The organism is Pseudomonas laurylsulfativorans, from assembly GCF_002906155.1.
In the GTDB taxonomy this organism is placed as follows: domain Bacteria; phylum Pseudomonadota; class Gammaproteobacteria; order Pseudomonadales; family Pseudomonadaceae; genus Aquipseudomonas; species Aquipseudomonas laurylsulfativorans.
In genome coordinates, this window is record NZ_MUJK01000002.1 from 740,232 (window position 1) to 831,903 (window position 91,672).

At 60.1% G+C, this 91,672-nt stretch carries 82 protein-coding genes (1 of these 82 running past the window's edge); 42 read left to right on the top strand and 40 right to left on the bottom strand.

Translation table 11 applies throughout. From position 1 onward, the window contains the following. Positions 1 to 1,137, bottom strand: partial view of a cyanate transporter gene (locus B0D71_RS09815; protein ID WP_103394585.1) — the 5' portion only. 48 nt of this gene lie to the left of the window's left edge; only the first 1,137 of its 1,185 coding nucleotides appear in the window; it begins with the start codon at positions 1,135 to 1,137; its stop codon lies beyond the left edge, outside the window. A gap of 494 nt (positions 1,138 to 1,631) precedes the next feature. On the opposite strand from B0D71_RS09815, the gene B0D71_RS09825 reads away from it, so the two are divergent. From B0D71_RS09825 to B0D71_RS09850, 6 genes are all read left to right on the top strand, one after another. After that, positions 1,632 to 3,014, top strand: coding sequence for a glutamine synthetase family protein (locus tag B0D71_RS09825; protein ID WP_103394587.1), 1,383 nt, complete (start codon positions 1,632 to 1,634; stop codon positions 3,012 to 3,014). A 190-nt stretch (positions 3,015 to 3,204) separates the two neighbouring features. Next, complete coding sequence (locus tag B0D71_RS09830) at positions 3,205 to 4,854, top strand: phosphoethanolamine transferase (protein WP_103394588.1); 1,650 nt, start codon at positions 3,205 to 3,207, stop codon at positions 4,852 to 4,854. A gap of 72 nt (positions 4,855 to 4,926) precedes the next feature. Beyond that, positions 4,927 to 5,577 carry a class I SAM-dependent methyltransferase gene (locus tag B0D71_RS09835; protein WP_103394589.1) on the top strand — a complete coding sequence of 217 codons (651 nt, stop codon included), beginning with the start codon at positions 4,927 to 4,929 and terminating at the stop codon, positions 5,575 to 5,577. A 123-nt stretch (positions 5,578 to 5,700) separates the two neighbouring features. Continuing rightward, entirely contained in the window at positions 5,701 to 6,834 is a 1,134-nt protein-coding gene (gene rnd / locus B0D71_RS09840) for a ribonuclease D (protein WP_103394590.1), read from the top strand. After that, entirely contained in the window at positions 6,831 to 7,124 is a 294-nt protein-coding gene (locus B0D71_RS09845) for a YcgL domain-containing protein (protein ID WP_103394591.1), read from the top strand. The genes rnd and B0D71_RS09845 overlap by 4 nt, the downstream gene beginning before the upstream one ends. Positions 7,125 to 7,243: 119 nt before the next feature. Continuing rightward, positions 7,244 to 8,176, top strand: coding sequence for a D-2-hydroxyacid dehydrogenase (locus B0D71_RS09850; protein WP_103394592.1), 933 nt, complete (start codon positions 7,244 to 7,246; stop codon positions 8,174 to 8,176). 77 nt (positions 8,177 to 8,253) lie between these two features. On the opposite strand, the gene B0D71_RS09855 is transcribed toward B0D71_RS09850, so the two are convergent. Further along, on the bottom strand, positions 8,254 to 8,847 hold the full coding sequence (locus B0D71_RS09855) for a nitroreductase family protein (RefSeq protein WP_103394593.1): 594 nt from the start codon (positions 8,845 to 8,847) through the stop codon (positions 8,254 to 8,256). 279 nt (positions 8,848 to 9,126) lie between these two features. On the opposite strand from B0D71_RS09855, the gene B0D71_RS09860 reads away from it, so the two are divergent. Both B0D71_RS09860 and B0D71_RS09865 read left to right on the top strand, forming a co-directional pair. Continuing rightward, entirely contained in the window at positions 9,127 to 9,576 is a 450-nt protein-coding gene (locus B0D71_RS09860) for a YcgN family cysteine cluster protein (protein ID WP_008015986.1), read from the top strand. Positions 9,577 to 9,611: 35 nt separating this feature from the next. After that, on the top strand, positions 9,612 to 10,841 hold the full coding sequence (locus B0D71_RS09865) for a hypothetical protein (protein ID WP_103394594.1): 1,230 nt from the start codon (positions 9,612 to 9,614) through the stop codon (positions 10,839 to 10,841). 112 nt (positions 10,842 to 10,953) lie between these two features. On the opposite strand, the gene B0D71_RS09870 is transcribed toward B0D71_RS09865, so the two are convergent. The 4 genes from B0D71_RS09870 to B0D71_RS09885 all read right to left on the bottom strand — a co-directional run bounded on the left by B0D71_RS09870 (position 10,954) and on the right by B0D71_RS09885 (position 13,186). Further along, positions 10,954 to 11,319, bottom strand: a complete 366-nt coding sequence (locus B0D71_RS09870) for a YgaP family membrane protein (protein ID WP_103394595.1) — start codon at positions 11,317 to 11,319, stop codon at positions 10,954 to 10,956. Positions 11,320 to 11,399: 80 nt separating this feature from the next. Next, positions 11,400 to 11,870, bottom strand: a complete 471-nt coding sequence (locus tag B0D71_RS09875; RefSeq protein ID WP_007911337.1) for an RNA methyltransferase — start codon at positions 11,868 to 11,870, stop codon at positions 11,400 to 11,402. 207 nt (positions 11,871 to 12,077) lie between these two features. After that, positions 12,078 to 12,449, bottom strand: a complete 372-nt coding sequence (locus B0D71_RS09880; RefSeq protein WP_007944009.1) for a YajD family HNH nuclease — start codon at positions 12,447 to 12,449, stop codon at positions 12,078 to 12,080. Positions 12,450 to 12,499: 50 nt separating this feature from the next. Then, positions 12,500 to 13,186: a spermidine synthase gene (locus B0D71_RS09885; RefSeq protein ID WP_007898703.1), complete on the bottom strand. Its 687-nt coding sequence runs from the start codon at positions 13,184 to 13,186 to the stop codon at positions 12,500 to 12,502. Positions 13,187 to 13,281: 95 nt separating this feature from the next. Between B0D71_RS09885 and B0D71_RS09890 the strand changes: the two genes are divergently transcribed. Further along, complete coding sequence (locus tag B0D71_RS09890) at positions 13,282 to 13,572, top strand: hypothetical protein (protein ID WP_103394596.1); 291 nt, start codon at positions 13,282 to 13,284, stop codon at positions 13,570 to 13,572. On the opposite strand, the gene B0D71_RS09895 is transcribed toward B0D71_RS09890, so the two are convergent. Next, positions 13,569 to 14,042: a cyclic nucleotide-binding domain-containing protein gene (locus B0D71_RS09895; RefSeq protein ID WP_103394597.1), complete on the bottom strand. Its 474-nt coding sequence runs from the start codon at positions 14,040 to 14,042 to the stop codon at positions 13,569 to 13,571. The two genes, B0D71_RS09890 and B0D71_RS09895, sit on opposite strands and share 4 nt — an antisense overlap. Positions 14,043 to 14,302: 260 nt before the next feature. Beyond that, positions 14,303 to 16,357: a S9 family peptidase gene (locus tag B0D71_RS09900; protein ID WP_103394598.1), complete on the bottom strand. Its 2,055-nt coding sequence runs from the start codon at positions 16,355 to 16,357 to the stop codon at positions 14,303 to 14,305. Positions 16,358 to 16,632: 275 nt separating this feature from the next. On the opposite strand from B0D71_RS09900, the gene B0D71_RS09905 reads away from it, so the two are divergent. From B0D71_RS09905 to B0D71_RS09915, 3 genes are read left to right on the top strand one after another with little or no spacing between them, the layout of a single operon-like run. Next, the gene (locus B0D71_RS09905) at positions 16,633 to 17,130 is read left to right on the top strand and encodes an MFS transporter (protein WP_103394599.1); all 498 of its coding nucleotides are present in this window, start codon (positions 16,633 to 16,635) and stop codon (positions 17,128 to 17,130) included. 32 nt (positions 17,131 to 17,162) lie between these two features. Next, positions 17,163 to 17,939, top strand: coding sequence for a class II glutamine amidotransferase (locus B0D71_RS09910; RefSeq protein ID WP_103394600.1), 777 nt, complete (start codon positions 17,163 to 17,165; stop codon positions 17,937 to 17,939). Between the two features lie 11 nt (positions 17,940 to 17,950). Beyond that, the gene (locus B0D71_RS09915; RefSeq protein ID WP_103394601.1) at positions 17,951 to 18,493 is read left to right on the top strand and encodes a DUF2937 family protein; all 543 of its coding nucleotides are present in this window, start codon (positions 17,951 to 17,953) and stop codon (positions 18,491 to 18,493) included. Between the two features lie 155 nt (positions 18,494 to 18,648). On the opposite strand, the gene B0D71_RS09925 is transcribed toward B0D71_RS09915, so the two are convergent. Beyond that, complete coding sequence (locus B0D71_RS09925; protein WP_103394602.1) at positions 18,649 to 19,563, bottom strand: LysR family transcriptional regulator; 915 nt, start codon at positions 19,561 to 19,563, stop codon at positions 18,649 to 18,651. A gap of 146 nt (positions 19,564 to 19,709) precedes the next feature. On the opposite strand from B0D71_RS09925, the gene B0D71_RS09930 reads away from it, so the two are divergent. The 4 genes from B0D71_RS09930 to B0D71_RS09945 all read left to right on the top strand — a co-directional run bounded on the left by B0D71_RS09930 (position 19,710) and on the right by B0D71_RS09945 (position 23,437). Further along, positions 19,710 to 20,996, top strand: a complete 1,287-nt coding sequence (locus B0D71_RS09930) for an MFS transporter (protein WP_103394603.1) — start codon at positions 19,710 to 19,712, stop codon at positions 20,994 to 20,996. 73 nt (positions 20,997 to 21,069) lie between these two features. Then, on the top strand, positions 21,070 to 21,822 hold the full coding sequence (locus B0D71_RS09935) for a 5-oxoprolinase subunit PxpA (RefSeq protein ID WP_103394604.1): 753 nt from the start codon (positions 21,070 to 21,072) through the stop codon (positions 21,820 to 21,822). Next, positions 21,819 to 22,523 (top strand): 5-oxoprolinase subunit B family protein, encoded by a 705-nt coding sequence (locus tag B0D71_RS09940; RefSeq protein WP_103394605.1) that lies wholly within the window; start codon positions 21,819 to 21,821, stop codon positions 22,521 to 22,523. The genes B0D71_RS09935 and B0D71_RS09940 overlap by 4 nt, the downstream gene beginning before the upstream one ends. Then, positions 22,520 to 23,437 (top strand): 5-oxoprolinase subunit C family protein, encoded by a 918-nt coding sequence (locus B0D71_RS09945; RefSeq protein ID WP_103394606.1) that lies wholly within the window; start codon positions 22,520 to 22,522, stop codon positions 23,435 to 23,437. The genes B0D71_RS09940 and B0D71_RS09945 overlap by 4 nt, the downstream gene beginning before the upstream one ends. A 145-nt stretch (positions 23,438 to 23,582) precedes the next feature. Here B0D71_RS09945 and B0D71_RS09955 read toward each other — a convergent pair whose 3' ends face one another. From B0D71_RS09955 to B0D71_RS09965, 3 genes are all read right to left on the bottom strand, one after another. Continuing rightward, on the bottom strand, positions 23,583 to 24,761 hold the full coding sequence (locus B0D71_RS09955) for a vWA domain-containing protein (protein ID WP_056721361.1): 1,179 nt from the start codon (positions 24,759 to 24,761) through the stop codon (positions 23,583 to 23,585). A gap of 12 nt (positions 24,762 to 24,773) precedes the next feature. Then, positions 24,774 to 25,619 carry an AAA family ATPase gene (locus B0D71_RS09960; RefSeq protein WP_007911294.1) on the bottom strand — a complete coding sequence of 282 codons (846 nt, stop codon included), beginning with the start codon at positions 25,617 to 25,619 and terminating at the stop codon, positions 24,774 to 24,776. Between the two features lie 147 nt (positions 25,620 to 25,766). Further along, positions 25,767 to 26,873: a DUF748 domain-containing protein gene (locus tag B0D71_RS09965; protein ID WP_476705381.1), complete on the bottom strand. Its 1,107-nt coding sequence runs from the start codon at positions 26,871 to 26,873 to the stop codon at positions 25,767 to 25,769. 99 nt (positions 26,874 to 26,972) lie between these two features. On the opposite strand from B0D71_RS09965, the gene cysK reads away from it, so the two are divergent. From cysK to B0D71_RS09980, 3 genes are all read left to right on the top strand, one after another. Next, the gene (gene cysK / locus B0D71_RS09970; protein ID WP_103394608.1) at positions 26,973 to 27,947 is read left to right on the top strand and encodes a cysteine synthase A; all 975 of its coding nucleotides are present in this window, start codon (positions 26,973 to 26,975) and stop codon (positions 27,945 to 27,947) included. Between the two features lie 265 nt (positions 27,948 to 28,212). Then, entirely contained in the window at positions 28,213 to 29,151 is a 939-nt protein-coding gene (locus B0D71_RS09975; RefSeq protein WP_103394609.1) for an aspartyl/asparaginyl beta-hydroxylase domain-containing protein, read from the top strand. Between the two features lie 475 nt (positions 29,152 to 29,626). After that, on the top strand, positions 29,627 to 30,490 hold the full coding sequence (locus B0D71_RS09980) for a DMT family transporter (RefSeq protein WP_103394610.1): 864 nt from the start codon (positions 29,627 to 29,629) through the stop codon (positions 30,488 to 30,490). Positions 30,491 to 30,526: 36 nt separating this feature from the next. Here B0D71_RS09980 and B0D71_RS09985 read toward each other — a convergent pair whose 3' ends face one another. From B0D71_RS09985 to B0D71_RS10000, 4 genes are all read right to left on the bottom strand, one after another. After that, on the bottom strand, positions 30,527 to 31,483 hold the full coding sequence (locus B0D71_RS09985; protein WP_103394611.1) for a LysR family transcriptional regulator: 957 nt from the start codon (positions 31,481 to 31,483) through the stop codon (positions 30,527 to 30,529). A 69-nt stretch (positions 31,484 to 31,552) separates the two neighbouring features. Then, positions 31,553 to 33,082 (bottom strand): tripartite tricarboxylate transporter permease, encoded by a 1,530-nt coding sequence (locus B0D71_RS09990; protein WP_103394612.1) that lies wholly within the window; start codon positions 33,080 to 33,082, stop codon positions 31,553 to 31,555. Next, complete coding sequence (locus B0D71_RS09995) at positions 33,079 to 33,612, bottom strand: tripartite tricarboxylate transporter TctB family protein (RefSeq protein ID WP_103394613.1); 534 nt, start codon at positions 33,610 to 33,612, stop codon at positions 33,079 to 33,081. Before B0D71_RS09995 ends, B0D71_RS09990 begins: the two co-directional genes overlap by 4 nt. 52 nt (positions 33,613 to 33,664) lie before the next feature. Then, positions 33,665 to 34,678, bottom strand: a complete 1,014-nt coding sequence (locus B0D71_RS10000) for a Bug family tripartite tricarboxylate transporter substrate binding protein (protein WP_103394614.1) — start codon at positions 34,676 to 34,678, stop codon at positions 33,665 to 33,667. A 541-nt stretch (positions 34,679 to 35,219) separates the two neighbouring features. Here B0D71_RS10000 and B0D71_RS10005 point away from each other — a divergent pair. The 7 genes from B0D71_RS10005 (at position 35,220) to B0D71_RS10035 (ending at position 44,073) form a co-directional block, all read left to right on the top strand. Continuing rightward, positions 35,220 to 36,560, top strand: a complete 1,341-nt coding sequence (locus B0D71_RS10005) for an MFS transporter (RefSeq protein ID WP_103394615.1) — start codon at positions 35,220 to 35,222, stop codon at positions 36,558 to 36,560. Then, positions 36,553 to 37,509 carry an amidohydrolase family protein gene (locus B0D71_RS10010; protein ID WP_103394616.1) on the top strand — a complete coding sequence of 319 codons (957 nt, stop codon included), beginning with the start codon at positions 36,553 to 36,555 and terminating at the stop codon, positions 37,507 to 37,509. Before B0D71_RS10005 ends, B0D71_RS10010 begins: the two co-directional genes overlap by 8 nt. Further along, entirely contained in the window at positions 37,506 to 38,510 is a 1,005-nt protein-coding gene (locus B0D71_RS10015; protein WP_103394617.1) for a 4-hydroxythreonine-4-phosphate dehydrogenase PdxA, read from the top strand. The genes B0D71_RS10010 and B0D71_RS10015 overlap by 4 nt, the downstream gene beginning before the upstream one ends. 340 nt (positions 38,511 to 38,850) lie before the next feature. Then, positions 38,851 to 40,176 carry an MFS transporter gene (locus B0D71_RS10020; RefSeq protein WP_103394618.1) on the top strand — a complete coding sequence of 442 codons (1,326 nt, stop codon included), beginning with the start codon at positions 38,851 to 38,853 and terminating at the stop codon, positions 40,174 to 40,176. Positions 40,177 to 40,209: 33 nt separating this feature from the next. Next, positions 40,210 to 41,385 (top strand): L-rhamnonate dehydratase, encoded by a 1,176-nt coding sequence (locus B0D71_RS10025; protein ID WP_007972458.1) that lies wholly within the window; start codon positions 40,210 to 40,212, stop codon positions 41,383 to 41,385. Between the two features lie 53 nt (positions 41,386 to 41,438). Beyond that, positions 41,439 to 42,434, top strand: coding sequence for an AraD1 family protein (gene araD1, locus B0D71_RS10030; RefSeq protein WP_103394619.1), 996 nt, complete (start codon positions 41,439 to 41,441; stop codon positions 42,432 to 42,434). A gap of 58 nt (positions 42,435 to 42,492) precedes the next feature. Continuing rightward, a complete protein-coding gene (locus tag B0D71_RS10035; protein WP_103394620.1) occupies positions 42,493 to 44,073 on the top strand; it encodes an aldehyde dehydrogenase (NADP(+)) in 1,581 nt (526 codons plus the stop codon). A 106-nt stretch (positions 44,074 to 44,179) separates the two neighbouring features. Here B0D71_RS10035 and B0D71_RS10040 read toward each other — a convergent pair whose 3' ends face one another. Further along, positions 44,180 to 45,088, bottom strand: coding sequence for a DMT family transporter (locus B0D71_RS10040; RefSeq protein ID WP_103394621.1), 909 nt, complete (start codon positions 45,086 to 45,088; stop codon positions 44,180 to 44,182). Between the two features lie 159 nt (positions 45,089 to 45,247). Between B0D71_RS10040 and aceK the strand changes: the two genes are divergently transcribed. The 3 genes from aceK (at position 45,248) to B0D71_RS10060 (ending at position 52,589) form a co-directional block, all read left to right on the top strand. Further along, positions 45,248 to 46,966: a bifunctional isocitrate dehydrogenase kinase/phosphatase gene (aceK, locus tag B0D71_RS10045; RefSeq protein ID WP_103394622.1), complete on the top strand. Its 1,719-nt coding sequence runs from the start codon at positions 45,248 to 45,250 to the stop codon at positions 46,964 to 46,966. Between the two features lie 190 nt (positions 46,967 to 47,156). After that, positions 47,157 to 51,068 (top strand): ATP-dependent RNA helicase HrpA, encoded by a 3,912-nt coding sequence (hrpA, locus tag B0D71_RS10055; RefSeq protein ID WP_103394624.1) that lies wholly within the window; start codon positions 47,157 to 47,159, stop codon positions 51,066 to 51,068. A 399-nt stretch (positions 51,069 to 51,467) separates the two neighbouring features. Continuing rightward, positions 51,468 to 52,589, top strand: a complete 1,122-nt coding sequence (locus B0D71_RS10060) for a beta-ketoacyl-ACP synthase III (protein ID WP_103394625.1) — start codon at positions 51,468 to 51,470, stop codon at positions 52,587 to 52,589. Positions 52,590 to 52,879: 290 nt separating this feature from the next. On the opposite strand, the gene B0D71_RS10065 is transcribed toward B0D71_RS10060, so the two are convergent. After that, a complete protein-coding gene (locus B0D71_RS10065) occupies positions 52,880 to 54,211 on the bottom strand; it encodes a putative porin (protein ID WP_103394626.1) in 1,332 nt (443 codons plus the stop codon). Between the two features lie 280 nt (positions 54,212 to 54,491). Between B0D71_RS10065 and B0D71_RS10070 the strand changes: the two genes are divergently transcribed. Further along, complete coding sequence (locus tag B0D71_RS10070; protein WP_103394674.1) at positions 54,492 to 55,616, top strand: GNAT family N-acetyltransferase; 1,125 nt, start codon at positions 54,492 to 54,494, stop codon at positions 55,614 to 55,616. 11 nt (positions 55,617 to 55,627) lie between these two features. On the opposite strand, the gene aqpZ is transcribed toward B0D71_RS10070, so the two are convergent. From aqpZ to B0D71_RS10095, 5 genes are all read right to left on the bottom strand, one after another. Beyond that, the gene (aqpZ, locus tag B0D71_RS10075) at positions 55,628 to 56,326 is read right to left on the bottom strand and encodes an aquaporin Z (RefSeq protein WP_103394627.1); all 699 of its coding nucleotides are present in this window, start codon (positions 56,324 to 56,326) and stop codon (positions 55,628 to 55,630) included. A 309-nt stretch (positions 56,327 to 56,635) separates the two neighbouring features. Next, positions 56,636 to 58,468: an ABC transporter ATP-binding protein gene (locus B0D71_RS10080; protein ID WP_103394628.1), complete on the bottom strand. Its 1,833-nt coding sequence runs from the start codon at positions 58,466 to 58,468 to the stop codon at positions 56,636 to 56,638. Positions 58,469 to 58,561: 93 nt separating this feature from the next. Beyond that, a complete protein-coding gene (locus tag B0D71_RS10085; protein WP_103394629.1) occupies positions 58,562 to 59,119 on the bottom strand; it encodes a peptidylprolyl isomerase in 558 nt (185 codons plus the stop codon). A 3-nt stretch (positions 59,120 to 59,122) separates the two neighbouring features. Continuing rightward, positions 59,123 to 59,926 carry an alpha/beta fold hydrolase gene (locus tag B0D71_RS10090; RefSeq protein ID WP_103394630.1) on the bottom strand — a complete coding sequence of 268 codons (804 nt, stop codon included), beginning with the start codon at positions 59,924 to 59,926 and terminating at the stop codon, positions 59,123 to 59,125. Positions 59,927 to 59,940: 14 nt separating this feature from the next. Further along, a complete protein-coding gene (locus B0D71_RS10095) occupies positions 59,941 to 60,864 on the bottom strand; it encodes a PA3225 family LysR-type transcriptional regulator (protein WP_103394631.1) in 924 nt (307 codons plus the stop codon). A 49-nt stretch (positions 60,865 to 60,913) separates the two neighbouring features. Between B0D71_RS10095 and B0D71_RS10100 the strand changes: the two genes are divergently transcribed. The 3 genes from B0D71_RS10100 (at position 60,914) to B0D71_RS10110 (ending at position 63,327) form a co-directional block, all read left to right on the top strand. Next, positions 60,914 to 61,228 (top strand): 3-phosphoglycerate kinase, encoded by a 315-nt coding sequence (locus B0D71_RS10100; RefSeq protein ID WP_103394632.1) that lies wholly within the window; start codon positions 60,914 to 60,916, stop codon positions 61,226 to 61,228. 280 nt (positions 61,229 to 61,508) lie between these two features. Continuing rightward, a complete protein-coding gene (locus B0D71_RS10105) occupies positions 61,509 to 62,108 on the top strand; it encodes an FMN-dependent NADH-azoreductase (protein WP_046043697.1) in 600 nt (199 codons plus the stop codon). Between the two features lie 352 nt (positions 62,109 to 62,460). After that, a complete protein-coding gene (locus B0D71_RS10110; RefSeq protein ID WP_103394633.1) occupies positions 62,461 to 63,327 on the top strand; it encodes a carboxylate/amino acid/amine transporter in 867 nt (288 codons plus the stop codon). A 43-nt stretch (positions 63,328 to 63,370) separates the two neighbouring features. Here B0D71_RS10110 and B0D71_RS10115 read toward each other — a convergent pair whose 3' ends face one another. Next, positions 63,371 to 64,669, bottom strand: a complete 1,299-nt coding sequence (locus B0D71_RS10115) for a mechanosensitive ion channel family protein (RefSeq protein WP_103394634.1) — start codon at positions 64,667 to 64,669, stop codon at positions 63,371 to 63,373. Between the two features lie 192 nt (positions 64,670 to 64,861). Here B0D71_RS10115 and B0D71_RS10120 point away from each other — a divergent pair, with 192 nt between their 5' ends. Continuing rightward, a complete protein-coding gene (locus B0D71_RS10120) occupies positions 64,862 to 66,202 on the top strand; it encodes a DEAD/DEAH box helicase (RefSeq protein WP_103394635.1) in 1,341 nt (446 codons plus the stop codon). A 63-nt stretch (positions 66,203 to 66,265) separates the two neighbouring features. Here the strand turns inward: B0D71_RS10120 and B0D71_RS10125 are convergent, their stop codons facing one another. The 3 genes from B0D71_RS10125 to B0D71_RS10135 all read right to left on the bottom strand — a co-directional run bounded on the left by B0D71_RS10125 (position 66,266) and on the right by B0D71_RS10135 (position 68,437). Next, positions 66,266 to 66,541 (bottom strand): hypothetical protein, encoded by a 276-nt coding sequence (locus B0D71_RS10125; RefSeq protein ID WP_103394636.1) that lies wholly within the window; start codon positions 66,539 to 66,541, stop codon positions 66,266 to 66,268. Positions 66,542 to 66,707: 166 nt separating this feature from the next. Beyond that, positions 66,708 to 67,490, bottom strand: a complete 783-nt coding sequence (locus B0D71_RS10130) for a class I SAM-dependent methyltransferase (protein ID WP_165798705.1) — start codon at positions 67,488 to 67,490, stop codon at positions 66,708 to 66,710. Between the two features lie 212 nt (positions 67,491 to 67,702). Beyond that, positions 67,703 to 68,437 carry a DUF899 domain-containing protein gene (locus tag B0D71_RS10135; RefSeq protein WP_103394638.1) on the bottom strand — a complete coding sequence of 245 codons (735 nt, stop codon included), beginning with the start codon at positions 68,435 to 68,437 and terminating at the stop codon, positions 67,703 to 67,705. Positions 68,438 to 68,630: 193 nt separating this feature from the next. Here B0D71_RS10135 and B0D71_RS10140 point away from each other — a divergent pair, with 193 nt between their 5' ends. Next, positions 68,631 to 69,023 carry a transcriptional regulator gene (locus tag B0D71_RS10140; protein WP_103394639.1) on the top strand — a complete coding sequence of 131 codons (393 nt, stop codon included), beginning with the start codon at positions 68,631 to 68,633 and terminating at the stop codon, positions 69,021 to 69,023. A 121-nt stretch (positions 69,024 to 69,144) separates the two neighbouring features. On the opposite strand, the gene B0D71_RS10145 is transcribed toward B0D71_RS10140, so the two are convergent. The 3 genes from B0D71_RS10145 to B0D71_RS10155 all read right to left on the bottom strand — a co-directional run bounded on the left by B0D71_RS10145 (position 69,145) and on the right by B0D71_RS10155 (position 71,211). Next, entirely contained in the window at positions 69,145 to 70,014 is an 870-nt protein-coding gene (locus tag B0D71_RS10145) for a DUF6279 family lipoprotein (RefSeq protein WP_103394640.1), read from the bottom strand. A gap of 77 nt (positions 70,015 to 70,091) precedes the next feature. Next, complete coding sequence (locus tag B0D71_RS10150; RefSeq protein WP_103394641.1) at positions 70,092 to 70,814, bottom strand: TorF family putative porin; 723 nt, start codon at positions 70,812 to 70,814, stop codon at positions 70,092 to 70,094. Between the two features lie 208 nt (positions 70,815 to 71,022). Further along, the gene (locus B0D71_RS10155) at positions 71,023 to 71,211 is read right to left on the bottom strand and encodes a hypothetical protein (protein ID WP_015096330.1); all 189 of its coding nucleotides are present in this window, start codon (positions 71,209 to 71,211) and stop codon (positions 71,023 to 71,025) included. Positions 71,212 to 71,562: 351 nt separating this feature from the next. Between B0D71_RS10155 and B0D71_RS10160 the strand changes: the two genes are divergently transcribed. Continuing rightward, entirely contained in the window at positions 71,563 to 72,399 is an 837-nt protein-coding gene (locus B0D71_RS10160) for a CvfB family protein (protein WP_103394642.1), read from the top strand. A 195-nt stretch (positions 72,400 to 72,594) separates the two neighbouring features. After that, positions 72,595 to 73,527: a DMT family transporter gene (locus B0D71_RS10165; RefSeq protein WP_103394643.1), complete on the top strand. Its 933-nt coding sequence runs from the start codon at positions 72,595 to 72,597 to the stop codon at positions 73,525 to 73,527. Here B0D71_RS10165 and B0D71_RS10170 read toward each other — a convergent pair. After that, on the bottom strand, positions 73,472 to 74,653 hold the full coding sequence (locus B0D71_RS10170) for an MFS transporter (RefSeq protein WP_103394644.1): 1,182 nt from the start codon (positions 74,651 to 74,653) through the stop codon (positions 73,472 to 73,474). The two genes, B0D71_RS10165 and B0D71_RS10170, sit on opposite strands and share 56 nt — an antisense overlap. A 104-nt stretch (positions 74,654 to 74,757) precedes the next feature. Between B0D71_RS10170 and ptrR the strand changes: the two genes are divergently transcribed. Together ptrR and B0D71_RS32075 are read left to right on the top strand one after the other, a co-directional pair. Continuing rightward, on the top strand, positions 74,758 to 75,651 hold the full coding sequence (gene ptrR, locus B0D71_RS10175) for a putrescine utilization regulator PtrR (RefSeq protein ID WP_103394645.1): 894 nt from the start codon (positions 74,758 to 74,760) through the stop codon (positions 75,649 to 75,651). Positions 75,652 to 75,786: 135 nt separating this feature from the next. Further along, positions 75,787 to 75,915 carry a PA1414 family protein gene (locus tag B0D71_RS32075; protein ID WP_276310344.1) on the top strand — a complete coding sequence of 43 codons (129 nt, stop codon included), beginning with the start codon at positions 75,787 to 75,789 and terminating at the stop codon, positions 75,913 to 75,915. A 196-nt stretch (positions 75,916 to 76,111) separates the two neighbouring features. On the opposite strand, the gene B0D71_RS10180 is transcribed toward B0D71_RS32075, so the two are convergent. From B0D71_RS10180 to speB, 6 genes are all read right to left on the bottom strand, one after another. Beyond that, a complete protein-coding gene (locus B0D71_RS10180) occupies positions 76,112 to 76,366 on the bottom strand; it encodes a phosphopantetheine-containing protein (protein WP_103394646.1) in 255 nt (84 codons plus the stop codon). 70 nt (positions 76,367 to 76,436) lie between these two features. Continuing rightward, a complete protein-coding gene (locus B0D71_RS10185; RefSeq protein WP_103394647.1) occupies positions 76,437 to 77,162 on the bottom strand; it encodes an MBL fold metallo-hydrolase in 726 nt (241 codons plus the stop codon). Positions 77,163 to 77,248: 86 nt separating this feature from the next. After that, positions 77,249 to 78,628: a sodium:solute symporter family protein gene (locus tag B0D71_RS10190; RefSeq protein ID WP_103394648.1), complete on the bottom strand. Its 1,380-nt coding sequence runs from the start codon at positions 78,626 to 78,628 to the stop codon at positions 77,249 to 77,251. Positions 78,629 to 78,858: 230 nt separating this feature from the next. Then, positions 78,859 to 80,370, bottom strand: a complete 1,512-nt coding sequence (locus B0D71_RS10195) for a purine-cytosine permease family protein (RefSeq protein WP_103394649.1) — start codon at positions 80,368 to 80,370, stop codon at positions 78,859 to 78,861. Positions 80,371 to 80,425: 55 nt separating this feature from the next. Further along, a complete protein-coding gene (locus B0D71_RS10200) occupies positions 80,426 to 80,848 on the bottom strand; it encodes a YybH family protein (protein ID WP_103394650.1) in 423 nt (140 codons plus the stop codon). A 9-nt stretch (positions 80,849 to 80,857) separates the two neighbouring features. Then, the gene (speB, locus tag B0D71_RS10205) at positions 80,858 to 81,808 is read right to left on the bottom strand and encodes an agmatinase (protein ID WP_007972517.1); all 951 of its coding nucleotides are present in this window, start codon (positions 81,806 to 81,808) and stop codon (positions 80,858 to 80,860) included. Positions 81,809 to 82,132: 324 nt separating this feature from the next. Here speB and B0D71_RS10210 point away from each other — a divergent pair, with 324 nt between their 5' ends. Together B0D71_RS10210 and B0D71_RS10215 are read left to right on the top strand one after the other, a co-directional pair. Beyond that, positions 82,133 to 83,026 (top strand): LysR family transcriptional regulator, encoded by an 894-nt coding sequence (locus B0D71_RS10210; RefSeq protein WP_007972518.1) that lies wholly within the window; start codon positions 82,133 to 82,135, stop codon positions 83,024 to 83,026. Between the two features lie 4 nt (positions 83,027 to 83,030). After that, on the top strand, positions 83,031 to 83,627 hold the full coding sequence (locus B0D71_RS10215) for a tRNA-uridine aminocarboxypropyltransferase (RefSeq protein WP_103394651.1): 597 nt from the start codon (positions 83,031 to 83,033) through the stop codon (positions 83,625 to 83,627). Positions 83,628 to 83,766: 139 nt separating this feature from the next. Here B0D71_RS10215 and B0D71_RS10220 read toward each other — a convergent pair whose 3' ends face one another. From B0D71_RS10220 to B0D71_RS10230, 3 genes are read right to left on the bottom strand one after another with little or no spacing between them, the layout of a single operon-like run. Continuing rightward, entirely contained in the window at positions 83,767 to 85,122 is a 1,356-nt protein-coding gene (locus tag B0D71_RS10220) for an HlyD family type I secretion periplasmic adaptor subunit (protein ID WP_103394652.1), read from the bottom strand. Between the two features lie 9 nt (positions 85,123 to 85,131). Beyond that, positions 85,132 to 87,291, bottom strand: coding sequence for a type I secretion system permease/ATPase (locus B0D71_RS10225; protein ID WP_103394653.1), 2,160 nt, complete (start codon positions 87,289 to 87,291; stop codon positions 85,132 to 85,134). A gap of 16 nt (positions 87,292 to 87,307) precedes the next feature. After that, a complete protein-coding gene (locus B0D71_RS10230) occupies positions 87,308 to 88,666 on the bottom strand; it encodes a TolC family outer membrane protein (RefSeq protein ID WP_103394675.1) in 1,359 nt (452 codons plus the stop codon). Positions 88,667 to 89,253: 587 nt separating this feature from the next. Between B0D71_RS10230 and B0D71_RS10235 the strand changes: the two genes are divergently transcribed. Further along, on the top strand, positions 89,254 to 91,672 hold a 2,419-nt coding region (locus B0D71_RS10235; RefSeq protein ID WP_133160922.1), incomplete at its 3' end, for a retention module-containing protein.

Here is a 91,672-nt window from a genome sequence, read left to right on the forward strand (position 1 = left end):
CAGCATCATCAGCGCCATGACTGCCGTCAGCGACCACCAGGCCCATTCAAAGCTGCCAAGCTGGTCGCGGATTATTCCCGCCAGCAGCGGCGACAGGCCGGCGATCAGGTAGCCGATGCCTTGCACGAACGCGGTCAGGCCACCGGCGCGCAAGGGGTTGTCCAGGTGATCCAGCGATACGATCAGACTCATCGGGAACAGGCCGCCAATGCCCAGGCCCAGCAGGCATGGCCACATCAGGCTCAGATGCTGCGGGCTCAGAATCAGTCCGCAGAAACCGGCGATGATCAGTGTCAGCAATACCATCAGTACGACGCGGCGGTCGCGGCTGCGATTGGCGATGACAGGGGTCAGCAGACCCGACAGCACTTCCATTGCGGTCAGAAATCCGAGCAGCAATCCGGCTTGCTGTTCGCTCCAGCCTTTTTCCACGTAGTACGGCGCCAGCCAGGCGAGGACACAGGTGTAGGACGCCGTGCCCAGGCCAAAGAAGATCGCGAGTAACCATGCGCGGGAATTGGCGAAGAACGAGCCATTACTGGAAGCCTTTGAATTCTGTGTCGGCATCTGCGCCCGTTGGGTACTCCAAAACAGCAATGCCAACACGGCGAGAACCGCCCAGATCGCCAGGCCCATACGCCAGTTGCCGGTATGCTCCATCACCAGTGGCGCAAAGGCAGCGCCAATGGCGGCACCGCCCATGATCGACGTGACGTAGAGCCCCATGCACAGGGCAACGTGGTCGCTGAAGCGGGATTTGATCAGCGCTGGCATCAGGGCCTGGATCAGGGCGATCCCGATACCTGCCAGCACCGCACTGAGGAGCAACTGCGTGGCTGAATCGAGGAACAACCGCGAGACCGTGGCCACGCCGATAATCAGCAAGGAGAACACCACTGTGCGTTGATCGCCGAATCGCTGGCTGACGCGCAGGCCGACAAACATCGCCAGTCCCATGGCCATCACCGGCAACATAGTCAGCAATGAGGCCAGGCTGAAGCTCAGCGGGATGTCGTCGCGAATCGCCGAGAGCAGCGGCCCGACAGCGGCCATTGAAGGGCGCAGGTTCAGGGCAACCAGGACAATGCTGAACAGAAACCAAAGGGCAGGGCGGGAAGTGACTCGGGTGTTTTCCATGATCGGACCTTGAACAATAGGGGGCCGATTAGGCGCGCGAGACCTGAAGGGCACAAATCAGAAAGTCTGGGGTGGTATTTAGAATTCAAATACAAATTGCTCCCACAGAGGCACCACCCAACAGCCAAATGTTTAGCCAGACCACATCCAAGGTTCTTCAAATCCTGATTTAACGACTCAACCCATCGTGTGACGCTGCGGGTCATCTGTTTTCTGCGGTTCTCTCTATGGACGGTTGGCCAGTCGTAATCCACCTCAAGGCATCCACCGACGCTCGAACGTCGAGCCTTGGTCGTCGGTTCACGCCCGCCACCGCGCCAAACCTCTCTGCACTTCCTTCTGAACTGGCCTTCTGGGCGCTTTGGCATTGCCGCCATGCGCGCCCGCCGGATTCCTGCTTTTTCTGCTGATTGTCCCTACATGTTCCGGTTGAGGCCGGGATTAAAGTGCGGGTGCTTTTGCGTACCCGTCTGACGCGGAAAAAGAGAATTCCCATGAGTAGTGCCCCGACCTCGTTTGCCACCCAGCAAGAAGCCCTGACCTTTCTGGAGCAGAACCCGGACATTGAAATGTTCGAGTTGTTCATCCTCGACAACAACGGAGTACCGCGGGGCAAGTTGCTGCATCGTGACGAGTTGCTGGCGGTGTATGAGAGCGGGCGGCCGTTGCCGAGCACCATCCTCGGCCTGACCATCAATGGCGATGACGTGGAAAACTCCGGGCTGGTCTGGGATGTCGGTGATATCGACTGCCGGGCCTACCCGATCAGCGGCAGCCTCACGCGTATGCCGTGGCGCCTGATTCCGACTGCGGCCGTGCAGGTCAGCATGCACCCGTCGGAGGGAATGCCCGCCACCATTGCCGACCCCCGTCATTTGCTGGCGAAAGTCATCGAAGGTTTGCAGGCTGACGGCTATTACCCGGTCATGGCAGCGGAATTGGAGTTCTATCTGCTGGATCAGCAACGCGACAGCAATGGCCGCCCTCAACCGGCACGGGATGTCGATGGCGGGCGTCCGCGCGGCACTCAGGTCTATGGTTTGCGTGAGCTTGAGCAGATCGAACCGTTCCTGGCCGATCTCTATACCGCCTGCAAGCTTCAGGGGATTCCGGCGCGCACGGCCATTTCCGAATACGCGCCGGGGCAGGTGGAAATTACCCTGGAACACCGCACCGACGCGCTGCAGGCGATGGACGAAGCGGTGCGCTACAAGCGCTTGGTCAAAGGTGTGGCGCACAAGCACGGCATGACAGCGTGCTTCATGGCCAAGCCTTTCGATGACCTGGCCGGCACCGGGATGCACATGCACGTGAGCCTGGCGGACAAGGACGGCAACAACCTCTTTGCCAGTGAAGCCCCGGATGGCACGCCGCTGCTCAAGCAGGCTGTCGCAGGCATGCTCAGTACCTTGCTCGATTCGCTGCTGCTGTTCTGCCCGAACGCCAACTCCTACCGTCGATTCCAGGCCAACAGTTATGCGCCTCTGGCGGCCACCTGGGGCGTGGACAATCGCACCGTGAGTTTGCGCGTACCCGGCGGGCCGGCGTATTCCCGGCATATCGAGCATCGAATTTGTGGCGCGGATGCCAACCCCTATCTGGCGGCCGCGGCGATTCTGGCCGGTATTCATCGCGGTATCCGCGAACAACTCGACCCTGGTGCGCCGGTGGAAGGCAATGGTTACGCCCAGGCTGCGAAACTGTTGCCGACAGACTGGCTGACCACATTGCGCTCGCTGGAGGGTTCCAGTTGGGCCAGGGAGGCCTTCGGCGGCGAATTCCTTGGTGTCTACCTGGCGGTGAAGCGCGCTGAGTATCGCCAATTCATGGGTGAGGTCGGAGAGCAGGACTGGCGCTGGTATTTGCACCAGGCTTGATTGAGAACTGAATCGAAGCTGAACTATTCTCAAATACTCTGAAAGTTTCAGGCTGGTCTTGTAAGCCAACTAATTGTTGGCTTCTTTTTCACAAAAAATTGATGGTTGGCTACCTAAAATTAGAACTGTCTCGGTAAATGAAATTTTCACATTTGCCGAAGACACTTCTTTTCAGGACCCGCCGAACCTCATGCTTAAGATTAAAGCCGTGCGCCCAGAATGGGTGACACTGATTGCCAGCGCATTTTTGTTAGTTGGCTTCAATTTTGTACTTTGGCAGCACCTGTTTGAAATCACCGCATCCGATGGTAAAGGCATCGTCATGCGCGTGGCTTTCGGGGTGATGATCTGCGCGGCCTTCAACATTGTACTGACGCTGCTGGCATTCCGGCCGGTGCTCAAACCGGTCCTGATCCTGCTGTTCATGATCAGCGCGGGCGTGGCGTATTTCATGAGTCAGTATGGTGTTCTGATCGACACCGGCATGTTGCGTAACTTCGCTGAAACCAATGCCACGGAAGTTCGCGACTTACTGTCGCTCAAGTTGTTTGTTTATATTGTGTTGCTTGGTGTTTTACCGTCTTGGCTGTTGTGGAAGACTCCGATTAGTTATCGGCGTTGGCACCGTGAACTGCTCAGTAAAGTTCTGGTGACTTTTGCTTCGGTGGCGGTGATCGGTGGTGTTGCATTGGTTAACTATCAAGGCCTGTCTTCACTGTTTCGCAATCATCACGAATTGCGCTTGATGGTGGTGCCAAGCAACTACATTGGTGCCTCGGCGGGTCTCTTGCGCGAGAAAGTAGCGACTGCACGGCAGCCCTTTGTCAAAATCGGTGAAGATGCCCAGCGCAATCCGGCCTGGCAAACTCACGGGCGCAAATCCCTGACTGTTCTTGTCGTGGGTGAAAGTGCCCGGGCGGAGAACTTCGGCATCCTTGGCTATAGCCGCGACACCACGCCGAAACTGAGTAAGGAAGACGGCCTGATCGCCTTCACCGATGTGCACTCATGCGGTACTGAAACTGCCGTCTCGGTGCCTTGCATGTTCTCCAATATGGGGCGCAAGGACTACAACGCCAGCAAGGCAAAGAACGAAGAAGGCCTGCTGGATGTGCTCAAGCGTGCAGGTATCGACGTGATCTGGCGCGACAACCAGTCAGGCTGCAAAGGTACGTGCGATCGCGTCACCGTTGACGATGTCAGCAATCTGAAAGATCCGGCGCTGTGCGCCAACAGTGAATGCCGCGACGAAATCCTCCTGCAAGGGCTGCAACATTTCATCGATACCCTGGACAAGGACACGGTATTGGTATTGCACCAGATGGGCAGCCACGGTCCGGAGTACTTCAAGCGTTATCCGAAAGAGTTCGAGCACTTCACCCCGGTTTGCGAAAGTAATGCCCTGAACAATTGCAGTCGCGAAAGTATCGTCAACGGCTACGACAACACCCTGGTGTATACCGATCATGTGCTGTCGACCTTGATCGATCTGTTGCGCAGCAATCAGGAAAAAGTGGATACCGCGATGCTGTACCTGTCGGACCACGGCGAATCCCTGGGTGAGTACAACTTGTTCCTCCACGGCACGCCTTACATGCTGGCACCGGAGCAGCAAAAGCATGTGGCGATGTTTGCCTGGTTCTCCGACAGCTATAAAAAGTCGTTTGCGGTAGATACCCACTGCCTGCAACAGAGTCGTGAAAAGCCCCTGAGCCAGGACAACCTGTTCCATTCGATGCTTGGGCTGCTGGAGGTCAACAGCAAGGTCTACAACCAGGATCTGGACATGTTTGCCGGATGTCGTGGTCCGCTGGTCGACGGTGTGTTGGCCAAAGATTGATTGCTCCGATTTTGTTTCACGCGGCGGCCGCCGATCCGCGGCCTGTAGAACCTTTATCAAGAGCCATTGCACATGTCCGCTCAGCCCCCATCCGCCATCGAGCTTGAGATTGCCCAGCGCTACGATCAGGAACACGCGCGCGCCTGCCTTCAGCCGCAAGCGCCTGGCCTGACCGGGCGTCTGGTGCTCTGGCGTGAGGAGCGCTTGGTGCGCAATGCACTCAAGGTCGCTGGCGAACCGGGGCTGATCCTCGATGTGGCTTGCGGTGTGGGGCGTTTTTGGCCAGTGCTGGCCGAACATGCCAATCGGGTGATCCTGGCGACGGATCCGTCCCAGGACATCCTCGATCATGCCCTCACACACCACCCGCAGAGTCTGTTGAAGCGGGTCAAGACCTTTCAAAGCTCCGCGTTCACGATTGGCTTGTCGGAGAACGCGGTTGACTGCATTTTTTGCATGCAACTGTTTCAGCACCTCACCAACCCGGAACATCGTCTGGCGATGCTGGGCGAGTTTTACCGGGTCAGTCGCGATACGGTGATGGTCGCGGTGCGCCTTGACGGTCGTTTCCAGAGCGCGGGTTCTGGGACGGAAGGGCCATTGCCGAGCAAGACCGAGGTGGAAAGCGAGTTCAGGCAGGCGGGTTTCCGTTTGCTCAGTCATCAGGACTTTTTCCCCGGTTGCGCGCGGATGCGGATCTACGTGCTGGGTAAGACCAGCTAGCGCGACGTTGTAGGACTATTCTTCATGTCACGCAGTAATTTTCGCTAACGCTCTTGTTCAGTGGATGCGCGGAAATCGCCGGGGGCGATATATACTGCGCGCCATTCTTCAAGGGAGAGCCGTGTGGCCATCGATATTCACTGGATTCGCGACAACGATAGCCTCGGACGGTTGTGTGCCGAGTGGCAGCAGCTGCCATTCGTTGCCCTCGACACCGAATTCATGCGGGTCGACACCTTCTACCCGATCGCTGGTCTGCTGCAGGTCGGCGATGGCGAACGCGCCTACCTGATTGACCCGCTGACCATCGACAACTGGCAACCATTGGCCGCATTGCTGGAAAACCCGGCCGTGGTCAAAGTTGTCCACGCTTGCAGCGAAGACCTCGAAGTCCTGCTACGCCTGACTGGCAGCCTGCCGGCGCCACTGTTCGATACCCAACTGGCCGCCGCTTACCTGAACCTCGGTTTTTCCATGGGCTATTCGCGGCTGGTGCAGGAAGTGCTTGGCATCGAACTGCCCAAGGGTGAAACCCGTTCCGACTGGCTGCAGCGCCCGCTTTCCGAAACGCAGATCAGCTATGCCGCCGAGGACGCTGTGCATTTGGCTGAAGTCTTTGTAAGGCTGCGTCCAAAGCTGTCTGACGACAAGTACGCCTGGGTCCTGGAAGATGGCGCCGAATTGGTGGCCAACCTGCGCCGCGAGATCGATCCGTACGAGGTCTATCGCGATGCCAAGCTGGCCTGGAAGCTGTCTCGCGCCCAACTCGCGGTTTTGCGTGAACTCTGCGCCTGGCGCGAAAAGGAAGCCCGGGCTCGTGACCTGCCGCGCAACCGGATTGTCCGCGAACATTCGTTGTGGCCGCTGGCGCGTACGCAACCGGATAACCTTGGTGCCCTGGCGAAAATCGAAGACATGCACCCGCGTACCGTGCGTCAGGACGGCGAGTTTCTGCTTGATCTGATCAAGCGCTCTGGCAGTGTGTCGCCTGATCAATGGCCACCAGCCGTGCCGGAGCCGCTGCCAGTGGATGCCGCCGCGTTGCTCAAGCAACTGAAGGCCATTGGCCAGGCCGAGGCCGAGCGCCTGAACATCGCGCCGGAACTGATGCTGCGCAAGAAAACCCTGGAAGCGCTGCTCAAGAGCGGCTTCCCCAATGGTCCCTACCAATTGCCTGATTCGCTGCGTGGCTGGCGCCGCGAATTGATGGGCCAGGCGCTGCTCGACAGCCTGGCCACCGCCGGAGAACAGCCTTGAAACGTATTTGTTCCATCTACCGCAGCTCGAAGAGAAACGAAATGTACCTGTACGTGCTCAAGAGCGATGCTCTGGAGCGCGTGCCGGATCCCCTGATGGCAGCCTTCGGCAAGGCCATCCACGCGTTCGACCTGGTGCTGACCCCCGAGCGCAAGCTGTCGCGCGAGGACATCGCGGTCGTACTGGAAAACCTCGACAAACAGGGTTATCACCTGCAAATGCCGCCTGCCGAAGACGAGTACATCGAGCACTTGCCGGAAGAATTGTTGCGTCGCAACGATCCGGTGTGAGCGGCAGACAGGTTCTGTTCAGAATGGTAATGAAACACTGATTGATTTTTGCGATGGCAGCATCGACGGAGCACCACTCTGTCGGCTGTCGTCTGCACCGTTTTTGAAAGGTTTGAAGCATGCGCGTCCTGATTGCTGAACACGACCACCCTGTGTACGCCCAACTGTTGCGCGAGGCGGCACCGGACCTGGAGGTGCTGACCAGCGGTGATTCCGCCGAGCTGGCCAGTCAGGCCGCCGACTGTCCGGTGTGGCTCGGCCAGCCTGATTTGCTGGCGACCCTGTTACGCCAGGGCCATCAACCGCAATGGCTGCAATCGACCTGGGCCGGCATTACGCCGCTGCTGGCCGACGGCTTGCCGCGGCACTATCGGCTGACGCGTGCCGTCGGCATCTTCGGCCAGGTCATGGCCGAGTACGTGCTCACCTATATGCTCGGTCACGAACGTGAAGTACTGGCGCGGCTGGTTAGCCAGGTCGAGCGCAAATGGGACAGTCGCCATGGCCAGAGCCTGGCGGGGCGCAAGGTGCTGATCGTCGGCACGGGCGATATCGGTCAAAGTGTCGCGCAGTTCCTCGTGCCGTTTGGCGTCGAGCTGTATGGCGTTGCCAGCAGCGCGCGGGAGCAGGCACCGTTTATCGAAGTCGGTTCACTGGCGGATCTGCCACGGCTGGTGGGTGAGGTCGATTACGTGGTCAATCTGTTGCCGAACACGCCGGACACCCACGATATCTACGACGCGGCGCTGTTCAAGCAATTCAAGCCGACCGGGTTGTTCATCAACGCCGGGCGCGGTGTGGCGGTGGTCGATGCTGATCTGGTGGAAGCCTTGAAGGAAGGGCATCTGGCGGGCGCGGTGATCGACGTGTGCCGTCAGGAGCCATTGCCGCAACGACATCCATTCTGGACCGCCTGGGGCCTGTTGCTGACCGGCCACAGCTCGGCACCGACCTCGCCGTCGCTGATGGTGAAGCTGTTTGTCGAAAACCTGCGGGCGTATCAGGCAGGAGAAGCGTTGCGCGGGGAAGTGGATTTCGATCGCGGGTATTGATTCACCACTGATTCTGCCTGGTGCACCAAACCTGTGGGAGCGAGCTTGCTCGCTCCCACAATGTTTTTTGCAGTGGCTTAGAGGGTGAAGTCACCTTCAGCCGCCAGCTCGCTCAACGGACGACGCGGGCTGGGTTCTTCACGGGCTTGCAGGTAATCCGCCAGACTCGCCTTGTCCCCCAGCTTGCCCACCGCGACGGCGGCGTGCAGGGCGTAGCCTTCCGGAATGTTCAGCTCCTTGCGGGTCAGTTCCTGGTCGAAACCGGCCATGCCGTGGGTGTGCCAGCCGCTCAGGCTTGCTTGCAAGGCCAGATGGCCCCAGGCCGAACCGGTGTCGAAGGTGTGCCACAGGGCCGGGGTTTCTTCGGTGGCGCCAGGCACGGCAAAGGTGGTTTTCGAAATCACGATCACCAGGGCCGAAGCATGTTGCGCCCAGCTGCGGTTGAATTCATTGAGCAGGCCCAGGTAACGCTCCCAGTTCGGCGTGTCGCGACGTGCGTAAAGAAAGCGCCAGGGTTGCGAGTTGTAGGCCGAGGGTGCCCAGCGCGCGGCTTCGAAGAAGCTCAGCAGGGTTTGCTCCGGGATCGTTTCGCCAGTGAAGGCGCGGGGCGACCAGCGATCGGTGAACTGTGGGTGAATGGCGTAATCGGCAACGCGTGGGTTGGCACTCATCAAGAGATTCCTTGCTACGTTTGAAAGTGAGGGTCGTCCGAAAACTGTGGGCACAGTTGGGCCGGGCCGTGAGGTTTTTCGAGAGCCGTGGCAGTTCACCGTAATGCAACGCGGTTGAGCGTTAATGGCACGCAGGTCTGGCTCCTTGCGATTGGCAAAGCTACTTGTCAGCGCAAAAACTGACAAGCCCGTTCTACCGACAGTCGCCAATGCTTGGCCCAAGGGGCTTCGGGCACTAAACTGGCGGCCTTTTCACCACCTGATGTCGATGCTCGAACCATGGCCGCCAAAGTAGAACCGTTCTGGATACGCAAAACCCTCGATCAACTCGATCAGGAGGAATGGGAGTCGCTGTGCGATGGCTGTGGATTGTGTTGCCTGCAAAAGCTTGAAGACGAAGACGACAACAGCGTTTATTACACGCGCATCGCCTGCAAGCTGCTGGACCTGAAAACCTGCCAGTGCACGGACTATCCTAACCGCCGTGACTCTGTGCCGGACTGTATCCAGCTCACGCCGGGCAAGGCCGACGAATTCAAATGGCTGCCGCCGACCTGTGGCTATCGCCTGGTCAGTGAAGGCAAGGACCTGCCGTTGTGGCATCACCTGGTGTGCGGTGATCGCGATGCCGTGCATCACGAGCGGATTTCCCAGTCCGGGCGCATGCTCGCCGAGGGCAGCGTGCCGGAAGATGATTGGGAAGATCACCTGATTTTCCGCGCGGGTTGACTGCCTGAGGATTAACCTTTCACGAAGGAGTGTGTATGGCTGTGGGATGGCGGCAGGCGTGGGTCGCTGGATTACTGGCGGTGAGTTCGCCCGTATGGGCAGCGAACAAGGTCAATCTGGATTATCACGTGCGCCTGTTGCCGCAGAGCGATCAGGCCGAAGTGCGCCTGACGCTCGCCCAGGGTTCGGCGGTACGCAGCCTGGACTTCAACCTCGGCGACGGCAGCCATTACAGCGATTTCAAGGCTGACGGCCAATGGCAACTGCCCCCCGGCAAAGCGGCGCGCGGTGTCTGGCGTCCGACTGCCGACAAGGCCAGCCTGACCTACCGCGTGAAAATCAGCCACGGGCGCAAGAACGGCAGCTTCGACACGCGCATGACGCCAAACTGGGCGTTGATGCGCGGCGACGATCTGGTGCCTGCGGCCAAACTCGATCAACAGGACGGCACTGAACTGGTTTCACGCCTTGAATTCGAGCTGCCCGGTGGCTGGAAAAGCGTTGAAACCGCCTGGCCACGAATCGCCAAGAACAAATTCCGTATCGATAACCCCTCCCGACTGTTCGACCGGCCCACGGGCTGGATGCTCGCCGGTCAGCTTGGCAGCCGCCGGACTCGTCTGGGCGAGACCGAAGTCACCGTCACCTCGCCGTTGGGGCAGGGGATGCGCCGTATGGATGCACTGACCCTGCTGACCTTCGTCTGGCCGCAACTGCAGGCGCTGTATCCGCGCCACCCCGGCAAGCTGTTGATCGTCGGGGCCAATGATCTAATGTGGCGCGGCAGCCAGTCGGCGCACGAGTCGATCTATCTCAACAGTCACCTGCCGCTGGTCAGCGAAAGCGGCACCAGTGCGTTGGTCCGTGAGTTGGCCCAGGTGTTCGGACGGATCAACGGCACCCAGCGCAGCGACTGGATCAGTGAAGGTTTTGCCGAGTATTACGCCATCGAACTGGTGCGCCGGGCCGGCGGCATGAGTGATGAGCGCTACGAGAGCCTGCACGGCAAGCTGGTCAGGGACAGCCAGAAAGTCACCACGCTGCGCGGCAAGCAGGTCAGCCCGGCGCAGGTGGCCAGGGCGGTGGTGTTGTTGCAGGAGCTGGACGGCGAGATTCGCCTGAAAACCCATAACAAGCGGTCACTGGACGACGTGTTGCAGGGGGCAATGCGGCTGGGGGATATCGATACCCAGGCGTTTGTTCAGCTCAGTGAGAGCGTGATCGGTGGTTCTTCAAAGGTACTCAGTACCGAGTTGATTCAATAAGTCCGCTATCGCTGGCAAGCCAGCTCCTACATTTGATCCGTGGCGTTCACAAAATCGATGTAGGAGCTGGCTTGCCAGCGATGAGGCCAGTGGCTTCAACGCAAATCCAGGATCAAACCCCGGCTTTCGGCGACTTCAAAGAATCATTGCCGGTCACGGTCGCCGCCTCGGCATTGGCCTTCAACTGGCTCAGTTCTTCACCCGCCCGCTGGATTTTCGCCCGCACGTTGTCCATGTCCTGACGGCCTTTCTCCAGCAGGCTTTTCGCCGAGCTGTGGCCGGTGATACCGCGCGCCAAGGCCACGCCGCCGATGGCCACCTGGATCAGGCCGAAGATCCCGCCACGCCGCAGGCCCTTGCCGACCATCACCACGCCGCCGGCCAGGGAACCGATGCGTTCCCAGCCTTGCACGTTCTGTTCGGAGGGGCTCTGGAACGGGGTGGATTCGATACGCTCGACGCGTTTGAGTTCGCTCATGGTCTGTCTCCAGGCTTCAGTGATCGATAGATAAGCTGACTGCCTGGGCAGGCTGCTTGTTCAATCGTATGTGCGGCGATTCAGCGGAATTTTGGCCCGGAGCGGGTATTGAGCCCCTTGGCCATGCGGTCGTAGAGCACGACGTTGACCGTGGCGGCCAGGTTCATGCAACCGGTGGTCGGAATGTAGACCACGTCTTCGCACCAGTCGCGAATCTCTTTATCCAGCGATCCGTCTTCCGGGCCGAAGATGTAGAGCGCACGATCCGGGTGGGTGTATTCGGGCAACGGGCGGGCACCTTCGACCAGTTCCACGGCGACGGGCACACAATTGAGCGGCAGGATTTTCTTCAGGTCGTCGATGCCGATCAGCGGGATGTCGTAGTGCACGCGCTTGGTATCGGTGACGAAGTCGGCGGCGCGCTCATAGCGCTTGCCGGTGTAGAACACCGACGCCACGCCATAACAGCCAGCGGCGCGCATCACCGAACCGACGTTCTCCGGTGATTTGGGGTTATACAAACCAATGCAGCTGTACCGTTTGTCTGCCACGAGCGGGGTGCCTTTCGGGAAAAAAGCGCGATTATACGGGGATTGGGGCGGGGGTGTTCGGTTTGAGATTGGCGGTGTCTGAGCGATTGCTATCGCGAGCAAGCTCGCTCCCACAGAGGTCTCCGTCGTTCACAAATTTTGTGTACACCAGAGAACCTGTGGGAGCGAGCTTGCTCGCGATGAGGCCAGTTCAGGCGCTGAAGATCTTCAGTCTTCTTTTTTCATGAGGCCCGCGAGCGCCGCAAACGGGTTATGCGTGGCCTTGGCAATTTTCGGCGTGCTCAACGAGCCTTCGCCGAAATACTGCTGGTCGGTATACCGCGAGTGTTCGTTATCGTGGCAGTACAGGCACAACAGCTCCCAGTTCGAGCCGTCCTGCGGGTTGTTGTCGTGGTTGTGGTCGCGGTGGTGCACGGTCAGTTCGCTCAGGCGCTTGCCGGAGAATTCACGGGCGCAGCGGCCACAGACGTGCGGGTACATCTTCAGGGCCTTGTCGCGGTAGCCCATTTCCTTGTCGCGCTGGTTGTCGGCGAGGATGCGATCCAGCTTCGAAGTGTTGGTCGGGGTGGACGAACTCATGGGTTCACCTTTGCAGAATGACTAATGACGGTTATAGGGTGAAGTTTAGCCTAGCCCTTGAGCTTCTCGGCAATCCAGATGGTGTGGCGGGTGCCCTTGTTGCCGTGGGCGAAGACCTGCACTTCCTCGGCCTTGAACCCGGCTTTCTTCAGTTTGTCGGAAAATTGCCGGTCAGCGCTGGCCGACCAGACGGCCAGCACGCCTTTTGGTCTCAGGGCCTTGGCGCAGGCGCTCAGGCCGCCAGCGGAATACAGCCAGCTGTTGGCTTTCTGGGTCAGGCCTTCGGGGCCGTTGTCGACGTCGAGCATGATGGCATCGAAGCCCTGGGGTTCGGCTTGCAGGACTTTGGCCACGTCCTCCATGCGAATCACCGTCCGCGGGTCGAGCAGCGGGTTGCCAGCCTTCTCGCCCAGCGGTCCACGGTTCCACTCAACGACACCGGGGACCAGTTCGGCGACCACCACTTCGGCGGTTTTGCCCAGGTGCTTGAGCGCCGAAGCGAGGGTGAAGCCCATGCCTAGGCCGCCGATCAGCACCCGTGAATTCGGTCGGCCGGCGACCTTGCGACACGGGATCTCGGCCAGGGCATCTTCGGAGCCGTGCATGCGCGTGTTCATCAATTGTCCGCCATCGCCACCCTGGATCTTGATGACGAAATCCTCGCCATATTCGAACAGGCACAGGGCACCGCCGTTTTCAGGAATGGGGGTGGTGTCCAGCAGAACGAAACGTTTCATGGGGCTCACTTGAAGAAAATTGGCAGAACTCGGGAGGGCAAACAGACGCAGTTGGGAGTAGCCTGTTTATGACGACAAGGCCAACGGAGCCATTGATGAAGCGCACCATTCTAACGGTCATTGCCCTGGCCGCGCTCTCGATAACTGCAGCGCAGGCCCAACAGTTACAATCGATTCCCGTCAGCCCCGCGCCGATGCCCGGATCACCCGGCACCGCGACGCCCACGCCGTACCCGCAGATCAGCCCGGCGCCGTTGCCTAAAGTCGGCCCTGGCAGTAGCGGTCCGCCGTTGGTGCCGATTGAAATGCCGAGCCCGCCGACCAAGGACCAGCCCGTGCCGGGGATTGAGCCGAACCCGCCCAAACCCAAGTCTCCGGGCGGCTAGACCTGCTGCGAAAGCAACTGACCGTCGGCCATGCGCAGGCGTTTGGACAGGGATACGGCGAGGGCGCGGATGATCTTGGCGGCGATTCTCGGTGCGTCATTGAGCATCTTTTCCAGCGAGTCCTTGCCCAGGTTGAGCAACTGGCAATTGCTCGCGGCCACGCAACTGGCCGAACGCCGCTCGCCATCGAGCACGGCCATCTCGCCGAACGAGCGGCCGCTGCGCAAGGTGGCGATGGTGACCCGTTGCCCGTCAGCGGTGGTTTTCTGCACCGCCACTTGACCGGTGTGGATGATGCACATGAAGCTGCCGGCATCACCCTCCTGGAAGATTTCCTCGCCCTGGGCAATGGTACTGATGCTGAAATAGCCCGACGCCGCCGCGAAGTCCGCCGGCAGCAATTGATTGAACAGGCCGCAATCCATCAGCCAGTCGCGAATTTCGTTGTTCAGAAAGGTTGATTCAGACATGTCGTCACGGTCTTTATTGTGATTGTTGCTGACTTGAATTCACCGCAAATCCCTTGTGGGAGCGGGCCTGTGGCGAGGGGGCTTGCCCCCGTTTGAGTGCGTAGCACTCACAAGATCTTTGGTGTATCAGAGATTTTGGGGCTGCTTCGCAACCCAACGGGGGCAAGCCCCCTCGCCACAAAAGCTTGCTCCTACAAGGGATACGGGTTGTATCGGCCAAGGGTGTGCGGAGTTCAGACCGGCACACCGTGCCAAGTTCCTCAGGCAATGGCCAAGACCTTGAACAAAAACGCATATTCGAGTGCTACGTCACGCAATCCCTGATATCGACCGCTCATCCCGCCATGCCCGGCACCCAGTTCAGTCTTGAGCAATAGTGGATTGCTGTCGGTCTTGGTCGCGCGCAACTTCGCCACCCACTTGGCGGCTTCCCAATACTGCACGCGGCTGTCGTTGTAGCCAGCGATCACCAGGGTCGCCGGATAAGCCTGCGCGCTGACGTTTTCGTACGGCGCGTAGGCCTTGATCCGATCATGGACCTCCGGTTCTTCAGGGTTGCCCCACTCGTCGTATTCCGTGACGGTCAATGGCAGGTCAGGGTCGAGCATGGTGTTGAGTACGTCGACGAACGGCACTTCGGCGATGGCGGCGCCAAACAGCTCTGGCCGTTGATTGAGCACCGCGCCGATCAGCAAGCCACCGGCGCTGCCGCCGCTGATCGCCAGCTGCGGGGCAGAGGTGAAGCCTTGGGCGATCAGGTGTTCGGCGCAGGCGATGAAGTCGCTGAAGGTGTTGTGCTTGTGTTCCTGCTTGCCGGCGCGATACCAGGCTTCCCCCAGTTCGCCACCGCCGCGCACGTGGGCAATGGCAAACGCCATGCCGCGATCCAGCAGGCTCAGACGCGCATGGGAAAACCATGGGTCGAGGCTTTCGCCATAGGCGCCATAGCCGTAGAGGTACAGCGGCACGGGCTTGCCGAGGTCTGCGCGCTTGATCACCAGGCTGATCGGTACTTGCGTGCCATCCGGCGCAGTGGCCCACAGGCGCTGGCTGACATAGGCGTCGGCATCGAACGGGCCGAGTACCGGGGTTTGCTTGAGGACTTTCTGCTCGCCGGTCGCCAGTTCAAGCTGACGGATTTGCGCGGGGCGGTTCAGCGCTTCGTATCGCAGGCGAATCCGCTCGCTTTCGAACTCCAGGCTGTTTTGCACGTGCAGGCTGTAGGCCGCATCCGGCAGTTGCACGCGATAAGGCGCCAGGCCTTGCGGGTGAACCTCAATGATTGGCAAACCGCCAACCCGTAGGCTGAGGGTCATGGCCCCGGTGTTCAGGCTGATGCCGTCGATCATCACCGTGTCGCTGTGGGGGATCAGGTTCTGCCAATCGTCTTCGGTGGGCGCCACGCCGGTATCGATGGCCGTGTACAAGGCGAAATTGATGCCGTCACGGTTGCTGCGAATGAACCAGGTCCATTGACCGTCGAGTACGCCGTGGTCCACGTCGTACTCATGATCGTCAACCCGTGGCGCCAGGCAGGTAAACGCCTGCTGGGGCCGGGAGGCATCGAGGACCCAGACTTCGCTGGTGGTCTTGCTGCCCACGGACAGCAGCAATTGCTGCTCGGAGCTTGAACGGTAGCAATGCATGAAGAAGCGACCGTCCGGCTCATGGAACACTTCTTCGGCCGCGGTGCCATCCAGGCGATAGCGATACAGCTTGTGTGGGCGATGGGTGTCGTCCAGTTCGCCAAAGAACAGCGTCAGGCTGTCGTTGGCCCAGGTCATGCTGCCGTCACAGTCCTGGAATTCCAGCTCGCTGACGCGACCGTCGGACAATTCCTTCACGAACAGCGTGTAAATCTCATCGCCACTGGAGTCGACGCTGTAGGCCAGGCGTTGATGATCCGGGCTGATGCTGAACGCCCCGAGCGAAAAGAAACCGCCGTTGGCCAATTCGTTGGGGTCCAGCAGCAGTTGTTCGCGGCTTTCGTCGAGGGTCAGGCTGTCATCGGCCGGACGCGGGCAGCGGTAGTGCCGGGCGTACTCATCGCCCGCCGTGGTGCGGGTGTAGTACAGGTACGGTCCCCACGGCGAGGGCAGGGACAAATCGGTTTCGAGAATCCGCCCCTTGATCTCTTCGAACAGGGTTTCGCGCAGCCCGGCCTGGTCGGCGGTTTGTGTTTCCTGATAGCTGTTTTCGGCTTTCAGGTAGTCGAGCACTGCATCGGTATCGCGCTCTTGCAGCCAGGCATACGGGTCAGAGCCTTCAGCCTTGTGGGCAATCGGAGCGTCGTGAATGTTGGCGGATAGGGGCATGAAGGACTCTCGAACAGTGTACGGAATAGGTTTGGCGAGCTTGTGTGGTGAGGGGGCTTGCCCCCGTTGGGTCGCAAAGCGGCCTTAAAAACAGTCACAGCGGTATTTAATCAAACACGCGGAGTCTGTATTGCGCCTGCTTCGCAGCCGAACGGGGGCAAGCCCCTTCACCACACAAGCTCACTCCCACAGGGTTATGTGTCTTGACCGAAGGCATTGATGCAGCCTGATGGGCGAAAAGCCGTTATCATAAGCGCCTCTTTGCCTGCCTTGCCATGGACACCATGACCGAGAACGACTATCTGATCGCTTGGGGCCTTTACGCCTTTGCTGCTTTGGGCTGCCTGTTGGTGTGGATGCGCTTGACCCGCTGGATGTGGCGTTGGCTGCGTGAGCCGCTGCGGCTGGTGATGGCCGTGCTGCTGTTCAGCCCGACCATCATTGACCCGGTCAAGGATAAGGTCGCACCGGCCATCGCCATTACCGCGCTCGACCTGCTGTTCAAGGTCGGCAACAACGCCTGGCGGGCGATTTCCGATCTGTTCATGTACGGCATGATCGCGTTCGGCTTCTATCTGGTGCTGGTGGCGATCCGTTTCCCCATCGAACGCGCTTCCAACGCCCGCAAGGAGCGTGAGGCTGCCACCAAGGCCGCCGTCCGCGCCGACGAGCGTGAGGATGATCAACCATTCGGCGGTGCCGGCGATGATCGTTACGGTCGTCCACCCGTGCCAAGCAACCCTCAGCGGATGCGAGTCGAACCCCGTCTGTAACCTTGCCCCTGCGATAGAGCGAGAGTCCGAGCATGTGTGAGCTATTGGGCATGAGCGCCAATGTCCCGACCGATATCGTGTTCAGCTTCACCGGGCTGATGCAGCGCGGCGGACGCACCGGCCCGCACCGCGATGGTTGGGGCATTGCCTTCTATGAAGGCCGTGGGCTGCGGTTGTTCCAGGACCCGGCGGCGAGCTGCGAGTCGGAAGTCGCGAACCTGGTGCAGCGCTATCCGATCAAGAGCGAAGTGGTGATCGGGCACATCCGCCAGGCCAACGTCGGCAAGGTCTGCTTGTCCAACACCCACCCGTTCGTCCGTGAGTTGTGGGGACGCAACTGGTGTTTTGCCCATAACGGCCAGTTGGCTGACTTTCAGCCAACGGCCAGTTTCTACCGCCCCGTGGGTGATACCGACAGCGAAGCGGCGTTCTGCGATTTGCTCAACCGTGTACGTGCTGCGTTCCCCGAACCAGTCGAGGTCGAAGAACTGCTGCCGGACCTGGTGGCTGCTTGCGCCGAATACCGCAGCAAGGGCGTGTTCAATTGCCTGCTCAGCGACGGCGACTGGCTGTTCTGCTATTGCTCGACCAAGCTGGCGCAAATCACCCGTCGCGCCCCGTTTGGCCCGGCGCGCTTGAAAGATGTCGACGTGATCGTCGATTTTCAGGCCGAAACCACGCCTAACGATGTGGTCACCGTCATCGCCACCGAACCCCTGACCGAAAACGAAACCTGGACCCGCTACGAACCGGGTCAATGGAGCCTGTGGCGACGCGGCGAATGCGTCAGTCAGGGCATGACCGAATAAGGACTCCTTGCATGTTGCTCAGTTATCTTCGGCTGGTGTTGTTTGCGGCGGGCCTGTTGATCGGTGTCCAGGTGCCGGGGTTCATCAACGATTACGCCAAGCGAGTCGAAGCACATCTGATCGAGGCACAGGCCAGCCTGAGCGGCTTCCAGAACACTGCCAATCAGTTCTTCAAGGGTGACATGCAGGCGCTGGTCGCGCATTACCGCGCCAGCGAAGACCCGATTTTTCGCAGCGACGCCGACAGCCTGGGCAACCTGCTGACGCGCCAGCTGGCTTTGGACAAGCAGTTCCAGGCGATGCAGGGCCCGTGGTACATCCGCTTCCTGCAAGTGGTGCTCGCCGCCGATCCGGATATCCGCAAGGAAACCTGGAATGGCTACAGCTACCAGATCCTGCTGACGCCCGAAGCGATGACCTGGGGTATGAGCGGGGCGTTGCTGCTGTCGTTCGGGGTCGAATGCCTGTTCCGTCTGATTGACTGGGTGGTGTTGGGCGGCAGGCGTCTGCGCCAGAGCCGGCCGATCGAAGAGCGGGATCTGCGCGGGTTGTAACAGCGTGCGGTTCCTGTGGCGAGGGGGCTTGCCCCCGCTCGGCTGCGCAGCAGTCGTAGAATTGGTAGCCGCGGTTTACCTGAATGATTTGGTTGATGGGTATTGGGGCTGCTTCGCAACCCAACGGGGGCAAGCCCCCTCGCCACAGGATGCTATCAACTGGAGAGGACGATGTAGCGCTCTCCCACCTTCTGCGCATACCCCTCCAGCACCTGCTGACACAACGCCACAATCTCCTCGACCCACTCCACACCTACTCGCCACGACACCACCACCTGCAAGTCGGGTGGTCGCTGATCGATTTCCAGCAAGGTCAATTCGCCGCGCGCCAGTTCCTCGGCCACCAGCACCGGCGGCAACGCGCCAATGCCAAATCCGTCGCGCAGCAGCCGGGTAATCGCCGACACCGAGTTCACGCAGTTCAACCGTGGTGTCAGCACGCCATTGGCCTGCATCAGGGCGAGTACTTCCTGATGCGGATGGGAGTTTTTCGAATAGGTGATGATCCGCTCGCCAGCCAGATCAGCGATGCCTGAATACTCGCGGTTGTAAATGGAGTTGCTGGCGACAATCCAGCCCATGGGGTGGCTGGCCAGTTCCAGGCTGCGCACGCTTTCCTGGCGCAGCAGGTCGGTTTGCAGGATCACATCGAGAAAGCCTTTTTGCAGCTGATCGCAGAGGTTGAGCGAGGTATCGGCGACCAGCTCGATTTCCACCAGCGGGTAGTGATCGGTCATCTGCGCCACCAATGGGCTGAGCCAGGTATGGATCACCGTGTCCATCACACCGATACGCACCCGTCCGGCCTTGCTAGAGCGGGTCTCGATCGACTGCTTGAGTGCCTGCATGGTGTCCAGCATCTGCTCGGCGTAATCGAGCACTTTCAGGCCTTCGGGTGTCAGGCTCACGCCGCGCGAATCCCGCAGAAACAGCTTTACCCCAAGCTCGCCTTCAAGCACCGCAATTCGGCTGGAAATCGAGGCCTGAGTGGTGAAGAGCTTGTCGGCGGTCAGGCGGAAACTCTTGAGTCGGGCGACCCAGACAAAGGTCTCGAGAAACTTCAGGTTCATGGGATAAAGATTTCTTATGGCTAAGGCGGGTTTTTATTAGTTGGACGCAGCAGGCGCGCGCGTCCAAGAATCGACGCATCCGGTTCCCACGATAGGCGTCGTCGGGGCTCAGAACAATACCAATAAAATCAGCGCGGAGATTTGCCATGAGTGCGCCCGACACCACCGCCATTCCGAAAGCCTCGGCCCGCCCGGGACCTTTCGACTGGTATCGCAACATCAATCAGCAGGAACGCCGCACCTTCTGGAGCTGCAAGATCGGCTATGGCCTGGATGGCATGGACACCCAGATGCTCAGCTTCGTGGTGCCGACCCTGATTGCCATGTGGGGCATCACCACCGGCCAGGCCGGGCTTATTCATACCAGCACGTTGATCGCTTCGGCCATCGGTGGCTGGGTGGCGGGGATTCTCTCCGATCGCATCGGTCGCGTGCGCACCTTGCAACTGACCGTGTTGTGGTTTGCTTTCTTCACCTTCCTCTGCGGCTTTGCCCAGAGCTACGAGCAACTGCTGATTGCACGGACCCTGATGGGCTTCGGTTTCGGCGGCGAGTGGACGGCCGGCGCGGTGCTGATCGGTGAGGTCATTCGCGCCCAGGATCGCGGCAAAGCCGTGGGCATGGTGCAATCCGGCTGGGCGCTGGGATGGGGGCTGACGGCGATTCTGTATGCGCTGCTGTTCTCGGTATTGCCACCGGAAGATGCCTGGCGCGCGCTGTTCATCCTCGGCATCGTGCCGGCGATTTTCGTGATTTTTGTCCGTCGCCTGGTCAAGGACCCGGAAATCTATCGTCAAGCCAAAGCGAAACAGGAGCCGAGCAACCCGTCGAAGTTCTACGAGATCTTCGCCCCCGGCATGCTCTTCACCACGATTCGCGCTTCGTTGCTGACCACCGGCGCGCTGGGCGGTTACTACGCGATCACGTCCTGGCTACCGACTTTTCTGAAAAATGAACGCGGCTTGAGCGTACTCAATACCAGCGGTTATCTGGCGATGGTGATCGTCGGTTCCTACGTGGGTTATGTCATCAGCGCCTACTTGACCGACATTCTCGGACGTAAAAAGAACTTCATCCTGTTCGCCGTCGGCTCCTTCACCATCGTGTTGCTGTACACGCAATTGCCAGTCAGTAACGGCGTGATGCTGTGGCTGGGCTTTCCGCTGGGGTTCTTTGCTTCTGGGATTTTCAGTGGCATGGGCGCGTTCCTGACCGAGCTGTTTCCTACGCGCATTCGCGGTTCGGGCCAGGGTTTTTGCTACAACATCGGCCGGGCGCTGGCGGCATTGTTCCCGCTGTTGATCGGCCTGCTCAGCCAGACCGTGCCGCTGAGTGTGGGCATTGGTGCCTTTGCGGCGGTGTCCTACGGTGTGGTGATCCTCGCGGCCCTGAGCCTGCCGGAAACCCGTGGCAAGCAACTCGACGCCCAGTAACTGATAACCTGCGGGCCTGTCTTATAGATATGCCTCGCAGCTAAAAAGAATAAAGCCTACAGGAGTGTTCAGCGTGAGCCGCCTGCTATTGAACTGCGACATCGGCGAGAGTTTCGGCAGCTGGACCATGGGTCTGGACGCAGAAATCATGCCCTTCATCGATTGCGCCAACATCGCCTGCGGTTTTCACGCCGGCGACCCGAGCATCATGCGCAAGACCGTCAGCCTGGCCCTCAGCCACGGTGTGCAAGTTGGCGCGCACCCGGCCTATCAGGATCTGGTGGGGTTCGGCCGGCGTTCCATGGCCTATGCCACCCAGGAGCTTCAAGACATCCTGCATTACCAGATCGGCGCCCTCGACGGCATCTGCCGGGCCCAGGGTGGCCGGGTCAGTTACGTCAAACCCCATGGCGCGATGTACAACGACATGATGGCCAATCCGGTCCAGCTGCGGGCCGTGCTGCAGGCGGTGGCGTCCTATGACCGCAACCTGCCGTTGATGTTGATGGCAACCCGCGACAACAGCGCCGCCCAACAAATGGGCGATGAATACGGCGTGACCCTGTGGTTCGAGGCCTTCGCCGATCGGGCTTACGACAGTGCCGGCAGACTGCTCTCGCGACAACTGCCGGGAGCGGTGCATCACGATCCGGAAAAAATCATCGAACAGGCGCTGACGATTGCCCGTGGCGATCCGCTCACCGCCAGCGACGGCAGCGCCTTGCATTTGCAGGCCAACACCCTTTGCGTGCATGGCGACAACGCCAGTTCGGTCGCAGCCGTACAACGTATCCGTGAAGCCTTGAACCGGCAGATCGCGTCATGAAGCTGCGGGTGGAAGTGGTGGCGCTGGATTGCCTGATGGTGCGCCTGTTCGATGACATTGCCGAAACCAACATGCCATGGATGCTGGCGGCCAGTGAAAGTCTGCACACGGCATTCGCCGGGCATCTGATCGATCTGGTGCCGTCTTACACCACCTTGATGGTGCATTACGACCTGACCGCGCTGAGTCCTGCCCAGGCCCGGGAATTGATTGCCGAAGCCTTGATCGACCTGTCGCCCAACGCGCATGCCCGCGGCCAATGTCATGTGTTGCCGGTGTGGTACGACTTGAGTGTCGGACCGGAATTGAGCCTGTTGTCGCAGCGCAGCGGATTGGCGGTGGAGGAGGTGATCCGTCGGCACAGCGAGCGTGAATATCAGGTGTTCGCCCTGGGCTTTGCGCCGGGCTTCGCCTTCATGGGGCTGGTGGAAGAGGTGCTCGCCGCGCCGCGTCTGAGCACGCCACGCAAGAAAGTCGCCGCCGGCAGTGTCGGCATCGCGGAACGACAGACGGCGGCTTACCCGGTGGTGTCGCCCGGCGGCTGGAACCTGATCGGCCGCACGCCGGCCAGATTGTTCGATCGCCACCGTGACGGCTACAGCCTGATGCAGCCGGGCGATACGGTGCGCTTCGAAGCCGTCGGCCATGCCGAGTTCATTAATCTGGGCGGTGACGATACGCCTCTGGAGGCGCAGGCATGAGCCGTCTGATGATTGAAGCGAGCACGGCGTTGTGCCTGCTGCAGGATGCTGGTCGGTTCGGCGTGCGGCATCTGGGCGTGACCCAGGGCGGCGCGGCCGATTGGCGTTCGATGTCCTGGGCCAACTGGCTGTTGGGCAACGGACTGGATGCGCCGGTAATCGAAATCACCCTTGGTGGGTTCACCGTCGTGGCCGAAGAGGAATGCGTGCTGGCCTTGGCCGGAGCGGATCTCGGCGCGCAGATAGACGGCGAGGCGCTGGCACCGTGGCGCAGTTTTCGGCTGCACAAAGGCCAGCGATTGCGTTTCACCCAGCCGTTGCTCGGCGCCAGGGCCTATCTGGCGGCGCCGGGTGGTTTCGATGCGCCGAAGGTGTTGGGCAGCAGTGCGACGGTGGTCCGTGAGGAGCTTGGTGGCCTGGATGGCATGGGCCGTGCGCTGGGTAAAGGCGCGAGCTTGAGCTATTCGGGCAACTCGGTGATGTTGCTGCGCGAATTGACCGCAGACCAGCGGCCTGACCTGAACCTTGATACTCCGTTGGATCTGGTCCTCGGTGCACAGATCGGTGAGTTCAGCGGGCAGAGCCTGTTCGATGCGTTCAACAGCGTGTGGAACCTCGACAGCCGTGCCGACCGGATGGGCATTCGCCTGCTGGGCACCGCGTTGCAGTACCAGGGCAAACCGATGATTTCCGAGGGGATACCGCTGGGGGCGGTGCAGGTGCCGCCCGACGGGCAGCCGATAGTGTTGCTCAATGATCGGCAGACCATTGGCGGTTATCCGCGCCTGGGGGCGTTGACGCCGTTGGCGCTGGCGCGATTGGCGCAGTGCTTGCCGGGGGCGCCGGTGCGGTTACGGCCGGTGGTGCAGGATGTGGCACATCGTGAACATGTCGAGTATTTGCAGCGCTTTTAACTGTGGCGAGGGGGCTTGCCCCCGTTGGGTTGCGAAGCGACCCCAAAACCTGCAACCGCGGTGTGTCAGAAACTCCGCATGCTTTGGTTTTACGACTGCTGCGCAGCCGGACGGGGGCAAGCCCCCTCGCCACAGGGACCATGCGTTACTTGGACAAAAACCGCATCCCTTCCTCCAACCCCCGCAAGGTCAGCGGATACATCTGGTCTTCAATCAAATCGCGCACGATGTTGGTCGAAGAGGTGTAGCCCCAGGTGTCCTTCGGATAGGGGTTGATCCAGATAAGCTTCTTGTACTTCTCCTTGAACCGCTGCATCCACACGTAACCGGCTTCTTCGTTCCAGTGCTCGACGCTGCCGCCCGCCTGGGTGATTTCGTAGGGCGCCATGGCCGCGTCACCGATGAAGATCACTTTGTAGTCGGCGCCGTACTTGTGCAGCAGGTCCATGGTCGAGGTGCGCTCGGAGGTGCGGCGCATGTTGTTCTTCCACACCGATTCATAAATGAAGTTGTGGAAGTAGAAGTACTCCAGATGCTTGAACTCGGTCTTGCAGGCCGAGAACAATTCTTCGCAAATCTTCACGTGGGCGTCCATCGAGCCGCCGATGTCGAACAGCAGCAAGAGCTTGACGGTGTTGCGCCGTTCCGGGCGCATCTGGATGTTCAGCAGCCCGGCGTCCTTGGCGGTGTGGTCGATGGTGCCATCGATGTCCAGCTCTTCCGCCGCGCCCTGACGGGCGAACTTGCGCAGGCGGCGCAGGGCGACCTTGATGTTGCGGGTGCCCAGCTCGACCGAATCGTCGAGGTTCTTGTATTCGCGCTGGTCCCAGACCTTGGCCGCCTTGCCCTGGCGCTTGCCAGCGTCGCCGACCCGAATGCCTTCCGGGTTGAAACCACCGGAACCGAACGGGCTGGTGCCGCCGGTGCCGATCCACTTGTTACCACCGGCGTGGCGTTCCTTCTGCTCTTCGAGGCGTTTCTTGAACTCTTCGATCAGCTTGTCCAGGCCGCCGAGGGACTGGATCGCCGCGCGCTCTTCATCGGTCAGCGAGCGTTCGAACTCCTTGCGCAGCCAGTCTTCGGGAATCAGCGCCTGCAGGTGATCGTCGAGCTTTTCCAGACCGTTGAAGTAGGCACCGAACGCCCGGTCGAACTTGTCGAAATGCCGTTCGTCCTTCACCAGGATCGCCCGCGACAGGTAATAGAACTCGTCCATGTCGGCGAACGTCACGCGCTGTTTCAGCGCGTTGATCAGGTCCAGCAGTTCACGTACCGAGACCGGCACCTTGGCTGCGCGCATTTCATTGAACAGGTTGAGCAGCATGGCATCAGCCTCTTAGCGGGTGCCGCGACGGCTCATGAACGCCAGACGCTCCAGCAGTTGCACGTCCTGTTCGTTTTTCACCAGCGCACCGGCCAGCGGCGGGATGGCCTTGGTCGGATCGCGCTCGCGCAGCACCGCTTCGCCGATGTTGTCGGCCATCAGTAACTTCAGCCAGTCCACCAGTTCGGAGGTCGAAGGCTTCTTCTTCAGGCCCGGCACCTTGCGCACGTCGAAGAACACGTCCAGCGCTTCGCTGACCAGGTCCTTCTTGATGTCTGGGTAGTGCACATCGACGATCTTTTGCAGCGTGGTACGGTCAGGGAAGGCGATGTAGTGGAAGAAGCAGCGCCGCAGGAAGGCGTCCGGCAGCTCTTTCTCGTTGTTGGAGGTAATGATGATGATCGGACGCTTCTTGGCCTTGATGGTCTCGTCGATCTCGTAGACATAGAACTCCATCTTGTCGAGTTCTTGCAGCAGGTCGTTGGGGAATTCGATGTCGGCCTTGTCGATTTCGTCGATCAGCAGGATGACCCGCTCTTCGGATTCGAAGGCTTCCCAGAGCTTGCCCTTTTTCAGGTAATTGCGAACGTCATGGACTTTTTCGTTGCCCAGTTGCGAGTCGCGCAGGCGGCTGACCGCGTCGTACTCGTACAGGCCTTGATGGGCCTTGGTGGTGGACTTGATGTGCCAGGTGATCAGCTTGGCGCCAAAGGATTCGGCCAGTTGCTCGGCGAGCATGGTCTTGCCGGTGCCCGGTTCGCCCTTGACCAGCAACGGCCGCTCCAGGGTGATGGCGGCGTTGACCGCCAGCTTCAGGTCATCGGTGGCGACGTAGGCCTGGGTGCCTTCGAACTTCATCTGCTAATCCTCGAACGGTAACGCCGACCTGAACGAGGCAGGGCGGGGGGCGCAATAAAATGGTCAGCCCCGACTATAACGCGGTGCCCGGTCGACTGTGAACGCAGACGGCTTATTCAGTCTCTGAATGGGGCGTCACTCGGTGACTCAGCCGGCATCCGGCTTGGGTCGTTCATACCGCGCATTGAACGCCTGGATGAAACCGTTGCGTAAAATCTGCAAAAAAGCCTGGAACGCGCTGACATCTTGCTGATGTACGTTGCCTTTGAGTTCGACCCGGGTCGCAAACTGGTTCTTGCCCTGGTTTTTCAACACGGTCTCGGTACCGCCGACAAGGGCTTCCCAAATCGAACGGAACAGCCCTTTGTCCTTGTTTTCCACATCCTGCTGCCAGTTGAATACGTCGACATCGCGCAGCAACGGCTTGATATAGCCAGTCAGTCGCGCCTTGTCGGCTTTGGCTTCGATCACCACGTCGCCATGTCCGGCATTGAAGTCGAACTTACCGTAGGCCGCGGCGAAGTCGTTCATGCGCTTGAGCTCGATATCCCTGGCGCGCAAGCGAAACTCGAAGTCCTCGAAGTTGCTCAAGGGGTCGAACGTGGCCGTGGTTTCCAGTGGAGCGTGCCCCAGCAGCAGGGCTTTGCCTTCAAAGCGTGCGTCGCGCTTGCCCTTGGTGTCGACCACGTTGGTCAGGTTGAAAATGCTGGCGTCCACCTTCGTGGCGTTCATGTTCACCGGCGGTTTGGAGTTGAAGTTGCGAAAGCTGATCTTGCCATCGCTGATCCGTACTTCGTTCAGGGTAATGGGCAGCAGCTTGCCCAATTGTGCACGCCAGTCGGTGCCCTGGCCGGTCTGAGAGTGTTGCTTGTTGGCGCCGCCGTCGACGAAGTTGACCTCGGGATGGATGAACTGCACCTGGGCCACCACCGCGTGGTCGTACCACAGTGAATGCCAACTGACCGAGAGGTCGATCAACGGCGCGTTGACGAAAGGTACCGGAACCTTGCCATCGACCTTGACGATTTTCAGTCCGTTGATTTTGTAGGCGCCGCGCCACAGTGCCAGGTCCACGTCGGCGATTTGGCCCCGGTAGTCCCCCATGTCCGCCAGCCTCTCATTAAGGTAGTTGCGCACCAGATAGGGCAAAGCGATGTGTAGCGTAATCAGCAGCACAACGAGGCCGATGAGGGTCCACAGGGGCCAGCTGTATCGACGTTTCATGGTGGCAAATCTCTGGCGATCTAAAGCCATTGACTGCACTGATCAGCGGACGTTCGACCTGACTGGACGCCTGCGGGCAAGAGGCTTACCTTGATGCCCTATTTCAATGCTGTCGTTAAGGACCCAGCCATGAGCCGTATTTTCGCTGACAACGCCCACTCCATCGGCAATACGCCGCTGGTGCAGATCAATCGCATTGCGCCGCGTGGTGTGACCATCCTGGCCAAGATCGAAGGGCGCAACCCCGGTTACTCGGTCAAGTGCCGGATCGGCGCGAACATGATCTGGGACGCCGAGAGCAACGGCAAACTCAAGCCGGGCATGACCATCGTCGAACCCACCTCCGGCAATACCGGCATTGGCCTGGCTTTCGTGGCCGCCGCCCGTGGCTACAAACTGATGCTGACCATGCCGGCGTCCATGAGCATCGAACGGCGCAAGGTGCTCAAGGCACTGGGTGCCGAACTGGTGTTGACCGAGCCGGCCAAAGGCATGAAAGGCGCTATCGAGAGAGCCGGTGAAATTGTTGCCAGCGACCCGTCGAAGTACTTCATGCCGGCGCAGTTCGACAACCCGGCCAACCCGGCCATCCACGAAAAAACCACCGGCCCGGAAATCTGGAACGATACCGACGGCGCAGTCGATGTGCTGGTAGCAGGCGTCGGAACAGGGGGAACCATCACCGGGGTTTCACGGTATATCAAGAATACCCAGGGCAAACCGATTCTCTCGGTGGCGGTGGAGCCGGCGGTGTCGCCGGTGATCACCCAGGCCCTGGCCGGTGAAGAGATCAAGCCGAGCCCGCACAAGATCCAGGGCATCGGTGCCGGTTTCGTGCCGAAGAACCTCGATTTGTCGATTGTCGATCGGGTGGAGCTGGTCAGCGACGAAGAGTCCAAGGCCATGGCCTTGCGCTTGATGCAGGAAGAGGGAATTTTGTGCGGGATTTCCTGCGGCGCCGCCATGGCCGTGGCTGTTCGACTGGCGGAGACCCCGGAAATGCAGGGCAAGACCATCGTCGTGATCCTGCCTGATTCCGGTGAGCGCTATCTGTCGAGCATGCTGTTCAGTGATCTGTTTACCGAGCAGGAGAACAAGCAGTAAACACTAGACATTGGCGAGTCGTGTCTGGCGGTGATGGCTGAGGCGTTGTCGCTGGTTGCGACCTGTTGATCTGCTCCGGTTGATGATGGATTTGCATCAGCCGGCGTTCAGGCTCCTCATGTTAAGAAATGCTTTGTTGCACATTCATTAACATTGAATGTTGAAAAATGCAGGTTATTCAGCTGGTCGCTAGTGTCTATCATGGCAGCAGCCACGTCGGGCAATGGACGTGGCGCAGTATCGTTTATCTTCAAAGGAGTTGTTGATGACCTTATCGTTTGCCGCGAAGGCCTCGTTGTTGTTGCTGTTTCTTGGCAGCACCCTCTATGTGCATTTACGTGGCAAGGCGCGTCTGCCGGTATTGCGCCAGTTCGTCAATCATTCGGCACTGTTCGCACCCTATAACGCCTTGATGTACCTGTTTTCCGGTGTGCCTTCGAAACCGTATCTGGATCGCAGTAAGTTCCCGGAACTGGATGTACTCAGGGACAACTGGGAGGTGATTCGCGACGAAGCGATGCATTTGTTCGACGAGGGGTATATCCGCGCAGCGGCAAAGAACAACGACGCCGGTTTTGGTTCGTTCTTCAAGAAAGGTTGGAAGCGTTTCTATCTCAAGTGGTACGACAAACCACTGCCTTCTGCCGAAGCCCTGTGCCCGAGAACCGTGGCGCTGGTCAGCAGCATTCCCAACGTCAAAGGCGCCATGTTCGCGCTGCTGCCGGGCGACAGCCACCTCAACCCGCATCGCGATCCGTTTGCCGGCTCCCTGCGCTATCACCTGGGCCTGTCCACCCCCAATTCCGATGATTGCCGCATCTTTGTCGACGGCCAGGTTTACGCCTGGCGCGATGGTGAAGACGTGATGTTCGACGAAACCTATGTGCACTGGGTCAAGAACGAAACGCAAATGACCCGGGTCATCCTGTTCTGCGATATCGAACGTCCGCTGAGCAATCGCTTCATGACCCGCATCAATCGCAGCATCAGCGCCTGGCTGGGTCGTGCCACGGCACCTCAGAATCTGGACGACGAGCGCGTGGGCGGGATCAACCAGGCCTACGCCTGGAGCAAGAATTCCAGCGATAAATTCAGTGGTGTGATCAAGCAATGGAAGCGACGCAATCCCAAGGCGTACCGTGTGCTGCGCCCGGTATTGGCGGTGGTGGTGCTGACGTTGTTGGGGTATTGGTTGTTTGGCTGAAGCCGGATAAAAAAACCGCTCGTTGTGAGCGGTTTTTTTATGGCTCTTCACGCAATCCCTGAATGTTCCTCCAACCGCACAAGGCAGGCATTGTGCCGACTGTCGTTGCCGAGTCGTTGCAATCCATGTCGTACGCTGGTTATAGTCGGCGCACAGTGAGTTTCCAACTCACTTTTTATCCCTCGAGCAAAGATCAGCCCAATGCCTGCATCCCTCATCAACGCGGTAGTCGATTCAGCGGTCAACGCTGGCGTCGTGCCGTGCGGGAATCAGCAGCCCGGGCAGATCAGTCATTACCCCCCACCTGTCAGTAGCACGCCGGTGTGCGCAGTCGTATCACCGCCAGGCGTTGGCATTTCGGGCTGATCAGCTGCTTTCTGCTGTTCCATGCACGTCTGAAAAGCACCCGCCTGAAAAAACTACTGAATTTCAGCCTTGGCTGAGTTGGCTTTTTGCCTGACTACAGGTGGTATTCATGTTTGTCCTTTCGAAAAAGTCCGCGCTCGCGACGGCGTCCACGAGCCTGTTCGTTCTGCTGTGGAGCAGCGGGGCGATTTTCTCCAAATGGGGGTTGGCCCACGCGTCGCCCTTTGCCTTCCTGATGTTTCGTTTCGTCATCGCGCTTTGCGGTCTGGTGTTGCTGGTGCCGTTGCTCAAGCTGAAGCTGCCCAAGGGCGGCAAGCCGATGCTGTATGCGATGGGCACCGGCGTGGTGTTGTTGGGGGCCTACCAGATTTTCTATCTGCTGGCCCTCGACCTTAAAGTCACGCCCGGGGTGATGGCGACCATCATGGGCGTGCAGCCGATCCTCACCGTGGTGCTGATGGAGCGCCAGCGTTCCTGGAGCCGCCTGTTCGGACTGGCCCTGGGCCTGACCGGGTTGATCATGGTGGTCTATCAGGGCATCGGCCTGGCCGGGATGTCGCTGGCCGGGATGCTGTTCGGCTTGCTGGCGCTGGCGAGCATGACGTTCGGTTCGATCATGCAGAAACGCATCACGGAAAATCCCCTCGGCACCTTGCCGGTGCAGTATCTGGCCGGACTGCTGTTGTGCGGGATTTTCGTACCCTTCCAGCCATTTCACTACGAGCACGGCAGCGGCTTCATCCTGCCGGTGCTGTGGATGGGGCTGGTGGTGTCGGTGCTGGCGACGCTGTTGCTGTACCGCTTGATCGCCCGGGGCAATCTGGTGAATGTCACCAGTCTGTTTTACCTGGTGCCGGCGGTTACGGCAGTGATGGACTATCTGATCTTCGGCAATCGCCTGGCGTTGTTGAGCCTGTTCGGCATGCTGTTGATCATCGTCGGTCTGGCATTCGTCTTCCGTAAACCTGCGTAAACCCGAGAAGGCCTGGAGCAATGCTCCGGGCCTTTTTCATTTGGCCAGTGCGTGTTCGGCCCGCACCGAATTCATGAACGCCTGCATCGCCGACGACTGAATGCGATGTCGCCGGGTAATAAGCCCATAGGGTGGTAGCCGTGCCTCGAACTTGATCGGCAGCACCGCGAGCAAATCCCGACCCGGATAATCCTCGACCACCGACAGCGGCGTGACGCCGAGCATGTCGGTCTGCTGGATCAGCGACAGCAAGGTCATGATCGACGTGGTTTCGACGATGCTGCTCGGGATATCGACCCGCGCGTTGTGGAACACCTGGTTGATGATCGCGCGCATCGGGCTGGGCTGTTGTTGCAGTACCCAGGTCATGTTCTGCAACTCTGCCCAACTCAACTGCGTGGCTTTGGCCAGTGGGTTCTGTGCGCCGGAAATCACGCACAGCGCTTCCTCGCCGAGGCTGTCGAACAGCAACTCTTCGGCCCGTGCTCCGGCCGGAATCCGGCCCAGCACGATATCCAGCTGATCCTGTAAAAGCGCCTGCACCAGCACATCGCTGGTATCGACCTGAATGCTCATGGACAAGCGCGGATGGCTTTGTTTCAAGGTGGCGATGGTGCGCGTCAGCAGCCCCGAAGCCAGTGCCGGAATGGCGCCGACCGCAACCCTTCCGAGGTTGCCGGATTGGAGCGCGACCAGTTCTTCGCGCATGCCACTGAGTTCGGCGAACACCATGCGCGCGTAGTAAATGACCGTTTCCCCGAACGGCGTGGAGCGCATGCCCCGGGGCAGACGTTCGAACAGTTCGACGCCCAACAGGTCTTCGGCTTCATGGAGCATTTTGGTCGCGGCAGGCTGGGTCATGCCGATGTGGTCGGCGGCGCGGCGCAGCGAGCCGAACTCCTGCAATGCCAACATCAGCCGCAGTTGGCGCAGGCGCAGTCGACTGTGGATCACGTTAGCTTCTGGAATTCGAACATCAGGAGTTCGGGTCATGGGCTCGACTCGCAAGAAAGACTGCGGCAAGCCTGACAACAAATGTCAGGCGTTGCCAGCATTGCTGTGTCACAGCACCGATTTTGGTTTGGCGACGTGGGATTTGCGCAGGCCGATCAGGGTTTGTAGCGCTTTGGAAATCAACGGCCAGAACAGCATCAGCAGCGCCGCCGTGGTCAGGCTGCCCACCAACGGGTTGGACCAGAAGATCCCCAGGTGCCCGTCGGAGAACAGCATGGACTGGCGGAAGGCATCTTCTGCCTTGTCACCCAGCACCGCCGCCAACACCAGCGGCGCAATCGGGTAGCCGAGTTTCTTGAACAGATAACCCAACGCACCGAAGCCCAGCATCAGCACCACGTCGAAGAACGAGTTGTGCACTGAGTAGGCACCGATGGCGCAGACCATGATGATGATTGGCGCGATGATCGAGAACGGGATGCGCAGGATCGAGGCAAACAGCGGCACAGTGGCCAGCACCACGATCAGGCTGACCACGTTACCCAGGTACATGCTGGCGATCAGGCCCCAGACAAAATCGTGTTGCTCGACGAACAGCGTCGGCCCCGGGTGCAGGCCCCAGATCATCAAGCCGCCGAGCATCACCGCAGCGGTCGCCGAACCGGGAATACCCAGGGTCAGCATCGGCAGCAGGGCACTGGTGCCGGCCGCGTGGTCGGCAGTCTCTGGTGCGATCACGCCTTCGATTTCACCCTTGCCGAAGTTGTCGCGATTTTTCGAGAAACGTCGCGCCAGGCTGTAGCTCATGAACGAGGCGGCTGTCGGGCCGCCAGGCGTAATACCCATCCAGCAACCGACCAGAGTGCTGCGCACAATCGTCCACCAGTAGCGCGGCAATTTGGCCCACGTGCGCAAAATCACCATCGGCGTGATCCGCGCATGCTCGCCACGGAATACCAAACCTTCTTCGACGGTGCAGAGAATTTCACCGATGCCAAACAGGCCGATCACCGCCACTTCGAAGCTGATACCGGTCATCAGGATCGGCTGGTCGAAAGTCAGACGCAGGTTGCCGGACACGGTGTCCATGCCGACGGCGGCCATGGCGAAACCGATCATCATCGCCACCACGGTTTTCAGTGGTGGGTTCTTGCTCATGCCAATGAAAGTGCAGAACGCCAACAGGTACACCGCGAAGAACTCCGGTGAACTGAAGGACATGGCGAACTCGGCAATCCGGGTCGACAGAAACGTCAGCAGCAACACACCGCACAAGGCGCCGATCAGCGCTGAGCTGAAGGCGGCAGTCAGGGCTTCGGCGGCGCGGCCTTCGCGGGCCATCGGGTAACCGTCGAAGGTGGTTGCCACCGATGAGGGTTCACCGGGGATGTTGAACAGAATCGAGGTGATCGAGCCGCCGAACAGCGCGCCCCAATACATGCATGACAACAGGATGATCGCCGACACCGGCGACATGGTGAACGTCAGCGGCAGCAGCAACGCCACCCCATTGGGGGCACCGAGACCGGGCAATACGCCGACCAGAATGCCCAGCAGCACGCCGATCACCATCAGGCCGATATGGCCCGGCGTGAGGATCAGGTTCATGCCTTGCAGCAGGGAATCGAACTCGCTCATTTGAAATTTCTCCCGGCCAGGGCAATCCAGTCGCCCATCGGGCCGGCATCCAGCGGCACTTTGAACCACAGCGCGAAAATCAGGTAACTGGCCAGCACCGCGCCAAGGGACACGCTGCCGATCATCCATTTGCCGTAAGGCTTGGCGCGGACCTTGTCACGCCACATGAACCAGGCGATGAACGCCGCCGAAGCGATGTAAATGCCGGTAAACGGCATGGCGCCGACGAACAGCGCAATCGGCACGAACACCGACATCACTTGTTTGAAAGCACTGCGACTGACGAAGGCGACGCTCAATACTTTCCAGCGCACCAGGGTCAGCACGCCGTTGGCGATGCTCGCGGCGCTCAGCATCAGGCCGATGTAAAAGGGGAAGTAACCCGGCTCGGGGCCGGCGTCCCCCCAGCCGATGCCTTGTTCGACACTGCCGAACATCACCACGGCGCCGATCAGGGTGGTGAACAACGCCAGGCCGAGTTCGACCCAACGGGTGCCGACCAGAGTCGGTGAATCCGAAGAATGGGACATGAAAACACCTCCAGCAGATGACGACCGCCCGCAGGCGAGCGGCCGCGACAACTCAGTTTTTCAACCAGCCGGCTTCTTTGAATACCGGGGTGACGCGGGCGGTGTCTTTTTCGATGTAGGCGGTCAGCGGCTCGCCTTCGAGGAAGGTCGGCACTAGCGCGTTCTGCTTCACGTAGGCCTTGAACTCATCGGTCTGGGTGACTTTGCGCATCAGCTCGACATAAAACGCCCGCTGTTCGGCGCTGATGTCTCCGGGCATGAATACGGTGCGCGGGAAGCGGTACTGATCGATGCCAAGACCTTGTTCGTGGCAGGTCGGAACATCGGCCCAGGATTTATCGCCGGCGACTTTTTCAGTGTAGGCCATGCGTTCTTTACTGAAGACGCAGAGCGGCTCGACCTGATCGCCACGCCATTGGCTGATGCTTTCGCTGGGGTTGTTGACGTTGGCGGCGATGTGCTTGCCGGCCAGTTGGGTCGCGGCTTCGCTGCCGCTTTTGAACGGGATGTACACCAGTTTGCTGTTGGTGGTCTGGTTCAGCAGCAGGGTCAGGGTCTGGTCGACGTCCTTGGACTGGCTGCCGCCCATGCGCAGGTTCGACGGATCGGCCTTGACCGCTTCGTAGAAGCCTTTGGCGTCCTTCCACGGGGCGTCTTTGTAGCTCCAGAGAATGAAGTCATCCTCGGCCACGGCGGCAATCGGTGTCAGCTCCTGCCATTGGTAGCCGAGCTTGGACACCAGGGGCAACAGGTAAATGTTGTTGGTGGCGATGACCAGTTTCTCGGCATCGCCCTTGTTCATCTTCATGTCGAGAAAGGCTTCGGCGCCGTTGCCGCCGCCCTTGTTGAGGACGATGGTGTTGACGTCGAGCAGCTTGTGGGTGGTGATGATCGACTGGATCAGGCGACCGAGCTGGTCAGTGCCGCCACCGGGGCCACCGGCCACGACGATTTCGACGTTCTTGTCCGGTTGCCAGGCGTAGGCGAGAGCGGGGAGGGCGCTGGCGGCGATCAGGGTGCAGCCGAGAAACAGACGGGATGTGCGGCGGACGAATGCATTTCGCATGATGGAAGAGCCTCGTTTTTGTAGTTGTTATGAGTGACTTGTCTGCGCTGTGAAGCCGCAAGCCTGGCCTGAGTGTGGGAAGGTGTCGCCGCCGCGTCTAGTCAAAACAATACATACACCGATAGCCTGGGGTTATAGCTCGGCAAACGAAGCAGGACTTCTGTAGGAGCGAGCCTTGCTCGCGATGGACTCAAGGGCGCTGGGTTCATTCAGGAAACACGCGTTTGCGTTGAGGATCATCGCGAGCAAAGCTCGCTCCTACAGTAAAGAATGAAAGGTCGTTGAAAGCCGGGCATGACATAACCCGAGGCTATCGCCTGATTTCAAGTTTTGATTAGACGGTTATAAGAGCGCCTTCGATAGTGCTCACACATTCCGTGACAAACACGGCACAACGGTTGAACTCTGTAGGAGCCGGCTTGCTGGCGATAGCGGTGTGTCAGGCGCCATCAATGTTGATTGATGCGCCGTAATCGCCAGCAAGTCGGCTCCTACAGATCACCGTCCGCACCCCACAAAAATAATAAACGAGGTATGCACCATGGCTCGTCCCAGTGCTTCCCTGCATCTGCCTGGCGCAGGTGGTCAGTCAATAGCAGCGGCGACACCGCTGGCCGGCACTTGCAAGGCCAGCAGCGTGCGTTGGCGGATCTTCGCGATCATCTTCGCGTTGACCATGGTCAACCTGATCGACCGGGTGTCGCTGTCCATCGCGATGCCGACCATTGCTCATGAATTTTCCCTGTCACCTAGCCTGCAAGGGCTGATCCTCAGCAGCTTCTTCTGGGCATACGCGCTGTTGCAGATTCCTGGCGGCTGGTTGATCGATCGCTTCGGCCCGCATCGGGTCATCAGCTGGTCCACCGGCTTGTGGGGGACGTTTCAGGTGCTGGCGGCGTTTGCCACCGGTGGCTTGTCCTTGTTGTTTGCCCGGGTTGCACTGGGCGCTGCCGAAGCCCCGCTGTTCCCGTCGGGCGGCAAACTGATTTCCCTGTGGCTCGCACCGAGCGAGCGCAGTCGCGGTGCGGTATTGATGGACAGCGGCAGCCCGCTGGGCGTGGCCCTTGGCGGGTTGATCATTGCCTACCTGATTGCCTCGCTGGACTCCTGGCGCCTGGCGTTCGTGATTGCCGGTATCGCTACCCTGGTACTGGCCTGGCTGGCGCGGCGTTATCTGCGCGATGACCCGGCCAGCCATCCGCAGGTCAATGAAGCGGAGCTGGAAAAGATCAACGTCGGCCGCGCCACACCGGCCGCCGAAGCCGCGCGGATGCCGGTCAAGGGCTTGGGCATTGCGGCCCGTTCCCTGAGCGGTTTGCTGATCGGCCGGGCCAGTTGGGCCATGGTGTATTTCGGTTTGCTGACCTGGGGGCCGAGCTACCTGGCCCAGGCCCGCGGCTTCGATATCAAGGGCATCGGCGCTGCGACTTTCGTGATTTTCATCTGCGGTGCGCTCGGCTCGTTGACCGGTGGGTTCCTCTGCGATGGTTTGATTCGCAAGGGCGTCAGTCGCGGTGTGGCGGTCAAGAGCCTGCTGGCGTTTTCCGGTCTGGTGGCCCTCGGCGCATTCCTGTTGCTGCCGACCCTGAGCGATCCTTTTGCGGCGGTGGCGCTATTGGCCATGACCGCGTTTTTCCTGATGTGGGGCAGCCTCTACTGGAGCTTCCCGGCGCTGCTGGCAGCTCCGGCGCGGGTCGGTTTGATCGGCGGCGTGATGAACATGGCCGGCAGCACCGGGGGCATTGCGGTGCCAATTCTGGTGGGCGTGATTCTGCAAGCGGCCGGCGGTTTTGCTCCGGTGCTCGGGTTCTTCGCGGTGTGCTCGGCGGTGTTTGTTCTAGCCACGTTGTTTATCAGCCTGGATGAGGTGCGTCATGACTAAGTTGTGGGACGGCCCGATCATCGACGCCCATCATCACTTCTGGGACCCAACGATCAACGATCACCCATGGCTCGCCCCCGAAGCCAATGTTCCGTTTCGCTACGGTGATTACAGCGCCATCAAGCGCCGCTATTTTCCCGAGGATTACTTTGCCGATGCCGGTTCCCATAACGTCGTGCAAACGGTGTACGTCGAGACTGAATGGAACCCCCAGGACCCGATTGGCGAAACCCGTTTCATCGAGCAACTGGCCGCCCGTTACGGCGTGCCGAATGCGGTTGTGGCGCAGGCCTGGCTCGACCACCCGGACGCCATCGATGTCCTGACCGAACAGGCGCGCTTCAAGCATGTGCGCAGCGTTCGGCACAAACCCGGCGGGCCGGCCACGCCGCAACAAGTCGGGTACATGCGCAGCTTGATGAGCGATGAGCATTGGCGTCGCAGCTATGCCGCGCTCGAAGGGCTGGGCCTGCATTTCGATTTGCAGACACCCTGGTGGAACCTGCACGAGGCCGAACGCCTGGCCCGGGACTTTCCCGGCATCACGCTGATTCTCAACCATGCCGGTTTGCCCAATGACCGCAGTGCCGAAGGCCTGGCGGGCTGGCGTCTGGCGATGGCGCGACTGGCGCAATGGCCGAACGTACGGGTGAAGATTTCCGGCCTGGGGCAGGGCGGCCAGCGCTGGCGCGCCAAGGACAACGCCTGGATCGTGCGCGAAGTGATCGCCATGTTCGGCAGCGACAGAGCGATGTTCGCCAGCAACTTTCCGGTGGACAGCCTGTGCGGCTCGTTCGACGACATCTACAACGGTTTCAAATCCATCGTCGCCGATTTGCCAATGGCCGATCAGGAGCGACTTTTCTATAGCAACGCGCAGCGGGTCTATCGCTGCGAGCCTTGCGCCATTGACCGGGCACGGCCTGAACCCTTGAGGAGTGAAGCATGAGCAAATCCACCATCGCGATGGTCCTTGGCGACCCGGCGGGCATCGGCCCGGAACTGATCGCCCGCTTGCTCGGCGAGCCCGACGTACGCGCGCAGGCCAACGTGATCCTGATCGCCGACGAAGCGGAAATGCGTCGCGGCATGCGCATCGCCGGGATGGAGTTTCCCTATCGTCGCGTCGAGTCCCTGGAGCATCTGGCATTCGTCGATGACACGCCGTTGTTCTATGACTTTCGTGGCGACACCGTCGGTGAGTTTGCGCGCAGTGAGGCCAGCGTCATCGGCGGGCGCTATAGCCTCGACACCCTGGAAAAGGCCCTGCGCCTGACCGAAGCGGGCATCACCGATGCGGTGCTGTTCGGACCCTTGAACAAGACCTCGCTGCACATGGCCGGCATGGCGCACAGCGATGAGTTGCACTGGTTCGCCGAGCTGCTGGACTTCCACGGGCCGTTCTGCGAGTTCAACGTGCTCGACAACCTCTGGACTTCACGGGTGACCTCCCATGTGGCCCTGGCCGATGTACCCGGCCTGCTCAGCCAGCAACGGGTGGTGGAAGCGATTCAACTGATCGACACGGCGCTCAAGCGCAATGGTCTGGAGAAACCACGAATCGGTGTGTGTGGCTTGAATCCGCACAACGGCGACAACGGCTCGTTCGGTCGCGAGGAGCTGGACATCATCGGCCCGGCCGTCCGCTCGGCACAGACGCTGGGGATCGCGGCGGACGGGCCGTATCCGGCCGACACTATTTTCCTCAAGGTCCAGGGCGATGCCAGTGCCTTCGACGCGGTAGTGACCATGTACCACGATCAAGGCCAGATCGCGATCAAGCTGATGGGTTTTTCCCGTGGCGTGACGGTGCAGGGCGGTCTGCCGATCCCGATCACCACCCCGGCCCATGGCACTGCGTTCGACATCGCGGGGCAGGGTAAGGCGAATGCCGGTGCGATCCGCCAGGCGTTCGAGATTGCGTGCCGGATGGGCACGAACAGCTACTGACACAACGCAGCACCTCTGTAGGAGCTGGCTTGCCAGCGATGACTGACTGACAGACACCCTTGAAGTGACTGTCAGACTGCTATCGCTGGCAAGCCAGCTCCTACAGTTTTATGTAGTTCCCGATAACCCAATCTATCGAGTAAACACTTTTTCCTATCACCCCAGGTTATCGCCGGATACGCATAAGTGATTATCCGCAACCCTTTGCGCTGGCTAAAGTCGCTCCATCGAATGAACGCAACCGGGCACTCCCGACCACTGCGATCAGACGAATGACAACTACAAAAAGCCCGCCTTGTCACTTCCGCAAGGCACATACCGGCAGCAAAGGAACACTCATATGACCCGCCCAGATTCCGCCCTGGCGCTGTCCAGCGCTATCTCCAAAAGCCGGCTTCGCCTGCTGCCATTTCTGATCCTGATGTACATCCTGGCGTTCATCGATCGCTCCAACGTCGGCTTCGCCAAAGCGGCGTTGCAGGCCGACACCGGGTTGGGCGATGCCGCGTTCGCGTTCGGCGCGAGCATCTTCTTCATCGGTTACGCGTTCTTCGAAGTGCCGAGCAATTACATGCTGCATCGCCTCGGCGCCAAGGTCTGGCTGTGCCGGATCATGGTTACCTGGGGCCTGGTGTCGGCGGCGATGATGTTTGCGCACAATGCCGAAACTTTCTACGTGCTGCGCTTCCTGCTGGGCGTGGCCGAAGCCGGGTTCTTCCCGGGGATTATCCTTTACCTCACCTACTGGTTCCCGGCGCAGAGCCGTGGCCAGGCGCTGGGCCTGTTCTATTTCGGCCTGCCCCTGGCGCTGGTGTTGGGCAGCCCGTTGTCCGGCTGGTTGCTGGAATTCCACGGCGTGTTCGGCCTGACCAACTGGCAGTGGTTGTTCGTCGTCGAGGGTTTGATGGCGTCGGTAGTCGGCATCGCGGCGTACTTCTACCTGGTCAATCGCCCAAGCGACGCGACCTGGTTGAGCGTTGAAGAAAAACAGGCGCTGGGCACTGCCCTGGCCGAAGAAGACGCCCAGAAAAAACACAGCAGCCCCCACGGTTTCCTCAGTGCCTTGCGCAACCCTCGGGTGCTGCAATTCTGCCTGGCGTATTTCACCATTCAGATGAGCGTGTACGGCGTGGTGTTCTACCTGCCGACCCGTATCGCAGGTTTGCTTGACGGGCATGTTGGCCTGAACGTCGGCCTGATCACCGCAATCCCGTGGATCTGCGCGCTGATCGTGACCCGCCTCGTCACTCGCTATGCCGACCGTACCGGCCAACACCGTCGCCTCGCCGTGTGCATGCTGACCATGGCTGCCCTTGGTATCGCCGCCTCCGCGCTGGGTACGAGCATGGTGCCGGTTGTCCTCGCGTTCTGCTTCGCCGCTGCCGGTTTCGTCTCGGTGCAACCGCTGTTCTGGACCATCCCCACCAGCTACCTCAGCGGTGCCGCCGCGGCGGGCGGGATCGCCCTGATCAACTCTATCGGCAACCTCGGCGGCTTCGTTGCACCGAACCTGAAAACCGTGATGGAAAGCAGTTTTGCAGACCCCCGCGCCGGCATGTTCGCCCTGGCCACGGTTGGCATTATCGGCGCCGTCCTGCTGTCCCGACTTCGCACCACCCACACCCCTAAATCCCCCTCGCAGCTCACACCAGCTCAGGTTGGCTGATCACTACCCAAGCGTTAGCAAGGAACTGTATTCATGAAAATCAAAGCGATCCGTACCCGCGTTTTCGAGTGGAAAGGCAAAGTCGTGCCACCCCAGGCGCACTTCTGCACCAACGCCAGCGACATCTTGTTCGAACGTGGCGACGCCATGGGCTCGTTCCGTTTCCACGGCTGGCTGGTGGTAGAAGTCGAGACCGACACCGGCCTCGTTGGCATCGGTAACTGCGCCCTGGCGCCGCGTGTGGCCAAGGAAATCATCGACACCTACCTGGCACCGATCGCCATTGGCGAAGACCCGTTCGACAACGAATACATCTGGCAGAAAATGTACCGCCAGAGCCACGCCTGGGGTCGCAAGGGCATCGGCATGGCGGCGATCTCGGCGATCGACATCGCGATCTGGGACATCATGGGCAAAGCGGTGAACAAGCCGGTGTTCAAGCTGCTGGGCGGCCGCACCAAGGAAAAGATCTGGACCTACGCGTCCAAACTCTACGCCAACGACAACCTCGACCTGTTCCTCGAAGAGGCCCAGGGCTACTTGAACCAGGGTTTCACCGCGCTGAAGATGCGCTTCGGCTATGGCCCAAAAGACGGCCCGGCAGGCATGCGTCGCAACATCGAACAAGTGCGCGCCCTGCGTGAGCTGGCCGGCCCTGACGTCGACATCATGCTCGAATGCTACATGGGCTGGACCCTCGAATATGCGCGCCGCATGTTGCCGAAATTGGCCGAGTTCGAACCGCGCTGGCTCGAAGAACCGGTGATCGCCGATGACATCGAAGGCTACATCGAGCTGAAGAAGATGGGGATCATGCCGATCTCCGGCGGCGAGCACGAGTTCACCTCCTACGGCTTCAAGGACCTGCTGGAACGCCGTGCCGTCGACGTGATTCAGTACGACACCAACCGCGTCGGCGGTATCACCGCCGCGCGCAAGATCAACGCCATGGCCGAAGCCTGGTCGGTGCCGGTCATCCCGCACGCCGGGCAGATGCACAACTACCACCTGACCATGTCCACCACGGCCTCGCCGATGGCCGAGTTCTTCCCGGTGTTCGACGTCGAAGTCGGCAACGAACTCTTCTACTACGTGTTCAAGGGTGAGCCGCAACCGGTCAACGGCTACATCCAGCTCGACGACAACAAACCGGGGCTGGGTCTGGAAATCTCCGATGAGTACCTGAGCGATTTCAACATCATCGAGTGACCGTCCGGCGTCGCTCTCAGGCGGCGCCCACCACGACTTTTTGGAGGGCCGACATGCGCCTGATTCAGTTTGAAAACACCGACGGACAACGCCAGGTCGGCTTGGTTGAAGGGGCTCAGGTCCAGGTGTTGCGTGATACCCGCAGCACACGTGAACTGGCGCTGGCCGCCATTCGTGCCCAGCGCAGTCTGCAAGAAGAGATCGCCCAGCGCGGCACCGAGCCCGGTCCGGATTACGCGACACTGTTGCAGCAGCGCAAGGTCCTGCCGCCACTGGACCACGAGGACCCGGCCCATTGCCTGATCAGCGGCACCGGTCTGACCCATTTGGGCAGTGCGGCGACGCGGGACAAAATGCATCAGCACGACGGCGCCGTCGAAGCTGGCATGACCGACACCATGCGCATGTTCAAGTGGGGGCTGGAGGGCGGCAAACCGGCGGCAGGGCAGGTCGGCGCGCAACCGGAGTGGTTCTACAAGGGCGACGGCAGCATCGTCGTGCGCCCCGGTGCGGATTTCCCGGTGCCGCCATTCGCCGAAGACGCCGGTGAAGAGCCGGAACTCACCGGCTTGTATGTGATTGGCGATGATGGCCAGCCGTACCGCATCGGTTTCGCCCTGGGCAACGAGTTCTCCGACCACGTCATGGAACGGCGCAACTACCTGTACCTCGCCCATTCGAAGTTGCGCTGCTGTTCCTATGGCCCGGAACTACGCGTTGGCGATTTGCCCAGGCATCTGGTCGGCACCAGCCGTATCAAGCGCGACGGCCATACCATCTGGGAAAAAGAATTCCTCAGCGGCGAAGACAACATGTGCCACAGCCTGGCCAATCTGGAATTCCATCACTTCAAGTACGCGCAGTTTTTGCGTCCCGGCGATGTGCACGTGCATTACTTCGGCACCGCCACCCTGTCGTTTGCCGACGGGGTGAAAACCCAATCGGGGGATCGCTTCCAGATCAGCCTCGATGAGTTCGGTGCGCCTTTGATCAACGGCATCGGCGAAAGCGTCCAGCCGCTGGGCATCGGTCAGGTGCGCACACTCTGACCCCTGTAGGAGCCGGCTGCCGGCTCCTACAGGTCTGCAATCGATCAAGGAATCCCACATGACCACACTTCTCGGACACAACTACATCGGCGGCCGCCGCAGCGCCAACGGCACGCTGCAACTGCAAAGCCTCGACGCCACCACCGGCGAGCCGTTGCCCGGAACCTTTATTCAGGCCAGCGAAGCTGAAGTGAACGCTGCCGCGATAGCAGCGGCTGCGGCATACCCTATCTACCGCAACCTGAGCGCGGAACAACGTGCGCGGTTTCTCGATGCCATCGCCGATGAAATCGATGGACTGGGCGATGAGTTCGTCGCCACCGTATGCCGCGAAACAGCGTTGCCGGCCGGGCGTATTCAAGGTGAGCGCGCACGCACCAGCGGCCAGTTGCGCCTGTTCGCCAAGGTGCTGCGTCGCGGTGATTTCCATGGTGCGCGCATCGACCGCGCATTGCCGGATCGGCAGCCGTTGCCACGTCCGGATCTGCGTCAGTACCGCATCGGCCTGGGACCGGTTGCCGTGTTCGGCGCCAGTAACTTCCCGCTGGCGTTTTCCACAGCCGGCGGCGATACCGCTTCGGCACTGGCCGCCGGTTGTCCGGTGGTGTTCAAGGCCCACAGCGGGCACATGGCAACCGCGGAGTGGGTGGCTGATGCGATCATCCGCGGCGCAGAAAAAACCGGCATGCCGGCCGGTGTGTTCAACATGATTTATGGCGGCGGTGTCGGCGAATGGCTGGTCAAGCATCCGGCGATTCAGGCGCTCGGCTTCACCGGCTCACTCAAAGGCGGCAATGCCCTGAGCCACATGGCGGCTAACCGGGCGCAGCCGATCCCGGTGTTCGCCGAGATGTCGAGCATCAACCCGGTGTTCCTGCTGCCCGAAGCCCTCAAGGTGCGTGGCGAGCAGATCGCGGCGCAATTGGCCGGTTCGGTAACCCTGGGCTGTGGCCAGTTCTGCACCAATCCGGGTTTGGTCATTGGTGTGCGCTCGCCGCAGTTCAGTTCTTTCCTTGAGACATTCTGCGCCCACATGAACCAGCAACCGGCGCAAACCATGCTCAACGCCGGCGCGCTGGTCAGCTACAGCCGGGGCCTTGGCGAACTGCACGAGCATCCGGGCCTGACCCATCTGGCGGGCCGGCCACAACAAGGCAATCAGGCGCAACCGCAGGTGTTCAAGGCCGATGTCAGCCTGTTGCTCAAGGGCGATGAGTTGTTGCAGGAGGAAGTGTTCGGGCCGACCACCATTGTCATTGAGGTCGAGGATCGGACGCAGTTGGCGGCGGCGCTGCATGGCCTGCGTGGGCAATTGACGGCGACGTTGATCGGCGAGGCCGAAGAGTTGCTGGAGTACCGCTGGCTGGCTGAATTGCTCCAGGAGAAGGTCGGAAGGATCTTGCTCAATGGCTATCCGACCGGGGTCGAAGTCTGCGAGGCCATGGTGCATGGCGGGCCGTATCCGGCGACGTCTGACTCGCGGGGCACCTCGGTGGGCACCCTGGCGATCGATCGCTTCCTGCGGCCGGTGTGCTTCCAGAACTATCCGGATGCGTTGCTGCCCGAGGCGTTGCAGAACGGCAATCCGCTGGGGATTCGGCGGTTGGTGGATGGGGAGCTCACTCAGTCAGCTTTATAGTGCCTGAGCGACCGCTTTCGCTGGCAAGCCAGCTCCTACAGGGTTGTAAGCAGGCCCTTGTAGGAGCTGGCTTGCCAGCGATGGCGCCATCAGCAACACCACCGAATTACTTGGCAGTCACCTCAGCCACCTTCACCACTGCCGGCTTCAACACCAACCACAACGCCAGCGCAATCAACATCCCGCCATAGACATGCGCCATCGACAATGGCTCATCGAGAAACAGCGCCCCCCACAACACACCGAACAGCGGGATCAAGAAGGTCGTGGTCATCGATTTCACCGGGCCAATGGAGCTCAGGAGCCGGAAGTAAATAATGTACGCAAACGCCGTGCATCCCAGACCCAACCCCAGCAACGACAGCCACACGCTCCAGCCGCCCCAGTTCGCGGGTGGTTGGCTGATCACGCTGTAGCCGAACAGCGGCAGCAGGAACAACGTCGCGCCGAGCATGCTGCCCAGTGCCGATAAACGGCTGTCGAGGCCACCGGCCTGGTCGAGCCAGCGCCGTGCGAGAAAACCGGCAAAGCCGTAGCAAGTGGTCGCAAGCAGGCAGGCAACGGCACCCATCAGCAGTTCCATATCGAACGCCACCGGACCGGCACGGGTCAGCACCCCCACGCCAAACAGCCCCAGGAATACGCCGCCGAGCTTGGCGCCAGTGAGCCTTTCATGGAAAAACAGGCCGCCGATCAGCACACCCATCAAGGGTGTTGTGGCATTGAAAATCGACGAATAACCGGCAGGAAGCACCTGCGCGGCCACCGAATAGAGCGTCGCCGGAATCCCGGAGTTGATCACGCCGAGCAGCATCACGGTTTTGAGTTTGCCCTTGAAGTCCCAACTCATGCGCATCAGCCCAAGAATCACCAGCAGTCCGGCAGCGGCAATCGATACACGGAAAAAAGCGGTAGGAATGCTGCCAATCACCGGGGCGATGATGCGCATGAACAGGAAACTCGCTCCCCAAATGGCCGCCAGGGACAGTAAACGGAAAATATCGACGGGGTTCACAGCGCGGTCCTTCCTTGATGGAGGGGCGAAAGTGTTGCTGAGTGTGTGATCGATGGCAACCGAAAACCGGGCATTCAATTCACCCGGAAAATTACGCTTCTCCTGCACCCGGTTCACTGGCTAAGCTCAGGGCTTCCGAATTCCCGCAGAGGTCTCACCATGCCGCAGCAATGGCCAGCCGCCGACATCGCCCGCTTGATCCTCGATGGCTTTGACGATTACCGCGAGCATTTTCGCCAGATCACCGACGGCGCCCGGGCTCGCTTCGAACAGGCCAGGTGGCAAGAGACGCAATCGGCGTCGGCGGCGCGGATCAATCTGTACGAAGACAAAGTCGCTGAAACGGTGGAGCGACTGCGCACCGCGTTCGATGCCGACACGCTGGACGTCAGCTGCTGGCCGCTGGTCAAAAGCGCCTACATCAGCCTGATCGACCTGCGCTTTGACGATGAATTGTCCGAGACCTGGTACAACTCGATCTTCTGCGGGCTGTTCAGCCACGACCTGATCAGCGACGGCTGCATGTTCATCCACACCACCCGGCCGAGCCTGCGCCGTGCCCGGGCCGCGCAAACCCGGACCTACAAGCCACAAGGCCAATTGTCGGCCATGCTGGCGAGCATCTTCGCCGACTACCGCTTCAGTGAGGACTACGCCGACCTGTCCGGCGACCTGACGCGCCTCGAAGCGCAACTGCGCGAGAACCTGCCGGACTGGGTATGCAAGGACCCGCAGCTGAGCGTCGAACTGTTTTCCTCGGTGCTCTACCGTAACAAGGGCGCCTACCTGGTGGGGCGCATCTACACCGCCGATGAGCAATGGCCGCTGGCGATTCCGCTGTTGCACCTCGAAGGTCGCGGCATCCAGATCGATGCGCTGATCACCGACGAAGCAGACGTGTCGATCATCTTCTCCTTCACCCGTTCGTATTTCATGGTGGATGTGCCGGTGCCGGCGGAGTTCATCGGCTTCCTGCGGCGTATCCTGCCGGGCAAGCACATTGCTGAGCTGTACACCTCGATCGGTTTCTACAAGCACGGCAAGTCGGAGTTCTACCGCGCGCTTATCAATCACCTGGCCAACACCGACGACCAGTTCATCATGGCCCCCGGTGTGCGCGGCATGGTCATGAGCGTGTTCACACTGCCGGGTTTCAACACCGTGTTCAAAATCATCAAGGACCGTTTCTCGCCGTCGAAAAACGTCGACCGCGCCACGGTGATCGAGAAGTACCGCTTGGTGAAAAGCGTCGACCGCGTCGGGCGCATGGCCGATACCCAGGAATTCGCCGACTTCCGTTTTCCTTTGAGCAAGTTCGATCCGGCATGCCTGGAGGAGCTGCTGGAAGTTGCACCGTCCACGGTCTCGGTGGAAGGCGACACGGTGTTGATCCGCCACTGCTGGACCGAACGGCGCATGACCCCGCTTAACCTGTACCTGGAGAACGCCAACGAGGCGCAGGTGCGCGAAGCCCTGGAAGATTACGGCCTGGCGATCAAGCAACTGGCGGCGGCCAACATCTTTCCCGGCGACATGCTGCTGAAGAACTTCGGCGTCACCCGTCACGGTCGCGTGGTGTTCTACGATTACGACGAAATCTGCTTCCTCACCGAAGCCAACTTCCGCCACATCCCGCAACCGCGTACCCCGGAGGACGAAATGGCTTCTGAACCCTGGTATTCGATCGGGCCGCTTGACGTGTTCCCGGAAGAGTTTCCGCCGTTCCTGTTTGCCGATTTCGGGCAGCGCAAGCTGTTCGATCAGCTGCATGGCGAGTTGTACAACGCCGATTACTGGAAAAGCCTGCAGGAAGCGATTCGGGCGGGGAAGGTGATTGATGTGTTTCCGTATCGGCGCAAGGGTCTCGACAACGAATAGCCCCGGTTCGCATCCCCTGTAGGAGCGAGCTTGCTCGCGATGGTCGTTAACGGTGATGCGGGAAACCTGACACCCCATGGCGTTCTTGAGTTCATCGCGAGCAAGCTCGCTCCTACAAGGGATCTCGTTCATCCTTTAAATCTGCGACAATCGCCCCCCTGCGCCACTAGACGACTGAATTGCGTACCCGATGACCGACGAATCGCCCTCCATCGACAAACTGCTGAAAAACCTCGATCACGCCATGCTCGCCGACCGCCACCGGCTGCGGCGGCAGTTGCTTGAGCTGCGCAAGAAACCCGACGAGGCCAAGCTGGCCCAGTGGGTAGCGCGCATGCAGGCGTCCTGTGAGCAGGTGCTGGCGCGCAAGGCCAGCCTGCCGGTGATTCGTTACGACGACAGCCTGCCGATCGCCGCCAAGCGCGACGAAATCAAGAAGGCGCTGGAAAAGCACCAGGTGCTGATCATCGCCGGTGAGACCGGCTCGGGTAAAACCACCCAGTTGCCGAAGATCTGCCTGGAAATCGGTCGCGGCCAGCACGGGTTGATCGGCCACACCCAGCCGCGGCGGATCGCTGCGCGCAGTGTCGCCAGCCGGGTCGCCGAGGAGCTCGGCACGCCGCTGGGCGCACTGGTCGGCTATCAGGTGCGGTTCGAGGATCAGAGCGATTCCAACACCCTGATCAAACTGATGACCGACGGCATCCTGCTGGCGGAAACCCAGAACGACCGCTATCTGGAACGCTACGACACGATCATCGTCGACGAGGCCCATGAACGCAGCCTCAACATCGACTTCCTGCTCGGCTACCTGAAAACCCTGCTGCCGCGCCGTCCCGACCTGAAGGTCATCATCACGTCGGCAACCATCGATCTGGAGCGTTTCTCCAAGCATTTCGACGATGCGCCGATTGTCGAAGTCTCGGGCCGTACCTTCCCGGTGGACACCTGGTATCGCCCGCTGACGCTGGAGCAGGACGAAGAGGGCAACCGCGTCGAGGACGACCTGACCGTGGATCAAGCGATCCTCGCCACCCTCGACGAAATCGCCGCCTATGAGCGCAGCGAGCGCCGCAGTCCCGGTGACGTGCTGGTATTCCTGCCCGGTGAGCGCGAGATTCGCGACGCCGCCGAAATGCTGCGTAAAGCCCAGCTCAAACACACTGAAATCCTGCCGCTGTACGCACGGCTGTCGCCGGCCGAGCAGCAGCGGATTTTCCAGTCGCACCCGGGCCGTCGGGTGGTGCTGGCGACCAACGTCGCGGAAACCTCGCTGACCGTGCCGGGTATCCGCTACGTGATCGACAGCGGCACCGCGCGCATCAGCCGCTACAGCTATCGGGCCAAGGTTCAGCGCCTGCCGATCGAAGCCGTTTCCCAAGCCAGCGCCAACCAGCGTAAAGGTCGATGCGGGCGGGTCGAGCCGGGTATCTGCATCCGCCTCTACAGCGAGGAAGACTTCCTCGGGCGCCCGGAATTTACCGATCCCGAAATCTTGCGCACCAACCTCGCCGCCGTAATCTTGCAGATGCTGCATTTGCGCCTTGGCGAGGTCACCGCGTTCCCGTTCATCGAGCCGCCGGACGGTAAGGCCATCAGCGACGGCTACAACCTGCTGCAAGAACTCTCGGCGGTGGATCGCAATAGCCAGCTGACCCCGCTCGGGCGCCAATTGGCGCGCTTGCCGGTGGACCCGCGCATGGGCCGCATGCTGCTGGAAGCGGCGAAGCTCGGCAGCTTGCAGGAAGTGTTGATCGTCGCCAGCGCCATGTCGATCCAGGACCCGCGCGAGCGTCCGCCGGAGCGTCAGCAAGCGGCTGATCAGGCCCACGCTCAGTGGAAAGACGCTGACTCGGACTTCGCCGGGCTGGTCAATCTGTGGCGCGGATTCGAGGAGCAGCGCCAGGCGTTGACCGCCAGTCCGCTACGCAACTGGTGCCGCAAGAACTTCCTGAATTACCTGCGCCTGCGCGAATGGCGCGACTCCCATCGCCAGCTGAGCCTGATCTGCCGTGACATGCAGCTGAGTCTCAATAAAGAACCGGCGGACTATCCGAAACTGCACAAAGCGGTGCTGGTGGGACTGCTGAGCCAGATCGGCCAGAAAACCGAGGAGGGCGATTACCTCGGCGCGCGTCAGCGGCGGTTCTGGATTCACCCGTCGTCGGGCATCGGCAAGAAACGCCTGCAGTGGCTGATGACTGCCGAACTGGTGGAAACCACCAAGCTCTACGCGCGCATGGTGGCGAAGATCGATGCCGACTGGATCGAGCCGCTGGCCGGGCACCTGATCAAGAAAAACCACTTCGAACCCCACTGGGAGAAGAAGCGCGGCCAGGTCGTGGCGTTCGAGCAGATCACCCTGTTCGGACTGATCGTGGTGGGTCGCCGACCGGTGCATTACGGCCCTGTGGACCCGGTGGTGTCGCGGGAACTGTTTATCCGCGAAGCGCTGGTGCGCGGTGAAATCCAGTCGAAGGCCAAGTGCCTGACGGCCAACAAGCAGTTGCTGGAACAGCTCGACGAACTGGAAGCCAAGGCCCGCCGTCGCGACATCCTCGCCGACGAAGAAACCCTGTACGCCTTCTACGACGCGCGGCTGCCGGCGGAGATTCACCAGACCGCGACCTTCGACAGCTGGTACCGGATCAACAGCCAGAAAGACCCGCAACTGCTGATCATGCGCGAGGAAGACGTGCTGGCCCGCGAAGCCAGTGAAGTCACCGCCCAGCATTACCCGGATACGCTGCACATCGGCGATCTGGAGTTGGCCTTGAGCTACCACTTCGAGCCCAACCATCCACGGGACGGTGTGACCCTGCGCGTGCCGGCTCCGCTGCTGCCGATGCTGCCGCCGGAGCGCCTGGAATGGCTGGTGCCTGGTGTCATCGAAGCCAAGTGCATTGCCTTGGTGCGTAACCTGCCCAAGGCCTTGCGCAAGAACTTCGTGCCGGTGCCGGACTTCGTCAAGGCGGCCTTGCAGCGCATGACCTTTGCCGAGGGCTCGCTGCCCCAGGCGTTGGGGCGCGAGCTGTTGCGCATGACCGGCGCGCGGGTCAGCGATGAAGCTTGGGCCGAGGCTGCGCAGCAGGTCGAAAGCCATCTGCGGATGAACCTGGAAATCGTCGACGGCCAGGGCAAGTTCCTCGGTGAAGGTCGCGACCTGGCGGAACTGACGGCGCGTTTCGCCGAGGCCAGCCAGGCGGCGTTGGCAGTGCCGCAAACCGCGAAGAGCCAGCAACCGGTGGAGCCGAAAGTGTTCGCCGCCGTGGCCGAGAAAACCCAACAGAAGATCGCCGGGCTGTCGATGACGGTCTACCCGGCGTTGGTAGAGGAGAGCGGTACGGTCAAGGAAGGACGTTTCTCGACCCCGGCCGAAGCCGAGTTCCAGCATCGCCGTGCCTTGCAGCGTCTGCTGATGCAACAACTGGCCGAGTCGGCGAAGTTCCTTCGCGGCAAATTGCCGGGCCTGACCGAGCTGGGCCTGCTGTACCGCGACATGGGGCGTGTCGATGCGCTGGTGGAAGACATTCTGCTGGCCAGCCTCGATAGCTGCATCCTTGAGGGCGAAGACCCGTTGCCACGGGATGGCGCCGGATTGGCGTCACTGGCCGAGCGCAAGCGCGGCGCCTGGACTGATCATGCCGAGCGTGTGGCCAGGCTGACCCTGGAAATCCTCAAGCTCTGGCACGGTTTGCAAAAGCGCTTCAAGGGCAAGATCGATCTGGCGCAAGCCGTGGCCTTGAACGACATCAAGCAGCAGCTCAGCCATCTGGTTTATCCGGGTTTTGTCCGGGAAACGCCGATGCAGTGGCTCAAGGAATTGCCGCGTTACCTGAAGGCGATTGAACAGCGTTTCGAGAAAATCGGCGCCCAGGTGCAGAGGGATCGGGTCTGGAGCGGCGAATTGAGCGGCCTGTGGACGCAGTACCAGACCCGCGCCAACAAACACGCCCAGGAAGGCAAGCGCGATCCGCAGCTGGAGTTGTATCGCTGGTGGCTGGAGGAGTATCGGGTTTCGCTGTTTGCACAACAGCTGGGAACCAAGGTGCCGATTTCCGACAAGCGCCTGAACAAGCAGTGGACCCAGGTCGAGCCGTAGGCCAGGAGCTGCACAAATACCCTGTGGGAGCGAGCTTGTGTGGCGAGGGGGCTTGCCCCCGTTGAGTGGCGAAGCCGCCCCAAAACCTGCAACCTCGGTGCTTCAGTTAGTCCGAGTGCGCTAATTTTGCGACTGCTTCGCAGCCGAACGGGGGCAAGCCCCCTCGCCACACAAGCACCCACAGGAATGGTGTTGTTCTTGCAAAAAGGGGTCAAAACCTGCGGGTTATGGCAAACTTCGCGCCTATAAACGCCGGCCCCGCGGTTTTGAGCCTTCACGGTCACGGGCAGGTCGGAATAAAGCGATGCCAGGTTTGCGTCCCCCGGATGGGAATAGACCCTTTGTGTATTGGTACGACGGTGCCAATGCTTTCTGCCTGAACAGATTAGAGACACGACCATGCATAACGTCGTCATCAGCGGCACCGGCCTGTACACCCCGGCCAACAGCATTTCCAATGAAGAGCTGGTGCAGTCTTTCAATGCCTATGTGGCGCAATTCAACGCCGATAACGCCGAAGCCATCGCCAGTGGTGAAATCGAAGCGTTGACCGAGTCCAGCGCAGCGTTCATCGAAAAAGCTTCCGGCATCAAGAGCCGCTTTGTCATGGACAAGGAAGGCATCCTCGACCCGCAACGCATGGCGCCACGTTTGCCAGAACGCTCCAACGACGAGTGGTCGGTGCTTTGCCAGATGGCCATCGGCGCGGCCGAGCAGGCCTTGCAGCGTGCAGGCAAGACCGCTGCCGACATCGATGGCGTGATCGTCGCCTGCTCCAACCTGCAACGTGCTTACCCGGCCATTGCCATCGAAGTGCAGGAAGCGCTGGGCATCCAGGGTTTCGGTTTCGACATGAACGTGGCCTGTTCTTCGGCGACCTTCGGTATCCAGACCGCCGCCAACAGCGTGCAACTGGGCCAGGCCCGGGCGATCCTGATGGTCAACCCGGAAGTCTGCACCGGTCACCTGAACTTCCGTGACCGTGACAGTCACTTTATCTTCGGCGATGCCGCCACCGCGGTAATCATCGAGCGTGCTGACCTGGCGACGTCCAAGTACCAGTTCGACATCGTCAGCACCAAGCTGCTGACCAAGTTCTCCAACAACATCCGCAACAACTTCGGCTTCCTCAACCGCGCGGCGGAAGAGGGCATCGGCGCCAAGGACAAACTGTTCGTGCAGGAAGGCCGCAAGGTGTTCAAGGAAGTCTGCCCGATGGTGGCCGAGCTGATCGCCGGGCATCTGCAGGAGAATCAGCTCAACGTCAGCGACGTGAAGCGCTTCTGGTTGCACCAGGCCAACCTCAGCATGAACCACCTGATCGTGAAAAAACTGCTGGGTCGCGACGCCACCGAACAGGAAGCACCGGTGATTCTCGACACCTACGCCAACACCAGCTCCGCCGGTTCCGTGATTGCGTTCCACAAGAACCAGGACGATCTGGTCGCCGGTTCGCTGGCCGTGCTCAGTTCGTTCGGTGCCGGTTATTCGATTGGTAGCGTGTTGCTGCGCAAGCGCTGAATCTGCGATTTTATGCGGGGCTTTTGTGGCGAGGGGGCTTGCCCCCGTTCTGCTACGTAGTAGCCGCAAGTCAGATTGACACAGTGTTTCTGGTAAAACGCGGTGACTGGTTTTGGGATCGCTTCGCGATCCAACGGGGGCAAGCCCCCTCGCCACAATTGATTGGGTGCAGGCGGGGATGTGAAAACAGACTCGCGTTGATGCATCGGAGGATGATGGGGACCGACACACCAACGCCAGGCTGTAAAAGGGGCTCAGGCATCCTTGCCAGAGTCGTGTAGCGGGGTGAATCAGAACTTGGCTTCGGCATCCAGTTGCAGGGTGTTGATGTCCGAATCCTTCTTGTTGATGTTGGCGTTGGTCTGGTCCGAGGTCGCCATGAAGTAGGTCGCGCCCAGGGCAAAGTTCTTGTCCAGGTCGTAACTTACTTTCAGCTTGCTGCCGCGCGAACCGGTGAAGCCGTTGGCGAAGTCGGAGTCGGTGAAGGCGCCAACCACAGCGTTACGCTGCACGTCGCGGTAGTTGTAGTCCAGGTTGAAGCCGTAGATCTTGGACTTCACACCGGCCAGCCAGCCAGTGTCCTGGTCGTTGCTGGCATCGGTGTTGTTGACGTACTGACCGTAGATCGACAGCGGAACTGGCAGGTTGCTGAAGTCCAGCTGACCAAAGCCTTCGTACAGTTTGAACTGTTCGCCCGGGCTGTTGCCGTTGACGGCCAGCGCGCATGGTGCGGTGACGGTTCCGCTGGTAGGGCAGGCGCTGCTGTCATCGTTGTCGTAGGCGTAGAGGCTGCCGCCCAACGTCATTTTCATGCTGTCGGTGATGGCAAAACGCGCACCCAACTGGCCGGCGTACAGACGCAGGTCGTGCTTGAACTGCACGCCTTCGCCGTCGACGTTGTCCTTGAGGGTGTAGTGACCGGCGCTACCGAACAGCTCGGTGCTGCCGCTCAGTGGGTATTTGTAGGTGACGGCCAGACCTTCAGGGTTGATGTCGCTATCCCAGATGATGTCGCCCATGCTCACCCATTGTTGCGGCATCTTGCCGCCAACCAGGTGCAGGTTTTTGATCGCGTCCGGGTGGTAGTCGATGTAACCCTGGTCCAGCCAGATCTGCTTCTTGTCGAAGTAGTTGTTCAGGTCCTGGTTGGTGGAGCGAGCGTCGTCGTTGCTGCCGGTGGCAATACGGATGCCGGTGTCGACCTGCGGGTTGATTTCGCTGTAGGCACCCAGGCGGGCACGAATGCGCTGACGGTCCTGGTCTTTGTTGTTGGATACGCCATCGTTGTGGACGTTTTCCTGACGGAAGCGCACGTCGCCCTTGAACTGGGTCTTGGCAGCCCAGGAAAGTTTCTGGTCGAAAGCGCTCAGTGTGTCGGTTTTCTTCGCGGTGGCCGCGATTTGCTCGTTGGTCTCTTGCTGAGCCTGACGGGCGATCTGCTGGTCTTTCTGATCCCTGGCCAGCTCGGCTTGCAGTTCACTGTACTGCGCGTTGGTGATCGAGCCGTTAGCCTTGAGCATGTCGAGCAGTTTGGCGTCGACTGCGGCACTGGCCGGAACACTCATGGCCAGCAACAGGCCACCGCACAAGGCCGCCGCAGTTTTCGTGGAAGCAAGACGCATATCAATCTCCGAAGATGAGAGGGGATGACAGAGCCATCCGGGACACAACCGACCGTTAGGGGCGGAAAACTGTGGCCGGGTATAACCCGGCGCTCTAAAAACAGGCGCCAGTATCGCGATGGTTTATTACAGGGCGGTGGCAATGTGATGTCATGTCCATGACGATACAAAGTCGCCTTGAACTATTGAGTTAGAGCACTGTCGTCGAATTGGCCGTGTGCAAAGGAGTGCGATCGGCGATACTCGCGAGGCTTTCACGCCATGAAGAGTGAGGATGGTGATGCCGTTGCAACGCCTGCAAAAACTGTCAGAAATCGCCCCGCAGACCTGGGACGCACTGGTGCCCGAGACTCAGCCTTTTCTGCGTCACGCCTTTTTGAGCGCACTGGAAGACAGCGGCAGCGTCGGCCCTCATACCGGCTGGCAGCCCGAGCATTTGCTGCACGTTGAAGGTGACCGTCTGATCGCCGCGCTGCCCGGTTATCGCAAGTGGCATTCCTACGGCGAGTATGTGTTCGATCACGCCTGGGCCGATGCCTGCGAACGCGCCGGTATTGACTACTACCCCAAATTGTTGAACGCCGTGCCGTTCAGTCCGGTCACCGGGCCGCGACTGTTGGCGGCCACGGTCGAAGAAGGCTTCGAGTTGTTGAAAAGCCTGCCGGGCTACCTTGAGCTCGAAGGGCTCTCCAGCGCGCACATCAACTTCACCGATCCGTTCACCGACGCGGCATTGAGTGAGCAGCCCGGCTGGCTGCAGCGTGTGGGCTGTCAGTATCACTGGCAGAATCGCGGCTACCGGGATTTCCAGGACTTCCTCGACGTGCTCAGTTCGCGCAAGCGCAAACAGATGCGCAAGGAGCGTGAGCAGGTGGCCGGGCAGGGCTTCGAGTTCGAATGGCTGGAGGGGCGGGAACTGAGTCAGGTGCAATGGGATTTCGTCTACGCCTGCTATGCCAATACCTATGCGGTGCGCCGGCAAGCGCCGTACCTGACACGGGAGTTTTTCAGCCTGTTGGCCGAACGCATGCCGGAATCGATTCGCGTGGTGCTGGCCAAACAGGGTTCACGGCCGGTGGCGATGGCATTCAGCCTGGTGGGGGGCGACAGCTTTTATGGACGTTACTGGGGATGCCTGGCGGAGTTCGATCGCCTGCATTTCGAGACCTGTTTCTACCAGGGCATGGACTATGCCATCGCCAACGGTTTCCAGCGTTTTGATGCCGGGGCCCAGGGCGAGCACAAACTGATTCGCGGATTCGAGCCGGTCATTACCCATTCCTGGCACTACTTGCGGCATCCGGGATTGAAAGCGGCGGTGAAAGACTTTCTGGAGCAGGAGCGGCTGGGAGTGCTGGCGTATGCGCAGGATGCGAAGTCAGCCTTGCCTTATCGACAAGGCTGATCTTCAGCGTTTCAGCTTTCTTCCTTGCCCAGCCAGCGATACAGCACGCCGCCGACCACTGCACCGAGTAGTGGTGCGACCCAGAACATCCACAGTTGTTGAATCGCCCAGCCGCCGACGATCAGCGCCGGGCCGGTGCTGCGCGCCGGGTTGACCGAGGTGTTGGTGACCGGGATCGAGATCAGGTGGATGAGCGTCAGCCCCAGGCCGATGGCAATCGGTGCCAGTCCGGCCGGCGCACGTTTATCGGTGGCGCCGAGGATGATGAGGATGAACATCGCGGTCATCACCAGTTCAGTGACAAACCCTGCCGCCATCGAATAACCACCGGGTGAGTGTTCGCCATAGCCGTTGGATGCCAGGCCGCCGGCCAGTTCGAAACCGGGTTTGCCGCTGGCAATGAAGTACAACAGGGCCGCTGCGATCACGCCGCCAATGACCTGGGCAACGATGTAGGCCGGCAATTCACTGGCCGGAAACCGCCCACCCACCACCAGGCCAAGGGACACCGCAGGGTTGAGATGACAGCCGGAAATATGGCCGATGGCGAAAGCCATGGTCAGCACAGTCAGACCAAACGCGAATGACACCCCGAGAAGACCGATCCCCACATCCGGAAAAGCCGCTGCCAATACCGCACTGCCGCAACCACCCAACACCAGCCAGAACGTACCTACCAACTCTGTAGCCGAACGTTTTAACAGAGACATAGAGAGTGCCCTTTCGAGATTATGCTGCCTTGTGCATCCAGCCGATGGACTGCAGAACCACCTCCAGAACGTTGAAGTGAGTACAGCACGGTTTTTTCAGAATTCCAGCAGGCATGAAAAACCGCCAGGACCCGTTGTTGACGGGGGCTGGCGGTTTTCTGTGATCGATCGGCTTCATTGCGTCCCCTGTAGGAGCGAGCTTGCTCGCGATGGTCGTCAACGATAATGCTGAGCACCTGACACCACGCGGTGTCCCTTCATCCATCGCGAGCGGGCTCGCTCCTACAGGTTATGTGGTCATCCCCGGGATCAATCGATCCCGACAAACCCACCGGTCTGGTGTTGCCACAACCGCGCATACAGACCGCCATGGGCGAGCAGTTCGGCGTGGGTTCCGGTTTCGGCGATCTTGCCGTTTTCCAGCACCACCAGCCGGTCCATCCGGGCGATGGTCGAGAGCCGGTGAGCGATGGCGATCACGGTTTTGCCCTGCATCAGGGTTTCGAGACTTTCCTGGATCGCCGCTTCGACTTCCGAATCCAGTGCCGAGGTGGCCTCGTCCATGATCAGGATCGGTGCGTCCTTGAGCAGTACACGGGCGATGGCGATGCGCTGGCGTTGACCGCCGGAGAGTTTCACCCCGCGCTCACCGACGTGGGCATCAAAACCGGTGCGACCTTCAGCGTCCGACAGTGAAGGAATGAAACCGTCAGCCCGGGCCTTGTGCACCGCTTCCCAGAGTTCGGCGTCGGTGGCGTCGGGCTTGCCGTACAGCAGGTTGTCGCGGATCGAACGGTGCAGCAGCGAGGTGTCCTGGGTGATCATGCCGATGCGTTCGCGCAGGCTTTCCTGGCTGACGTCGGCGATGTTCTGGCCGTCGATCAGGATGCGTCCGCCTTCGACGTCGTACAGGCGCAGCAGCAGGTTCACCAGGGTCGATTTGCCGGCACCGGACGGGCCGATCAGGCCGATTTTCTCGCCAGCCTTGATGGTCAGGTTGAGGTCGCCGATGATCCCGCTCTGCTTGCCGTAGTGGAAATCCACCTGTTCGAAGCGCACTTCGCCACGGGCCACCGCCAGGGGTTTAGCCTGGTCGCGGTCGGTGACGCTGACCGGTTGCGAGATGGTCTGCAGGCCGTCCTGCACCATGCCGATGTTTTCGAAGATGCCGGTCACCACCCACATGATCCAGCCGGACATGTTGACGATGCGGATCACCAGGCCGGTGGCCAGGGCAATCGCCCCCACGCTGATCAGCGACTGTGTCCACAACCACAGGGCCAGGCCGGTGGTGCAGACGATCAGCAGGCCGTTCATGCTGGTGATGACCACGTCCATGCTGGTGACCACACGGCCGGCCAGTTGGGCTTTTTCGGTCTGTTCCTTGATCGCTTCGCGGGCGTACTGCTGCTCGAAATGGGTATGGGCGAACAGCTTCAGGGTGGTGATGTTGGTGTAGCCGTCGACAATCCGCCCCATGAGTTTGGAGCGCGCATCGGACGCCACCACCGAGCGATCCTTGACCCGTGGCACGAAATAGCAGAGGGCGCCGATGAAGGAGAAGATCCATGTCAGCAGCGGGATCATCAGGCGCCAGTCGGCTTCGGCGAACAGCACCAGCGAACTGATGGCATAGATCAGCACATGCCACAACGCATCCACGGCTTGCACGGCGGAATCGCGCAGTGAGTTACCGGTTTGCATGATGCGTTGGGCGATGCGCCCGGCGAAGTCGTTCTGGAAGAAATTCAGGCTTTGCTTGAGCACGTAGCTATGGTTCTGCCAGCGGATCATGCTGGTCATGCTGGGGCTCAGGGTCTGGTGCACCAGCAGGTCATGCAAGCCCACGAATATCGGGCGCAACACGAGCGCAACCACCACCATCCAGGTCAGTTCAAGGGCGTGCTCCTTGAACAGATTGACGTTCGGTGTGCCCTGGGCCAAATCGATGATGCGGCTCAGGTAGCTGAACAACGCCACTTCGATCAAGGCACCAATAAGGCCGACGATCAGCAGGGCGGCAAAGCTCGGCCAGACCTGCTTGAGGTAATAGGTATAAAAAGGGAAAACCCGGTCCGGCGGAGACGCCGTCGGTGCTTCACGGAAAACATCGATCAGTTTTTCAAAACGGCGATAAAGCATGTTGTTTTCGCCCGCGAACGGGCTCTCCTTTAAACGGTTTGAGCGTTGCCGGCAAAGCCGGCAACGGCTCGGACATCCTTGTCCAGCTTAGTCTCAGTCGATGCGCTTGGCCGACTTGATGAAGACCGGATCGGCTGGCACGTCTTTCATGCCGCCACGCATGGTGGTTGGCGAATTGACGATGATGTCGACCACGTCCATGCCTTTGACCACTTTGCCGAACACCGCGTAGCCGTCGCCCTGGTCAAGGAAGTCGTTGTCCTTGACGTTGATGAAGAACTGGCTGGTGGCCGAGTCAGGCACCGAGGTACGGGCCATGGACAAGGTGCCACGCACGTTGACCAGGCCGTTCTTGTGCTCGTTCTTGATCGGTGCCTGGGTGTCTTTTTGCTGCATGGCCTGAGTGAAACCACCACCCTGGACCATGAACCCCGGGATCACCCGGTGGAAAATCGTGTTGTTGTAGAAGCCACTGTCTACGTACTCAAGAAAGTTCTTGGTACTGATCGGGGCCTTGACCGGGTCCAGCTCGATTTCGATCTGGCCGTTGGTGGTGTCCAGCAGCACATGCGGGGCTTTTTCCGGCGTCGCGGCCATCAGGTTGGCGGCAAACAGGACAGAGCCTGCGGCGAGGGCGATTTTTTTCAGCATGGGTCAGTGATCCTGAGTGGTGGTGTCGACTGCGGTCAGAAACTTTAGCAGTGTTTGGTTGAAGTGGTCCGGCTGGTCCAGCGGCGTGGCGTGGCGTGAATCGGCGATCACCACCAGCCGCGCGTCGGGCAGCAGTTTTACGTAGTTTTCCTTCAGCTCCACCGGTGTGTAGTCACGGTCGGCGCTGACGATGAGGGTTGGACAGGTAACCTTCGAAAGTCGTTCCTGGACCCCCCAGCCCACAATGGCATTGAAGCTGGCGAGATAAGCATGTTTGTCGTTTTTTGCCCAGCGTTCGGCCATTTTTTGTCGCAAGTCGGCCTGCTCGGGCTTCGGAAACAACTTGCCGCCCAAGGCTTTGCCGATGGTGCGCAGGCTGAGTGCGTGCATCAGGCTCCAGCGTTTGAACCACTGCCAGTAATCGTCGCGGCTGCGCAGTTTGACCTCGGGCGCGCTGTTGACGATGCACAGGCTCTTGAGCAGTTGCGGCTGATCCACGCCCAGTTGAAAGCCGATCATGCCGCCCATGGACAGGCCGACATAATGTGCCGGGCCGAGATTGAGGTGCTCGATCAGCGCAATCAGGTCGGCGCTGAAACCAGCGATGCTGTAGCGCTCCCGGGGTTTGTCCGACCGGCCGTGACCGCGGACATCCGGGACAATCACCCGGTAGCGGGTGGCCAGGGCCGGGATCTGTTTTTCCCAGTCCAGTGTGCTGGAACCGAGGCCGTGGACCAGCAGCAGCGGCGTGCCGTGGCCATATTCCTCATAGTGCAGGTTGCAACCTTCGTGTTCGAAATAGGCCATGCATACACTCCGTGTCAGGCTTGTGCGGGGGCGGCGAACGGTGCGTCCAGTGGTGCGGTGTCGAACGTACGCAGCAGTTCGATGAGAATCTGCGTGGCGGGCCCGAGCGGTTTGTCCTTGTTCGAATACAGGTAAAAGCTCGGGTTGCGGCTACCGCCCTGATCCAACGGTAGCAGCTTGAGCGTCCCTTCCTTGAGTTCCCGTTCGATCATGTGCCGCGGCAGCCACGCAAACCCCAGACCGCTGCTGACGAAGGTGGCGGCGGTGGCCAGGCTGCCGACGGTCCAGCGCTGTTCGGCACCAAGCCAGCCGACGTCCCGTGGTTGCTGGCGCCCCGAGTCGCGGATCACCACTTGCATTTGGCTTTCCAGGTCCTGGAAGCTCAGTTCGCGGTTGAGGCGGTGCAGGGGATGTTCCGGGTGGGCGACTGCGACGAATTCGACGTCGCTCAATTCCGCGCCCAGATAACCGGGAATACTGAACCCAGTAATGGCCAGGTCGGCGACGCCTTCGAGCAAGACTTCCTCCACGCCCGACAGCACTTCCTCACGCAGACGCACCCGGCAGCCGCGGCTTTGCGGCATGAACGCGGTCAAGGCGCGCACGAGGCGGGCGCTTGGGTAAGCGGCGTCGACCACCAGGCGCACTTCGGCTTCCCAGCCCTGCTCCATGTGATGGGCCAGGTCCTCGAGTTGACTGGCCTGTTTGACCAATTGCCGGGAGCGGCGCAACAGCACGCCGCCGGCTTCGGTCAGCACGGCCTTGCGTCCGTCGATGCGCAGCAACGGTACGCCGAGCTGATCCTGCATGCGTGCCACGGTGTAGCTGACCGACGATTGCGAGCGATGCAGCGCCTCGGCGGCCTGGGCGAAACCGCCATGATCGACTACGGCTTGCAGCGTTCGCCATTGATCAAGGGTCACGCGGGGCGCTTTCATGTTGAGCTCCTCTTGTCCTAAGCTGGCAGCCCTTACTGGAGGCTGCTGAATGAAAAAATTCTGTTGTGTGCTGCTGGCGCTGCTACCGCTGACGGCGTTTGCTTATCCGATTGATGTGCAAAAGAACCTCAACGGAATGAAGATCGACTACGAAACCTTCGACACCGATAGCGATATCGGCTCCATCCGGGTGGCCAACTACGGCGATGTCGATGCGAGCTGCAAGGCGGTTTTCAGTAATGGCCCGGAAGCACCCCGCACTCGCAAGATCGATGTGCCGGCCGGAAAACACAAAAACGCCACGGCCAAATTCAGCCGCAACATCATCAAACTGCGCATCGAGCTGACCTGCACCCCGAAATAACTTCAAACTCCTGTGGGAGCGGGCCCTGTGGCGAGGGGGCTTGCCCCCGTTTGAGTGCGCAGCACTCACAAGATCTTCGGTGCACCAGAGATTTTGGGGCTGCTTCGCAGCCCAACGGGGGCAAGCCCCCTCGCCACAAGCCCGCTCCCACAGGGTATGTTGAGCTTATAAACGAATTTATTGATGGGTTATAGCAGTTATTTGCGCTTTTTCATCGATATGACTCTGTTTAACCTTCACTCCATCGACCTACAGCATTCTCAGATGGAGGCTACATCCCATGTCCCGCGTTCTGATCATCGAAAGCAGTGCCCGTCAGCAAGACTCGGTTTCCCGTCAACTGACCCAGACTTTCATCAGCCAGTGGAAAGCCGCTCACCCGAATGACCAGATCACCGTCCGGGACCTGGCCGTCAAGCCGGTTCCGCACCTGGACATCAACCTGCTGGGTGGCTGGATGAAACCCGCCGAGCAGCGCAGCGACATCGAACAGGCGTCGCTGGAACGCTCCAACCAGTTGACCGACGAATTGCTCGCCGCCGATGTACTGGTCATGGCCGCGCCCATGTACAACTTTGCAATCCCCAGCACCCTGAAAGCCTGGCTCGACCATGTGCTGCGTGCCGGCGTCACTTTCAAGTACACCGAAACCGGCCCGCAAGGCCTGCTCAGCGGCAAGCGTGCTTATGTGCTGACGGCTCGCGGCGGCATCTATGCTGGCAGCACCGCCGATCACCAGGAACCGTACCTGCGTCAGGTCATGGGCTTCATCGGTATCCACGACGTGACGTTCATCCACGCCGAAGGCATGAACCTGGGGGGGGATTTCCAGGAGAAAGGCCTGAACCAGGCGAACGCCAAGCTTTCGCAAGTGGCCTGACCCGTTAATCGCCAGATAATCACTGGATGGTCTAGTGACCTGGCGCACCCCTTCAAGCCTGTACGCGCATCGAACCTCCCTTCGCACTTGTTGCTCCTGAGTGCTCTGGCCCGATTGAACGCTTTAGCGAGATCGGGCTTTTTTTTGCTCAGGATTTAATGCCCCCACAACCCCCTGTAAGAGCTAGCTTGCTAGCGATGGCGGTGGATCAGTCGGCATCATTGTTGCCTGACATTCAGCTATCGCTAGCAAGCTAGCTCCTACAGGAGGTTGGGTGTTTTCCGATAGCTTTCAGGGATCGCGATTCAAGGCAAAACCCGCTATCGTCGCCGCCATTCGAAATGAGGCGAGCATGGGCTATCTACTTTTTGTCACGCTGATCCAGGCGTTTTCCTTCAGTTTGATCGGCGAATACCTGGCCGGTCATGTCGACAGTTACTTCGCAGTGCTGGTACGCGTGCTGCTGGCAGGGCTGGTGTTCATTCCACTGACTCGCTGGCGCTCGGTGGAGCCGGCGTTCATGCGCGGCATGCTGCTGATCGGCGCATTGCAGTTCGGTGTGACCTACGTCTGCCTGTACCTGAGCTTTCGCGTACTGACGGTGCCGGAAGTGCTGCTGTTCACCATCCTCACGCCGCTGCACGTGACCCTGATTGAAGATGCACTGAATCGTCGCTTCAATCCCTGGGCCCTGGTGGCGGCGCTGGTGGCCGTGGCGGGAGCGGCGGTGATTCGCTTTGACCGGATCAACCCGGACTTCTTCATGGGCTTCCTGTTGCTGCAACTGGCCAATTTCACCTACGCCGCCGGGCAGGTGCTCTACAAACACCTGGTCGCCCGCCACCCGAGCGACCTGCCGCATTACCGGCGTTTCGGCTACTTCTACCTCGGCGCACTGGCGGTGGCGTTGCCAGCGTTTCTGTTGTTCGGCAAACAGAACTTCCTTCCGGAAGCGCCGCTGCAATGGGGCGTGCTGCTGTTCCTCGGCCTGGTCTCCACGGCTTTGGGGCTTTACTGGTGGAACAAAGGTGCGTGCCTGGTCAACGGCGGGACATTGGCGGTGATGAACAACCTGCATGTGCCGGTGGGGTTGCTGATCAATCTGCTGATCTGGAATCAGCATGAAGAGCTGGGGCGATTGTTGCTCGGCGGTTCGGTGATTTTGCTGGCGGTGTGGATCAGTCGGTTGGGTGTGCGCCAATCGGTGGTGGCACGCTGACCCCTGTGGGAGCGGGCTTGCTCCCACATTTGTTCTTGGGGTGTCACATGATGTGTTTTTCGGGCTCGGGAATGTAACTTGCACCGAGCACCGCAGGCAGTAACCCCGCACGCAAATCCGTACCGCTCGGCTGCTGATACAGGTTCAAGCCAAACTCCGGCAGCACCGCCAGCAGGTAGTCGAAAATATCCCCCTGGATCCGCTCGTAATCGGCCCACGCCGTGGTGCGGGTAAAACAGTAGATCTCCAGCGGAATACCCTGGGCCGTGGTCTGCATCTGTCGAACCATGCAGGTCATGTTCGGCTGGATCCCCGGGTGACTCTTCAGGTAGGCCAGCGCATAGGCACGCAAAGTGCCGATGTTGGTCATGCGGCGGCGGTTTGCCGACATGGCCGCGACGTTGCCCTGGGCTTCGTTCCAGGCCTTGAGTTCGGCCTGTTTGCGGGTCATGTAGTCGGTGAGTAAGTGCACCTGGGACAGCTTCTGTTCTTCATCGTCACGCAGAAAGCGTACGCCGCTGGCGTCGATGAACAGGCTGCGTTTGATCCGGCGACCACCGGAAGCCTGCATGCCGCGCCAGTTCTTGAACGACTCGGACATCAGGCGCCAGGTCGGGATCGAGACGATGGTCTTGTCGAAATTCTGCACCTTGACCGTGTGCAAGGTGATGTCCACCACATCGCCATCGGCGCCCACCTGGGGCATCTCGATCCAGTCGCCGACCCGCAGCATGTCATTGCTGGTCAACTGCACGCTGGCGACAAACGACAGCAGCGTGTCCTTGTAGACCAACAGGATCACCGCCGACATGGCACCCAGCCCCGACAGCAGCAACAGCGGCGAGCGGTCGATCAGGGTGGCGACGATGATGATTGCGCCAAACACGTACAACACCATTTTCGCCAGTTGCACATAGCCTTTGATTGAGCGGGTGCGGGCGTGCTCTGTGCGGGCGTAGATGTCCAGGAGGGCGTTGAGCAAGGCGCTGACCGCCAGCAGCAGAAACAGGAAGGTGAAAGACAGCGCGACGTTGCCGAGAAAATTCAGGCTGGTTTTGCTCAGGTCCGGCACCAGATTGAGACCGAACTGGATCACTAGCGACGGCGTGATCTGTGCCAGGCGATGGAACACTTTGTTCTGCAGGAAATCATTGATCCAATGCAAGGCCGGCTGGCGACCTAGCATTTTGGTCGCGTGCAATATGAGGTAACGCGCCACCCGTCCGAGGAACAGCGCAATCGCCAACAGCAACAACAGCGACAGGCTGGAGTGCACGAGCGGGTGCTGATCGAGGGCACCCCAAAGGTCCAGGACGTTGGTCCAGAGCTGTTTGATATCCATGGTCAAAAACGATTCTTCTGTAGGGCGCGAGAGGGGATTAGAGCATTTAAGACGCTTTGTATTACGTTTGGAGAAAATTCACGCAACAAAAAACCAACTGTTTACCGCCATTTGTATAAAGAAACTCGGCCTGAGCGCTCGAAACCGTTACCCTATGCAGCTGTTTTTTTGCATTTCTTCGAGGTAGCACCCGTGTTTTCCCAATTCGCCCTGCACGAACGCCTGCTCAAAGCCGTGGCCGAGCTGAAATTTGTCGAGCCAACGCCTGTGCAAGCCGCGGCCATCCCGCTGGCGCTCCAGGGGCGTGACCTGCGGGTGACGGCGCAAACCGGTAGCGGCAAAACCGCTGCATTCGTTTTGCCCATCCTTAACCGTCTGATCGGCCCGGCGAAAATCCGCGTCAGTATCAAGACCCTGATCCTGCTGCCGACCCGCGAACTGGCCCAGCAGACCATCAAGGAAGTCGAGCGCTTCGCGCAGTTCACGTTCATCAAGTCCGGCCTGATCACTGGCGGTGAAGACTTCAAGGTCCAGGCTGCCATGCTGCGCAAGGTGCCGGACATCCTGATCGGGACGCCGGGCCGGATGATCGAGCAGTTGAACGCCGGCAACCTCGACCTCAAGGAAGTCGAAGTCCTGGTGCTCGACGAAGCCGACCGCATGCTCGACATGGGCTTTGCCGAAGACGTGCAGCGTCTGGTGGACGAGTGCACCAACCGTCAGCAGACCATGCTGTTCTCCGCCACCACCGGCGGTTCCGGTCTGCGCGAAATGATCGCCAAAGTCCTGAACAACCCTGAGCACTTGCAGCTCAACGCGGTCAGCCAGCTGAACGACACTACCCGTCAGCAAATCATCACCGCTGACCACAACCAGCACAAAGAGCAGATCGTCAACTGGTTGCTGGCCAACGAGACCTACCAGAAGGCCATCGTCTTCACCAATACCCGGGCCATGGCCGACCGTATCTACGGCCGCCTGGTGGCGCAGGAATACAAGGCGTTCGTGCTGCACGGCGAGAAAGACCAGAAGGATCGCAAACTGGCGATCGACCGTCTGAAACAGGGCGGCGTGAAAATCCTCGTGGCCACTGACGTCGCCGCTCGCGGCCTGGATGTCGACGGCCTGGACCTGGTGATCAACTTCGACATGCCGCGCAGCGGCGACGAATACGTGCACCGCATCGGTCGCACCGGCCGCGCCGGCAACGATGGCCTGGCCATCTCGCTGATCTGCCACGGCGACTGGAACCTGATGTCGAGCATCGAGCGCTACCTCAAGCAGAGCTTCGAGCGCCGTACCATCAAGGAAGTCAAAGGTACGTACAGCGGACCGAAAAAGGTCAAGGCCTCGGGTAAAGCCGTCGGTGTGAAAAAGAAGAAGACCGACGCCAAGGGCGACAAGAAGAAAACTGCCGCCAAGACCCCGACCAAGCGCAAGAGCGCCAACCGGCCCAAGAGCGACTCGCTGGTGAGCAAGGATGGCATGGCTCCGCTCAAGCGCCGCAAGCCGGAAGCGCCAGCGGCTGAGTAAGTCGTTGTAGAAGGCCCACGAAAAACCCGGACAGTGTCCGGGTTTTTTATGCCCGGCGTTTTATCAGCTTTCTGTTTTTTTCTCGGCCGACTCCAGTTCCTTCAAGCGCTGATCGATCAACTGGCACTTGTCCGGCAGGTCTTTGGCGGCAGTGCCCAGATCCATCTTCTGCAACTCGTCGTTGATCTCCTTGGCCTTGGTCGGGTTCTGGTCGGTGAGTCTGGCCACTTGCCCGGCCAGTTGTTCGCGTTTGGCGGTGGCTTCCTCGGGGGTGCAGGCCCAGGCGGGCAGGGCGCAAGCGAGGGCGATAACGAGGGGCAGCTTGCTCAGGATTTTCATAAGCGTCCTCTGTTCCGGTAATGGCAGATATCCGGTTGAGGGGACAACGGCAAGAAAAGTTCAGCCGAGGTGGCGGATGAGTCCGGTATAGGATGCCCAACAAAAAGACCGGGCAATGTCCGGTTTTTTGCACTCGACAAAACGATGAAAGAGTCTCAAGCCTCGATCACTTGACGGCAATGAATCCTCTTTCCATGGAAATATGCTTGTTTCCATATTTATGAAAAATCGGCATTACACGTGCAGAGGCGCTGCAGACTTTCTGTAGCAGATCGATGGGATGCTGGCCTATGGAGGCCATTTCCCACTCAGCGCCCTTCAAGAAAGGCACACCATAATGGAAGCTTTCAATTGTTGAGAAGCCGATCTCGTGTAATGTTTTTTCGATGAGTTCTTTGGAGTGAAATACGTGTTTTGACCAGTTTTCAGGGCACCAGCTTTTCCAAAGCTGCGCGCCAACAGCTTCCATGTTTGGCATCGAAAAAAGCAACTTGCCGTTATTTCTCAAGGCGCAAAATGATTTCTCAAGCATAGGCCTTGGATCAATGAAATGTTCCAGGACACCCCAGTGAACGACGGTGTCGTACTGCTGATCAGGTATCCAGCTGCATATGTCGGCGTTGAGGAAGTGGCCTGAGCATTGATTGATATCAAAGAGCTCCTTGACTACTTTCAGGCCTTCATCCGAGAAGTCGAGCGCGGTGACGTCTGCCTCCATCCATTTTTTCATGGACAAGAGGCGTTTGTTTTCACCGCCACCTCCCAGTTCGAGAATATGAGAGCCCTTGAGCGAACCAAGCCTTTTATGAATCAACTTGGCGAAGAGGCCATTTTTCCCGTAGTAGAAATCTGAACTACTCAACGTAGACAGTGAGGGCTGGGCAGGGGACCACACACCGTCCCAGTAGCTTTTGTCAGTCACTTTATTGTGGTCTTGTCGTCCTGACACGATGCTCTCCAATTGTTTTTTAGTGTTGTAGCCGTCAGACGGTCTTGAGCGTAGCTTAAAAAAAAGACAGTTCTGCGGTCATTTCGTCGGCTGACTTTCCGTATGTGTTGGGTTTCGTCGCGAGCAGGCTCGTCCCACAGGGGACCATGGCGAGTACAAGTCCAATGTGGGAGCGAGCCTGCTCGCGAACGCCGCGACTCGATGTCCGGTGATTAACTGCCATGGCAGCAACTGGAGCTCGCTTCTTCTGCATACCGGTCGTGATGCCGCACCCACTCCATGATTTCGTCTTCGTTGCGGCCCTTGGGCGTCAGGTCGAGGTAGTTGTAGGCGCCGACCAGCATGTCCAGGCCCCGGGCATAGGTGGAGTAGGTGTGGAATATTTCGCCAGCTTCATTGCGATAAAACACGCTGAGACCAGGGAGTTCTTCCTCGGAGCCGTCGGTTTTTTCGTAGTTGTACGTAGCCTTTCCGGCTGCGACGTCTTCGGCTCGGGCACAGACGCCAAAGTCGTAGTTGAAATCGCATCCTGCTGACGACACCCAGTCGAACTTCCAGCCCATGCGCCGTTTGAAGGCCTGGAATTCGGCGAACGGTGCGTGGGAAACCGCTACCACGGCCACGTCATGGTGGGTCAGGTGCTGGTTGGCGCCGTCGATGTGATCGCTGAGGTACGAGCAACCGGGGCAGCCCTCGTCCCAGCCCTCGGCGAACATGAAGTGGTAGATGACCAACTGGCTGCGCCCCCCAAACAGGTCCGCCAGTTTCAGTTCGCCGTTGGGCCCCTGGAAGTGGTAGTCCTTGTCGACTTTCACCCACGGCAGGGCGCGGCGTTCGGCGCTGAGCTTGTCCCTTTCCTTGGTGAAGGCTTTCTCGCGGGCCAAGTGCTGTTTGCGGGCGGCGAGCCATTCTTCCCGCGATACGACGGGATGGTTCTGAATGTTCATGTTGTTTTCTCCTGCGTGGGCGGGGAGGTGACTTACACAGCCTAGTCGTTTGGCTTGCGTGAATTTCGACATGCCGCCGGTCGGTTGTCAGCAAAGGCCGGGCTGAACGGCTGTCGGGTGTGCCGGTCACAACCTGTAAGGCCCGTTCAATTGCACGGGCATCAATCGAACGGGCACCGGAGGTTGAATCAGGATGACGACTTACAACTGGGATTTGATTGAGCGCTTGCTGCATGAAGTGCAAAACAGTGCGGGCCACAGTTTCACGCCGCGGCCTTATGCCGAACAGCATGCCGCGCAGAAGGCCGCGGAAGGCGAGCCGATTGAAAACCTTGATCACCTGAAAACGCTGGCTGGCGAGTACGAAAAGTTACTGCTGCAGCGTGGCTATATCGAGCCGAGACCGGAGGATGAAGGTGGCACGGGCGGCAATTACATTTTGACGGCGCGGGGTTCGCGTTTGTTGAGCCTGATCGACAGCAGTATTCCTGGCAATGAGCACCCGCGGCAGGTGCTGGACGAGCAGGAGGATGCGCTGGATGAGATGACGTTCGATGAGGTCGCGTCGAAGGCGCAGATTGCCTGACACTCTGTAGTGCCCTGTGGGAGCGAGCCTGCTCGCGAAGAGGCCATTGAAATCAACATGAGTGTTGATAGTTAAACCGCCGTCGCGATCAGGCTCGCACACATTGGTTTTGCGTTTGTCCTCAGCCTTGTTTCGCTGTTTTCAGGCACTTCAGGTCACTGAAGTCCTTGCGCACTCCCTCTATTTTCTTCAGCAATCGTGCGCGCTGGTTCGGCGTGCTATCAGCCATCAGATCCACGAACAGTGAACGCGCCTGGGCTTCGGTGTCGGCGAAGGCTTGACGGTAGGCGGGCGTCCACAAGCTTTCGCGATTGACCAGAAGTGTCTCGATCCGTTGTGGGAATTGTGGACTCTGGCGTTGCGCAACGGCTGCGCTGAACTGCTTCTGCCAATGGGCACGGTTGGCAATCCACTGGGTGTTCTGATCGCCCAAGGCGCTGGACCATGTGGTTACCCGTTGTCGTTGGTTGGTGCTCAATGGTCCGAGCCAGTCGTTCAGGCGCTTTTCCATGCGTTCGCCACGTTCCTTGATCTGCTGGTCGAGCGAGGGCTTGAGGTATACCTCCTGGCGTTTGCGCTGGTCCTTGGCAAAGGCTTCATTCATCTCGGCGACTTGTTTGTCATCCAGCCCTTGCAGCAATTCGATGGCCGAAGGGGTGATTTCCCGCGCGGTCTCGGCGATCGCCTGTTCGGCTTCGTGGGTGCGGGACTGCAAGGCGGCGTCGCTGACCTGGTTAGTGGCAATCATGGTTTGCAGGCGGTCCAGCCAGTCGAGATAGCCGGGCAATTGAGTGGTGCAGTGCCAGCTCAGATGTTCCTTCAGGCGTTCGTCCAGCCAGCTTTTCTGCTCGCCGTTCATGTCCAGGTAGTCGCTGAGCGTCCACGGGATGATCACGTCGAGGTTGCGATAAGCCAGGCCCACGCGGCTGCACGCTCCGAGGGCGAGGGTAATGGTCAAGACAACGGCGATATGTTTGAACCAGCGGGACATGGGCGAATCCTTGCGAAAGCCAGTCTTCGGGGGCTGATTCTCATCTGAACCCAGGATGAGCCCGGCAGTTCAGCCGATCAATAGAACGCGTGTTCGGCCTTGAGCGTCACCAGTCCGTCGCACTGGCTGTTGTGCCCGGCATAGGCCGAGCAACCGCTGCCGCTCAGGCTGGAGTCACTGTAGATCAGGTCGAGGTCGATGCCCATGAAGGGGCGGGACAATTTCAGCGACCAATCGGTAAAACTGCCTACATACCCGCCATCCACCGCCACCGGTGTGTTGAATTGATGGCTGGTGTATTTCAGGCTGATGCCGACACCGAACGGTTGATTGCCGCTCAAATCGGCGAACAGGGTGTTGTTCTGTTTGTCCGGGTCATTGCTGAAGGCGATGCCGAAACGGCTGCCGAGCAAGGTCAGGCCGCCGAACAGTTCTTGGCTGTCGGGGGTCGTGACTTCGGGGTAGCTGTAGCGGATCAGGCCCACTTCGTAGCCGAGGGTCTGGTCGAAAGGCTGTTTAAAGCCCATGTAGGAGTCGATCTCGAGGTCTTTCCCCGGGCTGATGCCCATGCTGGGCGACCATTGGCCCACATAGAAACCACTGTCGTGGCTCAGGTCCAGTCCACCGTGGAACGAGCCGACGACGGAGGGTTTGACCAGACCTTGGGCCATGCTGCGGGTGGGGGTGGTACCGAGCTTGAGGTCGAAAGCCCCCATCTCGCGCTGGAAGATTTGTGCATGCGCTACAGAGCAGGCCAACAGGCTGCCGAGCAATGCCGATAAACAGGAAAGTTTGAACATGCGTCACTCCATGAACAGCGAGGGCAGGCTGGCAGGCCCGCTGGAACGCTTGATCCAGACGCGTGCAAGGATACCGGCGAATGATCGGCAGCGAAGGCCGTTCGTCGATTTCCACGGGATATGAAGGAGTGCCGGAGGGAGAAGCGAGGGTTCCAGTCCAAGCGCTTCGAAGCTCAAAGCGCTTTGGGACCAGGTGACGCGAGGGGGGTTACTTTTTGCCCAGGGTGATCTGCTTGGACGGGCCGAACGTCTGGCCGCTGACGCCTTTGGCAATTTGCTGGATTTCACCGCCGGATTTGAGGAACGCTGCGATCTGGCTGTTGATCGATTCGCTGGTTTCGACGGCTGGAGCTGGCTTTGCTTTGCTGGTGGATGCTTTTACGCGCATGGCGGCCATTAACCTGTAGAAAATTAACTTGGCCAGGCATCGTACAGGAATTACTTGATAATTGCTTGGCAAATATCCCCTAGGCATATTCGCGAGGTCGGAGTAATTAGGCATTGGCAAATATTCGAAATAGGCGTCTAAGCTGCTGTTTTAAATAAGAACATTGCCTGGAAAAATGCCGCGTTACGCTTGCCTGCGCATGGCGTAAATGCCCGGGTCGGTCTGACGAGCGGCCAGGCGAGCGTTGAAAACCCCGGAAAATTAAGGCCTTCAGAGGATTTTCACGCGCCACCGGGCCGGGTACCAAACGCGGCGCTTAAAACCGGGTAGAATGCCGCCCACGCAATGAGGGTATTGGACATGGCTTTAGTCGGGCGTTACAACAGTTTGCAAGTGGTTAAACACACTAACTTCGGTTTATATCTGGACGGTGGCGCGGATGGCGAAATCCTTCTGCCTAATCGTTATATTCCAAAAGATATTCCTAGCGAAGATGAAGACTGGCTCAACGTTTTTATTTATCTGGACAGCGATGACAAACTCCTCGCAACTACCGAAAAACCGAAAGTTCAAGTCGGTGAATTTGCCAGTTTGAAAGTTGTTGAAGTCAACAGCATCGGCGTATTCCTGGACTGGGGTTTGCCGAAAGACCTGTTGCTGCCGTTCTCCGAAGAGAAGCGTCAGATGACGGCGGGCGAGTATGTGGTGGTGCACGTCTACCTCGACAAACACACCCGCCGCATCACCGCGACCGCGCGCCTGGATCGCTATCTGGACAAGACTCCGGCCAACTACACCGCGGGCCAGGAAGTGGATTTGCTGGTGGCCGAAGCCACGGACATGGGCTTCAAGGCCATCATCAACAACAAGCATTGGGGCCTGATCCACAAGAACGAAATCTTCAAGTTCATGCGTGCCGGTAAAGAGGAAAAGGGCTTCATCAAGGAAGTTCGCGCCGACGGCAAGATCAGCCTGAGCCTGCAACCGGTCGGTCAGGAAGCGGCCACGAGCCTGAACTCGAAGATTCTCGCCAAGTTGCGGGAAAACAACGGCAGCCTGGCGGTGAGCGACAAGAGCGATCCGGCGTTGATCAGCAGCCTGTTTGGTGTCAGCAAGGGTAACTTCAAGAAGGCTATCGGTGCGCTGTACAAGAATGGCCAGATTGTCATTCATGCCGATCGCATCGAACTCAGTTGATGCGCTGACAAGACAGAGGGCCAGGATGGCGCAAGCAGAGAAGTAGAGGTCTCTGGCAGGCGGCATTTTCTGGCCTTCTGGTTAATAATCGACAACAGGATTTTTCGCCCCGGCGTTTTCTATTCAACGAGAAGGCCGGGGCTTTGCTTTTACTGCCGAGTCTTTTGCCATGGATTGTGTCTTCGAGGTGTTCCGGTGAGCGCCACCCGGCGCAGCGCCGACGGGTTTGCCCTGCAAGTGATGATCGGGTTGTGCCTGGTCTGGGGCGTTCAGCAGGTGATGATCAAGTGGGCGGCGGCTGATATCGCGCCAGTGATGCAGGCGGCCGGACGTTCCGGCATGTCGGCGTTGCTGGTTGGGCTGCTGATCTGCTGGAAGGGCGGCTGGAACCAGGTGAGTGCGACGTGGCGAGGCGGTCTGCTGGCCGGTGCCTTGTTCGGCCTGGAGTTCTTCTTCATTTCCGAAGGCCTGCAACTGACCACGGCGGCGCACATGTCGGTGTTCCTCTACACCGCGCCGATCTTCACCGCATTGGGTGTGCACTGGTTGTTGCCCAGTGAGCGTTTGCGACCCTTGCAATGGCTGGGGATTGTCCTGGCTTTTATCGGGATTACCATCGCGTTTGCCGGTGGGGTGTCCTGGGACAACCTCGATTACCGCATGTTGATGGGCGATGCCCTGGGTGTGCTGGCGGGCGCGGCCTGGGGCGCGACCACGGTGGTGGTGCGCGCCTCGCGCCTGTCGGAAGCGCCGGTGACGCTGACGCTGTTCTATCAGTTGATTGTCGGTTTCTTCGGTTTGTTGTTGATCGCGCTGCTCAGCGGCCAGATCACTCATGTCAGCCTGACCACCGTGGCGGTGACCAGTGTGCTGTTTCAGGGGGTGGTCGTGTCGTTCTTCAGTTACCTGGTCTGGTTCTGGCTGCTGCGCCGTTACCTGGCGGCCAATCTCGCGGTGTTTTCGTTCATGACGCCGTTGTTTGGCGTCACGTTCGGTGTAGTGCTGCTCGGCGAGGAACTGAGCATGAACTTCGTCATCGGCGCGGTGCTGGTGTTGGCGGGCATCACTTTTGTCAGCGCCGAGCAGTGGTTGCGCCGTCGTTTGCGCAAAGCCCTGGGGCAGCACTGACCGGTGCGAGCAACAGGCCGCCGGCAATCAGCAAGCCGCAGCCGGCGACCACCAGTGCCGGCTGCAGACCGCCACTGAAATGACTGCTCAACGCCGCCAGCAATGGCCCGCTGAGCTGGCCCACGGCGAAGCAGGCCGTCAGCAGGCCGGCATTGCGCTGGGTGGCGTGGGGCGCCAGTTCCCGGGAACGCTGCATCACCAGTTGCATGCAGGCCAGGAACGGCGTGCCGCACAGGACCACACCCAACGCCAGGCCTGGCCCGTTGCCCAGCAGGCAGGCGAATACGCCAGCGGCTTGCAGCCATAAGGTCGCCATCAGCCAGTGACGCGTAGCGCCGGTTTTTTGCCGACGCAGACTCACCAGCACCACACCGGTGGCAGCCGCAAGACCGAAGCACGGCCAGAACAGATCAGCCTGCCATTGGCCATGGAATTGCGCGTTGGCCATTTGCGACAGAAAGGTCGCCGGGATGATGTAGCCCAAACCGTACAAGGCATAAATCCAGCCCAGGCGACCGATGCCTTGGGTGTCTGACGTGCCGGCGCTGGGCGCAGCGGTCGCGGTTGCGCCCGGTTGTGGCAGGAACGGCAGAATTGCCAACAGCATCGCCAGCGCTACGGCGGCGTATACCAGCCACAAGGTAGCGGAAGTCTGGCCCAGCAGATTCGAGCCAAGGGCCAACAAGCCGGTCAGAAAAATCCCCAAACCCGGTCCGGCGAAGACCAGGGCGCCAACCCGGGGACGCCCGGCCACTGCCGCGAGCGGTTGGCTCAGGGCGGTGATCATCACCAGCACCCAGGCGCTGGCCACCCCGGTGCCGAAGCGCAACAGCAGGTGCGACCAGAAACCATTGGCCCAGAACGACGCCAGGGTCAGCAGCACGCAGAGCCACAGCCCGCCCAGCAAGCGCCCGCGCACTTGCGCGGGACGCCGGGAAAACATGGCGTCCACCGCGCCGATGAAATACCCGAGGTAGTTGGCGGCGGCAATCAGTCCGGCGGCGGTCAGGTCGATCTGGCCTTCACTGAGCAGGTGCGGCAGTTGCGGCGTCAGGGCAAAACGGCCGATGCCCATGGCCATCATGAGGGCAACGAAACTGGCGGATAAACGAATCAGGGGAGACATGGTCTGGATTCCGTCTGGAGGATCAATGACTGTCAGGCTAGGACTGATTGACTTTCTTTAAAAATGAATAATAGTGAGTAACTTGTTCTTTTTTGGAGAAGGTTGTGGAATTCAGCCAATTGCGCATCTTCCAGGCGGTGGCGGAAGAAGGGTCCATAACCCGTGCTGCCGAACGGTTGCATCGAGTACCGTCGAACCTGTCGACTCGGCTCAAACAGCTGGAAGAGCAACTGGGTGTCGAACTTTTCCTGCGCGAGCGTCAGCGCTTGCAGCTATCACCTGCGGGAAAAGTCTTGCTGGACTACACCGCCAGGTTGTTTGCCTTGCACGACGAAGCCAGCGCCGCGGTGCAGGGCGGGCAACCGGCGGGTGACTTCGTGCTTGGCACCATGTACAGCACGGCGGCGATTCACCTTCCGGGGCTATTGGCGCGCTATCACCGCTTGTATCCGGCCGTGAACCTGCAAGTGCAATCCGCTCCCAGCGGTGAATTGCTCGAGGGCTTGCTGACCGGTCGACTCGATGCAGCGCTGGTGGATGGTCCTCTGGAATTGGCCGGGCTCGACGGCGTGCCCTTATGCGAAGAGCGTCTGGTGCTGATCAGTGAGGCTGATCATCCGCCAGTGCGCAGCGCGCTGGATGTGCAAGGGCGCGCGGTGTTCACCTTTCGCCAGGGCTGTTCCTACCGCATGCGCCTGGAGGCCTGGTTCGCCCATGACCACGCGGCCATGGGACGGGCGATGGAGATCGAGTCCTATCCGGGGATGCTCGCCTGTGTGATTGCCGGTTCCGGTGTGGCGTTGATGTCGGAGTCGATGCTCGCCAGTCTGCCAGGCCGTGAAAGCGTGGCGGTGCATCCATTGGCCGAACCGTTTGCCAGCGCTACCACCTGGCTGATGTGGCGCAAGGGCATGGTCGGGGCCAACCTGAATGCCTGGATCGAGCAGCAACAGGCAGTTTTTCCGCAGGCAGAGGTGCAGAAGCAGGAGATTGCCTGAACAAAGGCTGATTGTGATGGATTCAGTAACAGATCGTTGCCACTTTGCGCGAGCATTGCGTAGGACTTCGGACTATTATCAGTGCGAAGGGGCTACAGAATTTTGGCCGCTCGGCATTACCCTGAAGGGGGCACCATGAAAGAGAAAGTCCAAAACTGGCTGCATGACCTGGGCGTGGCTCTCGGTTTGATCGAACCGCCTCTGCAACCCGTGCCTATTCGTACTGACGACGAACAGCGTCGACGCCAGCAGCGTCGCCGGTAATGCCTCCGAATAGTTATTGTTGGTGAGAGGGGCTTGTTGTGGCGAGGGGGCTTGCCCCCGTTCGGCTGCGAAGCAGTCGTAAAGTCAGTCAATGCGGTCTTTCTGATGTATCCCAATTGAATGTTCTGGGGCTGCTGCGCAGCCCAGCGGGGGCAAGCCCCCTCGCCACAGAACAGCGCGCTCGCCACTCACCGCCTCAATACCGCCCAATCTCCAGCAAAAACTGGCTCAAATCATTCGCCGTCCTCGCGGATTTCAGCATCCGGTCTTCCTCGGCGGTAAACGCCGTTACACCCAGCTCATCTTCCAGATGGAAGATCAGTTCTTCGATATCTTCTTTATCCAATCCCAACTGCGCCAGGCTGGCGTTATCGTCGAAGCCATCCTGCCCTTCCAGCAGGCGGCTGATAAAGCGATGCACGACAGCACGAACGTCGTCTTTTTTTTTCATGAGCGTTCTTCCAGGAGATCGGCGTTGTTCTCCCTGCCGGTGTCGTTCCTGCCGTTGAGTACAGCAGGCTTTAGCCGTGTGAGCGCTGCCATTCGTCAATCATGCTACGTAAATGCTTCCCGGAAAAACTGCCGAAATGTCCGCCATGCACCGTACGGATCGGCAGCGTATGCAAGCGTTGCAGGCTGCGGGCGTAGTCATCGAGGTTGGAATGGTAGGCGTCTTCGATCAGCGGGCCGTCGTAGATGATGTCGCCGCTGAACAGCGTCTCGGTGGCGGCTTCGTAGAGGCAGATGCCACCTGGCGAATGTCCCGGTGTGTGCACGACCTGCAATACCCGATTGCCCAGGTCCAGCACATCGCCGTCTTCGACAAACCCCGTGGCCGGTGCGGCCTTGACCCGGTATTCGGCGTAGCACAGCGGGCAATCGGGGTGCGCTTCGAACATGTCGTCGCCGACAAAAGCTTTGCTCAGATCGTTGTCGCCATCCGGTGCAGCGAGAATGTCCGCCTCGGCCGGATGCACCAGGCGTTCAGCGAATTCGTGATGACCGGCGATGTGATCGAAATGGCAGTGGCTGGCCACGGCTACCAGCGGCCGCTCGGTGATCCACGGCAGTTGCTCGCGCAGACTGACCAGGCCCGAGCCGCTGTCCAGCAGCAGGTCTTTGTCACGGCCCTGGATGTGCCAGAGATTGCAGCGGTAGAAAGGACGGATGTACGGCTCGTGGATCAAGCGGATGCCGTCACTGAGCGATTTCACCTCGAACCACTGGTTGCGAGAAACAATCTTCATGAAACGTTTTCTCCAGGCGAAAAAAAACGGGTGTGGCAACCGACGCCACACCCGTCGAAGAAAGCATCAAGTCGTTATGTCAAAGCTTAGGCAGCGCTGGCCACAGTCGTTGGACGAGGGGACAGCAGGCTGACCAGTACGAAGCTCACCAGGCCCACACCGAGGCTGTAGTAGATCGGGGTGTTGGCGTCCAGGCCGTCCTTGAACATGAACAGCAGCGCGGTGGCGAAGCCCATGCCCATGCTGGCGATGGCGCCGGCGGTGGTGGCGCGTTTCCAGAAGATGGCGCCCATCAGCGGGATCAGCATGCCGCCCACCAACAGGTTGTAAGCCAGGGTCAGGGCGCTGATCACGTCGTTGACCACCAGCGCGATGCCGAGTACCACGATGCCGGTCAGCATGGTTACCAGGCGGTTGAGGCGCAGGCTCGACTGTTTACCGCCACGCAGTTTCGGCAACAGGTCTTCGGTCAGGGTGGTGGCAGCGGCCAACAGGCCGGCGCTGGCGGTGGACATCATGGCGGCCAGTGCGGCAGCGATCACCAGGCCACGGATACCGTCCGGCAGGGACAGTTTGACGATGGCGGCGAAGGCGTTGTTGACGTTGTCCAGGTCCGGGATCAGTACGTGTGCAGCCATGCCGATCAGGGCGCAGGCCAGACCGTAGAGGATGCAGTAGATACCGGCAGCGGTACCGGCAACTTGAGCTACTTTGGCGGTCTTGACGGTGAACACCCGTTGCCAGATGTCCTGACCGATCAGGATGCCGAAGAAGTAGATCATGAAGTAGGTGATGATGGTGTCCCAGCCGATGGTCGTGAAGCTGAAGTTCGACGCCGGCAGTTTCATCACCAACTCATCCCAGCCGCCAACGCGGTACAGGCAGATCGGCAACAGGATGAACATCAGGCCAACGGTCTTGATGACGAACTGGACGATGTCGGTCAGGGTCAGCGACCACATGCCGCCAATGGCCGAGTAGATCACCACGACGCCGCCACCGAGCAGTACCGAGATCCAGAATGGCAGCCCGAACAGCACTTGCAGAACGGTGCCGATTGCCAGGATCGAGGTCACGCCGATCATCAGCGCGTAGGCCAGCATGATCACCGCGCTCGCGGAACGGGCCATCGGGTTGTAGCGTTTTTCCAGCACCTGGGTAACGGTGTAGATCTTCAGTTTCAGCAGCGGTTTGGCGAGGAACAGGTTCAACGCGACGATACCGCAACCCAGTGCGGCACATAGCCAGAAACCGGAGATACCATGCACGTAGCCCAGACGCACGGTGCCCACAGTGGACGCGCCGCCCAGAACGGTGGCAGCCATGGTGCCCATGTACAGGCTTGGGCCCAGGTTACGACCGGCGACCAAAAAGTCTTCGTTGGTCTTGGCCTTGCGCATGCCGTAGTAGCCGAGTAGCAGCATCGCGGCGGCGTAGATGAGTACAACGAATAAATCCAAAGCCATTATGGCGTGTCTCCGATTGTCTTTTTTATGTGGAACTAAGTTGCGTTATGGCCTTGGGGTGGTTTTTGTGGCGAGGGAGCTTGCTCCCGCTGGGCTGCGAAGCAGCCCCAAACCCCGCAAAGGCGTTTCTTCAGGAGAAACCCATTAGCCTGTTTTGCGACTGCTTCGCAGTCGAGCGGGAGCAAGCTCCCTCGCCACGGAGGTCACCTCATGGCCCTGTATTCAATAAATCAGGCGACTTGTTGCATCGCCGGTTTAGCGAGCGAATCCGTGCTCTTGCTGCGAGGGTCATTCGGGCCGAACACTTCGCGCGGTTCCGGGAACAGGCTCAGCAACGCCAGGTACACCAGCGAGGCCAGGCCCAGGGTCACCGGCAGGCTGATGTCGATGCCACCGGCCATTTCACCCAGTGGACCGACAAACTGCCCCGGCAGGTTCACGAAGCACAGGCCGACGGCCGCACTCGGGATCCAGGCACCCAGGCCACGCCAGTTCCAGCCGTGGGTGAACCAGTAGCGGCCACCTTTCTCGCCGCGGGTGAACACTTGCAGGTCATCCGGGCAGTAGAAGCCGCGACGCACCAGCAGGCCGATGATCATGATCACCATCCATGGGGTGGTGCAGGTGATGATCAGCACGGCGAAGGTCGACACGCTCTGCACCAGGTTGGCCGCGAAGCGCCCGATGAAGATGAAGGCAATCGACATCACACCGATCAGCAGCGTGGCCTTGACCCGCGACAGCACCCGCGGGAACACGCTGGACATGTCCAGGCCGGTGCCGTAGAGCGAGGTGGTGCCGGTGGACATGCCGCCGATCACGGCGATCAGGCACACCGGCAGGAAGAACCAGCTCGGCGATACCGCCAGCAGGCCGCCGACATAGTTGTTGGCTGCGATGTAGTCCGGCGCCTTGATCGCTACGATGGTTGCGGTGGTCAGGCCGAACAGGAACGGGATGAACGTCGCGATCTGCGAAATCACCACTGCCGCCATGATGCGACGCTTAGACGTGTCACGCGGAATGTAGCGCGACCAGTCGCCGAGAAACGCACCGAAGGAAATCGGGTTGCTCATGGCCACCAGTGCAGCACCGATAAAGGCCGCCCAGAAACCGGGTTGGCCCATGTTGACGCTACCGGCGTAGTTCGCATCGAAAGGACCGGCGAAGGCGAAGATACCCAGCAGGAACAACAGGCTGGCACTCCACACCGCGATCTTGTTGACCCACAGCAGGAAGCGGAAGCCATAGATGCACACGGTCAGTACCAGGATCGCGAACAGACCGTAGGCCAGGCCCAGTGTCAGGTCGGTTTCCGGCAGGCCGATCAGGCGTTTGGCGCCGCCGATCAGCGCATCACCCGAACTCCACACCGAGAGCGAGAAGAAGGCGATGGCGGTCAACAGCGACAGGAACGAACCGACGATCCGCCCGTGCACGCCGAAGTGCGCACCGGAAGACACGGCGTTGTTGGTGCCGTTGATCGGGCCGAACAGGCCCATTGGCGCGAGAATCAGCGAACCCAGCAATACACCCAGCACAATCGCCCAGACGCCCGCCTGGAAAGACAGGCCGAACAGAACCGGGAAACTGCCGAGGACCGCGGTTGCAAAGGTGTTGGAACCACCGAAGATCATCCGGAACAAGTCCGTCGGGCCGGCGGTGCGTTCGTTGTCCGGGATCTGTTCGACCCCGTGGGTTTCAATTTGCGTAAGGCTTTGGTCGTTGTTGTTGTTATTCATGATCAGCTCCGATCATAAAGGCGCGCTCATCGTGCGTGAGCGTCACCTGTGTTGGCTAAGGGGTTGGCAGCCCTTCCGGCATCGCGGACAAATGTTCGTGGCAGGCCAGCCATAGGCCTTGTTGTTCTTGGCCAGACGCTTGTTTCTTGAAAACAATCGTCTCGCGCTCCTGGCTAAAGTGCTGCTCCCCTTGCATGCGCAGCTCGGTGGCTACGTCATGGATGAAAATCGCCACGTCACCTTGCAGGCTGACGAACGCGTTGCTTGAGGTGCACGAGAGCACCTCGAAGCCATCCTCGGCGCGCCAGCTGTCCCACATCGCCTGATAGGCGTCGCGCGACAGCAGGGGCTGTTCGAGGGTGTAGAAGACGAAGCTGGCATCGGCGCTGAATGCGCCGAAGTAGGCTTCGCGATCGTTACGGGCAAAAGCGGACACCAGGTCGGCGGCGGCTTTCAGAACCTGATCGCGTTCATTCATGACCAATCCTCAGCGGTGGACTACGCCAGGCAGTACGCAGAGCATTTCGTACAGCAGGTTGGCGGCCAGCAGCGAGGTGTTACCAGTGGTGTCGTAAGCGGGCGAGACTTCTACCAGATCGCAACCGACCAGATCGAGACCTTGGCAGCCACGAACGATCTCGATCGCCTGAATGGTCGTCAGACCGCCGATTTCCGGGGTGCCGGTACCTGGAGCCCAGGCCGGGTCGATGCCGTCGATGTCGAAGCTGAGGTAGACAGGACCGCCGCCGACTTTCTCGCGGACTTCAGCCATCAGAGGCTCCAGCGATTTGTGCCAGCACTCTTCGGCCTGGACCACGCGGAAGCCCTGGTTGCGGCTCCAGTTGAAGTCGTCAGCGGTGTAGCCCTGGGCGCGCAGGCCGATCTGTACGACACGGTCCGGGTCAATCAGGCCTTCTTCAACGGCGCGACGGAAGGTGGTGCCGTGGGCGATTTTCTCGCCGAACATGTGATCGTTCACATCGGCGTGAGCGTCGATGTGCACCAGGCCGACCTTGCCGTGCTTTTTATGGATGGCACGCAGGATCGGCAGGGTGATGGTGTGGTCGCCGCCCAGGGTCAGGGGGATCACATCGTGTTCCAGGATGTTGTCGTAGGACTCTTCGATGATCCGTACGGCATCCAGCAGGTTGAAGGTGTTGATCGCGATGTCGCCGATGTCGGCAACCGACAGCGAGTCGAACGGCGCAGCGCCGGTCGCCATGTTGTACGGGCGGATCATCACCGATTCAGCGCGGATTTCGCGAGGCCCGAAACGGGTGCCAGGGCGCAGGGAAGTACCGATGTCCAGTGGCACGCCTACGAAGGCAGCGTCCAGACCGGCAGCGGTATTCAAGTGGGGGAGTCGCATCATGGTGGCGATGCCGCCGAAGCGCGGCATTTCGTTGCCGCCCAGTGGTTGGTGAAGAATCTTGTCCACGGGTAGGGCCTCATCGTCGTTGTTTTATTTATTGGGTTGCGCCGTTCACGGGAGTACGGGCACCGTTGTGAGCTGATTCTGCGAAATGTAGTGGCCGGGAAGAATCGCTACGGGCAAATACTTAGTTCAGATTTTTCTAAACTAATGGTGTGAGCCGGGATAGACTTCTCGGCTTGAGCGATGCGTTGACCGGACGGACCCATCGCCAGCAAGCCGGCTCCTGCAGGTCGGCGTCGTCCGTAGGAGCCGGCTTGCTGGCGATCGGTTGCTCCGCAACCGTCTATCAGATCACGCTGATTCACTGAACACGCTACGGAGCCCCCCATGGCCAACGCTTTACCCGACCTGAAACTATTGCGCATCTTCGTCAGCGTGGTGCGTCATCAGGGCTTCGCCAACGCGCAGCAGGAGCTCAATCTCTCGACGTCGGCCATCAGCACCTACATGAGCCAACTCGAAGCAGCGCTGGGCCTGGTGCTGTGCCATCGCGGTCGTGGCGGTTTCAGCCTGACCAGCAAAGGCGAGCTGTTCCATCAGGAAACCCTGCGTCTGTTAGGTGAGCTCGAAGGCTTCGAGCAGTACGCCGCCGCCCTCAAGGGCGAGTTGCGCGGTACCTTGAACCTCGGGGTGATCGACTCCACCGTCAGCGACAAGGCCCTGCCGTTCGCCGAAGCCATCGGCGCCTACAGCCAGGAGCACCCGGCCGTGCACTTGCACCTGTCGGTGATGAGCCCCTACGAATTGCAGCTCGGCGTGCAGGACAACCGTCTCGACCTGGCCATCGGCGCGTTTTCCACGCGCATGAGCGGCCTGGTATACATGCCGCTGTACCGTGAACAACACTGGTTGTATTGCAGCACGCGGCATCCGCTGTTCAACGAGCGGCGCATTCCCGAGCAGGTCATCACCCAGCAGCGCATGGTCGGTCGTGGCTACTGGAGCCAGGCCGAACTGGCGCGCCACGGCTTCAAGCACAGTGCCGCGACGGTAGAAAGTATGGAAGCACAGTTGATTCTGGTGCTGTCCGGTGCCTACATCGGCTACCTGCCGGAGCACTACGCCCAGGCCTGGGCCGACAAGGGCGACTTGCGGGTGTTGCTGCCCGCGACCTTTGGTTATCAGGCACCGTTCTCGATGATCGTGCGTCGGGGCCGTAGCCGCGAGCCGCTGATCCAGACGTTCCGCGACTTGCTTAAAGCCCAACTGAACCAGGCCTGAGAAGATGTCCAGAATCCAGTGCCCGCGCTGCCTGCGCCCACAAAGCCACTGCCTGTGCCCCTTGATCCCGAGTCTCGACAGCCGCACCCGGGTGTTGCTGCTGCAGCATTCGAGCGAAGTTAACCATGCACTGAATACGGCGCGGTTGGCGGCGTTGGGCCTGAACAATGCTGAACTGATCGTGGGGGAAGTGTTCGAGGATTTACCGACGTTGCTGAAGCAGCCTGGGTATCAGGCGCGCTTGTTGTTTCCCGGTGACGATGCGCAGCCGATGCAGGCTTATGCCGCGACAGACGAACCCTTGTTGCTGGTCGTCCCGGACGGCACCTGGCGCAAGGCGCGCAAGATGCTGCACCTCAATCCGCTGCTGGCGGCATTACCGAGGGTGACGCTGGCCGAAGGCGGTGTGTCTCGCTATCGGCTGCGCAAGGCGCCGGGACCGGGAGCGTTGTCGACGGTGGAGGCGATTGTGCAGGCACTTGAAATCCTTGAGGCACCGACTTCGTTTGCGCCGTTGTTAAAGCCATTCGAAGCGTTGATCGAGGGGCAGATAGCGGCGATGGGGGAGGAGGTTTTCCAGCGTAACCATGGGCCGAAATAGTCGGTGTTTTTGATGGACCCTTCGCGAGCAGGCTCGCTCCCACATTCGATCGGATTCCCTCAAGGGAAATGCAATTCAATGTGGGAGCGAGCCTGCTCGCGAAAGCGGTGTAACAGTCACAAAAAATCTTGAACAGCGCCTACCGCTCCCGCATCGCCTCGGTCCGCGCCTTCAAAACCGGTTTAAGCAAGTAATCCAGCACCGTCTTCTCCCCGGTAATAATGTCCACCGTCGCCACCATCCCCGGGATGATCAGCAGTGGTTTGACGTCCCCGCCCAAGTGGTTTTTGTCAGTGCGCACCTGAATCAGATAGAAACTGTTGCCCTTGTCGTCGGTGATGGTGTCGGCGCCGATCAGTTCCAGTTTGGCGCTCAGGCCGCCGTAGATCGTGTAGTCGTAGGCACTGAACTTGACCATGGCTTTCTGGCCCGGATGCAGGAATGCAACGTCCTGCGGGCGGACCTTGGCTTCGATCAGCAGGTTGTCTTCCAGTGGCACGATTTCCACCATGTCGCTGCCCGGCTGGGCCACGCCGCCGATGGTGTTGACCTTCAACACCTTGATGATGCCATGCACCGGGGAGACCACGGTGGTGCGGGTCACGCGGTCGTCGATGGCGATGCTCGATGCCGTTATTTTCGACAGGTCGGTGCGTTTCTCATTCAGCTCTTTGGCGGCCTCCGAGCGGAAGGTCTGTTCCGACTCGTCGATCTTGCTTTTGATCTCGTTGATCGCCGACTCCGCCCGGGGAATCGCCAGGGTGGTGGCATTCAGCGAGCCGCGAATCTCCACCGCGCTGCGTTTGAGGCGCAGGATTTCCACCGGTGACACCGCACCGGTGCTCACCAGCGGCGTGGACATGTTCATCTCTTGTTGTAATAGCGCCAGGCTCGAACTAAATTGACCCTGTTTCGAGCGAAACTCTGCAAGTTCCTGGGTTTTTTGCCGAAGTTGTTCAGACAGTGTGCGCTGCTCGCTCGCGAGACGACGTTGCCGCTGCTCGTACAGCGAGCGCTCGTCTTCGGCCACTTGCGGGGCTTTGGCGATCACTTCTTCTGACAGCTTGAACGGCCGGCCCTCGGCTTCGGCCGAAAGCCGTTCGACCTGCGCGGTCAAGGCATAACGATCGGCTTCGCTTTCGCCCTTGTTCGACAGGTAGCGTGTGTCATCCAGGCGCAGCAGGGTGTCGCCCTTGTTCACCATTTGTCCTTCACGGACGAAAATTTCAGTGACGATGCCGCCCTCCAGGTTTTGGATCACCTGGACCTTGCTCGACGGAATCGCCTTACCTTCGCCCATGGTGACTTCCTGCAACACGGCGAACTTGGCCCAGAGCAGTGCGCTGATCAGCAGCGCGGCGGCCAGCCACACGGTGACTCGTGACCAGCGCGGTGAATCCTGCAACGAGGCGCCGGCGGTTTCCGGCATGAACTCCGTTTCGGCACTTTTGTTGAAACTGTCGAAGTAGCCACGGGATCCTTGATCGGCAGACATGGACGACTCCTAGACGGCCGCAGAGCCGACACGGCCCTTGCGCAGTGCATCGATGACCGCTTCTTTCGGACCGTCGGCGACGATCCGCCCGTTGTCCAGCACCACCAACCGGTCCACCAGGCTCAGCATCGAGGTGCGGTGGGTGACCAGCAGGATGGTTTTGCCCTGGACCCAGTCGTGAAGTTTTTGCCGCAGAACGTCTTCGCTGCTGTTGTCCATGGCGCTGGTGGGCTCGTCGAGCAGCATGATCGGCGGGTCGAGCAACATCGCCCGGGCCAACAGTACCGCCTGGCGCTGGCCACCGGACAGCAATTGCCCGCGTTCGCCCACGGGCCGGTCGAAGCCTTGCGGGTGTTGCCGGGCCAGTTCGGTGACACCGGTCATTTCCGCCACTTCGAGCATGCGTGAGTCACTGATGTAGCGCGCGCCGAGGGTCAGGTTGTCGCGCAGGCTGCCGGCCAGCAGCGGCAGGTCGTGGGCGACGTAACCGATTTGATGGCGCAGGTCGGCGACGTCCAGTTGCCGCAGGTCCAGGCCGTCGAGCAACAACTGGCCTTCATCGGGTTCATAGAACCCCATCACCAGGCGTGCCAGGGTGCTTTTGCCAGAGCCGCTGCGACCGATGATGCCGACGCGCTCGCCTGGTTTCACACTGAAGCTGATGTTGGCCAGGGCGGGTGCACTCTGGCCGTTGTAGTGGAAGGTCACGCCGACAACATCCAGTGCGCCTTGCAGTTGCGTGCGCTCCAATGGCCGTTGTTTGGCGTCGCGCTCCTGGGGCAGGCCCATCAGCGCGTCGGTGCTTTTCATGGTCAGTTGCGCTTGCTGGTAGCGGGTGATCAGGCCGGCGATCTGCCCCAGTGGCGCGAGCACCCGACTGCCGAGCATGTAGCTGGCTACCAGGGCGCCGACGCTGAGGTTGCCGGCGATGATGCTGTAGACGCCGGCGACGATGGTCGCCATGCCGGACAGTTGCTGGATGAATAGCGTGCCGTTGGTGGCCAGGGCCGAGAGGTTGCGCGCATGGCTGTCGAGGCGGGTGAGGGCGCCATGGGTGCTTTCCCATTTGTGCTGGCGTTCGCTTTCGGCGCTGCAAGCCTTGAGGGTTTCCAGGCCGCTGAGGGTTTCGATCAGCAGTGCCTGGCGTTCGGCGCCGAGGCTGAGGCTCTTTTGCACGGTGTCACGCAGGCGCACCTGGATCACCATGGCGAAGATGATGGTGATGGGAAACGCCAGGATCGGGATCACCACCAGCCAGCCACCGAGCAGGCCGATCACCAGCAGCATCAGCAGGCAGAAGGGCAGGTCGATCAGGCTGGTGAGGGTCACGGCGGTGAGAAACTCCCGCAGGCCCTGGAAGTCATGAATGCTCTGGGCAAATCCGCCGATGGTCGCCGGCCGCGCTTTCATCGACATGCCGGTGATGCGCTCGAACAGGGTGGCCGACAGGATCACGTCGGTTTTCTTGCCGGCGGTATCCAGCAAGTGCGCGCGCACGACCCGCAGCACCAGTTCGAAAGCGGTGCCGATCAGCAGACCGATCGCCAGCACCCACAGGGTCGAAGTGGCCTGGTTCGGCACCACGCGGTCGTAGGTCTGCATCACGAACAGCGGCACCATCAGGCCTAGCAGGTTGATCAGGAAACTCGCCAGAATCGCGTCGCTGTACAGCCATTTCGACAGTTTCAGCGTATCGCGAAACCATGCCTGCACCCGCGGCACCAGCGGCGAGCGCAAGTCTTCGAGTTCGTGGCGTGGCCGGGCAAACAACGCCTGTCCACTGTAGTGTTCGGCCAGTTCCTCAGGGCTGAGCCATTGCTCGCCGCCATCGGCTTCGCTGGGCAGGATCAGCACCTTGCCGTCTTCGCCATAACGGCGCAGGACGGCCGTGCGGCCGTTGTTCAACAGCAGCAGCACGGGTAGGTTGAGCGCGGAGATGTCCTTGAGGTCACGACGCAGCAAGCGCGCCTGCAAACCTGCCCGGGCCGCTGCACGGGGCAGCAGGTCCAGGCTCAGGCGTTGGTTTGCCATGGGCAGCCCGGCACTCAGGCTGGCGCGACTGACCGTCGCGCCGTGGAGTTTGCAGAGGATCAACAGACCGTCCAGAAGCGGGTCATCGAAGCTCAGACGCGGATCGACACCGGTGTTGCCGGGTTCCATGCTGGTCATTGAACGCTCCCGTGCACTACTTCAATTCAGGCAGACGCGCTTCGTTTTTCACTTCTGTCTGGGCGATGGCATCGGCGGGCAGTACGACCCGTTGCTTGCTCAGCAACTGGCCCATGTTCGCCAGTACACGGTACATCGAAAACTCTTCGGTGTAGCGCACTTCGGTGTAGCGACGGTTGGCGTTGTAGAGTTCGTTTTCACTGTCGAGCAGGTCCAGCAGGGTCCGCTGACCGAGGCCGAACTGATCCTGATAGGCCACGCGTACGCGTTTGCTGGTGTCGGCGTATTCACGGGCGGTCGGGGTTTGTTTCTTGGCATTGACCATGGCGTTCCAGGCCAGGTGGATGTTTTCGTTCAACTGACGCAGGGCATTGTTACGGATGTCCATGGCCTGGTTGATCTTGTGCGCGTCGGAGGCCAGGCGGGCCTTGTCGCTGCCACCACGGAACAGGTTGTAGTTCATTACCACGCCGACCCGCCATTCGTTGTCGTGGCCTTCGTCACCCTGCACGTTGTTGTTCGCACCCACGGCGGCCTCGGCGTCGAGACGTGGGTAGAACGGCGACTTGGCGACTTCGTACTGGCTTTCGGCCGATTGCACGTCGGCCTGGGCGGATTTCAGGTAAGGGTTGTTTTCCACCATGCTCTGCTGGGCTTCGGGCAGGGAGGCAGGGACTTCGCCGCGAATCGACGGCGGGGTTTCGAGTTCATCGGGCATGCGCCCGACAACGGCGTAGAAGTTCGACTCGGCATCAGCCAGATCGACTTCGGCGGTGTCGAGGTTGTTTTCTGCCAGTGCCCGACGAGCCGTGGACTGGTCGGCATCGGCGTTGCTGCCCACACCGCGCTGGGTGCGCAGGCCGATCTGGTCGTTGACCCGCAAGTGCGCTTGCAGGTTGTTCTTGGCCAGTGTCACCAGTTCGCGACGCTTGAGCACTTCGAGGTAAACCTCGGTGGTGCGCAGGGCCAGATCCTGGGCCGTACCTTGAGCGTAATAGGCGCGCGAGTTGACCACGCCTTTGGTGCGATCGACTTCATTGGCGGTGTTGAACCCGTCAAAGAGCATTTGCCGCAGGCGTAATTCCGACTGGGTGTAGTTGAGGGTTTCGGTGTGGTGATTACCTAACGCACGGGTATTGGTGTTATCGCTGTAGCCGCGCCCGTAGGCGGCGTTCAGATCGACCGATGGATAAAAGCCCCCTTTGGCGACCTTCACGTCTTCATCCGCCGACAGACGGCTGTCCACCCGTGATGCCAGCTCCGGGTGGGTCGCGATGGTGCTCTGGATCGCTTCGGTCAGTGTCATGGCCTGAGCCTGGGACGAGCAGGCCATGGCCAAAAGAACCGCGCTGCAGAGGGGGGTTAATAGGCGCATGTACATCTCCCTGATTCCTGATGGTGCTTATCAGTCGCCAAATATTTGACGACATTTATAGGTAAAGTTGTTTCATGTATTTAACAAAAGAGCTAAGAACATTCTGGAGAGTAGCTAAGAAATTTTTTTCATAACGGTTATGCCAAAAAAAACTTATGCGCTCTGCAAAATCCAGCACATTGTTCAATCCGAAAGCCCTTGTTTTATGAGCTCTAGGGCGCTCACCGGGGCTTGAGGAAAGTTCCAATCCACTTATCGACATAGGGCGGAGAAGTGCTGGAGGGGAGGGACGCGAATGATCTGAAGAGTGACGGTTTTTTGTCACTTGAGTGATTCAGGATCGTTACGCATCGCTCACAGGCAACGCTGTTGCGAGCAGGGATCCAATGCCATTGATTGCAGAGGGTTTTTCCCGAAATCGTTAACAGCGCCGTGAGCGACTGGCTGGGCGAGATCGTTGCCGGGGCCACGGCTTACTCAAGTAAACCGGTACCCGGAACACGATCCGCCAGACAACCCGCTTGAGCCATGAGCAGTTCTTCGCACAAACAAGGTGCCGACAGCGGTTGGCAGCGGAGGAAGTGCACATGGCTACGCTCATCGGAATCGTCAGTAAGGTCATCGGTCAGGTGTTCGCGGTTGCGAGCGACGGCACCCGGCGTGCTTTGGTCGAGGGGGACAAGTTGTTCGCCGGCGACCAACTGAGCACCGGCGCCGAAGGCGCGGTAGCGGTGCATCTGCAAAATGGCCAGGAGCTGACCCTCGGGCGCGGCAGCAGCATGCAGATGACCCCGCAGTTGCTCGCCAATCAGATTCCACATGTGGACTCGTCCGAGGCGGTGACGCCGAGCGAGGCCCAACTGACGGATGTCGAAAAGCTGCAAAAAGCCATTGCGGCGGGCGACGACCCGAGCCAAACCGCTGACGCCACCGCTGCCGGGCCTGCCTCGACTACCGGCGCACCGGGCGGCATCCAGGGCAGTGGCCATAGTTTCGTCATGCTTGAAGAAGTGGGTGGCCGAGTCGACCCCACCATCGGCTTCCCCACTGCCGGTTTCAACGGCATTCCCGAACTTCCCGAAGAACGCCTGAACGCTAACCCGGACAACAACGCTGTAGCGGCCGATACCCCTGTGGTGCCGCCGGTGACGCCGGAGGTGCCGAACAATCCGGTCACCTTCGTCGGCCTGTCGGACCAGGACGGCGAGCGGATCGTCAATGAAGCCAACCTGGCCGACGGTTCGGCGAGGAGCGAAGGCTCGCTGACGCGCAGCGGCACCTTCACTATCAACGCGCCAGACGGGCTGACCAGCCTCAGTATCGGCGCAATCAACGTGATCAGCGGCGGTGTGGCGGCAGGTTTTGCGCAGTCGATCACCACCCCGCTGGGCAGTACCTTGACCTTCACTGATTACAACCCGGCCACGGGCGTGGTCAGCTACAGCTACACCCTCAACCGTTCCGAAACCCACACAAGCGGCGAGGGTGCCAATAGTATCGACGAACAATTCACCGTGGTGGCCGTCGACAGAAATGGCGACAGCGTTACCGGTACGCTGGATGTCAGCATCATCGACGACGTGCCGCAAGCAATCGATGACAACAATGGCACCGCCTCGGAAACCTTGCTGACCCTCAACGGCAATGTGCTGACCAACGACGTGCAAGGCGCGGACCGGGTGCCGCTCGGGGAAAACAGCGGCCCCATCACCCCCGGGACCTTCATCGGCACCTACGGCACCCTGGTGCTCAATGCCAACGGCACTTACACCTACACGCTGAACACCAGCGATACCGATTTCAAGGCGTTGCACGGCGGTGGTGACGGCACGGAAACCTTCACCTATACGCTGACGGACGCCGATGGCGACACCAGCACGGCGAACCTGGTACTGCAGATCCACAACAACGATGACCCGGACACGATTGGCGGTTTGAATCTTGGGGGCGCCGAGCTGACCGTCTTCGAGAAAAACCTCGGCGATGGCAGCGCACCGGATGCCACTGCGCTGACCCAGAACGGCACGTTCACCTTCACTGCACTGGACGGCATAACGACCCTGACTGTGGGCGGTATTGCTGTGGTCACTGGAGGCGTGGCCGCCGGCTTCCCGCAATCGATTACTACGCCACTGGGCAACACCCTGACCATTACCAGCTTCAATATTGCCACCGGCGTGGTGAACTACAGCTACACGCTGAACGACAACGAAGCGCACGCGACGGCCAGCGGCGCGAACACCTTGCCTGAGCAGTTCGCCGTCACCTTGGTCGATGACAACGGCACCACCGCGACCGGTTCACTGGACGTCAACATCGTCGACGACCTGCCGAAAGGCGTGGATGACAGCAATGCGTCGACCGCTTCGGAAACCCTGCTGACCCTCAACGGCAACGTGCTGAGCAACGACGTGCAAGGCGCCGACCGGGTAACGATTGGTGAAGGTACTGGACCTATCACCCCCGGCACCTTCACTGGCACCTACGGCACTTTGGTGCTGAACGCCAACGGCACCTACACCTACACCCTGAACACCAGCGATGCCGACTTCAAGGCGTTGCATGGCGGTGGCGACGGCACCGAAACCTTCAGCTACACCATCACCGATTCGGATGGCGACAGCAGTACGGCGAACCTGGTGCTGCAGATCCACAACAACGATGACCCGACCACGATTGGTGGTTTGAATGTTGAGGGCGGCGAGTTGACCGTCTTCGAGAAAAACCTCAGCGACGGCAGTGCACCGGATGCCACTGCGCTGACCCAGAACGGCACGTTCACCGTCACCGCCCTGGATGGCGTGACCACCTTGACCGTGGGCGGCATCGCCGTGGTCACCGCTGGTGTGGCGGCGGGCTTCCCGCAATCGATCACCACGCCGCTGGGCAGCACGCTGACCATCACCGGCTTCAATGCCGCGACCGGTGTCGTGAGTTACAGCTACACCCTCAACGACAACGAAGCGCACCCGACGGCCAACGGTGCCAACACCCTGCCTGAGCAGT

What these genes read in the sequence shown, in the direction of transcription:
- B0D71_RS09825 (WP_103394587.1), top strand. Translation starts at nt 1,632, where the DNA reads ATGAGTAGTGCCCCGACCTCGTTTGCCACCCAGCAAGAAGCCCTGACC.
- B0D71_RS09830 (WP_103394588.1), top strand. Translation starts at nt 3,205, where the DNA reads ATGCTTAAGATTAAAGCCGTGCGCCCAGAATGGGTGACACTGATTGCC.
- B0D71_RS09835 (WP_103394589.1), top strand. Translation starts at nt 4,927, where the DNA reads ATGTCCGCTCAGCCCCCATCCGCCATCGAGCTTGAGATTGCCCAGCGC.
- B0D71_RS09850 (WP_103394592.1), top strand. Translation starts at nt 7,244, where the DNA reads ATGCGCGTCCTGATTGCTGAACACGACCACCCTGTGTACGCCCAACTG.
- B0D71_RS09855 (WP_103394593.1), bottom strand. Translation starts at nt 8,847, where the DNA reads ATGAGTGCCAACCCACGCGTTGCCGATTACGCCATTCACCCACAGTTC.
- B0D71_RS09860 (WP_008015986.1), top strand. Translation starts at nt 9,127, where the DNA reads ATGGCCGCCAAAGTAGAACCGTTCTGGATACGCAAAACCCTCGATCAA.
- B0D71_RS09865 (WP_103394594.1), top strand. Translation starts at nt 9,612, where the DNA reads ATGGCTGTGGGATGGCGGCAGGCGTGGGTCGCTGGATTACTGGCGGTG.
- B0D71_RS09870 (WP_103394595.1), bottom strand. Translation starts at nt 11,319, where the DNA reads ATGAGCGAACTCAAACGCGTCGAGCGTATCGAATCCACCCCGTTCCAG.
- B0D71_RS09880 (WP_007944009.1), bottom strand. Translation starts at nt 12,449, where the DNA reads ATGAGTTCGTCCACCCCGACCAACACTTCGAAGCTGGATCGCATCCTC.
- B0D71_RS09885 (WP_007898703.1), bottom strand. Translation starts at nt 13,186, where the DNA reads ATGAAACGTTTCGTTCTGCTGGACACCACCCCCATTCCTGAAAACGGC.
- B0D71_RS09890 (WP_103394596.1), top strand. Translation starts at nt 13,282, where the DNA reads ATGAAGCGCACCATTCTAACGGTCATTGCCCTGGCCGCGCTCTCGATA.
- B0D71_RS09895 (WP_103394597.1), bottom strand. Translation starts at nt 14,042, where the DNA reads ATGTCTGAATCAACCTTTCTGAACAACGAAATTCGCGACTGGCTGATG.
- B0D71_RS09900 (WP_103394598.1), bottom strand. Translation starts at nt 16,357, where the DNA reads ATGCCCCTATCCGCCAACATTCACGACGCTCCGATTGCCCACAAGGCT.
- B0D71_RS09905 (WP_103394599.1), top strand. Translation starts at nt 16,633, where the DNA reads ATGGACACCATGACCGAGAACGACTATCTGATCGCTTGGGGCCTTTAC.
- B0D71_RS09910 (WP_103394600.1), top strand. Translation starts at nt 17,163, where the DNA reads ATGTGTGAGCTATTGGGCATGAGCGCCAATGTCCCGACCGATATCGTG.
- B0D71_RS09915 (WP_103394601.1), top strand. Translation starts at nt 17,951, where the DNA reads ATGTTGCTCAGTTATCTTCGGCTGGTGTTGTTTGCGGCGGGCCTGTTG.
- B0D71_RS09925 (WP_103394602.1), bottom strand. Translation starts at nt 19,563, where the DNA reads ATGAACCTGAAGTTTCTCGAGACCTTTGTCTGGGTCGCCCGACTCAAG.
- B0D71_RS09930 (WP_103394603.1), top strand. Translation starts at nt 19,710, where the DNA reads ATGAGTGCGCCCGACACCACCGCCATTCCGAAAGCCTCGGCCCGCCCG.
- B0D71_RS09940 (WP_103394605.1), top strand. Translation starts at nt 21,819, where the DNA reads ATGAAGCTGCGGGTGGAAGTGGTGGCGCTGGATTGCCTGATGGTGCGC.
- B0D71_RS09945 (WP_103394606.1), top strand. Translation starts at nt 22,520, where the DNA reads ATGAGCCGTCTGATGATTGAAGCGAGCACGGCGTTGTGCCTGCTGCAG.
- B0D71_RS09955 (WP_056721361.1), bottom strand. Translation starts at nt 24,761, where the DNA reads ATGCTGCTCAACCTGTTCAATGAAATGCGCGCAGCCAAGGTGCCGGTC.
- B0D71_RS09960 (WP_007911294.1), bottom strand. Translation starts at nt 25,619, where the DNA reads ATGAAGTTCGAAGGCACCCAGGCCTACGTCGCCACCGATGACCTGAAG.
- B0D71_RS09965 (WP_476705381.1), bottom strand. Translation starts at nt 26,873, where the DNA reads ATGGCTTTAGATCGCCAGAGATTTGCCACCATGAAACGTCGATACAGC.
- cysK (WP_103394608.1), top strand. Translation starts at nt 26,973, where the DNA reads ATGAGCCGTATTTTCGCTGACAACGCCCACTCCATCGGCAATACGCCG.
- B0D71_RS09975 (WP_103394609.1), top strand. Translation starts at nt 28,213, where the DNA reads ATGACCTTATCGTTTGCCGCGAAGGCCTCGTTGTTGTTGCTGTTTCTT.
- B0D71_RS09980 (WP_103394610.1), top strand. Translation starts at nt 29,627, where the DNA reads ATGTTTGTCCTTTCGAAAAAGTCCGCGCTCGCGACGGCGTCCACGAGC.
- B0D71_RS09985 (WP_103394611.1), bottom strand. Translation starts at nt 31,483, where the DNA reads ATGACCCGAACTCCTGATGTTCGAATTCCAGAAGCTAACGTGATCCAC.
- B0D71_RS09990 (WP_103394612.1), bottom strand. Translation starts at nt 33,082, where the DNA reads ATGAGCGAGTTCGATTCCCTGCTGCAAGGCATGAACCTGATCCTCACG.
- B0D71_RS09995 (WP_103394613.1), bottom strand. Translation starts at nt 33,612, where the DNA reads ATGTCCCATTCTTCGGATTCACCGACTCTGGTCGGCACCCGTTGGGTC.
- B0D71_RS10000 (WP_103394614.1), bottom strand. Translation starts at nt 34,678, where the DNA reads ATGCGAAATGCATTCGTCCGCCGCACATCCCGTCTGTTTCTCGGCTGC.
- B0D71_RS10005 (WP_103394615.1), top strand. Translation starts at nt 35,220, where the DNA reads ATGGCTCGTCCCAGTGCTTCCCTGCATCTGCCTGGCGCAGGTGGTCAG.
- B0D71_RS10010 (WP_103394616.1), top strand. Translation starts at nt 36,553, where the DNA reads ATGACTAAGTTGTGGGACGGCCCGATCATCGACGCCCATCATCACTTC.
- B0D71_RS10015 (WP_103394617.1), top strand. Translation starts at nt 37,506, where the DNA reads ATGAGCAAATCCACCATCGCGATGGTCCTTGGCGACCCGGCGGGCATC.
- B0D71_RS10020 (WP_103394618.1), top strand. Translation starts at nt 38,851, where the DNA reads ATGACCCGCCCAGATTCCGCCCTGGCGCTGTCCAGCGCTATCTCCAAA.
- B0D71_RS10025 (WP_007972458.1), top strand. Translation starts at nt 40,210, where the DNA reads ATGAAAATCAAAGCGATCCGTACCCGCGTTTTCGAGTGGAAAGGCAAA.
- araD1 (WP_103394619.1), top strand. Translation starts at nt 41,439, where the DNA reads ATGCGCCTGATTCAGTTTGAAAACACCGACGGACAACGCCAGGTCGGC.
- B0D71_RS10035 (WP_103394620.1), top strand. Translation starts at nt 42,493, where the DNA reads ATGACCACACTTCTCGGACACAACTACATCGGCGGCCGCCGCAGCGCC.
- aceK (WP_103394622.1), top strand. Translation starts at nt 45,248, where the DNA reads ATGCCGCAGCAATGGCCAGCCGCCGACATCGCCCGCTTGATCCTCGAT.
- hrpA (WP_103394624.1), top strand. Translation starts at nt 47,157, where the DNA reads ATGACCGACGAATCGCCCTCCATCGACAAACTGCTGAAAAACCTCGAT.
- B0D71_RS10060 (WP_103394625.1), top strand. Translation starts at nt 51,468, where the DNA reads ATGCATAACGTCGTCATCAGCGGCACCGGCCTGTACACCCCGGCCAAC.
- B0D71_RS10065 (WP_103394626.1), bottom strand. Translation starts at nt 54,211, where the DNA reads ATGCGTCTTGCTTCCACGAAAACTGCGGCGGCCTTGTGCGGTGGCCTG.
- B0D71_RS10070 (WP_103394674.1), top strand. Translation starts at nt 54,492, where the DNA reads ATGCCGTTGCAACGCCTGCAAAAACTGTCAGAAATCGCCCCGCAGACC.
- aqpZ (WP_103394627.1), bottom strand. Translation starts at nt 56,326, where the DNA reads ATGTCTCTGTTAAAACGTTCGGCTACAGAGTTGGTAGGTACGTTCTGG.
- B0D71_RS10080 (WP_103394628.1), bottom strand. Translation starts at nt 58,468, where the DNA reads ATGCTTTATCGCCGTTTTGAAAAACTGATCGATGTTTTCCGTGAAGCA.
- B0D71_RS10085 (WP_103394629.1), bottom strand. Translation starts at nt 59,119, where the DNA reads ATGCTGAAAAAAATCGCCCTCGCCGCAGGCTCTGTCCTGTTTGCCGCC.
- B0D71_RS10090 (WP_103394630.1), bottom strand. Translation starts at nt 59,926, where the DNA reads ATGGCCTATTTCGAACACGAAGGTTGCAACCTGCACTATGAGGAATAT.
- B0D71_RS10095 (WP_103394631.1), bottom strand. Translation starts at nt 60,864, where the DNA reads ATGAAAGCGCCCCGCGTGACCCTTGATCAATGGCGAACGCTGCAAGCC.
- B0D71_RS10100 (WP_103394632.1), top strand. Translation starts at nt 60,914, where the DNA reads ATGAAAAAATTCTGTTGTGTGCTGCTGGCGCTGCTACCGCTGACGGCG.
- B0D71_RS10105 (WP_046043697.1), top strand. Translation starts at nt 61,509, where the DNA reads ATGTCCCGCGTTCTGATCATCGAAAGCAGTGCCCGTCAGCAAGACTCG.
- B0D71_RS10110 (WP_103394633.1), top strand. Translation starts at nt 62,461, where the DNA reads ATGGGCTATCTACTTTTTGTCACGCTGATCCAGGCGTTTTCCTTCAGT.
- B0D71_RS10115 (WP_103394634.1), bottom strand. Translation starts at nt 64,669, where the DNA reads ATGGATATCAAACAGCTCTGGACCAACGTCCTGGACCTTTGGGGTGCC.
- B0D71_RS10125 (WP_103394636.1), bottom strand. Translation starts at nt 66,541, where the DNA reads ATGAAAATCCTGAGCAAGCTGCCCCTCGTTATCGCCCTCGCTTGCGCC.
- B0D71_RS10135 (WP_103394638.1), bottom strand. Translation starts at nt 68,437, where the DNA reads ATGAACATTCAGAACCATCCCGTCGTATCGCGGGAAGAATGGCTCGCC.
- B0D71_RS10140 (WP_103394639.1), top strand. Translation starts at nt 68,631, where the DNA reads ATGACGACTTACAACTGGGATTTGATTGAGCGCTTGCTGCATGAAGTG.
- B0D71_RS10145 (WP_103394640.1), bottom strand. Translation starts at nt 70,014, where the DNA reads ATGTCCCGCTGGTTCAAACATATCGCCGTTGTCTTGACCATTACCCTC.
- B0D71_RS10150 (WP_103394641.1), bottom strand. Translation starts at nt 70,814, where the DNA reads ATGTTCAAACTTTCCTGTTTATCGGCATTGCTCGGCAGCCTGTTGGCC.
- B0D71_RS10155 (WP_015096330.1), bottom strand. Translation starts at nt 71,211, where the DNA reads ATGGCCGCCATGCGCGTAAAAGCATCCACCAGCAAAGCAAAGCCAGCT.
- B0D71_RS10160 (WP_103394642.1), top strand. Translation starts at nt 71,563, where the DNA reads ATGGCTTTAGTCGGGCGTTACAACAGTTTGCAAGTGGTTAAACACACT.
- B0D71_RS10170 (WP_103394644.1), bottom strand. Translation starts at nt 74,653, where the DNA reads ATGTCTCCCCTGATTCGTTTATCCGCCAGTTTCGTTGCCCTCATGATG.
- B0D71_RS32075 (WP_276310344.1), top strand. Translation starts at nt 75,787, where the DNA reads ATGAAAGAGAAAGTCCAAAACTGGCTGCATGACCTGGGCGTGGCTCTC.
- B0D71_RS10180 (WP_103394646.1), bottom strand. Translation starts at nt 76,366, where the DNA reads ATGAAAAAAAAAGACGACGTTCGTGCTGTCGTGCATCGCTTTATCAGC.
- B0D71_RS10185 (WP_103394647.1), bottom strand. Translation starts at nt 77,162, where the DNA reads ATGAAGATTGTTTCTCGCAACCAGTGGTTCGAGGTGAAATCGCTCAGT.
- B0D71_RS10190 (WP_103394648.1), bottom strand. Translation starts at nt 78,628, where the DNA reads ATGGCTTTGGATTTATTCGTTGTACTCATCTACGCCGCCGCGATGCTG.
- B0D71_RS10195 (WP_103394649.1), bottom strand. Translation starts at nt 80,370, where the DNA reads ATGAATAACAACAACAACGACCAAAGCCTTACGCAAATTGAAACCCAC.
- B0D71_RS10200 (WP_103394650.1), bottom strand. Translation starts at nt 80,848, where the DNA reads ATGAATGAACGCGATCAGGTTCTGAAAGCCGCCGCCGACCTGGTGTCC.
- B0D71_RS10210 (WP_007972518.1), top strand. Translation starts at nt 82,133, where the DNA reads ATGGCCAACGCTTTACCCGACCTGAAACTATTGCGCATCTTCGTCAGC.
- B0D71_RS10215 (WP_103394651.1), top strand. Translation starts at nt 83,031, where the DNA reads ATGTCCAGAATCCAGTGCCCGCGCTGCCTGCGCCCACAAAGCCACTGC.
- B0D71_RS10220 (WP_103394652.1), bottom strand. Translation starts at nt 85,122, where the DNA reads ATGTCTGCCGATCAAGGATCCCGTGGCTACTTCGACAGTTTCAACAAA.
- B0D71_RS10225 (WP_103394653.1), bottom strand. Translation starts at nt 87,291, where the DNA reads ATGACCAGCATGGAACCCGGCAACACCGGTGTCGATCCGCGTCTGAGC.
- B0D71_RS10230 (WP_103394675.1), bottom strand. Translation starts at nt 88,666, where the DNA reads ATGCGCCTATTAACCCCCCTCTGCAGCGCGGTTCTTTTGGCCATGGCC.